The organism is Janthinobacterium sp. Bl 1, from assembly GCF_058215535.1.
On record NZ_CM177086.1, the window covers coordinates 1,881,294 to 1,996,636 of the forward strand.

Annotated in this window: 96 protein-coding genes, 2 tRNA genes, 3 rRNA genes and 1 pseudogene (2 of these 102 cut by a window edge); 59 read left to right on the forward strand and 43 right to left on the reverse strand. The window is 60.9% G+C overall.

The annotated features are described in order from the left end of the window. The 19 genes from xrtB to AC4BCN_RS08580 form a co-directional block, all read left to right on the forward strand. Positions 1 to 171 carry the 3' portion of an exosortase B gene (gene xrtB, locus AC4BCN_RS08490; RefSeq protein ID WP_034751676.1) on the forward strand. 726 nt of this gene lie to the left of the window's left edge, so only the last 171 of its 897 coding nucleotides appear in the window; the start codon falls outside the window, past its left edge; its stop codon occupies positions 169 to 171. Beyond that, positions 168 to 851 carry an exosortase-associated protein EpsI, B-type gene (epsI, locus tag AC4BCN_RS08495; protein WP_034751674.1) on the forward strand — a complete coding sequence of 228 codons (684 nt, stop codon included), beginning with the start codon at positions 168 to 170 and terminating at the stop codon, positions 849 to 851. Before xrtB ends, epsI begins: the two co-directional genes overlap by 4 nt. Positions 852 to 969: 118 nt before the next feature. Next, positions 970 to 2,565, forward strand: a complete 1,596-nt coding sequence (locus AC4BCN_RS08500) for a hypothetical protein (RefSeq protein WP_338681212.1) — start codon at positions 970 to 972, stop codon at positions 2,563 to 2,565. Then, the gene (locus AC4BCN_RS08505) at positions 2,562 to 3,830 is read left to right on the forward strand and encodes a lipopolysaccharide biosynthesis protein (protein WP_338681213.1); all 1,269 of its coding nucleotides are present in this window, start codon (positions 2,562 to 2,564) and stop codon (positions 3,828 to 3,830) included. Before AC4BCN_RS08500 ends, AC4BCN_RS08505 begins: the two co-directional genes overlap by 4 nt. Beyond that, on the forward strand, positions 3,827 to 4,573 hold the full coding sequence (locus AC4BCN_RS08510; protein ID WP_072454473.1) for a glycosyltransferase family 32 protein: 747 nt from the start codon (positions 3,827 to 3,829) through the stop codon (positions 4,571 to 4,573). The genes AC4BCN_RS08505 and AC4BCN_RS08510 overlap by 4 nt, the downstream gene beginning before the upstream one ends. A gap of 41 nt (positions 4,574 to 4,614) precedes the next feature. Then, entirely contained in the window at positions 4,615 to 5,808 is a 1,194-nt protein-coding gene (locus AC4BCN_RS08515; RefSeq protein ID WP_034751666.1) for an acyltransferase family protein, read from the forward strand. Between the two features lie 202 nt (positions 5,809 to 6,010). Continuing rightward, positions 6,011 to 7,153 (forward strand): acyltransferase family protein, encoded by a 1,143-nt coding sequence (locus tag AC4BCN_RS08520; RefSeq protein WP_081368173.1) that lies wholly within the window; start codon positions 6,011 to 6,013, stop codon positions 7,151 to 7,153. Positions 7,154 to 7,565: 412 nt separating this feature from the next. Further along, the gene (locus AC4BCN_RS08525; protein WP_072454476.1) at positions 7,566 to 9,824 is read left to right on the forward strand and encodes a DUF4962 domain-containing protein; all 2,259 of its coding nucleotides are present in this window, start codon (positions 7,566 to 7,568) and stop codon (positions 9,822 to 9,824) included. Between the two features lie 266 nt (positions 9,825 to 10,090). After that, positions 10,091 to 11,314 (forward strand): glycosyltransferase, encoded by a 1,224-nt coding sequence (locus AC4BCN_RS08530; protein WP_161781483.1) that lies wholly within the window; start codon positions 10,091 to 10,093, stop codon positions 11,312 to 11,314. A gap of 85 nt (positions 11,315 to 11,399) precedes the next feature. Continuing rightward, positions 11,400 to 12,389, forward strand: a complete 990-nt coding sequence (locus AC4BCN_RS08535) for a glycosyltransferase family protein (RefSeq protein WP_338681216.1) — start codon at positions 11,400 to 11,402, stop codon at positions 12,387 to 12,389. A 52-nt stretch (positions 12,390 to 12,441) separates the two neighbouring features. Continuing rightward, positions 12,442 to 13,785, forward strand: a complete 1,344-nt coding sequence (locus AC4BCN_RS08540; RefSeq protein WP_490493583.1) for a phenylacetate--CoA ligase family protein — start codon at positions 12,442 to 12,444, stop codon at positions 13,783 to 13,785. 44 nt (positions 13,786 to 13,829) lie between these two features. Next, positions 13,830 to 14,900 carry a glycosyltransferase family 4 protein gene (locus AC4BCN_RS08545; RefSeq protein WP_338681217.1) on the forward strand — a complete coding sequence of 357 codons (1,071 nt, stop codon included), beginning with the start codon at positions 13,830 to 13,832 and terminating at the stop codon, positions 14,898 to 14,900. Further along, a complete protein-coding gene (locus tag AC4BCN_RS08550) occupies positions 14,897 to 16,906 on the forward strand; it encodes a heparinase II/III family protein (RefSeq protein WP_338681218.1) in 2,010 nt (669 codons plus the stop codon). Before AC4BCN_RS08545 ends, AC4BCN_RS08550 begins: the two co-directional genes overlap by 4 nt. Before the next feature lie 11 nt (positions 16,907 to 16,917). Beyond that, positions 16,918 to 18,228: a nucleotide sugar dehydrogenase gene (locus tag AC4BCN_RS08555; RefSeq protein ID WP_034751648.1), complete on the forward strand. Its 1,311-nt coding sequence runs from the start codon at positions 16,918 to 16,920 to the stop codon at positions 18,226 to 18,228. Continuing rightward, positions 18,209 to 19,471, forward strand: a complete 1,263-nt coding sequence (locus AC4BCN_RS08560; RefSeq protein WP_051991202.1) for a glycosyltransferase family 4 protein — start codon at positions 18,209 to 18,211, stop codon at positions 19,469 to 19,471. The genes AC4BCN_RS08555 and AC4BCN_RS08560 overlap by 20 nt, the downstream gene beginning before the upstream one ends. A gap of 112 nt (positions 19,472 to 19,583) precedes the next feature. Next, positions 19,584 to 21,038, forward strand: a complete 1,455-nt coding sequence (locus tag AC4BCN_RS08565; protein WP_338681221.1) for a mannose-1-phosphate guanylyltransferase/mannose-6-phosphate isomerase — start codon at positions 19,584 to 19,586, stop codon at positions 21,036 to 21,038. A 180-nt stretch (positions 21,039 to 21,218) separates the two neighbouring features. After that, positions 21,219 to 21,776 carry an FxDxF family PEP-CTERM protein gene (locus AC4BCN_RS08570; protein WP_338681223.1) on the forward strand — a complete coding sequence of 186 codons (558 nt, stop codon included), beginning with the start codon at positions 21,219 to 21,221 and terminating at the stop codon, positions 21,774 to 21,776. Positions 21,777 to 21,863: 87 nt separating this feature from the next. Next, positions 21,864 to 22,442, forward strand: a complete 579-nt coding sequence (locus tag AC4BCN_RS08575; RefSeq protein ID WP_338681225.1) for an FxDxF family PEP-CTERM protein — start codon at positions 21,864 to 21,866, stop codon at positions 22,440 to 22,442. A 132-nt stretch (positions 22,443 to 22,574) separates the two neighbouring features. Then, complete coding sequence (locus AC4BCN_RS08580) at positions 22,575 to 23,603, forward strand: TIGR03790 family protein (RefSeq protein WP_425324031.1); 1,029 nt, start codon at positions 22,575 to 22,577, stop codon at positions 23,601 to 23,603. A gap of 60 nt (positions 23,604 to 23,663) precedes the next feature. Here the strand turns inward: AC4BCN_RS08580 and AC4BCN_RS08585 are convergent, their stop codons facing one another. Further along, the gene (locus tag AC4BCN_RS08585) at positions 23,664 to 24,392 is read right to left on the reverse strand and encodes a PEP-CTERM sorting domain-containing protein (RefSeq protein ID WP_034751634.1); all 729 of its coding nucleotides are present in this window, start codon (positions 24,390 to 24,392) and stop codon (positions 23,664 to 23,666) included. A gap of 453 nt (positions 24,393 to 24,845) precedes the next feature. Between AC4BCN_RS08585 and AC4BCN_RS08590 the strand changes: the two genes are divergently transcribed. The 4 genes from AC4BCN_RS08590 (at position 24,846) to AC4BCN_RS08605 (ending at position 30,067) form a co-directional block, all read left to right on the forward strand. Next, positions 24,846 to 27,839, forward strand: coding sequence for an ExeM/NucH family extracellular endonuclease (locus AC4BCN_RS08590; RefSeq protein WP_490493043.1), 2,994 nt, complete (start codon positions 24,846 to 24,848; stop codon positions 27,837 to 27,839). Positions 27,840 to 27,849: 10 nt separating this feature from the next. Next, positions 27,850 to 28,488 carry an NF038129 family PEP-CTERM protein gene (locus tag AC4BCN_RS08595; RefSeq protein WP_128140171.1) on the forward strand — a complete coding sequence of 213 codons (639 nt, stop codon included), beginning with the start codon at positions 27,850 to 27,852 and terminating at the stop codon, positions 28,486 to 28,488. 188 nt (positions 28,489 to 28,676) lie between these two features. Continuing rightward, on the forward strand, positions 28,677 to 29,399 hold the full coding sequence (locus AC4BCN_RS08600; protein WP_490493045.1) for a winged helix-turn-helix domain-containing protein: 723 nt from the start codon (positions 28,677 to 28,679) through the stop codon (positions 29,397 to 29,399). Beyond that, entirely contained in the window at positions 29,396 to 30,067 is a 672-nt protein-coding gene (locus AC4BCN_RS08605; protein ID WP_490493046.1) for a LuxR C-terminal-related transcriptional regulator, read from the forward strand. Before AC4BCN_RS08600 ends, AC4BCN_RS08605 begins: the two co-directional genes overlap by 4 nt. On the opposite strand, the gene AC4BCN_RS08610 is transcribed toward AC4BCN_RS08605, so the two are convergent. The 3 genes from AC4BCN_RS08610 to AC4BCN_RS08620 form a co-directional block, all read right to left on the reverse strand. Beyond that, positions 30,064 to 30,480, reverse strand: coding sequence for a protease inhibitor I9 family protein (locus tag AC4BCN_RS08610; RefSeq protein WP_490493048.1), 417 nt, complete (start codon positions 30,478 to 30,480; stop codon positions 30,064 to 30,066). The genes AC4BCN_RS08605 and AC4BCN_RS08610 overlap by 4 nt on opposite strands. Before the next feature lie 76 nt (positions 30,481 to 30,556). Further along, positions 30,557 to 33,709, reverse strand: coding sequence for a S8 family peptidase (locus tag AC4BCN_RS08615; protein ID WP_490493049.1), 3,153 nt, complete (start codon positions 33,707 to 33,709; stop codon positions 30,557 to 30,559). Between the two features lie 42 nt (positions 33,710 to 33,751). After that, positions 33,752 to 34,510, reverse strand: a complete 759-nt coding sequence (locus AC4BCN_RS08620) for an NF038120 family PEP-CTERM protein (protein ID WP_490493051.1) — start codon at positions 34,508 to 34,510, stop codon at positions 33,752 to 33,754. Positions 34,511 to 34,975: 465 nt separating this feature from the next. Here AC4BCN_RS08620 and gspG point away from each other — a divergent pair, with 465 nt between their 5' ends. The 12 genes from gspG (at position 34,976) to AC4BCN_RS08680 (ending at position 45,100) form a co-directional block, all read left to right on the forward strand. After that, the gene (gene gspG, locus AC4BCN_RS08625) at positions 34,976 to 35,419 is read left to right on the forward strand and encodes a type II secretion system major pseudopilin GspG (RefSeq protein WP_034751618.1); all 444 of its coding nucleotides are present in this window, start codon (positions 34,976 to 34,978) and stop codon (positions 35,417 to 35,419) included. 36 nt (positions 35,420 to 35,455) lie between these two features. Beyond that, positions 35,456 to 36,661 (forward strand): type II secretion system F family protein, encoded by a 1,206-nt coding sequence (locus tag AC4BCN_RS08630; protein ID WP_490493052.1) that lies wholly within the window; start codon positions 35,456 to 35,458, stop codon positions 36,659 to 36,661. Then, entirely contained in the window at positions 36,658 to 38,352 is a 1,695-nt protein-coding gene (locus AC4BCN_RS08635) for a GspE/PulE family protein (protein WP_490493054.1), read from the forward strand. The genes AC4BCN_RS08630 and AC4BCN_RS08635 overlap by 4 nt, the downstream gene beginning before the upstream one ends. After that, positions 38,345 to 39,163, forward strand: a complete 819-nt coding sequence (locus AC4BCN_RS08640) for a hypothetical protein (RefSeq protein ID WP_490493055.1) — start codon at positions 38,345 to 38,347, stop codon at positions 39,161 to 39,163. Before AC4BCN_RS08635 ends, AC4BCN_RS08640 begins: the two co-directional genes overlap by 8 nt. Continuing rightward, positions 39,160 to 39,708 carry a hypothetical protein gene (locus AC4BCN_RS08645; RefSeq protein WP_490493057.1) on the forward strand — a complete coding sequence of 183 codons (549 nt, stop codon included), beginning with the start codon at positions 39,160 to 39,162 and terminating at the stop codon, positions 39,706 to 39,708. Before AC4BCN_RS08640 ends, AC4BCN_RS08645 begins: the two co-directional genes overlap by 4 nt. Next, positions 39,705 to 40,277 carry a hypothetical protein gene (locus AC4BCN_RS08650; RefSeq protein ID WP_490493058.1) on the forward strand — a complete coding sequence of 191 codons (573 nt, stop codon included), beginning with the start codon at positions 39,705 to 39,707 and terminating at the stop codon, positions 40,275 to 40,277. Before AC4BCN_RS08645 ends, AC4BCN_RS08650 begins: the two co-directional genes overlap by 4 nt. Next, positions 40,274 to 40,795, forward strand: coding sequence for a hypothetical protein (locus AC4BCN_RS08655; protein WP_436482926.1), 522 nt, complete (start codon positions 40,274 to 40,276; stop codon positions 40,793 to 40,795). Before AC4BCN_RS08650 ends, AC4BCN_RS08655 begins: the two co-directional genes overlap by 4 nt. Beyond that, a complete protein-coding gene (locus tag AC4BCN_RS08660; RefSeq protein WP_490493584.1) occupies positions 40,795 to 42,822 on the forward strand; it encodes a secretin GspD/PilQ domain-containing protein in 2,028 nt (675 codons plus the stop codon). The genes AC4BCN_RS08655 and AC4BCN_RS08660 overlap by 1 nt, the downstream gene beginning before the upstream one ends. Beyond that, positions 42,819 to 43,310 carry a type II secretion system protein gene (locus AC4BCN_RS08665; RefSeq protein ID WP_490493060.1) on the forward strand — a complete coding sequence of 164 codons (492 nt, stop codon included), beginning with the start codon at positions 42,819 to 42,821 and terminating at the stop codon, positions 43,308 to 43,310. The genes AC4BCN_RS08660 and AC4BCN_RS08665 overlap by 4 nt, the downstream gene beginning before the upstream one ends. Positions 43,311 to 43,313: 3 nt before the next feature. Next, positions 43,314 to 43,706 carry a type II secretion system protein gene (locus AC4BCN_RS08670; RefSeq protein ID WP_230515355.1) on the forward strand — a complete coding sequence of 131 codons (393 nt, stop codon included), beginning with the start codon at positions 43,314 to 43,316 and terminating at the stop codon, positions 43,704 to 43,706. Positions 43,707 to 43,711: 5 nt separating this feature from the next. Next, positions 43,712 to 44,362 (forward strand): type II secretion system protein, encoded by a 651-nt coding sequence (locus AC4BCN_RS08675; protein ID WP_490493062.1) that lies wholly within the window; start codon positions 43,712 to 43,714, stop codon positions 44,360 to 44,362. A gap of 240 nt (positions 44,363 to 44,602) precedes the next feature. Next, positions 44,603 to 45,100, forward strand: coding sequence for an FxDxF family PEP-CTERM protein (locus AC4BCN_RS08680; protein ID WP_058048378.1), 498 nt, complete (start codon positions 44,603 to 44,605; stop codon positions 45,098 to 45,100). Between the two features lie 95 nt (positions 45,101 to 45,195). Here AC4BCN_RS08680 and murJ read toward each other — a convergent pair whose 3' ends face one another. Next, positions 45,196 to 46,743 (reverse strand): murein biosynthesis integral membrane protein MurJ, encoded by a 1,548-nt coding sequence (murJ, locus tag AC4BCN_RS08685; protein ID WP_490493065.1) that lies wholly within the window; start codon positions 46,741 to 46,743, stop codon positions 45,196 to 45,198. Between the two features lie 297 nt (positions 46,744 to 47,040). Between murJ and rpsT the strand changes: the two genes are divergently transcribed. Continuing rightward, a complete protein-coding gene (rpsT, locus tag AC4BCN_RS08690; RefSeq protein WP_010395935.1) occupies positions 47,041 to 47,307 on the forward strand; it encodes a 30S ribosomal protein S20 in 267 nt (88 codons plus the stop codon). A gap of 156 nt (positions 47,308 to 47,463) precedes the next feature. Here the strand turns inward: rpsT and AC4BCN_RS08695 are convergent, their stop codons facing one another. The 3 genes from AC4BCN_RS08695 to AC4BCN_RS08705 form a co-directional block, all read right to left on the reverse strand. After that, positions 47,464 to 47,907 (reverse strand): DUF192 domain-containing protein, encoded by a 444-nt coding sequence (locus AC4BCN_RS08695; protein WP_139092724.1) that lies wholly within the window; start codon positions 47,905 to 47,907, stop codon positions 47,464 to 47,466. Between the two features lie 130 nt (positions 47,908 to 48,037). Beyond that, entirely contained in the window at positions 48,038 to 48,316 is a 279-nt protein-coding gene (locus AC4BCN_RS08700) for a hypothetical protein (RefSeq protein ID WP_034751586.1), read from the reverse strand. A gap of 109 nt (positions 48,317 to 48,425) precedes the next feature. Then, positions 48,426 to 48,989, reverse strand: coding sequence for a pseudouridine synthase (locus AC4BCN_RS08705; protein WP_092715225.1), 564 nt, complete (start codon positions 48,987 to 48,989; stop codon positions 48,426 to 48,428). A 280-nt stretch (positions 48,990 to 49,269) separates the two neighbouring features. Here AC4BCN_RS08705 and icd point away from each other — a divergent pair, with 280 nt between their 5' ends. Further along, complete coding sequence (gene icd, locus AC4BCN_RS08710; protein WP_070303844.1) at positions 49,270 to 50,523, forward strand: NADP-dependent isocitrate dehydrogenase; 1,254 nt, start codon at positions 49,270 to 49,272, stop codon at positions 50,521 to 50,523. 86 nt (positions 50,524 to 50,609) lie between these two features. Here icd and cspE read toward each other — a convergent pair whose 3' ends face one another. After that, positions 50,610 to 50,813, reverse strand: a complete 204-nt coding sequence (gene cspE, locus AC4BCN_RS08715) for a transcription antiterminator/RNA stability regulator CspE (protein ID WP_010395943.1) — start codon at positions 50,811 to 50,813, stop codon at positions 50,610 to 50,612. Between the two features lie 321 nt (positions 50,814 to 51,134). Here cspE and clpS point away from each other — a divergent pair, with 321 nt between their 5' ends. The 3 genes from clpS to AC4BCN_RS08730 all read left to right on the forward strand — a co-directional run bounded on the left by clpS (position 51,135) and on the right by AC4BCN_RS08730 (position 57,254). After that, entirely contained in the window at positions 51,135 to 51,437 is a 303-nt protein-coding gene (gene clpS, locus AC4BCN_RS08720) for an ATP-dependent Clp protease adapter ClpS (protein WP_034751577.1), read from the forward strand. Continuing rightward, positions 51,434 to 53,734: an ATP-dependent Clp protease ATP-binding subunit ClpA gene (gene clpA, locus AC4BCN_RS08725; RefSeq protein WP_490493074.1), complete on the forward strand. Its 2,301-nt coding sequence runs from the start codon at positions 51,434 to 51,436 to the stop codon at positions 53,732 to 53,734. Before clpS ends, clpA begins: the two co-directional genes overlap by 4 nt. Before the next feature lie 178 nt (positions 53,735 to 53,912). Continuing rightward, on the forward strand, positions 53,913 to 57,254 hold the full coding sequence (locus tag AC4BCN_RS08730; RefSeq protein WP_490493075.1) for a S41 family peptidase: 3,342 nt from the start codon (positions 53,913 to 53,915) through the stop codon (positions 57,252 to 57,254). A 5-nt stretch (positions 57,255 to 57,259) separates the two neighbouring features. Here AC4BCN_RS08730 and AC4BCN_RS08735 read toward each other — a convergent pair whose 3' ends face one another. From AC4BCN_RS08735 to prpR, 6 genes are all read right to left on the reverse strand, one after another. Further along, a complete protein-coding gene (locus AC4BCN_RS08735; RefSeq protein ID WP_490493076.1) occupies positions 57,260 to 57,979 on the reverse strand; it encodes a LytR/AlgR family response regulator transcription factor in 720 nt (239 codons plus the stop codon). Then, positions 57,976 to 58,749 carry a sensor histidine kinase gene (locus AC4BCN_RS08740; protein ID WP_490493078.1) on the reverse strand — a complete coding sequence of 258 codons (774 nt, stop codon included), beginning with the start codon at positions 58,747 to 58,749 and terminating at the stop codon, positions 57,976 to 57,978. The genes AC4BCN_RS08735 and AC4BCN_RS08740 overlap by 4 nt, the downstream gene beginning before the upstream one ends. Before the next feature lie 30 nt (positions 58,750 to 58,779). Further along, entirely contained in the window at positions 58,780 to 59,034 is a 255-nt protein-coding gene (locus tag AC4BCN_RS08745) for a hypothetical protein (RefSeq protein WP_490493080.1), read from the reverse strand. A 3-nt stretch (positions 59,035 to 59,037) separates the two neighbouring features. Continuing rightward, positions 59,038 to 59,910, reverse strand: a complete 873-nt coding sequence (locus AC4BCN_RS08750; RefSeq protein WP_490493082.1) for an alpha/beta fold hydrolase — start codon at positions 59,908 to 59,910, stop codon at positions 59,038 to 59,040. 90 nt (positions 59,911 to 60,000) lie between these two features. Then, positions 60,001 to 60,927 carry a phytanoyl-CoA dioxygenase family protein gene (locus tag AC4BCN_RS08755; protein WP_490493083.1) on the reverse strand — a complete coding sequence of 309 codons (927 nt, stop codon included), beginning with the start codon at positions 60,925 to 60,927 and terminating at the stop codon, positions 60,001 to 60,003. 24 nt (positions 60,928 to 60,951) lie between these two features. Next, positions 60,952 to 62,574 (reverse strand): propionate catabolism operon regulatory protein PrpR, encoded by a 1,623-nt coding sequence (gene prpR, locus AC4BCN_RS08760; protein ID WP_490493084.1) that lies wholly within the window; start codon positions 62,572 to 62,574, stop codon positions 60,952 to 60,954. Between the two features lie 211 nt (positions 62,575 to 62,785). Between prpR and AC4BCN_RS08765 the strand changes: the two genes are divergently transcribed. Beyond that, positions 62,786 to 66,445 (forward strand): sensor domain-containing protein, encoded by a 3,660-nt coding sequence (locus AC4BCN_RS08765; RefSeq protein WP_490493085.1) that lies wholly within the window; start codon positions 62,786 to 62,788, stop codon positions 66,443 to 66,445. Positions 66,446 to 66,526: 81 nt separating this feature from the next. On the opposite strand, the gene xth is transcribed toward AC4BCN_RS08765, so the two are convergent. Next, complete coding sequence (xth, locus tag AC4BCN_RS08770) at positions 66,527 to 67,291, reverse strand: exodeoxyribonuclease III (protein ID WP_490493086.1); 765 nt, start codon at positions 67,289 to 67,291, stop codon at positions 66,527 to 66,529. Between the two features lie 570 nt (positions 67,292 to 67,861). Between xth and AC4BCN_RS08775 the strand changes: the two genes are divergently transcribed. From AC4BCN_RS08775 to AC4BCN_RS08790, 4 genes are read left to right on the forward strand one after another with little or no spacing between them, the layout of a single operon-like run. After that, positions 67,862 to 68,233 carry a phiTE_015 family protein gene (locus tag AC4BCN_RS08775; protein WP_034751548.1) on the forward strand — a complete coding sequence of 124 codons (372 nt, stop codon included), beginning with the start codon at positions 67,862 to 67,864 and terminating at the stop codon, positions 68,231 to 68,233. A 10-nt stretch (positions 68,234 to 68,243) separates the two neighbouring features. Then, positions 68,244 to 68,432: a DUF1653 domain-containing protein gene (locus AC4BCN_RS08780; protein WP_034751545.1), complete on the forward strand. Its 189-nt coding sequence runs from the start codon at positions 68,244 to 68,246 to the stop codon at positions 68,430 to 68,432. Between the two features lie 33 nt (positions 68,433 to 68,465). Beyond that, positions 68,466 to 68,936: a CreA family protein gene (locus tag AC4BCN_RS08785; protein ID WP_034751542.1), complete on the forward strand. Its 471-nt coding sequence runs from the start codon at positions 68,466 to 68,468 to the stop codon at positions 68,934 to 68,936. Between the two features lie 11 nt (positions 68,937 to 68,947). Beyond that, a complete protein-coding gene (locus tag AC4BCN_RS08790) occupies positions 68,948 to 69,472 on the forward strand; it encodes a hypothetical protein (RefSeq protein WP_490493087.1) in 525 nt (174 codons plus the stop codon). A 93-nt stretch (positions 69,473 to 69,565) separates the two neighbouring features. On the opposite strand, the gene AC4BCN_RS08795 is transcribed toward AC4BCN_RS08790, so the two are convergent. Further along, the gene (locus tag AC4BCN_RS08795) at positions 69,566 to 71,059 is read right to left on the reverse strand and encodes a leucyl aminopeptidase (protein WP_072454512.1); all 1,494 of its coding nucleotides are present in this window, start codon (positions 71,057 to 71,059) and stop codon (positions 69,566 to 69,568) included. 67 nt (positions 71,060 to 71,126) lie between these two features. On the opposite strand from AC4BCN_RS08795, the gene lptF reads away from it, so the two are divergent. From lptF to AC4BCN_RS08815, 4 genes are read left to right on the forward strand one after another with little or no spacing between them, the layout of a single operon-like run. Continuing rightward, entirely contained in the window at positions 71,127 to 72,272 is a 1,146-nt protein-coding gene (lptF, locus tag AC4BCN_RS08800; protein WP_128140144.1) for an LPS export ABC transporter permease LptF, read from the forward strand. Continuing rightward, positions 72,269 to 73,438: an LPS export ABC transporter permease LptG gene (gene lptG, locus AC4BCN_RS08805; protein ID WP_128140143.1), complete on the forward strand. Its 1,170-nt coding sequence runs from the start codon at positions 72,269 to 72,271 to the stop codon at positions 73,436 to 73,438. Before lptF ends, lptG begins: the two co-directional genes overlap by 4 nt. Continuing rightward, positions 73,438 to 73,845: a sirohydrochlorin chelatase gene (locus AC4BCN_RS08810; protein ID WP_490493088.1), complete on the forward strand. Its 408-nt coding sequence runs from the start codon at positions 73,438 to 73,440 to the stop codon at positions 73,843 to 73,845. Before lptG ends, AC4BCN_RS08810 begins: the two co-directional genes overlap by 1 nt. Continuing rightward, positions 73,842 to 74,810 (forward strand): Stealth CR1 domain-containing protein, encoded by a 969-nt coding sequence (locus tag AC4BCN_RS08815; protein WP_139092715.1) that lies wholly within the window; start codon positions 73,842 to 73,844, stop codon positions 74,808 to 74,810. Before AC4BCN_RS08810 ends, AC4BCN_RS08815 begins: the two co-directional genes overlap by 4 nt. On the opposite strand, the gene AC4BCN_RS08820 is transcribed toward AC4BCN_RS08815, so the two are convergent. The 8 genes and pseudogenes from AC4BCN_RS08820 to AC4BCN_RS08855 all read right to left on the reverse strand — a co-directional run bounded on the left by AC4BCN_RS08820 (position 74,807) and on the right by AC4BCN_RS08855 (position 82,587). After that, complete coding sequence (locus tag AC4BCN_RS08820) at positions 74,807 to 75,457, reverse strand: hypothetical protein (protein ID WP_490493089.1); 651 nt, start codon at positions 75,455 to 75,457, stop codon at positions 74,807 to 74,809. The genes AC4BCN_RS08815 and AC4BCN_RS08820 overlap by 4 nt on opposite strands. Before the next feature lie 245 nt (positions 75,458 to 75,702). Beyond that, positions 75,703 to 76,467 (reverse strand): uroporphyrinogen-III C-methyltransferase, encoded by a 765-nt coding sequence (gene cobA, locus AC4BCN_RS08825; RefSeq protein ID WP_490493090.1) that lies wholly within the window; start codon positions 76,465 to 76,467, stop codon positions 75,703 to 75,705. Positions 76,468 to 76,495: 28 nt separating this feature from the next. After that, entirely contained in the window at positions 76,496 to 77,812 is a 1,317-nt protein-coding gene (locus AC4BCN_RS08830) for a sulfate adenylyltransferase subunit 1 (RefSeq protein WP_485881912.1), read from the reverse strand. Then, positions 77,812 to 78,729, reverse strand: a pseudogene (cysD, locus tag AC4BCN_RS08835) (sulfate adenylyltransferase subunit CysD); the annotation flags it as partial. The pseudogene cysD and the gene AC4BCN_RS08830, both read right to left, overlap by 1 nt. Positions 78,730 to 78,762: 33 nt before the next feature. Beyond that, the gene (locus AC4BCN_RS08840; protein ID WP_128140136.1) at positions 78,763 to 79,479 is read right to left on the reverse strand and encodes a phosphoadenylyl-sulfate reductase; all 717 of its coding nucleotides are present in this window, start codon (positions 79,477 to 79,479) and stop codon (positions 78,763 to 78,765) included. 11 nt (positions 79,480 to 79,490) lie between these two features. Further along, positions 79,491 to 80,051, reverse strand: a complete 561-nt coding sequence (locus tag AC4BCN_RS08845; RefSeq protein ID WP_034782220.1) for a DUF934 domain-containing protein — start codon at positions 80,049 to 80,051, stop codon at positions 79,491 to 79,493. Next, the gene (locus tag AC4BCN_RS08850; protein ID WP_128140135.1) at positions 80,044 to 81,732 is read right to left on the reverse strand and encodes a nitrite/sulfite reductase; all 1,689 of its coding nucleotides are present in this window, start codon (positions 81,730 to 81,732) and stop codon (positions 80,044 to 80,046) included. Before AC4BCN_RS08850 ends, AC4BCN_RS08845 begins: the two co-directional genes overlap by 8 nt. Before the next feature lie 81 nt (positions 81,733 to 81,813). Further along, complete coding sequence (locus AC4BCN_RS08855) at positions 81,814 to 82,587, reverse strand: sulfite exporter TauE/SafE family protein (protein ID WP_034751508.1); 774 nt, start codon at positions 82,585 to 82,587, stop codon at positions 81,814 to 81,816. A 160-nt stretch (positions 82,588 to 82,747) separates the two neighbouring features. On the opposite strand from AC4BCN_RS08855, the gene AC4BCN_RS08860 reads away from it, so the two are divergent. From AC4BCN_RS08860 to AC4BCN_RS08870, 3 genes are all read left to right on the forward strand, one after another. After that, a complete protein-coding gene (locus AC4BCN_RS08860) occupies positions 82,748 to 83,689 on the forward strand; it encodes a CysB family HTH-type transcriptional regulator (RefSeq protein ID WP_034751505.1) in 942 nt (313 codons plus the stop codon). A 62-nt stretch (positions 83,690 to 83,751) separates the two neighbouring features. Beyond that, a complete protein-coding gene (locus AC4BCN_RS08865; protein WP_139092712.1) occupies positions 83,752 to 84,402 on the forward strand; it encodes a class I SAM-dependent methyltransferase in 651 nt (216 codons plus the stop codon). A 181-nt stretch (positions 84,403 to 84,583) separates the two neighbouring features. Continuing rightward, on the forward strand, positions 84,584 to 85,531 hold the full coding sequence (locus AC4BCN_RS08870) for a porin (RefSeq protein ID WP_456148907.1): 948 nt from the start codon (positions 84,584 to 84,586) through the stop codon (positions 85,529 to 85,531). Between the two features lie 48 nt (positions 85,532 to 85,579). Here AC4BCN_RS08870 and AC4BCN_RS08875 read toward each other — a convergent pair whose 3' ends face one another. The 3 genes from AC4BCN_RS08875 to AC4BCN_RS08885 all read right to left on the reverse strand — a co-directional run bounded on the left by AC4BCN_RS08875 (position 85,580) and on the right by AC4BCN_RS08885 (position 89,047). Beyond that, positions 85,580 to 86,767 (reverse strand): PAS domain-containing sensor histidine kinase, encoded by a 1,188-nt coding sequence (locus AC4BCN_RS08875; RefSeq protein ID WP_490493091.1) that lies wholly within the window; start codon positions 86,765 to 86,767, stop codon positions 85,580 to 85,582. Between the two features lie 160 nt (positions 86,768 to 86,927). Then, positions 86,928 to 87,686 (reverse strand): LytR/AlgR family response regulator transcription factor, encoded by a 759-nt coding sequence (locus AC4BCN_RS08880; RefSeq protein WP_490493092.1) that lies wholly within the window; start codon positions 87,684 to 87,686, stop codon positions 86,928 to 86,930. Between the two features lie 68 nt (positions 87,687 to 87,754). Continuing rightward, entirely contained in the window at positions 87,755 to 89,047 is a 1,293-nt protein-coding gene (locus tag AC4BCN_RS08885) for a sensor histidine kinase (RefSeq protein ID WP_128140132.1), read from the reverse strand. Positions 89,048 to 89,619: 572 nt separating this feature from the next. On the opposite strand from AC4BCN_RS08885, the gene AC4BCN_RS08890 reads away from it, so the two are divergent. The 6 genes from AC4BCN_RS08890 (at position 89,620) to AC4BCN_RS08915 (ending at position 96,324) form a co-directional block, all read left to right on the forward strand. Then, positions 89,620 to 91,150: ribosomal RNA gene (locus AC4BCN_RS08890) — 16S ribosomal RNA — on the forward strand. An 81-nt stretch (positions 91,151 to 91,231) separates the two neighbouring features. Further along, positions 91,232 to 91,308, forward strand: a tRNA-Ile gene (locus AC4BCN_RS08895). A 19-nt stretch (positions 91,309 to 91,327) separates the two neighbouring features. After that, positions 91,328 to 91,403: transfer RNA gene (locus AC4BCN_RS08900), tRNA-Ala, on the forward strand. Positions 91,404 to 91,643: 240 nt separating this feature from the next. Beyond that, positions 91,644 to 94,519, forward strand: a 23S ribosomal RNA gene (locus tag AC4BCN_RS08905). A 138-nt stretch (positions 94,520 to 94,657) separates the two neighbouring features. After that, positions 94,658 to 94,770: ribosomal RNA gene (rrf, locus tag AC4BCN_RS08910) — 5S ribosomal RNA — on the forward strand. Together the 16S, 23S and 5S rRNA genes with 2 tRNA genes alongside form the textbook arrangement of a ribosomal RNA operon. Positions 94,771 to 95,025: 255 nt before the next feature. Beyond that, complete coding sequence (locus AC4BCN_RS08915) at positions 95,026 to 96,324, forward strand: leucine-rich repeat-containing protein kinase family protein (RefSeq protein WP_490493585.1); 1,299 nt, start codon at positions 95,026 to 95,028, stop codon at positions 96,322 to 96,324. A 54-nt stretch (positions 96,325 to 96,378) separates the two neighbouring features. Here the strand turns inward: AC4BCN_RS08915 and AC4BCN_RS08920 are convergent, their stop codons facing one another. Next, positions 96,379 to 97,644 (reverse strand): nitronate monooxygenase, encoded by a 1,266-nt coding sequence (locus AC4BCN_RS08920; RefSeq protein WP_490493093.1) that lies wholly within the window; start codon positions 97,642 to 97,644, stop codon positions 96,379 to 96,381. Between the two features lie 183 nt (positions 97,645 to 97,827). Beyond that, a complete protein-coding gene (locus AC4BCN_RS08925) occupies positions 97,828 to 98,313 on the reverse strand; it encodes a YajQ family cyclic di-GMP-binding protein (protein ID WP_034759416.1) in 486 nt (161 codons plus the stop codon). A gap of 186 nt (positions 98,314 to 98,499) precedes the next feature. Between AC4BCN_RS08925 and murB the strand changes: the two genes are divergently transcribed. Continuing rightward, positions 98,500 to 99,528 (forward strand): UDP-N-acetylmuramate dehydrogenase, encoded by a 1,029-nt coding sequence (gene murB / locus AC4BCN_RS08930; protein ID WP_490493094.1) that lies wholly within the window; start codon positions 98,500 to 98,502, stop codon positions 99,526 to 99,528. On the opposite strand, the gene ppnP is transcribed toward murB, so the two are convergent. The 13 genes from ppnP to rsgA form a co-directional block, all read right to left on the reverse strand. Continuing rightward, a complete protein-coding gene (gene ppnP, locus AC4BCN_RS08935; RefSeq protein WP_034759406.1) occupies positions 99,529 to 99,843 on the reverse strand; it encodes a pyrimidine/purine nucleoside phosphorylase in 315 nt (104 codons plus the stop codon). It lies immediately after the preceding gene. Positions 99,844 to 99,868: 25 nt separating this feature from the next. Beyond that, complete coding sequence (locus AC4BCN_RS08940; RefSeq protein WP_139090827.1) at positions 99,869 to 100,894, reverse strand: diguanylate cyclase; 1,026 nt, start codon at positions 100,892 to 100,894, stop codon at positions 99,869 to 99,871. A gap of 10 nt (positions 100,895 to 100,904) precedes the next feature. Continuing rightward, complete coding sequence (gene cheB, locus AC4BCN_RS08945; protein WP_490493095.1) at positions 100,905 to 101,957, reverse strand: chemotaxis-specific protein-glutamate methyltransferase CheB; 1,053 nt, start codon at positions 101,955 to 101,957, stop codon at positions 100,905 to 100,907. 10 nt (positions 101,958 to 101,967) lie between these two features. Further along, positions 101,968 to 104,274, reverse strand: a complete 2,307-nt coding sequence (locus AC4BCN_RS08950) for a hybrid sensor histidine kinase/response regulator (protein WP_490493096.1) — start codon at positions 104,272 to 104,274, stop codon at positions 101,968 to 101,970. Then, complete coding sequence (locus AC4BCN_RS08955) at positions 104,271 to 104,957, reverse strand: chemotaxis protein CheW (protein ID WP_490493097.1); 687 nt, start codon at positions 104,955 to 104,957, stop codon at positions 104,271 to 104,273. The genes AC4BCN_RS08950 and AC4BCN_RS08955 overlap by 4 nt, the downstream gene beginning before the upstream one ends. Positions 104,958 to 104,966: 9 nt before the next feature. After that, positions 104,967 to 106,223: a CheR family methyltransferase gene (locus AC4BCN_RS08960; RefSeq protein WP_490493098.1), complete on the reverse strand. Its 1,257-nt coding sequence runs from the start codon at positions 106,221 to 106,223 to the stop codon at positions 104,967 to 104,969. Further along, positions 106,220 to 106,678: a chemotaxis protein CheW gene (locus AC4BCN_RS08965; protein WP_139090831.1), complete on the reverse strand. Its 459-nt coding sequence runs from the start codon at positions 106,676 to 106,678 to the stop codon at positions 106,220 to 106,222. The genes AC4BCN_RS08960 and AC4BCN_RS08965 overlap by 4 nt, the downstream gene beginning before the upstream one ends. A gap of 4 nt (positions 106,679 to 106,682) precedes the next feature. Next, the gene (locus tag AC4BCN_RS08970; RefSeq protein ID WP_490493099.1) at positions 106,683 to 108,494 is read right to left on the reverse strand and encodes a methyl-accepting chemotaxis protein; all 1,812 of its coding nucleotides are present in this window, start codon (positions 108,492 to 108,494) and stop codon (positions 106,683 to 106,685) included. Positions 108,495 to 108,680: 186 nt separating this feature from the next. Beyond that, positions 108,681 to 109,916: an argininosuccinate synthase gene (locus tag AC4BCN_RS08975; RefSeq protein ID WP_034759383.1), complete on the reverse strand. Its 1,236-nt coding sequence runs from the start codon at positions 109,914 to 109,916 to the stop codon at positions 108,681 to 108,683. A 69-nt stretch (positions 109,917 to 109,985) separates the two neighbouring features. Beyond that, positions 109,986 to 110,906 (reverse strand): ornithine carbamoyltransferase, encoded by a 921-nt coding sequence (gene argF, locus AC4BCN_RS08980; protein ID WP_139090833.1) that lies wholly within the window; start codon positions 110,904 to 110,906, stop codon positions 109,986 to 109,988. 284 nt (positions 110,907 to 111,190) lie between these two features. Beyond that, entirely contained in the window at positions 111,191 to 114,040 is a 2,850-nt protein-coding gene (locus AC4BCN_RS08985; RefSeq protein WP_490493100.1) for an ATP-binding protein, read from the reverse strand. Between the two features lie 180 nt (positions 114,041 to 114,220). Further along, a complete protein-coding gene (locus AC4BCN_RS08990; protein WP_070300827.1) occupies positions 114,221 to 114,673 on the reverse strand; it encodes a hypothetical protein in 453 nt (150 codons plus the stop codon). A gap of 269 nt (positions 114,674 to 114,942) precedes the next feature. Beyond that, positions 114,943 to 115,343 carry the end of a ribosome small subunit-dependent GTPase A gene (rsgA, locus tag AC4BCN_RS08995; RefSeq protein ID WP_034785059.1) on the reverse strand. Its footprint extends 505 nt past the window's final position, so only the last 401 of its 906 coding nucleotides appear in the window; its start codon lies off the right edge, out of view; its stop codon occupies positions 114,943 to 114,945.

Sequence of the window (115,343 nt, forward strand, 5' to 3'; positions counted from 1 at the left end):
ATAGCATTGACGTTGATCACTTATTATTTTGGCGATGCGGCAGGGCAGGGTTTCCTGCATGGTTTCGCGGGCATGGTGCTGTTTGTGAGCGCCTTGGTGCTGATATTGAGCCTTGATTCTTTACTGCAATGGATAGCGCGGCAGTGGAACGCCCGAAAGGTGGCATTATGAAGAAGCGTTCGATAATTGGTCTTACCATGGGTGGCCTGATGCTGATCGCTGCCTTGTGCACCAAGGCGGTCACGCCAACATTGCGTCTGTCCGATACCCGTCCAAAAATCATTCTCGGCACGGCGATTCCAACGAAGTTTGGCGATTGGCAGGAAGATGCAAGTCAGGTCGCGGCAGTGGTCAATCCCACCACCGTGGCTGAACTTAATAAAATCTACGCTGAAACGTTGTCGCGCACTTATGTTAATCGGCAAGGTAATCGCATCATGTTGTCGATTGCTTATGGCACCGACCAGCGCGATAATTTGTCCGTACATTTTCCAGAAGGTTGTTATGGCGGCCAGGGCTTTGCAGTCGGCCAAACCAGTCAAGTCGTCTTGCCGACGGTCGCAGGAGGTATTGCGACGTCGCGTACAGTGGCAACGCTTAATTCCCGCGTCGAACCTATTACATATTGGGTTGTCGTTGGCGACAAGGCCGTGCCCAATTCGTGGGAAGTCAAAAAAGTCAAACTCGCTTACGCATTGCAGGGCATGATTCCTGATGCGACATTGATGCGCGTGTCGAGTATCGGCGAGGATATCGAACAAGGCTATCAACTGCAGCAATCATTTATAGATCAATTGTTGCAATCCATGCCCCCCGACTTGCGCGGCCATTTTTCTGGTACCTCGCACTAAGGTAATCCTGGCATAGACGCTGTACGCGATTGGCTGGCATAGCTAGTCGCTACAGCAGACAGTACTTCTAACGGTTCACATTATTGAGTCCAGCGTACGCGCTGTGTATGGAACACATATGAGTTTTTCTATCCATAAACTGGGGTTGAGGACAGGTAATGCGCGGAATGCGCAGTCCCAGCGTCGCAAGGCCAGGCAGGGCATGCCTGTCTTTACTGCTGTCCTGTTGGCCCTGGCTGGATTAGCGACGGCGCTTTTGCTTGGAATGGTCATCGCCTTGGGAGCGATTCAGCTAACTATCATGTTGGCTGGCTTGCTAATTTTTATACCGATCCTGCTGTTTGTCGATACTAAAAAACTATTGCCGCTATTGTTTATAGTTGTGTTCTTTGTCTCTGGCACGGCACAATATTTTTTCAATCTGCGTCTGGCGACCTGGATGGCCAGTGGCTTGGCTGCGCTCTTCTTCGCCCGGACGATTCTGGAAAAAACACTGGCCAATCATTTGGTCAAGGATCAGTTCGGTGACAGTTTTGCCGGCGCCACGCGTATTGTTGCCGCAGCCTGGATTTATCTGGCGTTCTATGCGTTTAGTATTTTTATGGGCCATGCGTCCACCGTTCAGTTAATTTCCGTCCTACGCTTTTGTTTGCCCATGTTTGGCGTTCTTTTTGCCATGTACTGGTTTCAATGGTCTGATCGGCGTTTGCTTGTACTGTGGGGAGGGATCGTGGTGATTGCGGTGGCACAGTTGCCATTGGCTCTGTACCAGCATTTTTTTAATATAGCGTCCATGGGCTGGGATAGCGTAGTGGGTTCTTTCGGTGGCAACATGAGCCCAGTACTGGTGCTGTTTACAGTTGTGGCGATGCTCTACGTGCTAGCGCGGTGGGTACAAGGCATCACTCCGGTTTCGCATGTGGTTGGCATGTTCATCATTGGCCTGGCTATTATTCTGCTGGGCGAAGTGAAGGCGGTCTTTATTTGGTTGCCCCTTGGCGTGTTCTGGGTGGTGCGGCGTAAGGTTTTGAAAAATATCCTGGTTTTCGTTATGTTCGTGGCGTTGATGTGCAGTATTAGCTCTGGCATCTTCATGGCTTATCACGCCTTGTACTGGGGGAGCCATACGAAAACCGACACCATGGAAGAAAAGGTCAACAGTGTCGGTGGCTATGTGGTGGATCCCAATGGCATCAATTATGTTACAGGGGAAATTAGTCGCGGCGCGTCATTGGCGCTGTGGTATCAGGATCCGGTTCCGACTATTCAGGAACGCTTGATTGGTTATGGCCCCAGCGCAAGCTCAACGAGTCAGAACGTTGGGCGTGGCTATGTCGCGGCACGTTATCGTAATTTGCAAATTGGCGCAACTGGACTGGCGAGCTTGCTTTGGGATGTGGGCATACTGGGAACTTTGGTCTATCTTTCCATTTTCATATTGGGGATACGGCAAGGCGCACGGTATGTGGCGCACAGCCAAGCCGGTCCCGAGCGCCTGGCGATGGCTGATGCCAGTACTGTGACCCTGATATTGCTTGTCAGTACGCTGATCTACAATCGGACCATGATTGATGAACCCTCCATACAGTTGCTGTGCTATTTTTCGCTAGGCTGTATCGTTCAATTTTCTCGGTATGGCAAGCCTGCAGCTGATTCGGCGAAGCTGCCTCCCCAGCGCACCCCGGGCCACACCCCGCATGGCGTTCTGGCATGACTGTATCGAGCAAGGTATTTAATAACCTGGTCAAAAATAGCTCCATGATGTTCTTGCTGAATGTAGCTGGAGCCGGAGTGAGCGTTATTACCATTCCTGTCATGCTTGCCATTGTGGGCGTGGAGTCATATGGTCATTTGGTACTTGTGCAATCGATCGCTCTGGCGGTATTTACCGTCTGCGGATTTCAGTACTGGCAAGGCATGCTGGTAGCCATGCCGGGGCATAAAATTGATGCCGCCACCTTGCGTGTTGCCGTTGTAAGAAGCCTACGCTATGAAATGCTCGCGATGGCTGCTGTAATACTGGTGGTGGCGGGGCTGACTCTGTTTTCCTTGCCCCAATTGAAAGAGTTTTCCACTGTAAATTTATTGTTACTATCCCTGGCTGCGGTTTTTCCCGTCATTGGTACCCATACCGCATACTTCCGGTTGGTCAATCAATACAAGGTGTTGATGTATGCGGGTTTCCTGGCCAATTTACTCAAGCTACTTGTATTGGTCGTAGTGTCCCGGTATCAGCCCACGCTGTCGAGTATGGTGCTGGCCTATACACTACCGGAGGTCATTCGGTGTGTGGTGTTGTTTGTGCTGATTTTTCGCAATCGTAGCGGCATTGACGGTGCCTTGCCCTGCACTGATTTGCGCCCGGCACGCCTGATCGAGGCGGGGAAATGGGGTACCTTGCAGGCGATCTGTGATTTACCTGTGGCGCAACTCGACCGTATCATCATTGGATTGACACTGCCGGGTTACAACCTGGGCGTTTTCAGTATCTTGAAGCGTATCTATTCGCTGGTCAATATGGCCACGGCGCCATTTTATTCGACATCGATTCCCGAGTTTGCTGCCAGTGCCAATGCAGGCGATCTGAAGGGGGCGTTCGAATTGTGGATCAAGACGATGAAGATGCTGTTTGTGGTAACTGCTTCTGCTGGTGCCATCTGTTATTTGAGTAAATTTATCTGGATGCCATTGGTCTTTCCTGTACTGCAAGATTATGTGCTGGAGTTCGCAGTGGTTCTCTTGACGGCTGTGATGGCTGGCACTTTCGTGACAACGCATTCGTTTTACTGGGCGTTGGGAAAGCTGCGCCAATCGACGATTATCTCAGTAGGCACAAATCTTCTATATTTGTTGGAGTTGTCAATATTGACGATGTATTTTGGCCTGTTTGGTGCGGTACTTTCCTTTCTGATTCACGTCACATTCGTCGCTGCAATCAAAATTATCTTGCTACGAAAAATTGCTCTGAGAAATCAATGATTCCTAAAGTTATACATTACTGTTGGTTTGGCCGTGGTGAGATGAGTGTACTGCACCGTCGCTGTGTTGAGTCATGGAAAAAATATTGTCCAGAATATGAGTTGAAATTATGGAATGAGGACAATGCCAATATCGACAATGATTATTGTCGAGAGGCCATCATTCAAAAAAAATGGGCTTTCGTTGCCGATTGGGTACGTTTTGACGTATTGTCCAAATATGGTGGTATCTACCTCGATACGGATCTGGAGTTGATTACTTCACTCGATCTTGTGCTGAACTTGCATGGATGCCTGATGGCCCGCGAAACCTGCAAGGACGTGGGGGCGGGTTATGGTACCGGGTTTCTCGCATGCGAAGCCGGCAATCCTGTGATGATGACTGCCCGTGAACTGATTTTGGGTGAATTGATAAAACAGCGGCTCTTTGCCACATCACCGGTGGTGCTGAAAAAAGCGGTGGAGCTTGATCTCGGCGGGAATAGCACGCAATTGGATCCAGTTACTTTTTATCCGTTTAATCCATATGATCGCAGTAATTCGCAGAACGCCATGCAGTTGATGTACAGCGATATTACCGCTCAGACTATTGGCATCCATCACTATGGTTTGAAAGCATCGTGGGTGGACAGCCGCGTTAAACGGCTGATCTTCAAGATAGTCAAACGCATGGCGCTGCAGCGTCGTTGGGATATTTCCTTTAAGCCATTTGACCACGTAAACAGTATTACTCATACAGCTTAACGACACTAGGCCATATTTCTATATTTGTTCTGAAAGTAATAATGGACGTTGTAAGTTTTTTGCCTGCCGTGGCGAGTCTGCTGCTGGCATTATTTTGTTGTGCTCTCATTGTTAAAAAATGGGGGGCACCACCACTTGCCGGACGCTATGGAGCGATCGATGGCTTGCGTGGTTACCTGGCATTTTTTGTCTTCCTGCACCATGCTTGCATATGGTACTTTTATGTGCGCTACGGTGCATGGAACGTACCGCCATCACCGCTCTATACAAATTTTGGACATGCCAGCGTTGCCATGTTTTTCATGATTACTGGTTTCTTGTTTTATGCAAAACTACTCGCTGCACGTGGTCGGGGAGTAGACTGGGGGAAACTGTATATTTCCCGGATTTTGCGCCTGACACCGCTGTATCTGTTTGCCATGGTGCTCTTGTTTATAACGGTCGCTTGTCTTTCTGGTTTTCGCATGCAGGAAACATTGCCCACGTTATTGAAGCATGCCGCACAATGGTTGATGTTTACCGCGCTGGAGGCGCCAGACCTGAACGGTATTAAAAATACCACTCATATTATGGCCGGCGTCACATGGTCGCTGCCATACGAATGGCTGTTTTATCTTCTGTTACCATTATTGGCCTTACCCCTGCGCATCATGCCGCCGTGGCCGTATTTGCTAGCAAGTATCTTGGTATTTTTGACTGTGCTGGCAGCTGCGATAATAAGGCAGGCCCCTGTACATCACTTTTTGGCATTCTTGGCGGGAATGATTGCTGCCGTGTTAGTTCTTTTACCTACCTTTTGCCGATTTTGTGCAAGCCGGCTTGCAAGCATTCTCACCGTTGTATGTATCGGAACCGCTTGCCTGGCCTTTGCTTCCGCGCATGAAATTGGATCATTATTGCTTCTATCCATCGCCTTTGCCATGATTGCGGGCGGGACCAGCATATTTGGCACGCTGCATACTGCAGTATCACGCACTTTCGGTGAATTCGCATATAGCATTTACTTGCTGCATGGTTTGTTGCTGTTCGTGACGTTTCATTTTGTAATCGGTCGCGAACATGCCATGACATTTTCTCCCTTGTTGCATTGGTCGGTCATCTTGTTGTTGACTCCGTTACTGATATGTATTTGCTTCATGACATTTAAACTCATCGAGCAGCCGGGTATGCGACACGTCAATGCAGTAGCAGCATATTTTCGCCGGGTATCCCGTCATGCCAAATCAAGTGTCTGAGGCGCTTACCGCAAAAGTACGGCCGACGCCCGCTACCAATTGAATCGCGTTTGACCCGTCTTGGACAAAGCAGTTGGCCGATAGTGGGTGGCGTGCCGCCCTGATGGCCAACGTATCGTTGCCGATGTCCCTGCTTGCAAGGCTCGGAATGCCTGCAGCTTGAGAGGCGAATTTTTTTAACCTTCGTTAGTCGAGCTAGTCTATGCAGAGAATTCCTTCGAATACGTCAATTTGGCTCAACGTAATGCGTGCGTTGGCTGCCCAAGCTGTTGTTATCGGGCATGCCAATTACCTCTTCTTTGACCACGCGGAAGGCACAGGTGGTGCGCTTGCATGGCTGGTGGGCCTGTGCAGTTCCGGAGCCCACAAAGCGGTCATCATGTTTTTTGTCATGAGTGGTTTCCTGATTGGCGGGCCAGTCATCGAGGCAATGCGATCACAACGCTTCGATTCGTTCAAGTATTTCATCGATAGATTGACCCGATTGTGGATAGTGATCCTTCCCGCCTTATTAATGACAGCCTTGCTCGATGGACTGGCCTTCAGCTACGGTGGAGGAGAAGCTTTGCTGGCCAGCCGCACTCCATTTTTTCCTGAGTGGTGGAGCAGCTTGGAACCGGATTCTATCAAGACATTTGTACTAAATGCATTCTTCATGCAAATGATTATCGGTTTTCAGTATGGGACGAATCTTTCGCTATGGAGTATTTCCAATGAATTCTGGTATTACCTCTTATTGCCGGCGGTCTTCGGTATATTTGTTTTCAAGAGAAATATAAAAGTTTTATGCGTGCTTTTGACTCTTTTTATCGGTTTTCTTTTTATTTATTCGGCAAAACCAAATGATGAGGGGAGGCCGTTGACCTATTTTATGATGTTTGTAATTTGGATGATGGGGGCGGCTGCTTATTGTTTTTACGAAAATATACGGCGGCGTTACCTCGCGGCTTTTTTTCTTGTTGTCGCATTTTTTATGTTTATTGTTTTTAAACGTATTTACCCAGACGCCCTTGGTTATGATTTCGCGCTTGGTTTTTTTACGGTTTTCCTTGTTATGATATCAAAGGATATTCCTGCAAATTATCTGAAAAGAATATCCGATTTTTTTTCCGGCTACAGCTTTTCTTTGTATGCACTACACCTGCCATTGACTTTTTGCCTCATGAGTTTCGATCCTCAGCTGGCGTTGCCACAGCCTATTCGCTACGATACGGTGCTGCGTTTCACGCTGTATCTGTTAGCCATTAATGGTGCATCGATTCTCCTATGGGCCCTAACCGAGCGGCACACGGCTGCGGTGAGACGGTTTGTGTTTGCAAAACTGATAACCCCGCGCGTTGCCTAAGATTGGATATGTGCTCTTTTCATATTTTATGCTCTCAGAGTATGTGGTTAGTCGCTGTGGAATATGTGGTGAAATATGTAAACATTTTCATTAAGTTATCATTTTCCATTCGCCGCATTTAATTTATCTTGAAATATTTCATCAGAAATAAAATTTTCTTATAATGTTTTGTTTGTTGCAATTGTTGTGCTGAAGTTTTTTATTTTATCCCTTGTTATGACTATTGTTGGCTTCGGACAACGCCATAATCTTATATCCGGTGTATAGTTGGGCGATTAAGAAGCAGGTGAAATAGCGCTTAGATGCTAATGCATGAAGATTATGCGGTTTGTATTTTATGCGGCAGCCTGACAGGCCCGATGCGGCGATATCGCTTCCTGTAGCATCCGATTGTTTTTTGTAGGAGCCAATAATGGTTAATCATAAGTTATTTTTTTCGGTTGGCCTTGGGCTGGCGCTGAGTGTGATGGCTGGATCCAGCCAGGCTGATTGGGCCGAGTCGAAAGAGGTGTTCATTGTCCGGCCTGCGCCTGTCGATCGGCAGATACAGGCGCAAAACCCGCCTGCGTTTGCGTGGGCACAATATCCGGGTACAACTGCGCCCCCGTCCTATGTTGTTGAAGTTCAAAAGAGTGGTGTCGTGTTTGCCACTTACACGACCAAGCGTACCTTTTACCTGCCGACGACGGCATTTGGTGCCGGCCAGTACAGCTGGCGCGTGCGTCCCAGTACCAATACCGATTGGTCGACGCCACGCACCTTTTCGATTGATAGCACTTCACAAACGTTCGAAGTACCTGACAACGAGTTAATCAGGAGCAAAGTGCTGGCGCATCCTCGCCCTCGCCAGCAGCGCGCAGATTTCCTGCCGTTGAGTGCATGGACGCCGGCCATGCGCACAGCGCGCGGGGCTGCCCTGACTCGGCTTACGGCACAGGTCAACAGTCTCATGCCGGGTGGCACCCGTGCGCTGGCCGCGCCATCGGATTCACTTTGGCCAGTGACGACAAGCACGCCATCCGCGGCGCGCACGGCGTATGTCACTCAGGTTTCTCAAGCCATAGGTAGCGCAACCAACCAAATGTTGGGTGCGGCACTGTTGTATCAACTGACAGGTGAAAACAAGTATCTGCAGGAAGCACTGACACGTGGTGATCAGTTGGCAGTACTTGATCCTGCGGGCATGACCAGTTATGTCAATCATGATATGGCGACACGCAGCATCATGTTGACATTGGCTAAGTCCGCGGACTTGCTATCGGTCGAGCTGAACAAGGATCCGCAGCGTAAAGCACTCTGGATGGCGGCCATTACTGCGCGGGTCACTCCCATGTATGCTGATCTGATCAAAAATAATTACAGATTAGATCAAACCCCCTTCGATGCTCATGGCGTGATAGCGCTCGGCTATCTGGCAGTGATTTCCACGCTCACGATGGGTGATATCCCTGCTGCAACTACCTGGTTTGATTTCTCTTTCCGTTCCTATGTCAACGCGGTGTATGCCTGGAGTGGTCCCGAGGGCGGCTATGCCAATGGTACCTCCTACGCAATGTTTAATACTGAGTATGCCCTGCAGTTATGGCAGCCGATGGCTGAAGCGACTGGAGTGAATATTTTCACCAAGCCGTGGAGTAATGGTTTTGCGCGTTATCTGATGCATTTCCTGCCGCCAGGTGCGCCAGGACAGGTATTTGGCGATCAGCATGAGGGTGATATCTATAATTTTGTATTGAAGGGTTTTGCATCGCGCTTCAAGACACCTCAGGCTGCCTGGTATGTCAAGAATATCGTTGGCGAAGAGGCCGATCTGACTTTGTTTCAGGCGCCTTATCCTCTGCCTGTTGAAACAGTGACTGAGGCGCCTGTGCCGCCACCCAATGCTGCCCTGTATCCAACTATCGGTTGGGTAGCCATGCATAGTAATCTGGCGGACCGTGCTCGTACGTCCGTGTACTTCAAATCCAGTCCCTATGGTTCCTATAATCATGGCCATGGCGATCAGAACTCGCTGGTGATCGATAGTGGCGGGCGCCGTCTGCTGATTGAGTCCGGATATGAGGACTTTTATTATTCGCCGCTGGTCATGTCTTGGTATCGCCAGACCAAATCGCATAATGCCATTACGTTCAATAATGGCGTAGGCCAGCTAATCAACGATAACGTCAATAACCTGAGCCGAAATGGCAAGATCACGGCATTTTCGACGACCCCGACGTTGGATTATGCAGCCGGTGATGCGACACCAGCTTATGGTGGAGCGTTGACTTCGGCGGTGCGCAAGGTATGGTATTTGCGTGGACAAGACGCGGTGGTGGTGGTGGACAAGCTATCCGCGCCAACAGCGTTGTCCTTCGAATGGAATCTGCATGCGGGCGGACCGATCGCCAAGGAGAGTGCAACCGCCGTGAAGATTACCAAAGTTGATCGTACCCTGTGCATTACTTCATTGGGCGGCGAGGCCAATAGCTACCAGCCACGCTCGGGGCCACCGCCAGCCCCAGGTAAAATCGAAGATCATGGTGCCTTTGTGAAAACGGGTGTTGCGCAGACTGGCGAATTCATTGTTTTGCTCGATGTCGGCTGCAAGCGTCCGAAGACTACTTTAACCACCACGGCCACTGGCAAGCAGTTGGTGGTTGGAGGACAGACGATCATGATTACGAACTAAGAAGTCCCGGTTATAGGCCAAAGATCCTTTATTCGTTGTAAAAAAACCTGCTGCGGCAGGTTTTTTTTTATGTGCGAATGAGGAATGGTAATGCAAGCGAAAGTGGGGAAGAGGCGAGATTTTTTTGTCAATGAAACTAACTTTTTTGTTAATTATTTACCTTGGCGCGGGTATGATATGCCTGTTCTTTGAGATCGATGGCCGCGTAGCTGCCATCGATCTTTCTTCAGCGTCTTTCATTGACGGGCTTATATGGGATGTTTGCCTTGAAATCACACAAAGTATTTCGATTATTACAACTTGTACCTGAACCCTTGCCAACCTTCCGTGTCGATGTGGCCACCCTTTTCGGTAAATACCTGCCGCTTCATGGCGTGATATGTGACATTGTTGGGCGGGCTGGCAAGGGGGAGCTGGTGGAAGGTGCTTATATGACACAGGTGCGCCCCGCCGAATATTCCGGTCGCTTGCGCCGGGAGTGGGCATTTTTCAAGCTGTGCCTCGGCCGTGTATTGGCGACCAGTAAAAAGCAGTGTGACTTGATCCAGGTGCGAGATATGGTCTCCATCGGTCTGCTGACGATGCTTATGGCCCGTTGCAAGGGTATCCGGTTTGCATATTGGGTATCATTTCTGATGAGTGAAGGACGCATCGCGCGTGCCCGATCCTCAATTGCCGCTGGCAGGGGCAAGCGCTACTACATCGTGTTGCTGAAGGGGCTGGTTGAACGCTTTCTGCTGTACAAATTTGTGCTGAAATGGGCAGACCATGTTTTTGTGCAAAGTGAAGCGATGAAGCAATTGATGGTGGAACGAGGTATTGCTATAGATAAGATCACGGCCGTACCGATGGGTGTCGACATGGAAATGCTGCATGCGGATGCATTGGCGCCACGCCGCCTGGCCGGCTGGGAAGACGTTCCCGTGCTCGCTTATCTCGGCACGCTGGACAGTTCGCGCGAGCTGACTGTGCTGCTCGATGCGCTGCTGCTTCTGCGCCGCCGCCAGCCATCGGCACGCTTGCTATTCATCGGCGATTCGCCGACGGCATCCGATGTGCCCGCCTTGATGGCTTACGCGGCGCGCCTTGGTATTGCCGATGCCATTCATGTGACGGGCTGGCTGCCGTCGCTGCAGGCGCTGGCCCTGCTGCGTGGCGCCGACGTGGCGCTTTCCTATGTGCCGCGCGGCGCGCTGTTCGATTACAGTTCGCCAACCAAGCTGCTCGAGTACCTTGCGCTGGGCATGCCTTGCGTGGGCAATGACAGTCCGGATCAGGAAAATGTGTTGCGCGCCAGCGGTGCCGGCTACCTGGCGGCCAGCACCGCCGAGGCGATGGCGGAGCAGATCGGCGTCATTTTTGCCGACCTGCCTGCCGCCCGTCTGCTTGCGGCCGCTGGCCCGGCCTTTATTGACGAACAGCGCAGCTACCGGGTTCTGGCCAGCCGCCTCGCCGCCGTGTACAAAGAAGGCGTTGCTCAAAAGCCATAATATTGTAACAATTCTGTGCACTGCAGCAAAATGCTAGGCGATGTCGCTATGCTATGTGATAATGTTTTTTTGAAAATGTTTTCTGATGATTCAAATAATCCTTTCTCAAGCTGGCGGCTACCAGGACGTTGTCGCCTATCTGCAGCAGCAGGGGGCCCACGTCAGTAACATGGGGCCGGAACGTGGCCGTGGCTCGTCGTTTCGCGGAAAACTGTCGATCCTGGCAGCCATGGTGTCGCCCAAGCTGTGGGGCGTGCGCAAGCTGTGGGGCAGCGATGATATCGTGCTGCTGATCGGTTGGCAGGCGCTACCCATCCTGGCGATGATACGCTGCGGCCTGGTGAAGCGCCCGCGCAAACTGCTGGTGATGGCGTGTTTCGTCCATTCGGTGCGGGCGCGCCGTGGTCTCAACCTGCTCTGGCGCGCACTGCGCTTCCCCGGAATGGGCTTTATCGCCTTCTCGAAAGGGGAGGGGGATAATTTGATCCAGGCCGTCGGCATGGCGCCGCAAGACGTGTATTTTCACCTGTGGCGGCAGGAACTCTATGGTTTTGGCGGCGCTGCGGCAGCGGTCGAGGGCGACTATGTGTTCGCCGGCGGTTATTCCAACCGCGACTATGACTTGCTGTTGCAGGCCATGGCGGGCGTCAGCGCCCCGCTGGTGGTGGTGGCTGCGGAACGCAATCATGTCTCCGTGCCGGCGCAGTCGCGCATGACCCTGCACCTCGATTTGCCGGAGGCGCAGTTCGAGAGCCTGCTTGCCGCCAGCCGCGTGGTTGCCATGCCCTTGAAAAGCCAGGGCGAGGCCTGCGGGCAAAGCGTGCTGTTGCGGGTGTTACGCAACCGCAAACCGCTGGTGGCGACGCGCCATGAGGCGATCGAGGCTTATCTGGGCAGCGATTATCCGGGCTTCGTCCCGCATGACGATGTCGAGGCCATGCGCGCGACCCTCGAGCGTGCCGTCGAGGACGCCACATTCCGGAAAGCATTGAGCGATGCGATCATGCAAGCTGAATCCCGCCTGGCCAAGGTCGGCAGTCCAGGTGAAGAAATACATCGTTTCCTGCTGAGCTGATGCCTTCCATTCCACTCCTATCGGATACCCCGTTGCGGGAGCCATTGTGACTATGTCTTCAATCAAGAACGAACTGCGCTTCGGCATGCGAGCCATGTTGCGCGATAATTTTTTGTTGCGGCGTGCCATGGACCGCCTCGCTGTACATGAGCGCATGAGCGTCGACGAGCTGTCGCACTATTCCCAGCTGCGCCTGCATGCGAGCATGCGGCACGCCATACGAACGCTGCCGCATTACGCGGCCATGCCGACCGGTTTTACGCCAGCCCAGGCGGCACAGGTATTGCGCGAGCATTTTCCCGTGATCGAGAAGGCGACCCTGCTGGCGCACCGCGCCGCGCTGTACCCGCATCTGGGCCGCAAACGGCCGTGGCAGGCGGCTGGCCAGACCAGTGGCACGACCGGCACGCCGCTGACGATTTTTCGCAGCATGCAGTCGGTGCTGATGGAAAATGCCTTCATCCAGCGCCACTGGAGCTGGTCCGGCTACACGCCCCAGGTGACGCGCGCCACCCTGCGTGGCGACATGGTGGCCGGCATCAACCAGACCAGTCCGCCATTCTGGTTCTGGAACCGCTATAACCGCCAGTTGTTGCTGTCGTCGCGGCACCTGACCGAGGCGCATGCCGATGCGATCATCGATCGCCTGGAACAGGCGGCGCCTGCCATGTTGCAAGCCTATCCATCGACTGCCTACACGCTGGCCGGCTTCTTGCAGCGGCGAGGACGCCGGCTATCCATTCCGTATGTCTTTACGGCATCGGAACCGCTGTATCCGCATCAGCGTGCATTGATCGTCGAGCGCCTGGGCGCCACCATCATGGATATGTATGGCATGGCGGAGCGCGTGGCGTTCGCTACCGAATGCGAACATGGAAACATGCATTTGAACAGTGATTATTCGCATGTTGAAATCCTGGACGAGCATGGCGAGGCAACGGACGGAGAAGGCTTCGTGGTGGGAACGACTTATCATAATCTGGCCATGCCGCTGCTGCGTTACCGGCTCAGCGACCGGACCCGCTGGAAGCCCGGCCGCTGCGATTGCGGCAGGCCCTTTCCCATGATCGAGCCCGTTACCGGCAAATTTGAGGACAGCATCACCGGCAGCGGCGGTGCGGTGATCAGCCCATCGGTCCTGACGTTTGCCTTCAAGGGCGTCGACAACATCCTCAAGTCGCAAGTGGCGCAAGTGGGTGCTGCGCGCTGGGAAGTGCGCCTGCTGCCCGGCCCCGCCTTTTCCGACAGCGACAAGCGCAAGCTGCTCGACAATATCCATACCATGGTCGATTCCGGCGTCAGCGTGGATGTGGTACTGAAGGTGGACTTGCCCAATACGGCGGCGGGGAAATTCCGTTGGGTGGTCAATGAGACGAGTGCCCGGGCAAATGGCTAGCGCCCCGCCGGCTGGCGGAAAATGACAAAATTACCGGATTCGACATGAAAAAAATTCTGATGGTCGGCACCAGCCTGAGCACCATGGGCGGCATTGCCGCCGTGGCGCGCGTGTACGAGGGCGCCGGCCTGTTCGAGCGCTATCGTGTGCATTACCTGGCCACGCATTGCGATGGCGGACCCATGGCCAAACTGCGCATCATGCTCTGGGCCTATGCGCGCTTCCTGGGTATGCTGCTGAGCGGACAGGTGGGCCTGATCCACGTGCATGTCGCCTCGCACGCGAGCTTCTGGCGCAAGTCGGGATTTTTCCTGCTGGCCTTCCTGTGCCGCGTGCCCAGCATTGTGCACTTGCATGGCGGCGGCTTTGCCGCTTTTTACGAGCGGCAGTGCGGTCCCTTGCGGCGCGCCTATATCCGCTACATTTTCAATCATGCGTCGCGCGTGCTGGTATTGTCGAGCGGCTGGCAGGCCTGGGTGCGCGGCATGAGCCGCAATCCGCATGTCGAGATCATGTTCAATCCCGTGTCCTTGCCGCCCATTGCCGCGCCATGGTCTGCGCGGCAAGCGGGAAGCGTGTTGTTCCTGGGTAAACTAGGCCAGGCCAAGGGGGTAGATGACCTGCTGCAGGCATGCGCCGAATTGACTCAGCGTTGTCCATCGCTGCACCTGGCCTTAGGCGGCGATGGCGATCGTAGTGCCGTGCAGCAACAGGCCGATGCGCTGGGGGTGGCGCCGCACGTCGACTTGCTGGGCTGGGTACAGGGCGAGCAAAAGACGCGCCTGCTCAATAGTTGCCGCATCTACGTCTTGCCTTCGTATTTTGAAGGCTTGCCGATGAGCATTTTGGAGGCGATGGCCTGCGGCGTGCCCGTGATTGCCACGGCGATCGGCGGCATTCCCGAGGCAATACAAGATGGGGTGGAGGGATACCTGCTCGCGCCCGGCGACGTCAAGGGACTTGCCGAGCGGATCGCACGCTTGCTGGAAGACGATGCGCTGGCGCAAAGAATGGGCGCTGCGGGACGCAGCAAGGTGGAACGTCAGTTTTCCACGGCGGCGGTCTTGCCGCGCCTGGAACAAATGTATACCGACTTGGGGTTGAATGCCGTATGACATCGTTAGCATGGAAAATCAACCGTTTGAAATTGATGGGCGCCCCCGAAATTGCCTGGCGCGTGCAGCAATTGCTGCAAAAGAAGGCCAGCAAGTTTGGCATCGGCTTGCTGCGCAGCGTGCCGGCACCGCAATTGAAACGTATGGGCCTGCCATTCCTGGCTGGCGATGGCCGCGATATCGATAGCGCCGCCTTGCGCGCCGCGGCCGATGCCGTGCTGGCGGGCCGCTGGAATGTGTTTGCCCTGCGTGGCGCGGCACTGGGTTTCCCACCGCAATGGAACCGCGACCCGAAGACGGGTACGGTGGCGCCGCTGACCCTGGGCAAGCAGATCGATTACCGCAACGAAAAAGTGGTCGGCGATATCAAATACTTGTGGGAACCGAACCGGCACCTGGAACTGGTGGCGCTGGCGCAGGCATGGAAAGTGACGGGCGAGCCGCGCTATGCCGATGGCGCGCGTAGCTTGCTGCAGTCGTGGTTCGAGCAATGCCCGTATCCCATGGGCGTGCACTGGACCAGTTCGCTTGAGCTGGCGCTGCGCCTGCTGAACTGGGCCTGCGCCTGGGAATTGCTGGGCGGCCTGGCGTCGCCGCTGTTCCAGGGCGAGGCGGGCCAGCGTTTCCTGCAACAGTGGCTTGCGGCGATCTACCAGCATGCGCACTTCATCGCCGGTTATTTTTCGCGCCACTCGTCGGCGAACAACCATCTGTTCGGCGAATACATGGGTTTGTTTGTGGCCAGTAGCGTATGGCCTTGCTGGCCGGAAAGTGCGAAATGGCAGGCGCTGGCGCGCAAGGGGCTGGAAGAGGAAGCGCTCAAGCAAAATACGCCCGATGGCGTGAACCGCGAGCAAGCCGTCTATTATCAGCACGAAGTGATGGACATGATGCTGCTGTGCCAGAGGATCGGGCAGGCCAACGGCGCGGGCTTTTCCGCGGCGTACTTGCAGCGCCTGGAGCGCCTGGCCGATTTCATCGCCGCGTTGATGGACGTGGACGGCAACGTGCCGATGACGGGCGATGCCGACGATGCGCAGATGGTGCGCCTGGCGCACGACGATGGCTGGCATCGCTACCGTTCGCTGCTGGCCAGCTGTGCCGTGTTGTTTGGCCGCGCCGACTTCAAACGCAAGGCCGGCCATTTTGACGACAAGAACCGCTGGCTGTTCGGTGTGGCGGGTTTGCGACAATGGCAGGCGCTCGACGCCAGCGGGGCCGAAGCGCCCGTCATGGCGTTTCCCGAAGGCGGCTATTTCCTGCTTGGCAGCCATTTCGGCACGCCCGATGAGGTGCGCCTGGTGGCCGATTGCGCACCGCTCGGCTATCTGTCCATTGCCGCGCATGGGCATGCCGATGCGCTGGCATTTACCCTCTCCGTGAGCGGGGAAGAGTTGCTCACCGATCCAGGCACCTACGCCTATCACACGCAAAAAAAATGGCGCGATTACTTCCGCAGCACACCCGCGCATAACACGGTAGCCGTCGACGGCCTGGACCAGTCTGAAATCGGCGGCAATTTCATGTGGCTGAAAAAAGCCAATGCGCGCATGATTGCTCATGAAACGGATTCCGAAGTGCAAGTTTTCGAGGGCGAACACGATGGCTACGGCCGCCTGGCCGATCCCGTGCTGCACCGGCGTCGTATCGAGTTCAACTTTAATAATAAATGCATTGTTGTAAAAGACATATTACAATGTACAAATGTACATGATATTTCCGTGCATTGGCAGTTCGGCGACCACTGCGTGGTGACCGTTGACGAGGGGCAATTGCGGGTACAGGGATTGCGGTCCGGATTGCGCATGCGCTGTTCGCATGGAACGCTGGACGTATTGCGCGGTAGCGATACACCGCCTGGCGGCTGGATATCGCGCCGCTTCGACGAGAAATCACCGATTGCCAGTGCCGCCTGGCGCATGAGGGTGCAGGGAACAACTGAAATCGTGACGCACATCGAGCTGATGCCGCAGGCGTCGCCGGCTGATTCGCCGGCTAATTATTAAGGGAGCATATTTTGAAAATCAGTATTTTTGGCCTCGGCTACGTGGGTGCGGTCTCTGCCGGTTGCCTGGCAACGGATGGGCATGAAGTGATCGGCGTCGATCCGAACAGGACCAAGGTGGAGCTGATTAACCAGGGCACCACGCCCATCATCGAAAAAGACATCGGCGAGATGATCGCCGCCACCGTGAAAAGCGGCCACTTGCGCGCCACGTTCGACGTGCGCGACGCCGTCTTCAGCTCGGACATGTCGCTCATCTGCGTGGGTACGCCTTCGCAGCTCAATGGCAACCTGGACCTGAGCCACGTGCGCAAGGTGTGCCAGGAGATCGGCGCCGCTATCCGCGAAAAAGACAGTTTCCACGTCGTCGTGGCGCGCTCGACCATGCTGCCAGGCTCCATGCGTTCGCTCGTCATTCCTACCCTGGAAGCGGCCTCGGGCAAGGTGGCCGGCGTCGATTTCGGCGTGTGCAACAACCCGGAATTCTTGCGCGAAGGCACGGCTGTCTACGATTACTACAATCCGCCGAAGACGGTGATTGGCGAGTCCGATGAAAAGGCTGGCGCGCTGCTGGTGCAGCTGTATGAAAAGATGGATGCGCCGCTGGTGCGCACGGACGTGGAAACGGCCGAGATGGTCAAGTACACGGACAATACCTGGCATGCCGTCAAGGTGGCGTTCGCCAATGAAATCGGCAACATCTGCAAGGCCGTCGGCATCGATGGCCACAAGGTGATGGAAATCTTCTGCCAGGACACCAAGCTGAACCTGTCGCCGTACTACATGAAGCCGGGCTTCGCCTTCGGCGGCTCCTGCCTGCCGAAAGACGTGCGCGCGCTGACCTACAAGGCGCGCAGCCTGGACCTCGATTTGCCTCTGCTCAATTCCATCCTGCCGTCGAACCAGCGGCAAGTGGAAAAAGGCATCAAGATGATCGTCGACAAGGGCGCGCGCAAGGTGGGCATCCTGGGCTTTTCGTTCAAGGCCGGCACGGACGACTTGCGCGAGTCGCCGCTGGTCGACGTCATCGAATACTTGCTGGGCAAGGGCTACGAGCTGAAGCTGTACGACAAGAACGTCAACCTGGCCGCCTTGACGGGCGCCAACCAGGATTACATCCTCAACCACATCCCGCACATTTCCAAGCTGATGGTGACGAATATGCAGGACGTGCTCGATTTTGCCGACACCATCGTCATCGGCAATGGCGCGGCCGAGTTCAAGACCGTGCCTGGCAGCCTCAAGCCGCACCAGCACATCGTCGACCTGGTGCGCATCAGCAAGGATCAAAGTGGAGAACAATATGACGGCATCTGCTGGTAATCACGTGGCAGGGCAGCCGCGCCGTGTGCTGATCCTGGTGGAAAACCTGCCGTCGCCATTCGACCGGCGCGTGTGGCAGGAAGCGACCACCCTGCATGCGAATGGCTACGAAGTGTCGATCATCTGCCCGACGGGCAAGGGCTACGAGTCGCGCTACGAAGCCATCGACGGCATCCATATCTACCGCTACAACCTGCCGCTGGAAGCGGAAGGGGCGAAGGGGTACCTGGTCGAATATTCGCTGGCGCTGTTCCACACTTTCCGCCTGGCGTGGAAAGTGCACTTCGCGCGCGGCTTCGACGTCATCCACGCCTGCAATCCGCCCGACCTGCTGTTCCTCATCGGCGGCTTCTTCAAGTTGACGATGGGCAAGCGTTTCCTGTTCGACCACCACGACATCAATCCGGAGCTGTACGAAGCCAAGTTCGGCCGGCGCGATTTCTTTTATAAACTGATGGTGCTGTTCGAGCGCTGGTCGTTCCAGAGCGCCGACGTGTCGATCGCCACCAACGAGTCGTACAAGAAGATCGCCATCGAGCGGGGCGGCATGAAGCCCGAGGATGTCTACGTGGTGCGCAGCGGACCCAAGCTGGACCGCTTGCGCGTGCTGCCGCCCGTGCCGGAGCTCAAGAAGGGCCGCACCTATCTGGTCGGCTATGTCGGTGTGATGGGGGCGCAGGAAGGCATCGATCTGCTGCTGCAGGCGGCGCAATACATCGTGCAGACCTTGAAGCGCGAGGATGTGCACTTCGGCCTGGTCGGCGGCGGCACGTCGCTGGAACAGATGAAGCAGATGGCGCAGGACATGGGCATCGCCGACTACGTGACGTTCACGGGACGCGTGCCGGACCAGCAATTGCTGGAAATGCTCAATACGTCCGACGTATGCGTGAACCCGGACGTGGCCAACGACATGAACGACAAGTCGACCATGAACAAGATCATGGAATACATGGCATTGGGCAAGCCGATCGTGCAATTCGACCTGGTCGAAGGCAAGGTGTCGGCGCAGCAGGCGTCGCTGTATGCCTTGAAGAACGACCCTATCGACATGGCGCGCAAGATCGTCGAATTGCTCGACGACCCGACCCGCCGCGAGCAGATGGGCGCGTTTGGCCGCCATCGCGTGATCAACGAGCTGGAGTGGGAATATGAAGCGCCCAAGCTGCTGGCCGCGTATGCGCGCCTGTTTCCCGCCGCCGCGCCCGCCGTTCCCGTGACCTTGAGCAAGGATGGCGGCTGATAGCGCCGGACAAAAGCGCCGCGCGCGGCGTGCTGGGTGGCATGCTGATCGCCTGAACGATTATAGTGTCGAGCGTGCATGCTCCTCAATAAACTGCTTTTGAAATGAAACCATGAAAATTTACCCAGTCATCCTGTCCGGCGGTTCGGGCACCCGTTTGTGGCCGCTGTCGCGCGCCGTGCTGCCCAAGCAACTGTTGCCGCTGGTAACGGACAAGACCATGTTGCAGGAAACGGCGCTGCGTGTGAGCAGCCTGTCGAACCGCCGTGCCGGCGACAGCGCGCTGGCCGAGTTTGAAGTCATGCCTCCGCTGGTGGTGTGCGGCAATGAGCACCGCTTCATGGTGGCCGAGCAGCTGCGCGAGATCGGCTTGCCGCCGCTGGGTATCTTGCTCGAACCGGTAGGGCGCAACACGGCGCCGGCCGTGGCCGTGGCCGCGCAATACCTGCTGGCCATCGACCCGCAGGCGCTGATGCTGGTCTTGCCTGCCGACCATGTCATCACTGACGTGGCCGCGTTTCACCAGTCCATCGCCGAGGCGGCGCTGCTGGCGGCCGACGGCGCGCTGGCCACCTTCGGCATCGTGCCGACGGCGCCGGAGACGGGCTATGGCTATATCCGCAGCGGCACGCCCGTGAGCCCTGGCGCCATCGGTTGCAAGGTCGAGCGTTTCGTGGAAAAGCCGGACCTGGCCACGGCGCAGTCGTTCCTGGCTGTCGGCAATTATTTCTGGAACAGCGGCATGTTCATGTTCCGCGCCGAACGTTATCTGGGCGAACTGGGGCAATTTCAGCCCGCCATGCTGGCCGCCTGTGAGGCAGCTGTGCGCGACGGCTACCGCGACCTCGATTTCTGCCGCCTGGAAGAGAAGGCCTTCGCCGCCTGCCCGTCCGATTCGATCGACTATGCCGTCATGGAGTATACGGCGCATGCGGTGGTGCTGCCGGCCGCCATCGGCTGGAGCGATGTCGGTTCCTGGTCGGCCCTGTGGGAAGTGCAGCACGGTGATGCCAACGGCAACGTGGTGCGCGGCGACGTGTATCTCGACGGCGTGAGCAATTGCCTGGTGCGCGCCGAGCGCCGCATGGTGGCCGTGCTGGGCGTGCAGGACTTGATCGTGGTGGAAACGGACGACGCCATCCTGGTGGCACACAAGGACCAGGTGCAGCGCGTGAAACAGGTGGTCGATCACTTGAAGCAGGCGGGGCGCAGCGAACACGTGCAGCACCGCAAGGTGTACCGCCCATGGGGCAGCTATGAAGGCATCGATATCGGCGAGCGCTTCCAGGTCAAGCGCATCACGGTCAATCCGGGCGGCAAGCTGTCCTTGCAGATGCACCATCACCGCGCCGAGCACTGGGTGGTCGTCAGCGGCACGGCCAGCGTCACCTGCGGCGAGAAGGTGACTTTGCTGACGGAAAACGAATCGACGTACATTCCCATCGGTATGACGCACCGGCTGGAAAACCCGGGTAAATTACCGCTGCACCTGATCGAAGTGCAATCGGGCAGCTATCTGGGCGAAGACGACATCGTGCGGCTGGAGGATGTCTACCAGCGCGCCTGATGCGCGGTTTTTAAGATATCTGCACCGTGAAACTATTGTCTTTAAGAATGATGCTATAAAGTAACTTTTCATTAAACAATAGTTAACATAAAACATTGCTTTATGCTATGATTCTGCCTGGTTTGATTAGATAAATACATGCGGGTGCAACGCTACCCGCAGTTACGTTGGTGGAATCGCATGAAGAAAAATATTTGCTCGGTGCTCGCAACGCTGGCGTTTGCCGGTTCAGCTGTATTCTCGCAGGCAGCTTTTGCCGCGCCGGTGGACATCAGTTCGCTGCCAGGTGCCGTGAAGCTGTCCACGGGTGGTTCATTGACGTTCAGCGACAAGTTCAAGAATAATCAGAAAAACAATTTCTTCAATGATTTGTTTACGTTTGACTTGGCGCACGCCAGCGATCTGAGCCTGGTCTTGACGTCGCGCAGCAGCAGCGCCTTGAATGGCCTGAACCTGACGGGTTTTGGCTTGTACAGCAGCGTCAACAATGCGCAATTGCTGGGAGGCGATCAACTGCTGAGCGGCATCGACGACAAGTGGACCTTGTCGTACGCGAATCTGGCAGCCGGTTCCTACTACCTGAAAGTCAGCGGCAATGTCGTGTCGAACACGGGCGCCGCTTTCAGTGCCAACGGCAGCCTGGTGTCGGCCGTGCCTGAGCCTGGCACGTATGCCATGCTGCTCGCTGGCCTGGGTCTGCTGGGCTTCATGGCGCGCCGTCGCCAGAACGCCGGCTGAGCACGGCGAACGGCGTCCGTTTGCCCCTCCATTCGCATTTTATCCCGCGGCCAGCCTGAGCTGGCCGCAGCACTCTTGGTGAAAAGTATGAAAAAATTTCTTCAATCCCTGTTCGTGGCAGCCATGTTTGCCGGCAGCAGCCTGGCGGCCCACGCCGCTCCGGTCGATATCAGCCATGCACCGGTAGATCTGACGCAAGACTTGCTCGATTACTCGAGCGCTGAGTTGCTGGGTTCTTTCTCGCTGGCGGCAGGCCAGTTGGCTGGCGCGCAAAATAACTTTTTCAGCGACAAATATACCTTTAGCGTAACGGGTTTCAATGACCTGAGCGCACTGGCAACCTCGCTCAAGCCCAGCGCCAATTCCGGCCTGACCTTGACCGGCTTCAGCCTGCGCAATGCCGGCGGCGTACTGTTTCAGGGTACGCTCGATCTGATCAACTATACGGCGCAGGACCAGGCCTGGAGTTTGGTATCGGGCGGCACGCCGCTGGCGACCGGCAATTACTTCCTGCAGATCGACGGCTATGTGGCCTCGTCCGCTGGTGGCAGCTATAGCGGCAACCTGGCGGTAACGCCGGTGCCGGAACCGGAAACCTACGGCATGCTGCTGGCCGGCCTGGGCCTGGTCGGCTTCGCGGCGCGCCGCCGCAAGCTGCAAGCCTGAGCGCGTCTGTTGCATTGATGAAATGGAGGCTGCGGCCTCCATTTTTTTCGCCTGTCGATTGCTGGGCGCTATAATCATCGGGCATAGCTGGCGGCCGCCACATGGCGGCTTCGATCTTCTTCAACGGCGATATTGACCTTGCATAAATCTCTCTTCCTTTCGCTGGCGCTGGCTGCCGGCATCGCCCATGCCGATGCACCATCCATGCCGCCAGGATTGAATGCGCTGCAATTGGCAGTCGTGATCAATGATGCCGAACCAAACAGTATCGTGGTGGGTGAATATTACCGCCAGGCGCATGGCATCCCGCCTGCGAACGTTGTGCACGTGAATATCCCGAATCGCCCGCGCAAGCTCAGCATGGATCAGTTCGCGCAATTGAAGGAGCGCATTGACGCGCAATTGAAGCCCCATATCCAGGCCGTGCTGATGGTGTGGAGCGCGCCTTACGCGGTCGAATGCAATTCCATCACTTCCGCCTATACCCTGGGCTACGATGCGGGGCAATGCGCCAAGACGTGTGACGCCGGCAAGCCCAGCACGTATTTCAACAGCAATGTGCCGCAGCCATTTACGCAGATGGGCATGCGCCTGTCCATGTTGCTGCCCATCGATTTTGTGGAAGAGGCCAAGGCTGTGGTGGATCGCGGGACGGTCAGCGGTTTTTCCGTGCCCGCCGCCAGCGCGTATTATCTGACCACCAGCGAAAATGCGCGCAACAGTCGTGCCGCTTTTTTCCCGCCTGCCGGGATCGTTCGCCAGCGCAAGCTGACGGTCAAGAATCTGAAGGCTGATGTGCTCGACGGTGCACAGGACATCATGGTCTACCAGACCGGCATGGCCAAGGTCGCCAAGCTCGATACCTTGCGCTTTCTGCCAGGCGCCCTGGCGGATCACCTGACTTCGTTCGGTGGCGATCTGCAGGGGACGGCGCAAATGAGCAGCCAGCGCTGGCTGGAGGCGGGCGCGACAGCTAGCTACGGTACCGTCAGTGAACCGTGTAACTATTGGCAGAAATTCCCGAATTCGACAGTCTTGTTGCGGCGCTACCTGACGGGTATGACGGCGTTGGAAGCGTACTGGGGAAGTGTGGCGTGGCCGGCACAAGGATTGTTCATCGGCGATCCACTGGCGGCCCCCTACAGGGCATTCCGACGTTAACAGCGCTCGCTTGCGTTGCTGCCAGATAAATAAAAAAAAGGCTCTTGCGAGCCTTTTTGATTAGGTTTTAGCCGTGCGTTTTCGGCGTCCCATGAAGGCCACCAGCCCCAGGCCGGCCAGCAGCATGGCATACGTTTCCGGCTCAGGAACGGCCAGTACCGGCGGCAATATGGTGTTGGGAGTAACACCGCGGCCTTCGATGCCGCCGCCAGCACCACCGGAGCCAACGCCACCGCCACCGCCGCCGGCTGCCGCGGGAGTGGGTGTGTCGGAGGACGTCAGCAGAGACGCATACTGTTCCGGCATCGCCCGTCCCACACCACGGTAGCCTTCGCTGCCGCTAAACGGTTCCAGTCTTTCCTGCGCAACAAAATCGCGTGTACCCGAACTATAGTCAAAACCATCTTGCTTGATGCCTCTTCCCAAACCCTTGGCGCGCGTACTGGCGTCCGTATCGAACTGGCTCAGATCATGGCCGCGACTGTCGAAATGCGGCTTGCGCAATACTTGCGAAGATTCTTCGCCACCGAATTCGGGCGTGGATCCTTTGCCGTCGTTGGTGCGCCAACCCATGCCAATGGCACCATTTGCCAAACGGCACGCGCTATATGTGCTGTTCATGTCTGCCTCGCTGGCGTTGCCGTTGGTGCCGGCATTGTTTGCTTCGCAGCGTTTATTGTCCGCAGCGGCTGGTGCCGCTGTTTGCGCTGTCGCGTAACCTGCGCTCAATGCCAGGGTGGCGGCAATTGTCAGCAGGGATAGGTGGACGACGGGGGTGAATTTTTTCATGATTTGATCTCGCTAGGGTTTTCATGCCGACAGGGCGCTGCGCGCTCCATGATCTCGACGCAATAAAATTAGCAGTACATTCAAATAGCGCATCGATTGTGCGTGGCGCAGGGCGTGGACTGGGCCCTTTGCATATCTATTTACTGGCGTGTTGCTACTGACTGGGCAAGCTTTATAAACTTGCAAGGAATAAAACTTATTTAATAGAAATATATCATATTTTTGAGCAATTTGCTGTGCTTGCTGAAGTCTGACGGTCAAATGTTGTTGCCTAGCTACTTGGATGAAGGATGGGCGGCTGGACTTTTACTCCATTCGGCTTAATCAAATGTCATCAAGTTGTCATCCCGGGCCTTTAATATGCAAATAACAAGTCTGAAATATTTTTGTTAATTGTGGCGCGCCGGCCGATCATGTGGGGCCGGCGCCATCTATTTACCGACCGGGATCCTCATGCACACCTCGTTTTCACCCTTGCGCACGCCGCTGCGCCTGACCGTCATGGCCGCCGTGCTGGCCAGCCTGTCCGTGCCGGCCCTGGCCGCTTCCGACCTCGTCATCAGCCAGGTGTATGGCGGCGGCGGCAATTCCGGGGCGCTGTACACCCACGATTTCATCGAGATTTTCAACCGCGGCGCCAGCCCGGTAAATGTGAATAACTGGAGCGTGCAATACGCCTCCGCCGCCGGTACGACCTGGGCCGTGACGGCCTTGCCGGCTATCGATTTGCAACCTGGCCAGTATTTGCTGGTCCAGCAAGCCAAGGGCGCAGGCGGTACGCCGCGCTTGCCGACGCCGGATGCGACGGGCGGCGCGGCCATGTCTGGCACGGCGGGCAAGGTGCTGCTGAGTAATAGCAAGACGGCGCAAACGGGCGCCAGCCCGACGGGGGCCGCCATCGTCGACCTGGTCGGTTTCGGCACGGCCAATGGTTTTGAAGGCGCCGTGGCACCCGCACCATCAAATACCCTGTCGATTGCGCGCGCGAATGGCGGCTGCGGCGACACGGACGACAATAGCGTGGACTTCGCCACCGGCAGCGTGGCGCCACGCAATACGGCGTCGCCGCTGAATGTGTGCGGCGGCCCCGTCGTGCACCAGATTATTACCAGCTGCCCGGCCAACCTGGCCTTGGCCGTGGGCAATGGCGGCAGCGCCGTGCTGCGCGCGTCCGACGTTGATGGCGTCGTAAATGCGGCAAGTGTGACGTCGCCGGCCGTGGCCGGCATCAGCCTGGCCAATTTCAGCGCGGCCGGCGTGGCGGGCGAGAGCGCCAGCGTGAACCTGCTGGTGGCCGCTGGCGTGCCGGTGGGAAATTACCCGGTCATCGTGAATTTCAGCAACGACCAGCAGCAGACGGCGTCGTGCAAGGTCGATGTGGCCGTGCAAGGCCTGGCCGCCATCAGCCACACGATCCCGCAAATCCAGGGCAGCGGTGCCAGCAGCCCGTACGCCAATTCCGTGCAGACGACCGAGGGCGTGGTGACCCTGAAAGTGGGCACCGGCTTCTTCATCCAGGACGCGGCCGGCGATGGCGATCCGTCGACATCGGACGGTATCTTCGTGTACACGGGCGCGACGGCCACCACCGTCCAGCCGGGCGAACTGGTGCGCGTGACGGGCACGGTGGTCGAGTACACGCCATCGGGCGCGAAAAATTCCTATACGGAATTCAAGGACGTGACGGCCATCCTCACGCAAAGCGCGGGCCACAGCGTCGTGCCGGCGAATGTGAGCTTGCCGAACGACAACCTGGCGGCAGTGGAAGGCATGCTCGTGCGCTTCACGCAGCCGTTGACCGTGTCGCAAAACGCCTACCTGGGCGCGCGTGGCGAGCTGAGCTTGTCGGCGGGACGGCGCGAAGTGCCGACCAACCGCTATCCGGCCGGTTCCGCCGAGGCGCAAGCCTTGATCGCCGCCAATGCGAACAACCTGATCGTGCTCGATGACGGCATTTTCGTGGCGCCGCCAACGATACCGTATATCGGCCAGGACAACACCGTGCGCAGCGGCGACACGGTGGCCGACCTGACGGGCGTGGTGGACTTTGGCGCCATCGGCGGTGGCGGTGCCGCCTACAAATTGCAGCCGACGCAGACGCCGCAATTCTCGCGCGACAACCCGCGCACTAGCAGTCCGGAACTGCCATCTGGCAACGTCAAGGTGGCCAGCGCCAACGTGCTGAATTTCTTCACGACCTTTACCAATGGTAATAACGTGTTTGGCCAGACGGGGCAGGGCTGTACCGTGGGCACTTCGACCACCAGGAGCAATTGCCGCGGCGCCGACAACCTGGCCGAGTTCGTGCGCCAGCGCGACAAGATCGTCGCCGAGCTGAAAGCCATCGACGCGGACGTGGTGGGCCTGATGGAAATCCAGAACAATGGAGAAACGGCCGTCACCTACCTGGTCGAACAACTGAACGCGGCCATCGGCGGCGTCACGTACGCCGTGGTGCCGAAACCGGCCGCCACGGGCACGGACGCCATCCGCGTGGCCATGATCTACAAGCCAGCCAAGCTGGGCCTGGTGGGCGGCGCCTTGTCGGATGCCAATGCCATCAACAACCGTCCACCGATGGCGCAAACCTTCCGCGCCGGCAATGGCGAGAAATTCTCGCTGGTCGTCAACCACCTGAAATCGAAGGGCAGCTGCCCCTCGAGCGGACTGGACGCGGACCAGAACGATAGCCAGAGCTGCTGGAACGCCACCCGCGTGCAGCAAGCCCAGCGCCTGATCGGCAGCTTCGTGCCGCAGGTGGCGGCCGCTGCCGGCGACGCGGACGTGCTGGTCATCGGTGACTTGAATTCGTATGGCGCGGAAGACCCGATCCAGGTCATCACGGGCGCCGGCTTCGTCAATGAACTCGAGCGTTTCGTGCGGCCGTCCGGCATGCCGTATTCGTACGTATTCGGCGGCCAGAGCGGCTACCTCGACCATGCGCTGGCCAGCGCTTCGCTGAGCCCGCAAGTGGCCGGCGTGGCTGAATGGCATGTGAATGCGGACGAGCCGGAAGTGATCGACTACAACATCGACTCTGCCAAGCCGCAAGACCTGTACAACGCCTTGCCGTACCGCGCGTCGGACCACGATCCTGTCGTCATCAGCCTGGACTTGCAGCCCGCTTACCGCGACATCACGGCCGGCGTGGCGCAAGCGAGCTCGGGCCTCACGTACAACCGCGTGACGCAAAAATACACGGGCACGTTCTCGTTCACCAACACGGGCACGAGCGCTTTGAGCGGCCCGTTCCAGGTGGTGTTCGGCGGCTTGCCTGCCGGCATCAGCCTGGCCAATGCCACGGGCAGCCATGCGGGCGCCGCGTACGTCACGGTGAACGCCGCCAGCCTGGCGCCAGGCGCGACGGCCTCGTTTGCCGTCAGTTTCAGCAATCCGTCGAAAGTGACGATCACCTACTCGGCCAGCATTTTCGCCGGCAATTTCTAAGGACACCATCATGTTGACAACGACATTCAATCTCACCCTGCGCCGCGCCGTGCTGGCCGCCGTGCTGGCCGCCAGCTCCAGCCTGGCGCTGGCGGACCCGCTCGGCTACCGCGTGGAAATCGACACGAGCCAGTTCTCGGGCGCCGGTTTCCTCGACTTCGCCTTTATCGCAGGCAACAGCCCGGCACCGGGCGCCAGCGCCGTACTCAGCAATTTTTCGGGCGCGTTTGGCGCACTGGAATCGATGGAAGGCAACGTCAGCGGCAGCTTGCCCGGCACCTTGACCTTCGGCAATAGCGGCGCCTACAACGACTGGTTTCACAACGTGACCCTGGGCGGCAAGTTCGGTTTCAATATCGTCTTTGGCGGCGACTTCCTGAACACGGCCGGCAATGCGGGAACGACGTTTGGCGTGGGCTTGCTCGACTCTACGGCCACGTCCTACCTGGGCAATGCGAATGGCAACCTTGTGCAATTCGAACTGACGCCGCTCAACGGCGGTTTGCCCGCCAGCATCGCCGGCAGCACGTATGCGAGCATCGCGTCGATCTCGGCCGTGCCGGAAGCGTCGGAATGGATGATGCTGACAGGTGGCCTGGCGCTGATCGGTTTTGCCCTGCGCCGGCGCCAGCCTGCCACCCGCGCCTAGTATTTCCAGCCTGAACACAGCGCGCCTGCTGGCCGCTGTGTTTTTTTTCATCTATTTATTCGCAATAGCTATAAATCAGGAAACTAAATTGTATTAGTCAGCGTTTTACGCTTGATGCATAGTAAAAAACTTGTCGGGCAGTCTAGTTTTCTGATGACTGCCGCCAACTTTTTTCGGGAGATGCATCGATGCCTGGCCATATCCTGGTGCTGGACCCTGCGCCCGCCATGCAGGCGCTGCTGGCGCATAACCTTGCCGGCGCTGGCTACCGGGTCAGCTGCGCCCTGGACGCGCGCGGCGCGCTGGCGCTGCTGGCGGCCGATCCACCCGACGTGCTGCTGCTGGAGTGGGAACTGCCCGATGCGTCCGGCATCGCGCTGCTGCGCCAAGTGCGCCAGGATGGCGTGCTGTGCGACTTGCCCATCATCATGATCAGCGCGCGCGACAGCGAACAGGACAAGGTGCTGGCGCTGGAAAGCGGCGCCGACGATTACCTGTGCAAGCCTGTCGGCCCCCGTGAAATGCTGGCCCGCGTGCATGCGCTGCTGCGCCGGCGCGCGCCATCAGCCTTGCGCGCAGGCGCAGGCACGGCCGGGGCTGCTGCCTTGCGGCTCGATCCGCACACCCTGCGTGTGACGGCCGGCAAGGTGCCCATCCACCTGGGCCGCGTGGAATTCAAATTGCTGCATTTCCTGATGGATCATCCGGGCCGGGTGCATAGCCGCGCGCAGCTGCTGGACCAGGTGTGGGGCCATGCCGCCTACCTCGATGAACGCACGGTCGACGCCCACGTGGGACGCTTGCGCCACGCCTTGCAGCCGGGCGGCTGCGGCCACCGCATCGAAACCGTGCGCGGCAGCGGCTACCGCTATCTGGCCTCTGATACCGCCGATGCGGCCGTGTGCGCATGATGCTGCTGACGGTGAGGGAGCAGGAATACCTGCTGCACGCCATCCTCGGCGCGCATGGCATCGCCGTGCCCGGCGATTTCTTTTTGTGGAGCCAGGGGCCGCTGCAAACGCTGTTGCCGCACGACATATTGATGTGCGCGCAACTGCACGCCGACGGGGCCGTGCTGCGCAGCGAAGCCTGGCACAGCGCCGCGCCCGATCATGCGCAGCTGCGCGAGCGCCAGGGCCAGCTGGCCCGCCTTGCGCTGGCCTGGCGCGCCGGTGGCCAGAGGGCGGGCGTCATCGACGGCGTGCTGGTGCATGGCAGCGTGGGGGACGCCGGCGGCAGTTTTTTTGCCCTGTTCGCCGTGAAGCAGGCGGACGCGGCGCGCCAGGCGTATGCACTGGAATTGCTGCTGCCTTACCTGCACGTGCACTGGCTGGCGCTGCCAGTGAGCCAGCGTGCGCGCGCGACTGGCCCGGTTGCCGCACGCGCGGCCAGTGCGCGCGAGCTGGAAGTGCTGCATTGGGTGCGCGAGGGGAAAAGCAATGAGGAGGTGGGGCAAATCCTCGGCATCAGCGGTACTACGGTGAAAAGCCATTTGCAGCGCATCTACAAATTACTTGGCGTGAGCAACCGCATGCAAGCGGTGTCGCGCGGCATTGCGCTGCGCCTGCTCAGCCACTAGCGCTGATCCTGCGGCCGGGCCTGCAGCTTTTCATTACCGCTATCTTGCATGTGTTCGATGCTGCCGGGCGATACCCGTGCCACGTCCGGACTCGCTTGCAGGCGCGCCACTTCGGCCGGTGTCAGCATGGCGGCAAAGCCATTGAAGGCAGCCGTGTAGCGGTATTGCACGGGGGCGTCGGGTACCAGCGCCAGCACGGCGCGCTGCAGCGCTTCCAGCCGGGCCGTGTAGCGCCGCGCGGCGTCGCTGTTGGTATCGAGCCCATGCACGCCGTCCGCTTGCGAGGCCAGCGGCGGGGCGCGCAATTGCACCAGATAGGACTGCCGCGCGGCAGCGGCCTGCGCCGCGACAGGCAGTGCATGGATGCTGGCCATGCCGGCCAGGATGGCAATACCGAGGTGTAGTGTGGACATGCGTCGATTGTACGCGCGTCGCGCATAAAAAACGCGCCCCGCAGGGCGCGCCGTGTTACTGCCTGGAGCGATACCGTTACAGCTTGGCGTCCGCTCTCACGTTGCGCTGGCTGGGGACGGCCAGCGGCAACGGATTGTTGGTCTCTACCGACAGCACGGTGGTGGACGCTGCCGCGCTGTTGCCATCAAGGAAGACTACGCCGCCCAGGTAGCGTTTGCCCGTTTCCAGCCCCGACCAGCTGACGCCGGCCGTGGCGCTGCCGCCCACGTACACCTTGGTCGGCAGGGTGGCTTTCAGGTTGCCGCCCTTGTCGGCTGTCGTGACGATGGCCGACGACAGGCCGAAGCCGGTCGAGACGCCATTCGCCAGTTCATAGCCGATCACGCACACCTTGTAGCTGCCTGCCGCCGGGGTGGTCAAGGTAATGGCCTCGTTCGAGCCGGCCGTGGCCGAGGTGGCGACGGTCGCGCCGGCGCTGTTGAGCAGCAGCAGGTCGAGGTCGTTGCCGGCGCCTTCCGTGGTGTCGCGGTCGAAGGTTTCGAAGCGCGCCACGACGGTGCTGGCGGGAATGCTGACATTGACGACGCGCACGCCGCTGCCGCCCGCCTTGCACGCGTCGGCCATCTGCGCCAGCGTTTCCATGCTCCCCGGCGCGGCCTGGCTGATGGTTTGCTCGCTGCGCGCCACTTCCTTCAGGCCGCCCGTCGCCGCACCGACCTTGCCGGCAAAGCCGGTGGACAGGGTCAGCGAACGCAGGCCGCTGACCTTGTCGGCCTGCAGCAATGCCGGCGACTGCACCGCGCGGCCCGAGCGGGCCGTGACGGGGCTGCGTACCGTGTGCACGCCGTCGCTCCACACGAGGGCGCCATACTGCCAGGCATTGTCCGGCGCCGTCGTGCGCGCCAGGGTCACGGTGAAGGATTTGGTTTCGCCGGGCGCCAGCGCCAGGGTGGCGGGCACCACCGTCACGCTGTAGCCGCTGAGCGAGGCGCTGGCCGTGTAGGTGGCGCTGCTGCTGCCCACGTTGGTGACGCGGCGCGTCACCGTTTGCGTGCCCAGCACGTTGCCGATGGTGATGGACGGCATGTTCAGATTGTAGCCGGCCAGGGTGCCGCCCGCGCATTCGGCCGTCATGCCGACGCCGCACATGTATTTCTTGTAGTCGGCCAGGCTGGCGTCATATACGAGGCCGGGATCGGTCGCCTTGTTCGGCGTCACGTGGCCGGCGCCCTGGCCCCACGGCACGATGCCGCGCGCGTCGCCGGCCTGGATGTCGGGCAAGGTGGCGCTGCCGGTCGTCATCAGGGCCGACTTGATGGCGGCCGGACTCCAGTCCGGATGCTGCTGGCGCAGCAGGGCGGCCAGGCCGGCCACGTGCGGGCTGGCCATCGAGGTGCCTTGCAGGAAGATGTAGGCTTGCGCCGGCACCAGGCTGCCATCCTGTACGGCGTCGCGCTGGGCGCGCGACAGGGCAGGCGTGCCGCCGGCCAGGATGTCCACGCCAGGCGCGGTGACGTCCGGCTTGAGCAGGTTGGCGTCATACAGGTTCGGGCCGCGCGACGAGAAGTCGGCCACCACGGGGGCGGCAGGGCCGTTGCCGTTGGTGACGAAGCGCGAGATGGCGGCCGTGGCCGTGCCCGTTTGCGCCTGGGCGTTGATCAGCGCGCCATCGGCGGCGCTCACGTGCACGGCCGGCAGCACGTGCGGGTCGGACACCAGGCCCACGCCCGTGTCGACCAGCACCATGCCGGCGCCGCCCGCTTCGAGCACGGCGACGCCCTTGTCGGTACGCGCCGTGGTGCCGCGCAGGCAGCTGACGACCTTGCCGGCGACCTTGGCCGGGTCCAGCAGGGCCACGCCGCCGTTGTCGCCGGCGCGGTAGCACAGGGCCAATTTTTGCGCATCGGCGCCGGGCAAGCCTGCGTCTTGCGCGCGGATCAGGGTGGTGGCCGGCAGCGGGTTGTAGTTGAGCGAGGCGCCCGTGTAGCTGGCGCCGTTGCTCAAGGTCACCTTGGCCTGGTTGGCGCGGTTGTGCGTCGAGGCGGCCACCGTCGTGATCCATGGGCTGACGTGGGCCACGGTATTGGCCGGCCCCGCATTGCCGGCCGAAGCGGCAACGAAGACGCCCGCATTCGACGCGTGCAGGAAGGCTTGCTCGACCGGGTCGTTGACCGTGCCGCCGCCGCTGATCGAATAATTGATCACGTGTACGCCGTCCTGCACGGCTTTTTCAATCGCCGCCACGCTGTCGCCGCCGTAGCAGCCGTTCTTCGCGCCGGTCGGCTGGGTGGCCAGGTTGTACGACCAGCATACCTTGTAGACGGACAGGCGGGCGCGCGGCGCCACGCCGGAAATGGCGCCCAGCGGCGAGCCGTTCACGGTCACGGGCACACCCGCATTGCCGCCCGCGGTGGACGAGGTGTGCGTGCCGTGGCCGCCTTCGCCATTCGGGTCGCCGATGGAATCGCGCGGCGAGGTGAATTCGCTCCAGTGCTGGATCTTGTCCGTCTCGGTCAGGCGCACGGCGTTGAAATACTGCGCGCCCAGTAGCTTGTTGTTGCAGTGGTCTTGCGTAAAACCTTCGCCTGCCTGGCAGCTGCCTTTCCAGGCGGCCGGCGGCGCGCCATAGGCCAGCGTGGCGTTCGGGTCGAAGGTCGGGGCGCCGTTGGCGTCGACCTTGTCCGCATACGACAGGTTTTCCGGCCACACGCCGCCATCGACGATGCCGATGATGATGTCTTCGCCCGCATGCTGTTTGCCGCCCAGCTGGCTCCACAGGCCGCCCGGCTGGTCCAGGCCCAGGAAGGTCGGCGTGTAGTTCGTTTGCAGGGCGCGCGGTTCGTCGGGGGCGATGCTGGCCACTTCGCCGCTCGCTTGCAGCTGGCGCACTTCGGCGTCCGTCAGCAGGGCGGAAAAGCCGTTGAGGACGATCTTGTACTGGTATTGCACGGGCGCGGCGGCGACGAGTGCTTGTACCCGCGCCTGTTTCTGTTCAAGGTAGTCGCCGTACAGCTGCACTTGCGTGCTGGCCAGGTCGAGGCGGCCGCCGGCGGCAGGCTGGGTGGCGCCCAGACCTTCCACCGAGCCGGTGTAGGAAGCGATCGGTTTGTCGGTCAGCTGCACGATGTAGGGGCGGCGCAGGTCGTCGGCGTGGGCCTGGAAGCTGAGGCTGGCAAACAGGCTCAGCACGGCGAGCGAAATGGGACGCAAGGCGGGACGGAATGTCATGTAGGGTTTCCTGGTATCGGTATCGGGAGTCAAAAAGGGCGATCAGGTTTGCTTGCGGCGGCGCGCAGCGAATCCGACACCGGCCAGGCCCAGCAGCATCATCGCGTAGGTCGATGGCTCCGGTACCGAGGCGACGATATTGTCGAGCGCAAACTGGCCCTTGTTGCTCGTGAAGGCGTTGCAACTGCCGGCCGTGTTGCAAGTGAAGCCGAAGAAGGCCAGCGAGGCGAATTGCTGGCTGCCGAAGCTGGCGCTCGTGTTGTAGCGCTGGAACTGGAAGTTGCCGCCGATGGGGCCGCCCAGCTGATAGGTTTCATAGATGGAAGAGCCGTTGGCGTAGAAGCCTTGCACGCGCAGCAAGCCCGCTACGGCCGGATAGGTGACGCCCTGGGCATAGCCGATGAAGCTGGCGTCGAAGCCCTGCAGGCTGACGCTGCCGCCCGGGTTCAGCGGGTCCAGGTAGACGATGCCGTCGTTGAGGGATGCATAGTAATTGCTCGTATTGTTGGTCGGGCACGCCATGCCGCAGGCGGCCGGGTCCGTGCCGTCGAACACGGCGCCGACCAGGTCGCCATAACTGGCGCCGGCGGCATTCGAAGCGCCCGTCAGCAGGAATTTGCTCAATTCCAGGGAGTCGCCATGGCCGACGAACTGGCTGTCGACGTTGTCAAAGTTGATCACGTCCGCGATGGCGGCGGGGGCCCAGGCGGCGGACAGGGCCAGGATGGCGGCGCCGGTCCACTGCTTGGCCGAGAAAGGACTTGCTGCGGCAGTTGCCTTCGAATGCACAATACGAGTCATGAATTTTCCCTTGGTGATTATGTAGGATGCAATATGTTTTGCGTCTGGGATGCTCTTTTCTAGGTGGACGGGTAAGACCAATACGTAGAAAATTGATTTTTACTATAGCAAAAGAGGCAATTTCATTGTTTGATATTATTGCAAATTTAATTTGAAAGTTACAAATAATGAATGAATAAAATTCATCGCTCACCATGATTTCGTAACCAGGAGTAGATAGTTTCCGCATTGAAAATAGTTGAGTTATTAATCAGCCAGCCAAGCGCGCGCGGCGCCGTCGCGGTTTCGCGCACACTGGATGGTTTCCGCAGGAATTTGTTGTTCACAGAGCAAAGAAAAGATTGTATTAACCATAACCGGCATGGTAGGCTGATAAGCATCAGGCAAGCGCGTGTCGCCCGTGCGTGGCCATCCGCCGCGCGCAGCGACGCAATGGATTGAAGGTAGGCAATAAGGAGTTACCGGATGCATGCAGCACACAGGCAGAACCTTGCGGCAACGCGCCATGCGCGCGGCTTTACCTTGCTCGAATTGCTGGTCGTCATCGTGATCATCGGCTTGCTGGCGGCGTATGTCGGCCCCAAGTATTTCGCCCAATTGGGCAAATCCGAAGTGACGGTGGCCAAGGCGCAGATTGAGGCGTTTGAAAAATCGCTCGACACCTACCGCCTCGACGTGGGCCGCTACCCGACTACGGAAGAAGGCCTGGCCGCGCTGCTGGTGGCGCCGCCCGCCGCCGGCACGCGCTGGAATGGCCCTTACCTGAAAAAAGCCGTGCCGCTCGACCCATGGGGCCATGCGTATCAATACCGCGCGCCGGGCAGCAAGGGCGAATACGACATCGTCTCGATGGGCAAGGATGGCCAGCCGGGCGGCAGCGGCGAGAACGCCGACATCAGCTCGCAATAGCGCCAGCGCCATTCTTTTTCCTACGGATAAGCCATCATGCAGTTCGAAGTACGCGCGCTTTCCACGGACCAGGCCGTAGCTACCTTGCAGACCTGCGTGATCGACGGCCGCGACGAAGCCGACGCGCGCCGCCAGGCCGAGGCGCGCGGCCTGTTTGTCAGCGCCATCCGCCCCGTGCGGGCCACGCCGTTCAGCGCCGCCGGGCGCCAGCGCGCGCGGGCCTTGCCCTTGCTGCTGTTCAGCCAGGAATTGCTGGCGCTGCTGCAAGCGGGTCTGGGCATCGTCGAGGCGCTGGAAGCCTTGCTGGAAAAGGAAGCGTCGCCGGCCACGCGCAGCGTGCTCACGCGCCTGCTGGAAGGCTTGCGCGAAGGCAAACGCTTTTCCGCCGTGCTGGGCGAGCAGGCGGAACTGTTCCCCCCCTTGTACATCGGCATCGTCAAGGCGGCCGAGGGCACGAGCGACTTGCCGCGCGCGCTGTCGCGTTACATCGACTACCAGCAGCGCATCGATGCGGTGCGCTCCAAAATCGTCAGCGCCGCCATCTATCCCGCCATCCTGCTGGCCGTGGGCGGCGGCGTCAGCGCCTTCCTGATCAGCTATGTGGTGCCCCGTTTTGCCGAGGTCTACCAGGGCGCCGGCCGCAACCTGCCGTGGATGTCGCAAGTGATGCTCAGCTGGGGCCAGTTCGTCACGCAGCATGGCGTGCTGCTGTTGCTGGGGCTGGCGCTGGCCGGCAGCATTGTGTTCACGGCCGTGCGGCGCGTGCTGCGCAACGGCGGCGTGGCGCGCCTGCTGGCGAAGTTGCCCGGCATCGGCGAGCGCGTGCGCATCTATGAACTGTCGCGCCTGTACCTGACCCTGGGCATGCTGGCCGAAGGCGGCATCACCATTGTGCAGGCGATCGCCACCGTGCAGGCGATGGTCTCGCCGGGCATGCAGGCATCGTTGCAGGGCGCGCGCGGCGCCATCGAGGCTGGCCAGCCGCTGTCGTCCGCGTTCGAGCAGCATCAATTGACGACACCGATTTCCCTGCGCATGCTGCGCGTGGGCGAGCGCACGGGCGACATGGGCCCCATGCTGACGCAGTCGGCCGCCTTTTATGACGGCGAGATCAGCCGCTGGATCGACCGTTTTACGCGCACCTTCGAACCCTTGCTGATGGCCGCTATCGGCCTCGTCGTGGGCGCCATCGTGATCCTGCTGTACATGCCCATCTTTGACCTTGCCGGCGATATTTCATGAACCAGATTTCCTCCGTTCCCGCCGCCATCGACCCCGCGCTGCTGCAGCGCGCGCGCATCCTGAGCCGGCAATCGAAGCGCAGCCTGGTCGAGGAATTGCAGGAGCTGAGCGGCATCGAGGCGCGCGCCGTGGTGCGCGAACTGGCGCGCCCGTTCGGCCTGGACGTGCTGGAAACGGCCGACATGCTGGCCTTGTCTCCCGCCTTCGATGTGCTGCCCCTGTCGCAGGCGCTGGCGCGCCACAGCGTGCTGCTGCGCGCCGCCGGCGGCCAGCTGGTGGGCGTGATCGCCGACCCGTTCGATCTCGACCTGCAAACCTGGCTGAATGCGCGCGCGGGGCAGGGCGCCTTGGACGTACGCCTGGCGTTGCAGGCCGACATCGGCGCCTACCTGTCGAAGCAGGAAGAATCGGCGCGCGCCGTCGACAGCCTGCTGCCGGGCGCCGCCACCGACGCGCGGCGCGACGGCAAGACGGCCGCCGTGCTGTCGTTCGCCAGCGTCTCGGAAGCGGCCAGCCCCGCCGTCAAGCTGGTCAACTCGACCCTGTATGACGCGCTGAAGGCGGGCGCCTCGGACATCCACCTGGAAAGCACGGCCGGCGGCCTGGCCGTCAAGTACAGGGTCGACGGGGTGCTCGATCACGCCACGTCCGTCAACGGCATCGAAGTGGCAGAACACATCATCTCGCGCCTGAAAGTGCTGGCCGAACTCGATATCGCCGAGCGCCGCGTGCCGCAGGACGGCAGCTTCCGCGTCGAGTCGGGCGGGCGCGAAATCGATTTGCGCGTCTCCATCATGCCCAGCATCCATGGCGAGGATGCCGTCATCCGTATCCTCGACAAACGCGCCATGATCGAAGCGTATGGCGCCCTGACCCTTGAAGCCTTGGGCTTTGACTCGCCATCGCTGGTCGCCTTGCGCGCGCTGGCGCAGGAAGCCTACGGCATGCTGCTCGTCACCGGTCCCACGGGTTCGGGCAAGACGACGACCCTGTACGCGGCGCTGACGGAAATCCATAACGGGCGCGAAAAAATCATCACCATTGAAGACCCCGTCGAATACCAGCTGCCCGGCATTCTGCAAATTCCCGTCAATGAAAAGAAGGGGCTGACCTTTGCCAAGGGCTTGCGCTCCATCCTGCGCCACGACCCCGACAAGATCATGGTGGGCGAGATCCGCGACCGCGAGACGGCGGAAATCGCCGTGCAATCGGCCCTTACGGGCCACTTGGTGCTGACCACCGTGCATGCGAATAATGTGTTCGACGTGTTCGGCCGTTTTACGCACATGGGCATCGACCCGTATGCGTTTGTCTCGGCCCTGAACGGTATCTGGGCGCAGCGCCTGATCCGCACCAACTGCCCCCATTGCGCCACCGACTACACGCCCGACGATACCGAGCTGGCCAGCGTGGGCCTGGCGCGCGCCGACGTGGCCGACTATCAATTCAAGCAGGGCAAGGGTTGCGGCGACTGCCGCGGCACGGGCTACAAGGGGCGGCGTTCGATCGCCGAAATCCTCGTGCTGACCGATGAAATCCGCGAACTGATCGTCGATAAAAAGCCGATCCGCCAGATCAAGGCGGCTGCGTATGCGAACGGCACGCGCAGCCTGCGCCTAGCGGCGCTGGAACTGGTCAAGCGGGGCGCCACCACCATCACGGAAATCAAGAGGGTCACCTTGCATGCGTAGAGGTCTTGGACAAGGATTGCGCCTGGGCGTGGCGGCGGGCAAGGTAAGCCTGTGGCGCAGCAGCCGCTGGCGCGCGCCCGCGTGGACGCCGCTCGGTGAAGCCGCGTATGCGCCGGACGACGCGCCGCATGGCGACTTTGCCGCCCTGGGCCAGGTGCTGGAACAGATACTGCCGGCTGGCGAATACGCGGGCTGGCCCTTGTCCGTGGTGCTCGACGATGGACTGGCGCGCCTGTGGCAAGTGGACATGCCGCAGGGCGCCGCGCGCCTGGCCGACATCGAGGCGGCCGCCGCGCTGCGCTTCCAGTCGCTGTATGGCGATGCACCGGGCCTGTGGCACAGCAGCAGCGCCTGGGATGCGCGCGCGCCGTTTTTCTGCGCCGTGCCCCGTGCGTTGCTGGCGCAGCTGACGCGCGTGGCCGAAGCACGCAAGCTGGCCCTGATTTTCATTACGCCGCAATTCGCGCGCCACTGGAACCGCTGGCACGGCGCCTTGAAACCGGGCGCCTGGTTTGGCCAATTGCAGGAGAGCGCCCTGACCCTGGCCGTGCGGCACGAAGGCCGCTTGCGCTCCGTGCGCGCGCTGCCCGTGCCGCCTGGCGCTGGCAGGGACTGGCTGGCGCAGACCTTGGCGCGCGAGGCGCTGCTGCAAGGCGTGTCCGCACCAGCGCTGCTGCAGCTGTGCGGCGCGCCGCCAGCCCGCTGGCTGATGCCGGCGAAAGAGTTCCACTGCCAGGTTTTTTCCACGCCGGATGGCGAAAACGGCTTGTCGCCGGCCGCCCGGCTGGCGTATAGCGGAGGCGTGGCATGACGCGCCTCGATATCGATTTCGCGCCGCCAAACTGGCGCCGCAGCCTGCACCGCGTGCCCGCGTGGGCGTGGTGCGTCGGCGCGCTGGGTGTGGCGCTGGCCGTCACGGCGGCGTACAGCGGCAGCGCCGCGCTGCAGCGCCAGCAGCTGCGCGAAGGACAGCTGCAGCGCGCGCAGCAGCGCGTGCTGGCAGCCACGCAGGGGCCGGCTCCAGCGCCGCAAACGCCGATCGCGCCGGCGCAGGCGGCGGCCGTGAATGCGGCCATCCTGCAATTGAACCTGCCGTGGCGCGACTTGCAGGATGCGCTGGCCAGCGCCACGCCGCCCGCAGTCGCGCTGCTGGCGCTGGAACCGGACGCGCGCAAGCGCGTGCTGAAGATCACGGCGGAAACGACCAGCAGCGATGCCATGGTGGCGTATGTGGCGCAACTGAAGCAGCAGGAGTTGTTCGGCACGCGCGTGCAACTGCTGCGCCATGAAATCAACGCGCTCGATCCGAACAAACCGTTGCGCTTCCAGCTCGAAGCGCGCTGGGGCACGCCATGATGGCCATCGACATCAACAGCTTGCGCCTGCGCGCGCAACTGCTGCTGCGCCGGCTGGGCGCGCCCGCCTGCCTGGCCGTGGCCCTGTTTGCGCTGGGCGCGGCTGCATGGGTCTGGGCCTGGCAGCAGCGCGCCGTGGCGGCGCAGCTGGAAGCGCGGCCCTTGTCGCAGCCAGCGCTGGCCGTGGTGGCCGCAGTACCACCGGCGACAGCCAGCGAAAACCTGGCGCGCTTTTATGCCGCCCTGGGACAGCAGCGCCACGCGGAGCAGCAAGTCAAGCAGCTGTTCGACCTGGCCGCGAAAAACGGCTTGCTGCTGGCGCAGGGCGAATACAAGAGCGGCTACGACAAGGCCAGCCGTGTCGCCACCTACCAGGTGACCTTGCCGCTGAAGGGCAGTTATGCGGCCGTGTCGCAGTTCGCGCTGCAAGCGCTGCGCGCCGTCCCTTTCGCCTCGCTCGACGAACTGAGTTTTCGCCGCGAGCAGATCGCCGATACGGATCTCGAAGCGCGCTTGCGCCTGACGTTTTATCTGACCGATACACCGGGCGATGCGGGAGTGGCGCCATGACGCCGCGCCATTATCTGATGCTGGCCGGCGTGCTGGGCGCGGGCGCCTTGCTGCTGTTCGGCGAACGCCAGCCCGTGGCCGACGTGGCCGAGGCGGTGGAGCGGGCCGTCGCGCCCGCGCGCCATGCCACCGCCAAGGCGCCAGCCGCGCAGCCGGCCATCCTGGCCCTGCTGCCGCGCAGCGAAGTGGCGGGCGAGGATGGCGACACCTTTGGCGGTGCCGGCGCGGTCTTCCAGAGCCAGAACTGGAATCCGCCGCCGCCGAAAATGGCGGTGACGGCCGCGCCTCCGCCTCCGCCCCCAATGGCGCCGCCGCTGCCTTTCGTCTACCTGGGCAAGGCGGCCGCCGACGGCGCCTGGGAAGTGTTTCTGTCGCGCGCCGACAAGACGTATATCGTGCGCGCCAATACCGTCATCGATGGCGCCTACAAGGTCGTGACGATCGCGCCGCCCGTCATGACGCTCACTTATCTGCCGTTGAACCAGGTTCAGCAGCTCAACATTGGAGTTTCCGAGTGATGTCTCGTTCCTTTTCATCGGCGCTGTTGCTCTTGTTGCTGTCCGGCTGCGCAGGGCAGCAAGCCTACCGCGACGGGCGCGAGCTGATCGCGCAAGACCAGGTGCCGGCCGGCCTGCAAAAGCTGCAGGAAGCGTTGCAGCAAGACCCCGGCAACGCGCAATACCGCAGCGCCTATCTGCAGGCGCGCGAACGGGCGACCGGCAGCCGCTTGCAGCAGGCCGAGCGCCAGGCGCAGGCGGGGCAGGGCGATCTGGCGCGCGCTTCTTTCATGAGCGTGCTGGAAATCGATGCGCAGAACGAGCGGGCCAACAGCGGCTTGCGCGCGCTCGAGCGCGAGCAGCGCCAGGGCAAGCTGCTGGCCGAAGCGCAGAAAGATATCGACACCAAGCGCTACGACCCCGCGCGCCAGCGCCTGAACGCCATCCTGACCGAGCAGCCGAACCATGCGGGCGCACGCACGCTGCTGCGCGAGGTCGACGACAAAACGGCGCCGCCCGTGGTCGAGTCGGGTCTGGCCAGGTCGTACAAGCAGCCGATCACGATCGAGTTTCGCGACGCGCCGTTAAAACAGGTGTTCGAGCTGATCGCGCGCCGTTCCGGCCTCAATTTCGTCTTCGACAAGGACGTTAAGGCGGACGCGAAAACCTCGATCTTCCTGAAAAACAGCACGGTGGAATCGGCCGTTTACTTCCTGCTGGTGACGAACCAGCTGGAGCAGCAGGTGATGGATGCGAACACGATCCTGATCTACCCGAACGTGGCGGCGAAATTGAAGGAGTACCAGGAAGTGCTGGTCAAGACTTTCTTCCTGGCGAACGCGGACGCCAAGCAGGTGGCCAATACGCTCAAGACCATTTTGAAGACGCGCGACGTGGTGGCTGATGAAAAGCTCAACCTCGTCATCGTGCGCGACACGCCCGAGGCGATCCGCCTGGCCGAGCGCCTGATCGCGCTGCAGGACGTGCCCGAGGCGGAAGTGGTGCTGGAACTGGAAATCCTCGAAGTCAAGCGCAGCCGCCTGATGGAACTGGGCGTGGCCTGGCCATCGAGCCTGACCTTGACGCCGCTTTCCACCTCGGGCGGAATCGGTCTGACCATCAGCGACTTGAACAAGCTGAACCAGCGCACCATCGGTGTGAGCGACCTGTCCGTGACGGCCAACGCCAACAAGACGGACGGCGACGCGAACATCCTGGCCAACCCGCGCATCCGCGTGCGCAACCGGGAAAAGGCGAAGTTCGTCATCGGCGACAGGGTGCCCGTGGTCACCACCACGATTTCGCCGGGCACGGGCGGCTTCGCTTCCGAGTCGATCAGCTACCTGGACGTGGGGCTGACGGTGAATGCCGAGCCGACCATCTATTTGAACAACGAGGTGGGCATCCGCATCTCGCTCGAAGTGAGCAACTTGGGGGCTGCCACCACCACCCGCAGCGGCTCGACCCTGTACCAGATCGGCACGCGCCAGGCGTCGACCATGCTGCAACTGAAGGATGGCGAAAACCAGGTGCTGGCGGGCCTGCTCAACAATGAAGAGCGCAGCTCGGGCAACAAGGTGCCGGGCCTGGGCGACATCCCTGTGCTTGGGCGGCTATTCGGCAGCAGCAAGGATGACAGCCAGAAGACGGAAATCGTGCTGTCGATCACGCCGCACCTGGTGCGCACGGTGCAGCGTCCGGAAGCGAAAGAGTCGGAATTCTCGGCCGGTACGGAAGGCAGCTTCCGCCGCCGTCCCGACATGGCGGCCAAGGCGCCCACGCAGATGCCGGGCACGGTGATCGTGCGTTCCGGCCCGTCGGCCGTCGGCATGCAGCCGGCGCCGGCGCAGCCGATGATGACACCGGGCGCTTTGCCGGCGCCGCTGCCGCAGACGGTGCCCGCGCCGGAAGTGGCGCCGTCGCCCGAGCCGTCCCCGTCGCCTTTGCCGATTTCGTCGGGCCAGCCCGTACCGCTGCAGGCGGCGCCCTTGCCACTGTCGTCGAGCCAGCCGGTACCGGTGAGCCCGCCGCCGCCCCCTGCCAAATGAGACTGGCGCATGCGCAGAGGGGGCAGGGCGGTTTTACCCTGATCGAGCTGCTGGTGACCCTGGCCATCCTGGGCGTGCTGGCCACCCTGGTGATCCCCGTCACGCAAGTGACGGTGCAGCGGCGCCAGGAGCAGGAATTGCGGCGCGCGCTGCGCGAGATCCGCCAGGGGATCGATGCGTATAAACGGGCTGGCGACGAAGGCCGCATTGTGCGCGCGACAGACGCCAGCGGTTATCCGAAAAGCCTGGAGCTGCTGGTCGAGGGCGTGGCGGACCAGCGCAACCCGAAGCGCAGCAAGATGTTCTTTTTGCGCCGCGTGCCGCGCGACCCGTTCAATGCGGATGCTGGCCTCAGTGATGCGCAAACGTGGGGCAAGCGCAGCTACGCCAGCGAAGCGGCCGAACCGCGCGAGGGCGACGATGTCTACGATGTGTACTCCACGTCCGGCAAGATGGGCTTGAACAACGTGCCTTACCGTCTATGGTGAACCATGGCCGCTGAAAACACCCGAGTCCGCACACGCGGCTTTACCCTGATCGAATTGCTGGTGGTGCTAGGCATCGTGGCGCTGCTGCTGACCCTGGCCGTGCCCCGCTACTTTCCCAGCCTCGACAAGGCGAAGGAAACCGTGCTGGCGGACAACCTGCGCAATCTGCGCACGACCATCGACCAGTTCCACGGCGATACGGGCCGTTATCCGGATTCGCTGGAGCAACTGGTGGAAAAGAAATACCTGCGCGCCATGCCCATCGATCCCATCACGGATAGCGACAGCAGCTGGCTCATCGTGCCGCCGCCCGATGATACGCCGGGCCAAGTGTATGACGTGAAAAGCGGCGCGCCCGGCAAGGACCGTAGCGGCACGCCGTTCGCCGACTGGTAGCTGCCATGCCTTGTCCTGCCCGCCGCCAGCACGGTTTTACGTATCTGGGCCTGATTATCCTGGTGGCCATCCTGGGTCTCGTGGGGGCGGCCGGCCTGAAGATGGGTTCCTTGCTGCAGCGCCAGGCGGCCGAGCAGGAATTGCTCGACATTGGCGCGCAGTTTTCAGATGCCCTCTACAGCTATGCGGCCGCCACGCCGCCGGGCCAGCCGCAACAGCCGCCGAGCCTTGCCGCCTTGCTGCGCGATCCCCGTACGCCCCAGCTGCGCCGGCATTTGCGCAAGCTGTTTGTCGATCCCATCACGGGCCGCGCCGAGTGGGGCTTGCTGTACCAGCCGGGAAGCAATGGCATCATTGGCGTGCACAGCCTGTCGCAGGCGGCGCCATTAAAGGTCGGTAATTTCGAGGCCAGGTTCGCCGGCTTCGAAGGCAAGGCGCATTTCTCGGAATGGCGCTTCATGGTCGATGCCCAGGTGTCGTCCGTGCCATCCGCAGGACCGGCAGCTATGCCGGCAAGTGATGAGGCCGGCATCGCGCCTACCTTGCCGGTGTCACCGTTGTTTTCTCGCCCTGTTACTCCACCGCAAGACCAACCGCCTTCAGAGCCAATTGAGCAGCCTGAACCGCAAAATTCCGCTGAAAACACTGCCGAATAGGCGTTTTTACCTTAAAACGTGACAAAAATAAATGTATGCGTCGGTAACTATTTTTATGTGGAAATTCATCGATAACGGCAAATAGTTCATTTAGAAAATAGTTATCCCGGATGAAACTTCGATAAAATATTTATAAGTAATTCAATGCAATTATGCTACCATTCCGTTCGGTACTTCCGGTACTCAAATTATTGGTGGCCTGCGCATTGCAGCCATAAATTACTTTTTAAGGGATAAACTATGAAATTGAAATTTATCGCTGCAGGCATCATGGCAGCAGCATCGTTCAGCGCATCGGCAGCAACGTACGACCTGGGCATTCTGGATCCAACCGGTTCGGACACCCTGTCGGCTTTCACGACCAAGTTCGCCATCAATTCGGAGATCAATGATTCGTGGACCTTCCAGTTGCTGGCCCCATCGTCGACCTCGTTCGGTGCATTGCAAACGTTCTCCGTTGCTAACGGCGCGATCAAGGATTTCGCAGCGACCCTGGTCGGCTATGGCGATCTGACCAAGAGCACGGCCAGCGGCATTCAGAATCTGAGCTGGGCAGGTCAATTGGCCGCAGGCACCTACACGGTACAAGTCACGGGCCTGACCCTGGTGAAAAATGTTCAGTACGTAGGCACGGTTTCGGCCCTGCCAGTACCAGAGCCAGAAACCTACGGCATGCTGCTGGGCGGTCTGGCGCTGGTTGGCGCCGTGGCCCGCCGCCGCGCCAAGAAAGCTGACTAAGCTTACGCTGCAATGAAAAAAACCCGCTTCGGCGGGTTTTTTTTCGTCTGGATCAGCTGCTTGATGCGAGACGCGGGCAACAGCGTCCTGCGCAATCACGCATGGCGCTTGAAATCGCGGAAGCGGAAGCCAACGAGGAACAAGGTGGAAAAGTACGCCACGCCGCACAGGGCCACCACCAGGGCCAGCGCGCCTGCCCGCAGCAGCGGATGGGCTTGCATGGCGATCCAGTCGATGCGTACGGCGCCCACATACGCCACGCCACCCATCACGATGAGTGCGGGCAGCAGGCGCAGGAAGAACTTAGCCCAGCCCGGTTTCGGCTGGTAGATGCCGCGCCTGCGCAAGCCCCAGTACAGGAAACTGGCGTTCAGGCAGGCGCCCAGGCCGATCGACAGGGCCAGGCCGGCCACGGCGATGTAGGGCACGAACAGCAGATTCATCAGCTGCGTGGCGATCAGCACGCCGATGGCGATCTTCACGGGCGTACGGATGTCCTGGCGCGCATAGAAGGCGGGCGCCAGGGTCTTGACGAGGATGATGCCGATCAAGCCCAGGCTGTAGGCCACGAGCGGCTGCGTCGACATGGTCACGGATTCGGCCGTGAACTTGCCGTAGTGGAAGAGGGTGGCGATCAGCGGCGTGGCCAAGGTCGCCATGCCGACGGCGGCGGGCAGGGCCAGCAAAAAAGTCAGGCGCAAGCCCCAGTCCAGCAGGGCCGAGTATTCCGTCTTGTCGCCATCCACGTTCGCCTTCGACAGGCTGGGCAGCAAGATCGTGCCCAGGGCCACGCCCAGCATGGCGGTGGGGAACTCCATCAGGCGGTCCGCATACGACAGCCAGGAAATGCTGCCCTCGGCAAGGCGCGACGCGATGCTCGTGTTGATCATCAGGCTGATCTGCGCTGCCGAGACAGCGAACACGGCCGGTCCCATCTTCTTCAGCACGCGGCGCACGCCGCCGTCGGACAGGCCGATGGCGGGATTGATCGACAGGCGCGGCAGCATGCCGATCTTGATCAGCGCGGGAATCTGGATCGCCACCTGCAGCAGGCCGCCGGCGAACACGGCAATCGCCATGGCGTAGATCGGCTGCTTCAAATAGGGCGCGAGGAACAGCGAGGCGGCAATGAAAGACAGGTTCAGCAGCACGGGCGTGAACGCGGGAATCTTGAATTCGCGCCAGGTATTCAAGATGCCGCCAGCCAGGGCCACGAAGGACATGCAAGTAATATAAGGGAACATCAGGCGCGTCATCCACACGGCCGCATCGAAAGCGCCCGGGTCCTTGGACAGGCCCGTGGCGATCACGTAGACGAACCAGGGCGCGCCGATGATGCCGATGGCGGACACGAGCAGGGTGGCCCAGACGAGCGTGGTGGCCACATGGTCGGCCAGTTGCTTGCTCGCTTCCTGGCCATGCTGATTCTTGTATTCAGACAAGATCGGCACGAAGGCTTGCGAGAACGCCCCCTCGGCAAACAATCGGCGCAACAGGTTGGGGATACGGAAGGCAACAATGAAGGCGTCCGTGTAGGCGCCGGCGCCAAAAGCGCGCGCGAACAAGCTTTCGCGCAATAATCCGGTTACACGGGACAGCATGGTCATGCTGGAGATGGCGGCGAGGGTTTTAAGCAAGTTCATGGGGGCAGATTATAGCCGGGCGCGGTACCGTTAAACGGTTAAAATATGGTAACAATTGCCGCCGATTCGCCCTTGCCAGCCTCATTTTCACGTGTTTTTGGCGTGACACACGGTTTTTTGATTTGCCCCCGCTTGAAAATATCGCTATAATCGAAGGCTGTACAGAATTCTGTTACGCAGACACTAATGTTTGACAGGCACTGGTTTGGCACACATGGTTCGGCAGACGCACAGAACGCACCGGTTGGCAAACACTAATGTTTGCAAACGCACTTTGACCCTGTTTTAGGAAATTCCATGGCAAATACCGCACAAGCGCGCAAACGCGCTCGTCAAGCAGTTAAGCAAAACGCACACAATTCGTCCCAACGTTCGACCTTGCGCACGGCTATCAAAGCTGCTCGCAAAGCGATCCAGGGCGGCGACAAGGCAGCTGCTGCTGCAATCTTCCAAGCATCCGTGTCGACCATCGACCGTATCGCTGACAAGAAGATCATCCACAAAAACAAGGCAGCTCGCCATAAGAGCCGTCTGGCAGCTGCTTTGAAAGCACTGTCCGCTTAATATTCGCCAGCAGGCAAGCCATCACGGTGGCCTTGCCTGTGCCGGTACGCTGGCACTGGTTGAAAAGCAAAAACCCGCAGATTCGTTCTGGCGGGTTTTTTCGCGTTTTTATTCGGATTTTTAAGACCGCGTCCGCTAGCGGCCGGCCGCCACGGCCTAGCGCAACGCCGGCAAGTTGCCGATGCTCATGCCTGGCTTGATGTTCCTTTGCTTGAACCAGCCCAGATGCATTTCCAGCGCATAGCGCACGGGCACGGTCTTCGTGGAGCAATGGCTGTCGAGCGTGTGCGGCTGCATGTCTTCGATGTTGACGATCTTGCCGCTGGCATCGATAAAGGCCACCGACAGGGGCAGCGGCGTATTTTTCATCCACATGCATTGCGTCGATGGGTTGTCAAAGACAAACACCATGCCCGCATTCGCCGCCATCTTTTCACGGTACATCAAGCCCTGTTCGCGCTGCGCTTCCGTGGCGGCCACTTCCGCCTGGATCAAATGCATGCCGGCCGACAGTTGCAGGCTCCTGGTTTGCGCCTGGGCCATGCTGGCGCAAGACAACAGGGCGATGGACAGGCTGAGACGGCAAAGGGAATTTTTCATGGGGCGGGACGGTGGCTGCGAAGCGGCGATTAAGCCATGCTGGCGGCCGGCTGGTCAAGCATGCTGCCCGGCCGCATCGAAAGCGTGGGGTTACAGCAACATGCTCGCCGCCGTCAGCCCGGGACTGCGCTTATTTCACGGGCTTGCCCGCTTCAGCGGCCGGCTGCTTCGTCTTGCGCGCCTGGGGAATCAGGCGCGGCGCATCGGTTGCGGCCGATGCGTTGACGGAGGCGGACGCCGGCGGCACGGGCTTGCTGGCGTCGGTGGCGGCCGAGGCGTGGCTGGCTGCCGATGCGGGTGGCGGCTTGACGGCATCGGTCGCGGCGGATGCGTGCACCTGGGCGCCCGACTGGGCCAGTGCGGCGCCGGCAAGCAGGGAAGTGGCCACGGTCAGTATTACTTTTTTCATCATCTTTCCTTTTTCGTCATGTTGAGGTCGGATGATTTTAATGCATTATCTAAAAATAAATAGTGCTTATTGGGAAATTCGCTACCGTCGCCGCTCTTTCTTGTGCTGCTTAGGCCTTGCCAATGTTTTCGGCTGGCACTTCGCACCATTCGCCGGGCATCAATGGATGGCTGGCCAGCGAGAACGGGCCGATGGCGCTGCGCACCAGGCGCAAGGTGGGCAGGCCGACGGCCGCCGTCATGCGCCGCACTTGCCTGTTTTTTCCTTCTTTCAATGTGATCGCCAGCCACGAGGTCGGCTTGTCGGCACGCGCGCGGATCGGTGGATTGCGGGGCCACAGCCAGTCGGGCTCGGCGATGCGCACGGCCTTGCACGGCTTGGTGATGAAGTCGCCCAAGTCCAGCGGCGCCTGCAGGCGCGCCAGGCTGGCCGCATCGGGCACGCCGTCGACCTGCACCAGGTAGGTTTTCGCTTCCTTGCGGTCCGGGTGGCTGATCTCGTGCTGCAGGCGGCCGTCGTCCGTCAGCAGCAGCAAGCCTTCGCTGTCGGCGTCGAGCCGGCCGGCCGGGTAGATGCCGGGGATGGTGAGATGGTCGGCCAGGGTGGCGCGGCCCTCCTGCGGCGAAAACTGGCACAGGACCTGGAATGGTTTATTGAAGAGGATGAGTGGCATGCTGGATAAATTGATGTAAACGATGGTGGCTGCTGGTCGGCGCCGCAAAAGCGTGGCGCCCTGTAAGATACTGGTGCATAATGTGAAATGTTAGTCTTATGTCTTATAGAAGACTATAGCGATGTGCTTCTTTGGCGATGCGGATGGCCCGGGTGTTCTTTCCCTGCTAAAGTGCGTTGTTGCCGCCCTGTTCGGACTTGTTTTTGTAAACTCTGCAACCGCAGAGCGCGTCGCCGGCCTGTGTTGCCCGCCAGCGGTGTGCCCCACTTCGGAGATCACGATGTATCAACATATCACTGTACCTGCTGACGGCCAAAAAATCACCGTCAACGCCGATTTTTCGCTGAATGTACCAGATAATCCCATCGTTCCCTTCATTGAAGGCGATGGCACGGGCATCGATATCAGCCCGGTCATGATCAAGGTGATCGACGCTGCCGTGGCGAAGGCCTACGGCGGCGCGCGCAAGATCAGCTGGATGGAAATCTACGCAGGCGAAAAATCGACGAATGTGTACGGCCCCGATGTGTGGCTGCCGGAAGAAACACTGGAAGTACTCAAAGATTACGTGGTTTCCATCAAGGGCCCGTTGACGACGCCCGTCGGCGGCGGCATCCGCTCGCTGAACGTGGCCTTGCGCCAGCAGCTCGATCTGTACGTCTGCCTGCGCCCTGTGCGCTACTTCACGGGCGTGCCGTCGCCCGTGAAAGAGCCGGAAAAGACGGACATGGTGATTTTCCGCGAAAACTCGGAAGATATCTACGCCGGCATTGAATACCAGCAAGGCTCGCCCGAAGCCAAGAAATTGATGGATTTCCTCGTCAATGAAATGGGCGTGACCAAGATCCGCTTCCCGGCCACGTCGGGCCTGGGCATCAAGCCCGTCTCCATCGAAGGCACGGAGCGCCTCGTGCGCAAGGCCATCCAGTACGCGATCGACAATGACAAGCCATCCGTGACGATCGTGCACAAAGGTAACATCATGAAGTACACGGAAGGTGGCTTCCGCGACTGGGCGTATGCGCTGGCGCAAAAGGAATTCGGCGCCGAGCTGATCGATGGCGGTCCATGGTGCAAATTCAAGAATCCAAAGACGGGCCGCGACATCATCGTCAAGGATTCCATCGCTGACGCGTTCCTGCAACAGATTTTGCTGCGTCCGGCCGAATACAGCGTCATCGCCACCCTGAATCTGAACGGCGATTACATTTCCGACGCGCTGGCGGCACAAGTGGGCGGCATCGGCATCGCGCCGGGCGCCAACCTGTCCGACTCCGTCGCCATGTTCGAAGCGACGCACGGCACGGCGCCGAAGTACGCAGGTAAGGATTACGTGAATCCCGGTTCGCTGATCTTGTCGGCGGAAATGATGCTGCGCCATATGGGCTGGCTGGAGGCGGCCGACCTGATCATTTCCTCGATGCAAAAGTCGATCGCCTCGAAGCGCGTCACCTACGATTTCGCCCGCCTGATGGAAGGCGCGACGCAAGTGTCGTGCTCCGGATTCGGCGACGTGATGATCGAGCACATGTAATGGAGGGGCAGGGTGCCGCGCACCCTGCAGGCGAAAAAAAACCCCGTTCAAAAACGGGGTTTTTCACATCTGAGGGCCGGCGATGCTTAGGCTGCTTGGATGTTGGAAGCTTGCTTGCCTTTAGGGCCTTGCGTGACTTCGAATTGAACTTTTTGACCTTCTTTGAGGGTCTTGAAACCGTTCATGTTGATTGCGGAGAAATGAGCAAACAAATCTTCGCCGCCATCATCTGGAGTGATGAAGCCAAAACCTTTGGAATCATTGAACCACTTAACTGTACCTGTTGCCATAAAAAGAACTTTCAAAATTAAAACAAATCACACGAGCCATAAAAGCAAGAAGCTTCTTGCCCCCTCCTCGACGTCTCACTTCTTATCAAGCTGTACATTACTGCAACAGTCGATACAGCATTGTTGGCGGAATAAATAATGAAGTCAAGCGCTTTTCCATCGATATTGCCAAATTCTTCACGACAACCAAAAAAGCAACTCTTGATTTTGGCGGCAAGGTCGCCATCTGCGCACTATTAAGAAAACGCGTAAGATTGAAAACAATTGGAAAGGCGTAGATATTGCGCATGACAACCACTGTGAAAGCATTAGAATAAGCGTATGGCAACCAAGCACGACACAGAAACCCTGCTGGAGCGGCAAGTGCTGAAGCCGCCACCGCTCTACCAGGTGGCCTTGCTCAATGACGACTACACCCCGATGGAATTCGTGGTGGCCATCATTCAGGAGTATTTCAACAAGGACCGTGAAACGGCGACGCAAATCATGCTCAGTGTTCACCGCTACGGCAAAGGAGTGTGCGGCGTGTTCTCTAAAGATATAGCGTGTACCAAAGTGGAGTTCGTTTTAACGCATGCGCGCAAGGCGGGGCATCCCCTGCAGTGCGTGATGGAGGAAGTATGATTGCGCAGGAATTAGAAGTAAGTTTGCACATGGCGTTTGTCGAAGCTCGGCAGGCACGGCACGAATTCATCACGGTTGAGCATTTACTGCTGGCACTGCTGGACAATCCCTCCGCTGCCGAGGTGTTGCGTGCCTGCGCGGTCAATATTGAAGACCTGCGCAAGACCCTCACCAATTTCATCGGCGATAACACGCCGACCGTGCCTGGCACGGGCGAAGTCGACACCCAGCCGACGCTTGGTTTCCAGCGCGTGATTCAGCGCGCCATCATGCACGTCCAGTCCGCCTCGAACGGCAAGAAGGAAGTCACGGGCGCCAATGTGCTCGTAGCCATCTTCGGCGAAAAGGATTCGCATGCTGTTTACTACCTGCACCAGCAGGGCGTAACGCGCCTGGACGTGGTCAATTTCATCTCGCACGGCGTGCGCAAGGACCAGTCGACGGAAAGCGCGAAAGCCTCCGAAGGCGTGGAAGAAGCGCCCGTCGATGGCCAGCCGAAGGAAAGCCCGCTCGACCAGTTCACGCAAAACCTGAACAAGGCCGCTGCCGAAGGCAAGATCGATCCGCTGATCGGCCGCGAGGAAGAAGTCGACCGCGTGATCCAGATCCTGTGCCGCCGCCGCAAGAACAATCCGCTGCTCGTCGGCGAGGCGGGCGTGGGCAAGACGGCTATCGCCGAAGGCTTGGCTTACCGCATCACGCAAAGCGACGTGCCGGAAATCCTGCAGAATGCCGTCGTGTATTCGCTGGACATGGGCGCCTTGCTGGCCGGTACCAAATACCGCGGCGACTTCGAGCAGCGCCTGAAAGCCGTGCTGAAGCAGTTGAAGGACAATCCGAACGGCATCCTGTTCATCGACGAGATCCACACCATCATCGGTGCGGGCTCGGCGTCGGGCGGCACCCTGGACGCGTCCAACCTGCTGAAACCGGCACTGGCGAATGGCCAGCTGAAGTGCATCGGCGCGACCACGTACACGGAATTCCGCGGCGTGTTCGAGAAAGACCATGCGCTTGACCGCCGCTTCCAGAAAGTGGACGTCAACGAGCCGACCGTCGAGCAAACCGTGCAAATCTTGCGCGGCCTCAAATCGCGCTTCGAAGAGCATCATGGCGTGAAATACTCGGCCTCGGCCCTGTCGACGGCGGCCGAACTGGCGGCGCGCTTCATCAACGACCGCCATCTGCCCGACAAGGCGATCGACGTCATCGATGAAGCGGGCGCGGCGCAGCGCATCTTGCCGAAGTCGAAGCAAAAGAAAACCATCGGCAAGGCCGAGATCGAGGACATCATCGCCAAGATCGCGCGTATTCCGCCGCAAACGGTCAACCAGGACGACCGCAGCAAGCTGCAAACGATCGACCGCGACTTGCGCAATGTCGTGTTCGGGCAAGATCCCGCCATCGACGCGCTGGCTTCGGCCATCAAGATGGCCCGTGCCGGCCTGGGCAAGACGGACAAGCCGATCGGCTCCTTCCTGTTCTCCGGCCCGACCGGCGTCGGCAAGACCGAGGTGGCCAAGCAACTGGCCTTCATCCTCGGTATCGAGTTGATCCGTTTCGACATGTCGGAATACATGGAACGCCATGCCGTCAGCCGCCTGATCGGTGCGCCGCCGGGCTACGTCGGTTTCGACCAGGGCGGCTTGCTGACGGAAGCGATCACCAAGAAACCGCATGCGGTCTTGCTGCTCGATGAAATTGAAAAAGCCCATCCGGACATTTTCAATATCCTGCTGCAAGTCATGGATCACGGCACCTTGACGGACAACAATGGCCGCAAAGCCGATTTCCGCAACGTGATCATCATCATGACGACCAATGCGGGCGCGGAAAGCTTGCAAAAGACGTCGATCGGCTTCACGAATTCGAAGCAGGCTGGCGACGAGATGGCCGACATCAAGCGCATGTTTACGCCGGAGTTCCGCAACCGTATCGATGCGACCATCAGTTTCCGCGCGCTGGACCAGGAAATCATCCTGCGCGTGGTCGACAAGTTCCTCATGCAGCTGGAAGAGCAGTTGCACGAGAAAAAGGTCGAAGCCGTGTTTACCGAAAAGCTGCGTGCTTTCCTCGGCAAGAAAGGGTTCGATCCGTTGATGGGCGCGCGGCCGATGGCGCGCTTGATCCAGGACATGATCCGCAAGGCCCTGGCCGACGAGCTGCTGTTCGGTCGCCTGGTCACCGGTGGACGTGTCACGGTCGACCTCGACGACAAGGACCAGGTCTTGCTGGAATTCCCGGAACCGCCGGATGCGGCACCGACGGCTGCACCGGAGACGGTGGAAGTAGAATAATGAACACCGAAGCCAAACGCTATGCAGCGTCGCGATKTCGCAAGTGGCGCGGGTTTTTTTACGTCTTTGTGGGCAATAAAGAAGGTTTTCTTTGGCCTCAGTTATGCCAGAATTGCTGACCGGTATCGACATGATGTCCATGCCGTCTCATCGCCCTGACCGCTATCTGGATGCCCACATGAAAATTTCCCGCACTCTTGCCTTGCTCCTGTTGTCCGCCGGCCTGCTGGCTGACGCTGCTGCCGCGCCTGCCGGCAGCTATTTCCGTTTTCCCGCCGTGCGCGGCGATACCGTCGTCTTCACGGCCGAAGGTGATTTGTGGAAAAGCAATCTGCGCGGTGGCGCGGCGCAGCGCCTGACCACGCATCCCGGCTATGAAACGAACGCGGCGATTTCGCGCGACGGCCAGTGGCTGGCGTTTTCCGCCGCCTACGAAGGGGCGCAGGAAGCGTATGTGATGCCGTTGGCGGGTGGCTTGCCGCGCCGCATTTCGTATGACAATGGCGGCGTGCTGGTGCTGGGCTGGACGGCGCAGGGCGAAGTGCTGGTCAGCACGCAAAATACGGATGGTCCCGCATCGCGCCGCATCGTCGCCGCCATCGATCCCGTAAAACAGACGCGGCGCGTATTTCCCGTGGCCGACGCCAACGACGCCGTGCTCGACGACTCTGGCAAGACGCTGTTCTTCACGCGTTTCGGCCTGGCCATGACCAACGACAATGTGCGCAATTACCGGGGCGGCGCGCATGCCACCCTGTGGCGCTATGAGCTCGATGGCAAGGGCGAGGCCGTGCGCATGCATACGGAGCCTGCCGTGTCGGCGGGCAACAACAAGCGCCCCATGTGGTGGCAGGGCCGCGTCTATTACATCAGCGACGAGGGCGGCAGCGACAATCTGTGGAGCATGCTGCCCGACGGCTCCGACCGCCGCGCCTTGACGACCCACACGCAGTGGGATGTGCGCAATGCGCAGCTGGGCGATGGCAAGATCGTGTATCAATTGGGCGCGGACCTGCAGGTGCTGGACCTGGCGGCAGGCACGGACTCGCCGCCATTGCCGATCATCCTCGTGTCCGACTTCGACCAGCAGCGCGCACGCCAGATCCGTTCGCCGCTCGACACCCTCTCCAACGTGCAGCTGTCGGGCAAGGATGAGCGCATCATCCTCACGGCGCGCGGCAAGGTCAGCATCGCCGGCACGGGCAGCCTGCGCCGGGTCGACATCGCCATTCCGGACGGTGCAAGGGCGCGCGACGCAGTCTTTTCCAGTGACGAGAAATCCGTCTTCGCCATCGTCGACACGAGCGGAGAGAATGAAATCTGGAAGTATGCGGCCGATGGCTCGGGCAAGGGCGAGCAGCTGACGACGCAGGGCGACAACCACCGTTGGAAACTGTATCCGTCGCCGGACGGGCGCTGGCTGGCTCACACGGACAAGAAGGGCCGTTTCTGGCTGCTGGACCTGGCGACCAGGGGCAACCAGTTGATCGACGACGCGGGCAAGGCGGGCGTGGACAAGCACGACGAAGTGCAATGGTCGCCCGACAGCCGCAACCTGGCCATCGTGCGCGTGGCCAGCAACGAGCAGCGCGAGCAGATCGGCCTGTATAACCTTGCATCGAAACAGCTGCAGTTTGTCACCAGCGACCGCTATACCTCCGGTTCGCCCGTGTTTTCGCCTGATGGCAAGTGGCTGTACTTTCTGTCGGCGCGCAATTTCCAGCTGGCCAATGGCTCGCCGTGGGGCGACCGCAACATGGGTCCCGTGTTCGACAAGCGCGTCGGCGTGTATGCGCTGGCGCTGCAGCCGGGCAACCGTTTCCCATTCCAGCCCGACGATGAGCTGAGCCGTCCTGGCGTCAAGCCGCCCGAGACGGACGATGAAAAGGCGGCCGAACAGGCGGCGGAAAAGGCATTGGAAAAGGCCGGCGGCAAGTCGGCCGTGAAAAAGGCGCCTGCCACCTTGCCGGCCATCGTCAACCAGGGCCTGGCCGAGCGTTTATACGAAGTGCCGCTGGCGGCGGGCAACTACAGCGCGCTGGCCGCGGACGACAAACGCCTGTATTTCCTCGAGCGCGACAGCGGCGAGAACAAGTCCAGCCTGAAGACCTTAGCGATTGGCAATACCGGCTCCAAGCCGGAACTGCTGGTGGCCAATGTGCGCGAATTCGACCTGGCGCAGGATAAAAAACATTTGTACTACAGGACGGCGGCAGCCACCGGCCCGGGCGAGATGCTGGTGATCGAGGCGGGCGCCAAGCTGCCGGCCGACCTGTCGAAAGCCAAGGTCAAGGTTGACGACTGGACGTTCGTGTCGAATCCGCGCCTGGAATGGAAGCAGATGTTCAACGATGCCTGGCGTTTGCACCGCGACTTCCTGTACGACGCGAAGATGCGGGGCGTGAACTGGAAGGCGGCGCGCGACAAATATGCGCCGCTGGTCGAGCGGGTCACGGACCGCGCCGAGCTCAATGACGTACTGGGCATGATGGTGGCCGAAGTGGGCGCCCTGCATTCGCAGATCCGTCCCGGCGAATTGCGCCGCACGGAGCAGGAAGGCACGCCGGCGGGCCTGGGCGCCGTGCTGGCGCGGACAAACGAGGGCTACCGGGTCGAGCATGTCTACCGCAGCGAAGCGGAATTGCCGTCGGCGCGCGCACCGCTGTCGCGGCCCGAAGTCGATGTGAAGGCGGGCGACGTGATCACGGCCGTCAACGGCAAGGACGTGCTGGCCGCGCGCGACATCAGCGATTTGCTGTTGAACCAGGCCGACAAGCAGGTGCTGCTGCAAGTCAAACGGAGCAAAGGCGCGCCGCGCGCCGTCATCGTCACGCCCGTCAACATGGCGAAACAGACGGCGCTGCGCTATGGCGACTGGGAATTGAGCCGTGCCGAGCAGGTGGCCGCCGCCTCGCAGGGGCGCATCGGCTACCTGCACTTGCGCGCCATGGGCGCCAATGACATCGCCTCGTTCGCGCGCGACTTTTACGCCAACATCAACCGCGAAGGCTTGATCATCGACGTGCGGCGCAATAACGGCGGCAATATCGACAGCTGGATCATTGAAAAACTGCTGCGCAAGGCCTGGGCTTACTGGGCGCCGCCTGGCGTGCAGCCATCGTCGAACATGCAGAACACCTTCCGCGGCCACCTGGTGGTGCTGGTCGATGAACTCACGTATTCCGATGGCGAGACCTTCGCGGCCGGCATCAAGGCATTGAAACTGGCGCCGCTGGTGGGCAAGCGCACGGCCGGCGCCGGCGTCTGGCTCAGCGACAATACGCGCCTGGCCGACAACGGCATGGCGCGCGTGGCAGAAAATGGCCAGTTCGGTATCGACGGCCAGTGGCTGATCGAAGGCGTGGGCGTGGTGCCGGACGTGGAGGTGGAAAACCCGCCGCACGCCACCTTCAATGGCGCCGACCGCCAGCTGGAAGTGGCGCTCGACATGCTGGCGAAAAAGCTCAAGGAGCAGCCGCGCCCCGCCTTCCAGGCGCAGCCTATCCCCGCGCTGAAGTAAGGCGGCTACAGGCCGCAGGCGGCCTTGAACTGCTGCGCGCGGCGGCGCGACACCTCGACCACGCTGCCATCCTGCAGGTGCAGGGCTAGGCCATCGGCGGCGTTCGGCGCCAGCTGCGCCACCTGCGCCAGGTTGACGATCTGGCGCCGGTTGGCGCGCAGGAACAGGGCGGGATCGAGCTTTTCTTCCAGCTGGTTCAGGGTGCGCAGCATCAGCGGACGCTGTGCGCCGAAATGCACGCGCGTGTAGTTGCCTTCCGATTCCAGCAGGCGGATATCGTCAAACGCGACGAACCAGCAGCGTTCCCCATCCTTGATGAAGACCTTGCGCGGCGCGGGCGGCGGCACGGCTTGCGCCCGCGCGCCAGCGCGCGCCAGGGCCGTGGCCAGGCGTGCCGCCTGCACGGGTTTTTGCAGGTAGTCGAGGGCGCTCACTTCGAACGCCTGCAGCGCGTACTGGTCGAAGGCCGTGCAAAAGATGACGTCGGGCGCCTCGTCGAGCGCGGCCAGCAGGTCGAAGCCGGAGCCGCCCGGCATCTGCACGTCGAGCAGCAGCAGGTCGGGGCGCAGCTTGCCGATCTGCGCGACGGCATCGGCCGCGCTGGCCGCCTCGCCGACGATCTCCACGGCGCCGTGCTGCACATGCGGCGCCAGCAGCCGGCGCAGCTCGGCGCGCGCCAGGCGCTCGTCATCCACCAGCAGCACCTTGAGCGGCGATCCGTTCATGGCGGCTCCGGCAGGTCGATGGTGGCGTAGACCCAGCCCGCCTGCTGGCGCAAGGCCAGGCTGGCGCGCTCGCCGCAAGCCAGCTGCAAGCGCTGGCGCGCATTGCGCAAGCCGATGCCGGTAGAGCCGGACGCGCCGCGCAGTTCGCCCGTGTTGGCTACCTCGATCTGCAGCATGTCCACGCCGGCGCCGCGCTGCGCCGCGATGCGGATATCGCCGCCATCGGCGCTCGCTTCGACACCGTATTTGACGGCGTTTTCCACCAGCGTTTGCACGGCCATGGGCGGCACGCGCACGTGTTCCAGGGCGGGCGCGCTGATCTCGATCGCGAAGCTGACGCGCAGGCGCTCTTCGAAGCGTATCTGCTCGATGGCCAGGTAGGCGCGCACGGCGTCCAGTTCGGCCGCCAGCGGCACGGTGGCATGCTGGCCCGATTGCAGCGCGTGGCGCATCAGCCTGGCCAGCTGGTCGATCATGTGCGCGGCCGCGTCGCGGTCTTCGAAAATCAGCGCGCGCACGCTATTGAGGCTGTTGAAAAAGAAATGCGGATTGACTTGCGCCTGCAGGGCGCGCAGTTCCGCTTCCCTCCCATGCAGCTGCAGGCGCAGGGTTTCCGCTTCCAGGTGGGCGGCGCGACGCAGCGACAGCGCCGTGAAGTAAAACACCGTCCAGGTCAAAAATACCCCGAACCAGAACAGCAGCGCGCCGGGCAGCCAGGCCAGGCCGCGCAGGACATCGGGCGGATACATGACGTGAAAGGCGGCCGTCACGCTGGCCGTCTGGATGGCGGCCAGCAGCGATCAGGACGGCACGACGCGTGTCCAGCGCAGACCGTTCGCCGCCCAGCCGCGCCGCTGCAGGACGCCATGCCACAGGTGCGACAGCAGCAGCCCTCCCAGTGAGCCCCAGCAGGCAATCGCCACGACGATGCGCAGCTGCGAGGAGCCGCCATACACGCTGTTGAACAGGGCGAGCGCGCCCCAGCCGGCCAGCTGGAAGGTCCAGTACCAGTTGATCCTGGCCAGCAGCGGCGGCCGGTGCAAGGGTGCGTTCACCGCTTAGTCCAGGAACTGTTCGATGCGCGCAACCATCCAGTCCGGCTGGTCGTACATGATGAAGTGGCGCGCCGTGTCGGCCAGCGCGATCTGCACGCCGGGCAGCTGTGCATACTGCTGCTGGAAGGTCGCTTCGATGGCGGTGCGCGGCGCGTAATCCTTGTAGGCGATCCAGGTCCCCAGCACCAGGGTCGGCGACTTTATTTTCGCCACGTCCTGGCGCAGGTCGCTGGCCATCAAGGTGCCCATGGCGTTGATGACCGTTTCACGGTCCGAGCGCTGGCCCCAGCCGATGATGCGTTCCACGTCGGCCGGTGCGCTTGCCATGCTGCTTACCGTGCGGCGCTGGCTGGCGGCGTAGGTGGCGCCATCCTGCGCGCGCATGGCCGCTTGCATCTGGCTTGACATGGCTTGCAGCTGCGGCGGCGTGATGGAGGGCAGCTGCGTCGCGCCCAGCGCCGGCAGCGAGTCGACGATCAGCAGCTTGCCCGTCTGCTGCGGATGGTCGATGGCCATTTTCAGGGCCAGGAAGCCGCCCAGGCTATGCCCGATGATGGCCGGCTGGCCCAGTTTTTTCGCCACGATGTAATCGGCCAGCTGTTGTTCCGCCTGCGCCAGCAGGTCGCCGGCGATGGGCGCCACGCCGGCAAAGCCGGCCAGGGTCAGCACGTGGCATTGGCGTGCGGCTTGCGGGCCGCACAGGCGCGCCACCGTGCCTTGCCAGACTTCGCCCGACGACGCCAGGCCGGGAATCAGGATCAATGGGCGGCCCTGGCCCGTGACGTCGACCGTGAAGGCCGCAGGCGCGGCGGCCTGGCTGGCGCTCGCCAGCAGCACGCCGGTGAGCAGGATGCATGTTTGCAGTGTTCGTTTCATGGGGTACTCCTCCTTGACGACCATGCTAGCGGCGCAGGGGGCCGGCTGCCAGCGCCGCGGGATGAACGGCGGCAGGGCGGGATGAGTGGTTCATATCCACACATGCTGGTCCTGGCAATGGTCGGGGAGGTAGGTCAGGTATTGCACCATGCGCGGCGCCGGGCCGCGGTTGGGCGTGGCGCAATGGGGCAGGGCCTGGTGCCAGATGATGAAATCGCCGGCCATGCCGTCGACGGGCACGGGCCGCAAGTTGTCGACGGCCCATTCGCGCGGCTGGCGGCCAGGCGGCACTTGCCGCAGCCAGTCGGCCATGTGGTGCTGGAAGCCGGGCACGCAGTGAAAGGCGCCATGCTGCGCGGGACAGTCGCTCAGGTACAGCATGCCTTGCAGCTTGAACGGTACCGGCTGTTGCAGGCTGACGTCCCAGTGCAGGGCACTGCCAGGAAAGCTGTGCTGCGGCGTTTCCGGCGGATTGAAACTCACCTTGTCGATGCTGGCGTAGATGCCGGTGCTGGTGCCGTGCATTTGCTGGCAGGCGTGGCGGATGTGCGCGCTATGGCGGTTTTCCTCGAGGGCCCGATGGTCGGAAAATTGCAGCATCAGGCCCCGCTTGCCCGGGTGCGGCCGGTACCACGATGCCGGATCATCGGGGCTGGCGCCCAGGTAGTCCCAGATGGCCGCCCGGGCAGCTGCACACTGCGCGCGCGGCACGGCGCCGCGCAGCACCAGATAGCCGTGCTCCTCGAAATGGCGCAGGTCGGCGGCAGACAGCACGTCCTGGTGGGGGCTGGCGGCGTGCGCCGGACGGATGCGCGTGCGGCCAGCCAGCCACGCCTGGAAAGCTTCCAGGGTAGGGCGTTGCTGGAACAGGAACTGCATGGCGTCTTCCATGGAAATGCCGCGCGCATACAGCGCCTTGATGTCCCGGTGGTCGCGCGCGAGTCCCTGGTTGCCGCTCGCGCCACCATGTCCCGTGCAGCGTTGCCATAACTCGTGCAGGTGGGGCCAGTCGTCCATGGTGAGTAGGGAATGGTTGAAAAATCAGCCGGCGCGCAGGCGGCGCCACAGCGTGGTGCGGCTGATGCCGAGGTAGTGGGCGGTGGCGTCGCGGCGTCCGCCGAAGCGCGCCAGCACTGCGCTGGCGCTTTCGTCTTCCTGGCGAGGCGCGGTGGCGGCAGGCTGCGGAGGCAGCGCCGGCGTGCCTGCAGCGTTGGCCAGTTCCGGCGCCACGCCCAGCACGAAGGCGGGCGTGAGAGCCTGCAGCGGTTCGGCGGCCAGGAACAGGGCCAGGCGCTCGGCCAGGTTGCGCAGTTCGCGCACGTTGCCGGGCCAGTCGTAGCGGCGCAGCAGCGGCGCGCAAGCCTGGACTTCCGCGTGCAGATTGGGGTGCGGACGGGCGCCCAGCGCGGCCAGCGCGTTTTTCAGCGACCATTCCGCCAGGCCGGGAATGTCGCTGGCGCGTTCGCGCAGGGCGGGCAAATGCAGGCGCAGCACGGCCAGGCGGTAGAACAGGTCGGCGCGGAAGCGGCCTTCGCGGATGCGCTGCTCCAGGTCGCAGTGCGTGGCGCTGATGATGCGCACATTGATGGCGACGGGCCGCGTGCCGCCCACGCGCACCACTTCGCGCTCTTCCAGCACGCGCAGCAGGCGCGTTTGCAGGGCCAGCGGCATTTCGCCGATTTCGTCGAGGAACAGGGTGCCGTGGTTGGCCGCTTCGAACAGGCCCGCATGGCCGCCCCGGCGCGCGCCCGTGAAGGCCCCGTCCTCGTGGCCGAACAGTTCCGATTCCAGCAATGACTCGGCGATGGCGCCGCAGTTGATGGCGATGAAGGGCCGGTTGGCGCCCAGGCTGCGCGGGCTTTCGCGGTGGATGGCCTGCGCCACCAGTTCCTTGCCGCTGCCCGTCTCGCCCTGGATCAGCACCGTCGCCGGTGAGCGCGCAAACAGCACCACCGACTGGCGCAGCGCTTCCATCGCTTCCGATTCGCCGCGCAAATCGTGCAGGCCGTGGCGCGCGCGCAGGGTGTCGGCGACCACCGCGCGGCGTCCCCGCGTCGATTCGATCTGGGTCAGGCGCGCCAGTTCCAGCGCGTCGTCGAAGGCGCGCCGGATGGCCGTGGCCGAATACACAAAGACGGCGTCCAGCCCGGCTTCTTCGGCCAGGTCGGTGACGAGGCCCGCGCCGACGACGGCTTTCACGCCCGCCGCCTTCAGTTCATTGATCTGCGCGCGCGCGTCTTCCTCGGTGGCGTAGGTGCGCTGCGCGATCTGGAAGCCGAAGGTGGCGGCAAATTCGGCCAGTTCCGGCATCGGGTCCTGGTAGGTGACGACGCCAATGTGCGGCGAGATGCGCCGCGCGCGCGCCAGCGCCTGCATCACGTCGTAGCCGCTGGCCTTGGCGATGATGACGGGCACCGACAGCCGGCCTTTCAGATAGGCGCCGTTGGAGCCGGCCGCGATGACGGCGTCGCAGCGCTCCGTGGCCATGCGTTCGCGGATATGGCGCACGGCGTCGTCGAAGCCCAGGTTGATCGGTTCGATCGTCGCCAGGTCGTCGTACTCGAGCGTGATGTCGCGGAACAGGTCAAACAGCCGCGAGACGGAGACAGTCCAGATGACGGGTTTGTCGCGGTGATCGAGCGGAGGTTGGGGAGGGCGGCGCATGCTTTATTCTAAACGATTTGTTTCATTTTCTTGCCATGCAACGGGGTTGCAACGAACGTGTTGCAAGTGGTCTGTGGCGTTTCAGATATTGCCAATGAGGAATATGAAAAAACCCCGGGAAACTGGTTTATGATCTGACAGCACCATGATGCTTGTGAGAATTTTTGCCCAGGCACATGTTTATCTCGTCCTTAACCGTCCCATGGTGTCCATGAACCGCGTACCGACCAGTCCCGATTTCATCGCCGATGCCTTGCAGTTGATCGCCTTGCCGGCTTGCGCCTGCGATGCCTGCGGCATGGTGGTGGCGGCGAATGGCGCCTTGAACGCCTTGCTGGGCACGGATATAGCGGGCCGGCTGCTGGCCGACTGCTTTACGGACGCCTACCGCGCATCGAGCACCAGCATGCTGCGCGGCGCGCTTGGTGCGGCCGGGCGCGAGCGGCAGTGGGACAGCAGCCTGCAAGGGGTATCGGGCGCCATCGCCGTGCAGGTCTGGTCGAGGCCGCTGCTGGTGGACGACGGCTTGCCGGGCGCGACCCTCGTGTTTGCCGACATCCGCGTGCAGCAGCGCGACCAGCAAGCCTTGCGCAAGACCATGCTGGAGCAGCAGGCCATCCTGGAAAGCGCGGCCGTCGGCATCATCTTTTCCAAGGGCGGCTTCATCGAGGAGTGCAATATCCGTGCTGCCGAGATGCTCGGCTATGCGCGCCATCAGCTGACGGGCATGCCGGGCGCGGTGCTGTACCGCTCCGCCGAGCATTGCCGGGCCCTGGGGCTGGAAGCGGCGCCGCTGCTCTCGAAGGGCAAGCCATACCGCACGGAGCTGGAATTGCGGCGCCAGGATGGCAGCTTGTTCTGGAGCCGTTTGCACGGGCGCGCCGTCGATCCCCTCAATACGCATGACGGCACGGTCTGGATCATCGAAGATATCAGCGACCACCGGCGCGATGAAGACCAGCTGCGCCGCGCCATGCTGGAAATGCAGGCCGTGATGGACAACGCGCCGCTGGCCATCGGCTTCCAGCGCGACAAGGGCGTGCTGCGCTACAACCGGCGCTTCGCCGAATGCTTTGGCTTCGATGGCGACAGCGGCGTGGGCCTGGCCGTCGCCGACCTGTATCCGTCGCGCGCGGCGTACGAGAGCGTCGTGCGGCAGGCCGCTCCCCTGCTGCGGCGCGGCCTGCCGTTCCAGGGTGAGATGGAGATGCGCCGCCGCGATGGCTCCACGTTCTGGGCGCTGGCCTATGGCTATGTGCTGAACCCGGAAAACCAGTCCGACCGCGCGCTGCGCGACACGATCTGGCTGTTCGATGACCGCAGCGCGCAGAAGGCGGCCGAGGAGGCGACGCGCCAGCTGATGCTCGAGCAGCAGGCCATCCTCGACAACGCCTCCGTCGGCATCCTGTTTTCGCGTTCGCGCCTGATCCTGCGCTGCAATCCCCGCTTCGCCGAAATGTTCGGCTACACGCAGGACGAGATGATCGGCCTGCCCGCCGCCGAGCTGTTTCCCTCGCCCGCCGCCTACGAGGCATTTGGCGTGCAGGCCACGCCGTTGCTGGGACAGGGCTTGCCGTACGAGCAGGATGAATCGCTGTTCCGCCGCCGCGACGGTAGCCTGTTCTGGTGCCGCATCCGCGCCAAGGCCGTCGACCAGACGCACAGCGAGCAAGGCGCCATCTGGATCCTCGAAGACATCACGGCCAGCCGCCAGGCGCAGATGGAAGTGGCGGCCATCATGACGAATGCCTCGGTCAGCATCCTGTACACCAAGAACCGCCAGATCACGCGCTACAACCTGGGCTTTGCCGCGATGTTCGGCTACAGCGGCGACGAGGCGCTGGGCCTGCCCGGGCGCGCGCTGTACGTGTCGCAGCAATCGTACGATTTATTGGGTGCGGCCGCGTTTCCCTTCCTGTCCGTCGGCAAGCCGTTCCAGACGGAAGTGGAGATGATGCGCCGCGACGGCAGCACGCTGTGGGCGCAGCTGATCGCCTATGTCGTCAATCCGGACGACCCGGCCGCCGGTACCATCTGGATCATCGAGGACCGCACGGAAGCCAAGCGCGCGGAAGAATCCCTGCGCAACGCGCTGCTGGAAAACCAGGCCATCCTCGACAGCGCCGTGCTGGGCATCTCGGTGATAGAGGGCGGCTACAATTTGCGCGCCAACAGCAAGATGGAAGAGCTGTTCGGCTATGGGCCTGGCGAGATCAACGGCCTGTCCGTGCGGGCCCTGTATCCGGACGTGGCCGCGTGGAAGGTGGCGCGCGGCGAGACGGCGCGCGATTTTGAGGCGGGCAGGGTCCACATGTCGGAATACCAGCTGGTGCGCAAGGATGGCAGCCGTTTCTGGGCGCGCCTGTCGGGCCGGCCGTTCGACCTGGCGCATGCGCATGGCCGTTCCGTGTGGCTGGTCGACGACGTGACGGCGCGCCGCGAGGCGGCCGAGGCGGTGCGCCGCGCGCGCGACGAACTGGAACTGCGCGTGCAGGAACGCACGGCCGAACTGGCCGGCGCCAACCTGCTGCTGCAGGGCGAGATCGCCGAGCGGCGCCAGGCCGAGGCGCGCGTGCATCACATGGCCTACCACGATAACCTGACGGGCTTGCCGAACCGCGCGCTGCTGTCGGACCGGCTGGAACGGGCCATGCTGGCCTCGCAGCGCTCGGGGCGCAAGCTGGCCGTGATGTTCATCGACCTCGATCGCTTCAAGACGATCAACGATTCGCTCGGCCACATGACGGGCGATTTGCTGCTCAAGGAAGTGGCCGCCCGGCTGTGCGGCGCCGTGCGCGCCAGCGACACGGTGGCGCGCCTCGGCGGCGATGAGTTCGTCGTGCTGGTGCCGGGCATCCGCGGCGGCGACGAAGCGGCGCGCGTGGCCGAGAAAATCATCGAGGCGCTCACGCCCGCCTTTCCGCTCGACGGCCATGTGCTGCACGTGACGCCATCGATCGGCATCTGCGTGTATCCGGACGATGGCGGCGACGTCGACGCCCTGATGCGCCATGCCGATGCGGCCATGTATCACGCCAAGGGCAATGGCCGCAACAACTACCAGTTCTTCACGCAGACGATGAACCAGGCGGCGGCCCTGCATTTTGATCTGGAAAGCAGCTTGCGCACGGCGCTGGCGCTGCAGCAGTTCGAGCTGGTTTACCAGCCCGTCATCGATATCGCCACGCGCCGCCTGCACGGCATGGAAGTGCTGCTGCGCTGGCGCCGTCCCGGCCACGGCCTGGTGCTGCCGGACCGTTTCATTCCCATCATGGAGGAAAACGGCTTGATCGTGCCGGTGGGCGAGTGGGTGATGCGCCAGGCGTGCGAGCAAAGCATGGCCTGGCAGCGCATGGGCTTGCAGCCCGTGCCGCTGGCGGTGAATCTGTCGCCGCGCCAGTTCATGCACAAGGGCCTGGTGGCGGCGATTGGCGCCGTGGTGCGGGAAACGGGCATCGATCCGTCGCTGCTGGAATTCGAGATCACCGAGACGGCGCTGATGCAGCACGGCGAGCATACGCTGGAGATTCTGCGGCAGATCAATGGCATGGGCCTGCGCCTGTCGATCGACGATTTTGGCACTGGCTATTCCAGCCTCGCTTACCTGAAGCGCTTCCCCGTGAAGAAGGTCAAGATCGACCGCGCCTTCATCAAGGACCTCGAGCACAGCGCGGAAGACCGCGCCATCGTGGCGGCCATCATCGCGCTGGCCGACAGCCTGCAATTGTCGGCCGTGGCCGAAGGCGTGGAAACGGAAGAACAGTTCGCGCTGCTGCAGGCGAACGGCTGCCGCTATGCGCAGGGCTATCTGTTTTCCGCGCCGGTACCGGCAGCGAATGCGCAATCGCTGCTGGAGCGTCTTCCTGCTTAGTCGATCGTCGCGATGACGGGTGCATGATCGGACGGCTGTTCCCACTTGCAAGTGGCACGCGGTCGTGGATGCCCGTCTCCGTTAGTCGATCGTCGCGATGACGGGTGCATGATCGGACGGCTGTTCCCACTTGCGTGGCACGCGGTCGATCACGCAAGCCTTGCAGCGGCCGGCCAGGGCGGGCGAGAGCAGGATGTGGTCGATGCGCAGGCCCTTGTTCAGGCGGAAGCCCAGCTGGCGGTAATCCCACCAGCTGAACGATTTGTCCGCCTGCTCGAACAGGCGGAAGGCGTCCGTCAGGCCGATGTCGAACAGGCGCTGCAGGGCGGTGCGTTCCTTGTCCGAGACCAGTACCTGGCCGGCCCAGGCGACGGGATCGTGCACGTCGCGGTCGTCGGGCGCGATATTGTAGTCGCCGACGACGGCCAGCTGCGGGTGCTGCAGCGCTTCTTCGGCCAGCCAGTCGTGCAGGGCGGACAGCCAGCCCAGCTTGTATTCGTATTTGTCCGAGTCGACGCTCTGGCCGTTCGGCACGTAGGCGCAGACGACGCGCACGCCGCCAATGGTGGCGGCCAGGATGCGCTGCTGCGCATCTTCATAGCGGGGGTTGTTCTTGATCACGTCGGTGATCGGCAGCTTCGACAAGATGGCCACGCCGTTGTAGGTTTTCTGGCCGCTGAAGACCACCTGATAGCCGGCCGCCTCGATCTCTGCGACGGGGAACTTGTCATCCGTGAGCTTGGTCTCTTGCAGGCACAGTATGTCGACCGGGTTGTCGGCCAGCCATTGCAGCACTTGCGGCAGGCGCACTTTGAGCGAGTTGACGTTCCAGGTGGCGAGTTTCATGGGAAAAATCCTTGCTTGAATAGGTGGCGATAGGCGCGAATCTTACCGCATGCGTGTCGATGGCGTCCTGTCGCGCTTGCCGGGCATAAGCTTTATTTACTGGCAGGAAAAAAGGGGTGCCAATAAAGTATTTGTATTTAACCAATCGTGGCGCATGAATATTATGTTTTTGTGTATCATTGATCAACCCCTATGTTTGATTTGGCATAAGTGGCTGGCGCGGCAGGCTGCGTACCGCCATTTAGCGCGACAAAGGTGTAAAGTTTCTCGCTAAAACGCGATAAAAACTACTAAAATGGCACAATGTAACAACTGTGTCATACGGCTTTGTTACAGCCCAGTTAAGAACCGAACAGGAAGCAGTTGTAATTAGTTGTAATTGCTATTCCGATTACATGACCACTGTGCCGGGGATGGAGTGTCAATTCCATCCCGGGCGCCGCCAGACTTGTTATATAAATTGCAGTACTGTATCTATGAGACTGTTTTGCGACATCAATAGATGGTACTATTTTGAAATGTTGCAGTTTTAATAGTGAGACTTGCGCGTAGCATTTGCAAAGGAAGAAAATGCGAACTGCATTTGAAGCGTGGGCGCAGCGTGACGGCCACATTGTGCGGCGAAGAGAAGACAAACCGGATGAGTACCTGATTTTCGAGACCCAGCGCCGCTGGGTTATCTGGCAGGCAGCTCTGACGCATGGCAAGACGGCTGCCAAGCCGCGCGTGAGCGCGGCCGAAAAGGCGGCGAAAGCCCAGCGCGCGCTGGAAATGTCCTCCGATGAAGCGACCGTGCGCAACAAGGTGCTCAATGAAGTGCTCGATGCCTTCAGTGGCGCCGATGGCGCGGCCGGCATGGAAGGCATACTGAAAGTGATCCAGGGCCTGAAGCAGAAGCAGAAGGCGCTGGCCGACGACAAGAGCGAAGATTCAACGGCTTGAGGGGACGGCGATGCGTTATCGGCACTACAAGGGCGGCATTTACGAACTGGTGTGCGAAGCCACGCTGGAAGCGGATCTGACGCCGATGATCGTCTATCGCGCCGAGGACGGTTCCATCTGGACCCGGCCGAAAGACGTGTTTTTTCAACTGATCGAAGTCGAAGGCGTCATGGTCCAGCGTTTCGCTCCCATCAACTGATGGCCGCCTGCGTGCGTGCCCGGAGTTTTCTTCATGCGTAAATTGCTGCCTGCCGCTTTGGTGCTGGGCTTTGCCTGCGCCGCGGCGCATGCCGAAACCATCGGTTCGGTCGACACGGTGTTCAAGCTGATCGGCCCTGACCACAAGATCGTCGTCGAAGCGTATGACGATCCGCGCGTCGCCGGCGTCAGCTGCTATCTGTCGCGCGCCAAGACCGGGGGGCTGAAGGGTGCCGTCGGCCTGGCCGAAGACAAGGCCGATGCGTCCGTGGCTTGCCGCCAGGTGGGGCCGCTGCAATTCAAAGGCAAGCTGCCGCGCCAGGAAGAAGTGTTTACCGAGCGTGCCTCGATCTTCTTCAAGCACGTGCGCGTCGTGCGCATGGTCGACAGCAAGCGCAATGCGCTTGTCTACCTCGTGTATTCCGACCGCCTGATCGAGGGCAGTCCGAAAAACAGCGTCACCGCCGTCGCCGTGCCCGGCGACCAGCCGATTCCCGTCCGTTAAGCGAGCTACCCATGCGCGTCCCATCGTCTGCAGCCCTTGCCGCCAGGACGCTGCTGCTGTTTGGCCTGGGCGGCTGCGCCACCCTGACGGGCAACACCGAGCAGATGGTGCTGGTGCAAACCATCCAGGACAACCGCGAGCTGACCGGTGCCGGCTGCATCCTCAGCAATGACGTGGGCAAGTGGTTCGTCACCACACCCGGACGCATCACCATCCGCAAGAGCCAGGAACCGTTGAAGGTTGATTGTCGCAAGCATGGCTCTCCCGCCATCGCGACGGACGACCATATCGATCCCAAGCTCAATGGCAGCGTCTGGGGCAATGTCATCCTGACCCTGGGCGTCGGCTATTTCGTCGACCGCAACACGGGCGCCGGCTTCGACTACCCGTCGATTCTGACCATCGTCATGCAAGACCCCGCGCGTTTGGCGCCGCCGCCCGCGCCGATTGCCATGCAGCCGCCGGCCGCCGTGCCGGAAAAGGTGGTGCAGCCGAAGGTGGCGCCATCGCCGTTGCCCAATCCCGTCGTCTACTGATTAATACACACGAAAAAAAGCCGCCAGGGTCAGTGACCATGGCGGCTGCTTCGCGACGCCGGTAGCGCAGGGCGCTGCCGGCAAGGCGTCAACTTAGACCCGGTTGATCAGGAACGTCGTCAAGAGTGGTACTGGACGGCCGGTCGCGCCTTTTGCACCGCCCGATTTCCATGCCGTGCCGGCGATGTCCAGATGTGCCCAGGTGTACTTCTTGGTGAAGTTTTCCAGGAAGGCCGCTGCCGTCACCGAACCGCCGCCTGGCGTGCCGATGTTGGCCAGGTCGGCGAAGTTCGACTTCAGCTGCTCGTTGTACGCCTCTTCGATCGGCATGCGCCATGCCGTGTCGCTCGACTGCTTGCCCGCTGCCAGCAGTTCATTGGCCAGCTGGTCATGCGCCGCATCGCTGCGCGTAAACAGGCCGCTGTTGTGGTGGCCCAGGGCCACGACGCAAGCGCCCGTCAGGGTGGCGATATCGACGACGGCTGCCGGCTTGAAGCGTTCGGCGTAGGTCAGCGCGTCGCACAGCACCAGGCGGCCTTCGGCATCCGTGTTCAGCACTTCGATGGTCAGGCCGTTCATGGAGGTGACGATGTCGCCCGGCTTGGTGGCGCGGCCCGATGGCATGTTTTCGCACGCGGCGATGACGCCGATGACGTTCAGCTTCAGGTTCATTTCGCCGATGGCGCGGAAGGTGCCCAGCACCGAAGCGGCGCCGCACATGTCGTACTTCATTTCATCCATGCCGGGACCGGCCTTGATCGAAATGCCGCCCGTGTCGAAGGTGATGCCCTTGCCGACCAGGACGACCGGCGCATCCTTGGCCTTGCCGCCCATGTGCTTCAGGACGATGAATTTCGGCGGCTGCTCGCTGCCGTTGGTGACGGACAGGAAGCTGCCCATCTTCAGCGCTTCGAGCTGTTTGCGGTCCAGTACTTCGACTTCGAACTTGTAATCCTTGGCCAGCTGCTTGGCCGTGTTGGCCAGGTAGGTCGGGTTGGCGATGTTCGCAGGCAGGTCGCCCAGGTTGCGCGTCAGGTCGGAACCGTTGGCGATGGCGATGGCTTGCGCCAGCGCGCCGCGTGTGGCTGCTGTCGCTGGCGCTGCCAGGACGATCTTGCGCACGCCTGCCGGCGCCGGATCTTTTTTGCTTTTTTGCGAGTCGCAGCGGTATTCGCTGTCGTGGGCGGCTTGCACCACGCAACGGATTGCCCAATTTACGTCGCGCTCTTTCACTTCAGCCAGCGGTAGTGCGATAATGGCGTCCGCAGCGCCCAGCGAGCCGAAGGCCTTCAGTGCGGCTTGTACGCCGGTTGTGAAGCTTTTTTCGCTGACAGTGTCATCGCTGCCCATGCCTACCAACAGAACACGTTCGGCGGCGACGCCATCGACTGCGCGCAGCAGCAAGGTGCTGCCAGGCTTGCCGCTGATGTCGCCGGACTTCAGCGCAGCGGAAATCGCACCTTTGCTGTCCAGCGATTTTGCCGCTGGCGACAGTTTTTTGTTTTCGAATACCGCAACCGCGATGCATCCGCTTTTGGCCGTGCCGAGGGTGCTCTTGGTATCGAATGCTTTTATGCTAAAGTCCATTTGGTTCTCCGTTTTCATTTACTAGTAACGTGTTACTCAACTAACTGATCCGAATTATAAACTCCGAATGATCTTTCAACGCGCCCTTCGACGTGAATTGGCTAGTGCCGCCGGGGCCACCTTCACAGTTTTGTTCAGCATCCTGCTCACCTGGATGCTGATTGGTATTCTCGGCAAGGCGGCGGGCGGCAAGATCGCGTCGTCCGACGTCATGTCGCTGATGGTTTTTTCCGCCCTGATGCAGCTGCCCACCATCATCATCCTCACCGGATTCATTTCGGTGCTGATGGTCGTCACGCGCAGCTACAAGGAGTCGGAGATGGTCGTGTGGTTCGCCTCCGGCCTGAGCCTGTCTCGCTGGATCTGGCCCGTGCTCAGTTTCGGCTTGCCGCTGGTGCTGGCCACGGGCGTCCTGAGCCTGTACGCCACGCCGTGGGCGCAAAAGAAAAGCGATGAATATGTGGCGCGCTTTGAAAAGCGCGAAGACCTGCAGAAAGTCACGCCGGGCCAGTTCCGCGAATCGGCCGGCAGCAACCGCATCTTCTTCGTCGAGGGCGTCAGCGGCGAAAAGAACGTGGTGCAGAACGTCTTCGTCAATACCGTTGATGAAAAAGGCAGCGCCGTCGTCGTCGTCGCCAAGGAAGGCGTGATCAATACCGACGCCAAGGGCGAACGCTTCCTCGTGCTCAAGAGCGGCCGCCGCTACCAGGGCGTGCCGACGCAGGCGGACTTCCAGACCATGGAATTCGAACAGTACATCATGCGCATCGAGAGCAAGCAGCAGGAGATGGGCGCGGACCTGGGCGTGCGCGCGATGAGCACCATGGCGCTGGTCGAGGCGAACAACCAGTTCACCATGGCCGAATTGCTGTGGCGGGTCAGCGCGCCCCTGATCGGCCTGATGCTGATCCTGCTGGCCATTCCGCTGGGCTTTGTCAATCCGCGCGCCGGCAGTTCGGCCAATCTGATTATCGCGCTGCTGATTTTCTTTACGTACAGCAACCTGATCAAGGTCATCGAAGCGAGCGTGAAGCAGGGCCGCCTGACCTTCGGCCTGGCCTGGTGGCCGCTGCACCTGCTGGCGGCGCTGGCCGTGGTGCTGCTGTTTGCGTGGCGCCTGAATGTGAACCACCGCTATCATCCGCTGGTCCTGCTGGCGGCTTTCAAGCGCGCGCGCCGCGCCGGCAATACAAGTAAAGCGGTACCGAAATGAAGATTTTACAGCGCTATTTTGCGGTCTCGATATTCCAGGCGGTGCTGTTTGTGCTGCTGGCCTTTTTGGCACTGCAAGCCTTCATCGACCTGACGGGCGAGCTGCCCAAGGTGGGTCGCAACGGCTACACCATCCAGTATGCCTTCCTGTATGTGCTGGTGCTGGTGCCGGGGCACGTGTACGAGGTGATGCCGATTGCGGCGCTGATCGGCACCATCTACACGATGGCGCAGTTTGCCGCCAGTTCCGAATTCACCATCATGCGCGCATCGAGCATGTCGACGGCGATGGCGGCCGGTTTCCTGTTCCGCATCGGTATCGTCTTCGTCGTCATCACCTTTATCTTCGGCGAGTTGATCACGCCACGCACGGAACCGCTGGCCGAACGCCTCAAGCTGACCTCGCGCGGCGCGGCCGTGTCGAGCGAGTTTCGCTCGGGCCTGTGGACCAAGGACATGGTCAAGAGCGATGGCTTGACGGGCACCGTCACCGGCTCGCGCTTTTTCAATGTGGGCGAAGCGCGTCCGGACGGCCAGCTGAAAAACGTCAAGCTGTACGAATTCGACACCGATATGCGCTTGCGCACCCTGACCGTGGCCAAGGGGGCGACGTACCAGGGCAATAATATCTGGCGCCTGACCGATGTGACGGAAACCTCGTTCTCGAACAGCGCGGCCACGTCGCCCGGCTTCGAGCCGAAGCTGGAGAATTACTATGGGCAGGAAACGAGCTTGGTGCGCACGGTGCAAAGCGCCAGCAAGGACATGATGTCGGAAGTGACGCCGAAGATCCTGACGGTGTCGGCGTCTGATCCCGAGCGTATGTCGGCCAGCGAACTGGCCGTGTACACGCGCCACCTGGCCGAGAACAAGCAGGAAACCGAACGTTTCCGCATCGCCTTCTGGAAAAAGCTGATCGATCCGCTGGCCATTTTCGTGCTGATGGCGCTGGCGCTGCCGTTCGCTTACATGCATACGCGCAGCGGCGGCATCAGCCTGAAGATCTTCATCGGCATCATGATCGGCGTGAGCTTCATGCTGGTCAATACCCTGTTCTCGCATCTTGGGCTGCTCAGCACCTGGCCGGCCTTCCTGACGGCGGTGGCGCCGAGTGCCCTGTATCTGCTGCTGGCGCTGGGCGCCCTGTGGTGGGTGGAGCGGCACTGATGGAGACGAACGTGAAACAGGCACTGATCTTGTTTGCCCATGGCGCGCGCGCCGCATCGTGGGCCGCGCCCTTCGAGCGCCTGCGCGACCTGACCCAGGCGCGCATGCCAGGCAGCAGCGTGCACCTGGCCTTCCTGGAACTGATGACGCCACGCCTGCCCGAACTGGTGGCGACTCTGCTGGCCGAGCTGCCCGCCGGCGCCATCCTGGACGTCACCGTGGTGCCCGTGTTCCTGGGACAGGGCGGGCATGTGCTGCGCGACTTGCCGCTGCTGCTGGAAGAACTGCGCCAGCAGCATCCGGCACTGCGCCTGAAGGTGGTCGAGGCGGTGGGCGAGAACGCCAGCGTGCTGGCCGCCATCGCCGATTACTGCGTGGCGGCGCCAGGCTCCAGCCTTCTGCCTTGAGCGGTATCGACATCGTCTACCTGTGGGTAGACGGCGCCGATCCCGCCTGGCGTGCGCGCCGGCAGCGCGCCTATGCCGCCTGGGCGCAGGCGCATCCGGGCCAGCTGGCCCTGCACGGCAACGTGGCGGGGCGCTACCGCGACAACGGCGAACTGCGCTACAACCTGCGCGCGCTCGAGCGCTTCTTCCCCGGTCACGGCCATATCTACCTGCTGACGGACCGGCAAGTGCCGGCCTGGCTGTGCGTCTCACCGCGCCTGACGGTGATCGACCATGCGAGCCTGATGCCCGGTGCATCCTTGCCCGTGTTCGACTCCGGCCATATCGAATCGTATCTGCACCATATTCCGGGCCTGTCCGAACGCTTCCTGTACCTGAACGACGACGTATTTTTCGGCGCGCCGTTCGAGCCCGCGTTCTGGTTCGGGGAGGAAGGGGACCGGCGTTTGAGTGTTTTCACGGAGAGCGCGCCGCACGATGATCTGCAGGACTTGCGCGCCGACGTGGCGGCGCCAGTCAACTGCGCTACGCTGTCGCGGCAATGGCTGTCGGCGCAATATGCAGAATACCTGCATGAACCGCGCCTGTATGCGCATGCGCCGCGGCCCATGCTGAAAAGCGCGCTGCATGCACTGGAAGGGCTGGCGCCGGCCATGTTTGCCGGGGTGCGCGCGACGGTGTTCCGCTCGTGGCAGGTGCCGGCATTGCTGCCCGATCTGGTGCCGCGCTGGATGGTGCATCAGGGATTCGCGCGCTCGCGCATGCTCGACCCGCTGTATATCGCCAGCGGCGATGTGGCGGCGCCGCAGCAGCTTGAGGAGCTGACGGCGCGTTTCGGCAGCTTGCCGTTTTTCTGTATCAACGACACCTGCGACGAGGGTGACGACGACGACCCGCGCCTGCTGCGCGTGGCCGCTACCTTGCAGCGGCTGCTGCCGCTGCCATCTTCATTTGAAGGCGGTTAAGCCGATTTCTTCTTCGGCGCCAGGCTGATGCGGGCGGCGGCCGTGCTGTCGGACAGCGAAGCGAGGAACAGCAGCAGATAGGCGCCCAGTTCGAAGACTTCCTCGCCCAGCAGCGCGTAGGCATCGGGCATGCCATGGAAGACCTTCTTGTCGAAGGGCCAGCCGGCGGCCATCAGCAAGCCGCCGATGGCCGTCAGGATGGTGATGCGCATGCTGAAAATCAGGCCCGCATGGGCAAACACCTTGCGCGCGCGCGGCGCGAAGAAGATCAGCAAGCGTATCAGGATCAGCAATTCCACCACGCGCAGGGCTTTTTCCAGCTGCGCCCAGAAGGGCGCCGTGCCGAACTGGTCGATATCGAGTTCGCGCAGCAGGAAGCCGAACAGCAGCGCGCACAGGCCCGCATGCATGAGGAAGCGCAAGGACTGGCGGTCACTCTCTTGCCAGGCGCGCACGCCGTGCACGGTGCAAGCGAGAGCCAGGAACAGCGCCTGCAGCCATTCCAGCAAATGGTTTTCGTCGTCGATATTCGGGAACACCGTCCACAGGGCGATGGAGGCGAGCATGCTTAGCAGCACAGCGCTGGCGACGCCGACATTGCTGCGGCTGAGCGAAGTCATGGCTTCGCGCATGGAGGTGAAATTCATGTGTGGTCGTAAGGCTAAAGTTGCGCGGCGCGGTATTGCAGCCTGCGGGCGCAGCTTTTTTCGGGGAGATTGCCAGGGCTCCCGTCAGCCGGGAGGCCGCATGGCAAGCGCTATGGCGGGGCGAAGCGTGAATTTATTGCTATCACGCAACAACTTCTCGAGAAAAGATGCGTGAGCATCGTATCATGTTTCCTCTGAAGATGTCGGTTACTGACTTTAAAGTCGGTAAAATACGCTGTGTTTAATCAAGCATGGCGCGCCAGCATGGCGGCCGTTTCTTCGATGGCCTGGTGCGTGCGCGCGGCCATGGCGTCGCCCAGCATCACCAGCACGGGGCCGTGGTTGTCGCCCAGGCCATGCGCCAGCGCGCTCAGCGTCAGGCGCACGATACGCTGGTCCGGGCGGCTGCAGTTTTCAATCACCACCACCGGTGTGTCGGCACGGCGGCCCTGGGCCAGCAGGCGTTGGGCCGTGGCGATGGCTTCGCGGCCGCCCATGTATTGCACGAGGGTGTCGCAGTCGGGAATGCGCGTCTGGTCCGGTTCGCCCGGTGCCGTGCTGGACGTGAAAAAGGCCACGCTGCGCGACACGCCCCGTTTGGTCAGCGGCTGCTGTGTAGCGGCCGCGGCCGCCAGGGCCGTGGTAATGCCGGGCACGACTTCGACGGCGATGCCTGCTTCTTCCAGCGCGCGCAATTCCTCGTCGGCACGGCCGAACAGCATGGGGTCGCCCCCTTTCAGGCGCACGACGACGGCGTGCTTGCGCGCATTGTCGACCAGTTGCTTGTTGATGAACGCTTGCGCCGTCGACAACTGGCCGCAGCGCTTGCCGACCAGAATTTTTTGCGCTTGCGGGCACAGCTCCAGCATCTCCTCGGTCACCAGTGCGTCGTGCAGCACGACGTCCGCTTGCGCCAGCAGGCGCGCGCCGCGCAAGGTCATCAGGTCTTGCGCGCCGGGACCGGCGCCGATCAGATAGACCTTGCCGGGGAGAGATGGGGAGCTGTTCATGTGGCTGCCTTTCTGGGTCGAGACGGGCTTACAGCCGGACCATGCCCGCCGCGACGGTCTGGTGGGTGACTTCATCGATCAGGATGAAGGCGCCGGTGGCGCGGATATCGGCATACGCGTCGGCCGCCAGCGCCTGCTGCACGTTCAGGCTGATGCGGGCGATGTCGTTGAGCTTCAAGCCTTCGGCCGGATGGCGCTGCTGCGTATTGATGTCGAGGATCGATTCGATCGCCGTCACCTTGGCCGCCGTCTGCCTGGTGCCGTGCTTGATCCAGTACTTGCGGCGCAAGTCCAGCGCGTCTTCCGACAGCCAGCACACGTCGGCTACCACTTGTTTCAGCAGGGTGGCAGGGCGCTCGCTGCTCGCCAGCAAGTCGCCGCGCGAGATATCGAGGTATTCATTGAGCAGCAGGGTCACGGACTGGCCCACCACTGCGGTGCTCAGCGAACCGTCCAGGGTGACGATATCCTTGACGGTTGCCGTCTGGCCCGATGGCTGCACCACGAGGGTGTCGCCGATGCTGACCTTGCCCGCCTCGATGCGGCCCATGTAGCCTCGGAAGTCGTTTGCTTCGTGGCCGTTGTGGCGCGCCACCAGCTGCACCGGGAAGCGGAAGGGCGTGTCGTGCGATTCGTCGTAGACGGACAGCGATTCGAGCAGCTCGATCAAAGTCGGGCCCGTGTACCAGCCCAGCTTGTCGCCGCGCTCGACGACGTTGTCGCCGGTGAGTGCCGACAGCGGGATCGGCGTGATGTCCTTCAAGCCCAGCGACTGGGCGAATTCGCGGTAGGCGGCCACGATGCGGTTGTATACCGTTTCATCGTAGTCGACGAGATCCATCTTGTTGACGGCCACGACCACGTGCTCGATCTGCAGCAAGTGGGCAATCGTCGAGTGGCGCTTGGTCTGGATCAGCAATTCCACGCTGCCGTCGTCGCCCAGCTTCACTTTCGACACGTCGATCAGGATGATGACGGCGTCGGCGGTGGAAGCGCCCGTGACCATGTTGCGCGTGTATTGCTCGTGGCCAGGCGTGTCGGCGATGATGAACTTGCGTTTCGGCGTGGCAAAGTAGCGGTATGCCACGTCGATGGTGATGCCTTGCTCGCGTTCCGCTTCCAGGCCGTCCGTCAGCAAGGACAGGTCGACCGTGTCGCCCACCGTGCGCTTGTGCTTGGAGCGCGACATGGCGTCGAGCTGGTCGGCAAAGATGCCCTTGCTGTCGAACAGCAAACGGCCGATCAGCGTGCTCTTGCCGTCATCGACGGAACCGGCCGTGATGAAGCGCAGCATGCCGCGCTCCAGGCTGTCGGTGAGGTTGGTGTTCTGGATTGCTGCGTTCATTAGAAATACCCTGCTTTCTTGCGTTTTTCCATCGAGGCTTCGGAAGTCTGGTCATCCATGCGGGTGGCGCCCCGCTCCGTGATTTGCGTGATTGCCGTCTCGGCGATGATGGCATTGACCGTCGCCGCGTCGGACGATACGGGGCAGGTGCACGAGATATCGCCCACCGTGCGGAAGCGCACGACTTGCGTTTCGACCGTTTCGCCCTCGCGCGGCGGCGTCAGATCCGTCAGCGGCACCAGCAAGCCATTACGCGGGATCACCTGGCGCTCGTGCGCGAAGTAGATCGGCGGCAATTCGAGTTGCTCGCGGGCGATGTATTGCCACACGTCCAGTTCGGTCCAGTTGGAGATCGGGAAGACGCGCATGTTTTCACCGGGATGCACGCGGGTGTTATACAGGTCCCACAATTCCGGACGCTGGGCTTTCGGGTCCCAGGCGCCGAATTCGTCGCGGAACGAAAAGATGCGTTCCTTGGCGCGGGCCTTTTCTTCGTCGCGGCGGGCGCCGCCGATGCAAGCGTCAAAACCGTGTTCGGCGATGGTTTCCAGCAAGGTCACGGCCTGGGCCGCGTTACGTGAATCCGTGGCCGGGTTGCGCAGACGCACGGTGCCGCGCTTGATCGAGTCTTCCACGGAGCCGACGATCAGGCGTTCGCCCAGTTCCGCCACTTTCTTGTCACGGAATGTGATGACTTCCGGGAAGTTGTGGCCCGTGTCGATATGCACGAGGGGGAATGGAAACTTGCCTGGGCGGAAGGCTTTCTCGGCCAAACGCAGCAGGACGACGGAATCCTTGCCGCCGGAAAACAGCAGCGCAGGGTTGGCCGATTCGGCTGCCACTTCGCGCATGATGTGGATGGCTTCCGATTCAAGGCTGTCGAGGTGACGCTGGTTCAAAATATTGCTCATATGGGTGCTTTCTTGTTCTGCTGAGTCTGTTGTGTCTGTTCAGGCTGCCACGGATTTGATGCGTATCAGTTTGCCGTCCACCATGTGCAGGCCGCATTCCTTGGAGTCGGGGTTTTCCCACCACCAGCGTCCGGCGCGCACATCTTCGCCGGGCTGCACGGCGCGCGTGCACGGTTCGCAGCCGATCGACGGGTAACCCTGGTCGTGCAGCGCGTTGTACGGCACGTCGTTGGCGCGGATGTAGGCCCACACGTCTTCTTCCGACCAGTCCGCCAGCGGATTGAATTTCGTCATCGCGTGCGCCGCGTCGTCTTCCTGCACGAGCAATTCGGCGCGCGTGGTGGACTGCGCGCGGCGCTGTCCCGTGACCCAGGCCTTGTTGCCGGCCAGGGCGCGGCCCAGCGGCTCGACCTTGCGGATGCGGCAGCATTCGCGGCGCATCTCGACGCTGTTGTAGAACGCGTTCAGACCGTTCTGTTCCACGTAAGCGGCCACGGCTTCCGGCTGCGGGCGGTACAAGGTGATGTCGTGGTCGTAGCGGGTTTTCACCTTGTCGAGCACGGCCAGGGTTTCCTGGTGCAAGCGGCCTGTTTCCAGGGAAAAGATGCCGATGGGCAGTTTCGCCTTGAGTATCATGTCGGTCAGCACCATGTCTTCGGCTGCCAGGCTGGACGCGAACACGGCCGGCGAAAAACCCGCGGCGATACGTGTCAGCGTTTGCTCGGTGGCGTCAATCAAAGAAGTCAAATCGCTCATGATTGGCTCTCTCAGATGCCGGCCGCGTTGTCGAGGTCAGGATTCTGGCCTTCGCGCTGGTGGCGGCGGAACAGCGGCGATTTTTGATCCCACGACGCCTGGTAGGTTTCCGAGAAGACCGATAAACCTTTCAGGGCGTCATGGATGCTGCGGTCGGGGCGTGTCGCATACGCGTCGAAGCCGACCCGGTGCATGGAAAACAGCTGGTCGCGCAGCACGTCGCCAATTGCCCGCAATTCACCTTGGAAACCGAGGCGGGCGCGCAGGTTGAAGGCGATGGAATAGCCGCGGCCATCCGTGAATTTCGGGAAGTCCACGCCGATGACGGGCAGCTGCGCCACGTCGGCCGCCAGTTCTTCCGGGCGCTCGTCGCTGGCCAGCCATACGCCGATGTCGGGCAGGCGGGCGGCCAGGGTTTCGCGCTGGGCTTGCCATACGAGCAGCGGCACGATGACCTTGCCGGCTGGCACGACCACCGTTTCCGGCGTGTCGTTTTCATCGAGGCGCAGCAAGCCCCAGGTATTCGGCACCACGGCGGCGTTCTTGATGATTTCTTCGCGTACTTCAAACATATTCGTCTTCTCCCACCAGGTTGCCGACGGTGATCGGCGTTGCATATACGTGTTCCTTGAACGGCGCCAGGCCCAGGCGCTGGGCCGTGTCGACGAAGCGCTCGCCTTCGTGGCGGTCGCGCACGTAGACGTGCAGCAGGCGGCCGATGACTTCAGGCATTTGCAGGGAAGAGAACGATGGTCCGATGATCTTGCCGATGGCCGCGTTGTTGCCTTGCGCGCCGCCTATCGACACTTGATACCATTCGCTGCCATCCTTGTCGACGCCGAGGATGCCGATGCTGCCCACGTGATGGTGGCCGCAGGCATTGATGCAGCCGGAAATATTCAGTTCGATCTCGCCGATGTCGTGCTGGAAGTCGATGCTGTCGAAACGTTCCGCGATGGCGGCAGCGATCGGCAGCGACTTGGCGTTCGCCAGCGAGCAGAAATCGCCACCGGGGCAGCAGATCATGTCCGTCAGCAAACCGATGTTCGGCGTGGCCAGGCCGTGCGCCTTGGCTTCCTGCCACAGCGTGAACAGTTTCGATTGCTCGACGTCGGCCAGCACCAGGTTTTGCTCATGCGTCACGCGCAGTTCGCCAAAGCTGTAGCGGTCGGCCAGGTCGGCCACGAAGTCGATCTGCTCGGCCGTCGCGTCGCCGGGCGGCACGCCCGTTTTCTTCAGGGATAGCACGACGGCCACATAGCCGGGGCGCTGGTGCGGCTTGACGTTGCGCGCAAGCCAGTTCACATAGGCTTTGTTGTCCGCGTGCTCGGCTTTGTAGTCGAGTTCAGGCAAGGCCAGGTAAGCGGGCGGATTGAAGAAGTCCGCCACGCGCTGCATTTCTTCGGCCGTCAGGGTTTCGGGACCATCCTTCAAGTCGACCCACTCAGCTTCCACCTGGCGCGTGAATTCTTCCACGCCGATGGCTTTCAGCAAAATCTTGATGCGCGCCTTGTATTTGTTGTCGCGGCGGCCGTGCAAGTTGTACACGCGCATGATGGCCTGGATGTAGGTCAGCAAATGCTGCCATGGCAGGAAGTCGCGCACGACGCTGCCCAAAATCGGCGTGCGGCCCATGCCGCCGCCGGCCATCACCTTGAAGCCCACTTCGCCGGCTTCGTTGCGCACGGCCGTCAAGCCGATGTCGTGCACAGCGATGGCGGCGCGGTCTTCCTCGGCGCCATTGATGGCGACCTTGAATTTACGCGGCAAGGCGATGAACTCGGGGTGGAAGGTGCTCCACTGGCGCAATACTTCCGCGTACGGGCGCGGATCGATGATTTCATCGGCCGCGACGCCGGCGAACGGGTCCGATGTTGTATTACGGATACAGTTGCCGGACGTCTGGATCGCGTGCATTTCCACGGAAGCGAGGTCCGTCAGGATATCGGGAGTCTGCTCCAGTTCGATCCAGTTGAACTGGATGTTCTGGCGCGTCGTGAAGTGGCCGTAGCCGCGGTCGTACTTGCGCGCGATGTGCGCGAACATGCGCATCTGCTTGGCCGACAGCAAGCCGTACGGGACGGCGATGCGCAGCATGTAGGCGTGGCGTTGCATGTACAGGCCGTTTTGCAGGCGCAGCGGAATGAATTCCTCTTCCGTCAGTTCATTGGCGATACGGCGCGCAACCTGGTCTCGGTACTGGGCGATGCGTTCTTTGATGATGAGGTGGTCGTACTGATCGTAATGGTACATATCAATTCCTAAAAAAGCCGGGGTGCTGGAAGATTGCCTGGGATTATGTTCTTGATACTGCTCTTGTCACTTGTTCGGTCATTAATAGATTAGCTTCACTGCCACGCCGGTCAAGGTCATCGCCAGCAGCACTCGTAAAAACTTTTCCGGCACGGAGCGGGCGACCCAGGAACCGAGCGTAATGCCGGGCAGGGAGCCGACCAGCAAGGAGGCCAGCAATTCCCAGTGGATGGAACCGAGCCACCAGTGGCCCAGGGCGGCGATGGCCGTCAGGGGCACGGCATAGGCGATATCGGTGCCCGCCACTTCTGCCGAGCTCATGCGTGGATACAGCATCACCAGCAGGGTTGCGCCGATGGCGCCGGCGCCGATCGACGAGACCGTTACCAGCACGCCCAGCACGGCGCCGGCAATAATGGTCGCAGCGGCAAGCTTGTTGCCTTGTAATTGTTTCTCGGGGTGGGCATTGATCCAGGCCAGCATGCGGCCCTTGAAAATCAGTGCCACGACGGTCAGCAGCACGGAGCCGGCGATCGAGTAGCGGATGATCTGGCCGATTTCCGGCGACAGGGTGCCGAACGATTTGAGCGCCAGAGTCGCGATGACGGCGGCGGGCAGGGCGCCGATGCACAGGCGCTTGACGATATCCCAGCGGATGGTGCCGCGCAGGCGGTGCGTCAGCGTGCCGGCGCTCTTGGTGATCGAGGCGAACGCCAGGTCGGTACCGACGGCCACGGAAGGCGGTACGCCAAACAGCAGGGTTAACAGCGGCGTCATCAGCGAGCCGCCGCCCACGCCGGTCATTCCTACGAGTAATCCTACGGCAAATCCTGAGACTATATAAGACAAAGTCATGCTTGCACCCCCAAAGTACCCGCAATAGTAATAAACTTAGTGTTTATTCCAAACTACTAAGTACGCATTTGCTTATATGCGATATGCGTATATGCATGAACGCAAAATCATGGGTGGGGCGGAAACTCGGCAAATCACGGCAATCTAGGGCAAACCAGCAATGAATCTCCATCAACTGCGCTTCGTGCGCGAAGCGGTCCGGCAGAATTACAACCTGACGGACGCCGCCAAGGCCTTGTTTACGTCGCAACCGGGCGTATCGAAAGCCATCATCGAGCTGGAGGAAGAACTGGGCGTGGATATTTTCACGCGCCATGGCAAGCGCATCCGCGGCTTGACGGAGCCGGGCCGTTTGGTGCTCGAGTCGGTCGAGCTGATCATGCAGGAAATCGACAGCATGAAGCGCATCGGCAAGGAATTCGCGGCGCAGGACAGCGGCAGCTTTACCATCGCCACCACGCATACGCAGGCGCGCTACACCTTGCCCAAGGTCGTGCAAGCCTTCATGCTGAAGTTCCCGAAGGTCAGATTATCTTTGCTGCAAGGCAATCCGCGCCAGATCGCCGAGATGGTGCAGCGCGACCAGGCGGACCTGGCCATCGCCACGGAATCGATCGCGGCCATCGATGGCTTGATTACCTTGCCATGCTATCAATGGGAGCACGTGGTGGTGGTGCCCGTCGATCATCCGCTGCTCAAATCGAAGTCCGTGACCCTGGAAGAAATCGCCGCTTTCCCCCTGATTACCTATGACAGCGCGTTCGCCGGACGCAACAAGATCGACCACGCTTTCGTGCTGCGCGGCTTGAAGCCGGACATCTTGCTCGAAGCCATCGATGCGGACGTGATCAAGACTTATGTCGAGTTGGGCATGGGGATTGGTATCATAGCGGGTATGGCCTTCGATGCCGAGCGCGACAAAGGCTTGCGCGCCATCCCTGTCGGCCATCTGTTCGGTATGAATGTGTCGCGCGTGGCCGTCAAGCAGGGCGCGTATTTGCGCAGCTATATCTATACCTTTATCGAGTTGCTGACGCCGACCCTGAACCGCAAGCTCATAGAGCAGGCGATGAGCGGTGATAAAGAGCACTACGAACTATAAACAATGCATGAAGCCGGCCGGGCGAGTTGCCTGGCCAAGATTATTTAAGAAGAGAAGAAACAATGATTACCGATCAGCTTGCCAAATATTACGCCACCATCGCGCAACAGTACGAGCGCGTCTATGACAAGCCCGAACGCCAGGAAGACCTGGAAGTGTTGCGCGACAAGGTCGCCGACGTGCTGGAAGGCCACACCGTGCTGGAACTGGCTTGCGGCACCGGCTACTGGACGGAAGTGGTCGCCGAGTCGGCCGACTCCGTGCTGGCCACCGATATCAACGATGAAATGCTGGCGCTGGCCCAATCGCGCGGCTTGCCCGACAACGTCAGTTTCGCCAAGCTCGACGCCTTCAATTTGCCCGATGACTTGCTGGGCAAGTTTACGGCCGTGTTCGCCGGTTTCTGGTGGTCGCACGTCAAGCGCGAAGACCAGGACAAGTACCTGAAGCAATTGCGCACGAAACTGGGCAAGGACATCCTGCTGGTACTGATCGACAATTCCTATGTCGATGGCAGCAGCACCGTGATCGCGCGCACCGACCTGGAAGGCAATACCCACCAGTTCCGCACGACGGATGGGGGCGAGCGCTATGAAGTGTTGAAGAATTTCCCGTCGGATAGCCACCTGCGCAAGAAGTTTGCCCACTCGGCCCGCGAAATCCGCATGAAGCGCCTGGAATACTACTGGCTGCTGAGCTGCCGCCTGAAGTAAGCTGATGCTGCAAGAACCGCCTCCGGGCGGTTTTTTTTCGCCTGTTGTTTTTATCTGACACGACGTTGTGCCAAAAAGCAACATCTTGTCGATGTCATATTGTTGAAGTATTTGGTGGGCATGATTCGGTTCAGCAGCTAAGCAGCACCACTCTTGTCCAACCTAATGTAGAGAATCTCAAGTGAAAAAAATTACTCTGGCAGCATTGATCATCGGCACCTTCGCAGCAGCTACGGCACAAGCACAATCGAACGTCACCGTGTATGGCCTGGTTGACCTCGGTATTGCCAAGACCACTGGCCAGCCAACGGTACAACGCGAAAACAATGCGTCGCGCCTTGGTTTCAAGGGTACGGAAGATCTGGGTGGCGGCCTGTCCGCAATTTTCAACCTGGAAAGTGAATTCCTGGCTGACACCGGCGCGCAAAAAGGCGTGTTGTTCGACCGTCAAGCCTACGTGGGCTTGAAAGGCGCTTTCGGTACCGCCATCCTGGGCCGCACCAAGAATCTGGTCGACGGCACCATCGCCCGCGTCGATCCATTCAACACCTACGGCGTGGTTGGCAAGAACAATGAAACCCTGCTGCGTTCCGGCGTCGGCACGTCGCGCGTCAACAATGCCGTGACCTACAACAGCCCAAGCTTTGACGGTTTCGTGGGCAGCCTGCAATACGTGCTGAGCGAAGTCAACAGCGCTGACGCAGGCGTGATCGGCTTGGCAACCTACGACAATGGCCCGATCAGCTTGCACGCCGGCTACGAAAAAGCCGTACAAGCGACGGCAACGGCTGCCAAGCCTGACCTGTGGTCCATCGGTGGCGGCTATAAATTCGGCCCAGCCAAGATCACGGCCGCCTACTCGAAAGGCGACACCAAAGTTGCCACGACTGGCGAATTCAAGTCCTACCTGATTGGCCTGAACTACACGGTTGGCGGCGGCGATGCCAAAGTGTCGTACGGCAAGCAAGAGCAAAGCAACAACAAGTTCAAGGATCAGGACACCATCAAGGAATTCGGCATTGGCTATGACTACCACCTGTCGAAGCGCACCGACGTGTACGCTTACGCTGGCCGCGAGCGCGTCAAGTCGCTGACCTCGTACCAGATCGGTCTGGCACACAAATTCTAAGCATCATTCGATGTGATGAAGAAAAGGCGCCTGCGGGCGCCTTTTCTATTACATGGCTGCGGCGGCCGCCTCGGCATGCATGGGCAGCGAGATTTCGATGCGCGTGCCGCCCAGTTCGCTATCGGTACCGATATGGATGTTGCCGTTCAAGCCCCATACCCGTTCGCGCATGCCCAGCAAGCCAAGCGCCGTGGCTTTTTCCAGGTCGTGCTCGGCAATGCCGCGGCCGTCATCCTGGATGGTGATCGCCAGCGAGGAATCGATGCGGTGCAGGGCGATGGTGATGTGGCTGGCCTCGGCATGGCGCGCGATATTCGTCAGCGCTTCCTGCACGATGCGGTAGATGGCCGTGCTGCGCGCGTCGTCGAGCACGAGGTCGGCTTCGTCGGCCAGCAAGTCGAAATGGATGGCGCGGCGCAGCAGGAAGTCGTAGCGCAGTTTTTGTAGCGCAAAATACAATCCTCCTTCATCGAGCGCGCGCGGACGCAGGTTGCTGGCGATGCGCCGCAGCGAGGTGATGGACGTCACCAGCAAGCCGTCCATGCTGTGCAGCAGCGCCTGCAGGGACGCGGTGGTATCCGTGTGCTGGCGCACGAGGGTCAGGTCGACGCGCAAGGTAGCCAGCAACTGCCCCAGATCATCATGCAGTTCGCGCGCGATATGCTTGCGCTCTTCTTCGCGGATGGTTTGCAGCGCGCTCGACAATTCACGCAGTTGCGAAAAGGAACGGGCCAGCTGTTCATGCATCTGCTGGCGCGCGCTGATGTCGCGCACGATGATGGTAAACACGCTCTGGCCATCTTCCTGCATGGCCGAGAGCGAACCTTCGAGGGGAAACATGGCGCCATCGCTGCGCCGTCCCGTCAAGGTGTAGTCGGTGGCGCGCCGGCCCGTCAGGCGCAGTTCCAGGCTGATGTCGTCAAACGGCGGATCGCCATCGTGCGTGCCCAGGCTGCCGAGAGTACGCAAGTCGCGCAGGATGTAGTGGCCCAGGCGCATGCCGCGCATGCCGGCCGGCGTGTCGTCGAACAATCTGGCGGCCGCCGCGTTCGCATGGAGGATGATTTGCCGGCTGTCGATGCTGATGATGGCGTCGCTGGCGCTGTCGATGATGGCCTGGCCGCGCGCCTGCTGTTGCCGCCGGGCTTTCAGTGGAGGAAGCAGGTACAGCAAAAGCGCCGCCGCCATACCCAGCGGCAAGATGCGCAGCAGTGTGGGGCTGCCTCGGTCGGGCATTGGGGTCTCCTTGCGAACGTGAACGAAGGCAGGCAGTGCAGGAATGACGGGCGGGACTTGATATAGCCTATGCCTGCTGGCGCGGCGCGGCTTGATGTGGCGCAGAAAGGAGGCAGAAGAGCGGCATGCGCCGCGCCGGCCTGAGCCGGGCGGCGGAGACTTACATTTGCTTGAACAGGTGCAAGAAGCTGCGGCTCACTTCGAGCTTGTCGGACTTGCCTTTGATGAGGACCAGGTGGCGGCCGCGGATGTCGCGCGTCACGCCTTCGATGGCATTCACGTTAACGAGGGTGGCGCGGTGGATTTGCCAGAACAGCGAAGGATCGAGCTCTTCAGCAAGGTCGCGCACGGGCTTGCGGATCAGCGCCTCATACTTGGCTGTCTGTACGCACGTGTATTTCTCGTCAGAACGAAAGAACAGGATCTCTTCCACGGGAATCATGCGCAAGTCCTGTCCGATGCTGGCCTGTATCCATTGCAAATAGGTGGGCTTGGCCGTGATTTTTTCCGCCAGCTGCGACAGCATGGCCGTGACGCTGCTGTTGACGTCCAGGGCCGGCTTGTTCAAGTGCGTTTTCAGGCGCTCCACCGTCACCAGCAAGCGCTCATGCTCGGGCGGCTTGAGCACGTAATCGACGGCGCCCCGCTCGAAGGCCTCGACGGCATGGCTGTCATAGGCCGTGACGAAGACGATATGCGTCTTGCCGCCTATTGCTTGCGCCGCTTCCATGCCCGTCTTGCCCGGCATGCGGATATCGAGGAAGGCAAAGTCGGGCTTGAGTTGCTCCACCAGTTCGATCGCTTCGTCGCCATTCTTGGCTTCGCCGATGATTTCCAGTTCAGGCCAGGCCTGGCCCAGGCGTAGGCGCAGCTGGTCGCGCATCAGTCTTTCGTCGTCGGCAATAATAGCGGTAGGCATAAGTCTCAAGTGTGAACGGGCGAAGATTGATTATTCAATGATTTAGCGTTTTTATCAACTACTCTGTCTTATTTGGACAATTGATAGGGCACTTCGATCACGGCGCACACGCCGGACGGTTGATTTGGCGTAATGGTCAGGCTGCCCTCGTCGCCATGCAGCAGTTTCAAACGCTCGCGGATGGTGGGCAAACCGAGGCCCGTGCCATCGCTGGGCACTACGCCAAAGCCCAGGCCGTCATCGGTGACCGTCACGCGCAGCTTGCTGTGCGCCACTTCCGCCACGATGCGCAGGGTGCCGCCTTCCGGCTTGACTTCCAGGCCGTGCTTGATGGCGTTTTCCACCATCGATTGCAGCATCATGGGTGGGAAGGCGGCGCTGCGCAGGCCGTCGGGAATCTGGAAATCGATGGTCAGGCGTTCTTCCATGCGCATTTTCAGCAGGTTCAAGTACGCTTGCACCATGTCCGCTTCACGGCCCAGATTGGTAATCAGGGCGTTGTCGCGCATTTGCGGCAGCACGGCGCGCAGATACTGAATCAGGCTGCGCTGCATCTTGGCCGCGCGCGGCGGATCGACCTGAATCAGGTGTTCGACCGAGGCAAGCGTGTTGAACAGGAAGTGCGGCTCCACTTGCGCCTGCATCATCTGCATCTTCGCTTCGCTGAGCTGGCGCTGCATGGATTCGCGCTCGGCTGCCTCGTTTGCCGTGACGGTTTGCGCTTCCGCACGTTTCTTGCCGCCGACCAGGGCTTTCATGGCGAACAGGGCCAATACCAGCAAGGAGACAAAACTCTTGAACCAGGTCGACGCTTGCTGGTGATAGCGCGATACTTTTTGTTCTGCCGCATCATCGACGGCTTCTTCGATGGCATTCGACAGCTCTTCGCCGATTTGCGGCGGCAATTCAATATGGACTTCTTCGCCCGAGGCATTGGTCGTTACGGGATAGTTGGGTTTGGCGGGGGCGGCTGGTGGTTCAGGTGGCTCCGGCGGAACGGCACTGGCTTGGGCGTCCGCCTCGGCGGCATCGGCCGGCTCGCTGGCTGCATCGGCCGCGCTGCTGCGCCGGTTCTTGCTGTTGCGGGGATTGAAATGAATGCCCGTATCGTCGATCAGGATATTGGTTTCACCCGAACCCTTGCTGCTGCGTTTATGCGACTTGATGACAACTTCTTCGTCCGGGCTGGATGAGAACAGCTCATCTTGCAAAATGGAGCCGGCGATCAGGGCCAGGGCAGCGAACAGGAAGAATTTCCACCAAGACAGTTGGGTGACCCAGGTCGTCGTCGCGTCGAATGCCCGTTGCAACCAAGCGAGTATGGTTTTCAACAATTCGGGCAGGCTGGAAATCGGAAGCATGGGGGCACTTTCAAGTACAAGAGTTAATCGACGCAGCGGGCAAGTTTAACCGCTTGTTGCGTAGCGTCAGAGTCTGATGTTGCCACTGTGCCTAAAGACCACGAACTACGCCAGCCGATTGCGACAGGCTGCACAAAAAGGCGCTTGAAGTGAAGACCAGGCTTGCTGGACGGTGAGGGGTGGTAAATAGCGCTTGCGGGGAATGTGAGGCAGGGCTATAATTCGCCCCCTCGCTGAACGACGCATGCAAATGCTGAATGAGACGAGAAAAAAGAAGGTTGACGAAATACTGCAAACGCTTCATACTCTTCCTTCTTCGCAGCTGACAAACACAACGCTTTGTCGATAGCGCGAAAGCAGTACCGAATACAGTTCTTTAACAATTAACAGTCGATAAGTGTGGGCATTTGATGTAAGTGCTGCGTCAATCTTCGGATTGGCGTCTAACTTAAAATATCAAATGTTCACAAGAAATAATGAAGTAGGCGCTACGAAAGTAGTGGCCTGTCAGTTTTTTGAGTGAGCGACCCGTCGCAAGACGGTGCCAATAAAATGGCAAAGTAACAGAGATTAAACTGAAGAGTTTGATCCTGGCTCAGATTGAACGCTGGCGGCATGCCTTACACATGCAAGTCGAACGGCAGCACGGAGCTTGCTCTGGTGGCGAGTGGCGAACGGGTGAGTAATATATCGGAACGTACCCTAGAGTGGGGGATAACGTAGCGAAAGTTACGCTAATACCGCATACGATCTAAGGATGAAAGTGGGGGATCGCAAGACCTCATGCTCGTGGAGCGGCCGATATCTGATTAGCTAGTTGGTAGGGTAAAAGCCTACCAAGGCATCGATCAGTAGCTGGTCTGAGAGGACGACCAGCCACACTGGAACTGAGACACGGTCCAGACTCCTACGGGAGGCAGCAGTGGGGAATTTTGGACAATGGGCGAAAGCCTGATCCAGCAATGCCGCGTGAGTGAAGAAGGCCTTCGGGTTGTAAAGCTCTTTTGTCAGGGAAGAAACGGTGAGAGCTAATATCTCTTGCTAATGACGGTACCTGAAGAATAAGCACCGGCTAACTACGTGCCAGCAGCCGCGGTAATACGTAGGGTGCAAGCGTTAATCGGAATTACTGGGCGTAAAGCGTGCGCAGGCGGTTTTGTAAGTCTGATGTGAAATCCCCGGGCTCAACCTGGGAATTGCATTGGAGACTGCAAGGCTAGAATCTGGCAGAGGGGGGTAGAATTCCACGTGTAGCAGTGAAATGCGTAGATATGTGGAGGAACACCGATGGCGAAGGCAGCCCCCTGGGTCAAGATTGACGCTCATGCACGAAAGCGTGGGGAGCAAACAGGATTAGATACCCTGGTAGTCCACGCCCTAAACGATGTCTACTAGTTGTCGGGTCTTAATTGACTTGGTAACGCAGCTAACGCGTGAAGTAGACCGCCTGGGGAGTACGGTCGCAAGATTAAAACTCAAAGGAATTGACGGGGACCCGCACAAGCGGTGGATGATGTGGATTAATTCGATGCAACGCGAAAAACCTTACCTACCCTTGACATGGCTGGAATCCTCGAGAGATTGAGGAGTGCTCGAAAGAGAACCAGTACACAGGTGCTGCATGGCTGTCGTCAGCTCGTGTCGTGAGATGTTGGGTTAAGTCCCGCAACGAGCGCAACCCTTGTCATTAGTTGCTACGAAAGGGCACTCTAATGAGACTGCCGGTGACAAACCGGAGGAAGGTGGGGATGACGTCAAGTCCTCATGGCCCTTATGGGTAGGGCTTCACACGTCATACAATGGTACATACAGAGCGCCGCCAACCCGCGAGGGGGAGCTAATCGCAGAAAGTGTATCGTAGTCCGGATTGTAGTCTGCAACTCGACTGCATGAAGTTGGAATCGCTAGTAATCGCGGATCAGCATGTCGCGGTGAATACGTTCCCGGGTCTTGTACACACCGCCCGTCACACCATGGGAGCGGGTTTTACCAGAAGTAGGTAGCTTAACCGTAAGGAGGGCGCTTACCACGGTAGGATTCGTGACTGGGGTGAAGTCGTAACAAGGTAGCCGTATCGGAAGGTGCGGCTGGATCACCTCCTTTCTAGAGTTKGCACTTATCACCCAYYWGAMTCACGMATCAAATGTTCACACTTATCGGCTGTTAATATAAAGAACAGCATTTGGGGCTGTAGCTCAGCTGGTTAGAGCACCGTGTTGATAACGCGGGGGTCGTTGGTTCGAGTCCAACCAGCCCTACCAGTTTCTGTAGTAAATCTCAGGGGGATTAGCTCAGCTGGGAGAGCACCTGCTTTGCAAGCAGGGGGTCGTCGGTTCGATCCCGTCATCCTCCACCAAAAGTTCAAACGTAAGTTGATCACATCGGTGATTGAATTTAGGTTTGGTCTTTTCGAGACCAAGTGCTGTATGTTCTTTAACAATCTGGAAGAAGTAAAGATTATTTATTGATCGGTTTGCCGTAAAAAGCGAATCGATGGGTAATGATTGTATGTATCAACAAACAAGCAACAACGTTGTACTTTCTTATCCCTGTAGCGCTCTTTGATGCGTTCGGAATGAAGAGGCTAACGTTATAGGGACAAGCGAATAAGTGCACATGGTGGATGCCTTGGCGATTACAGGCGATGAAGGACGTAGTAGCTTGCGATAAGCTGCGGGGAGTGAGCAAACACACTTTGATCCGCAGATTTCCGAATGGGGCAACCCACCCTTTTAGGGTATTGCATACTGAATACATAGGTATGCAAGGCGAACGCGGCGAACTGAAACATCTAAGTAGCTGCAGGAAAAGAAATCAACCGAGATTCCCAAAGTAGCGGCGAGCGAAATGGGAAGAGCCTGTACGTGATAGTCGGACCGATAACAGAATCCTCTGGAAATAGGAGCCATAGTGGGTGATAGCCCCGTATGTGAAATCGGACCGGTGGTACTAAGCGTACGACAAGTAGGGCGGGACACGTGACATCCTGTCTGAATATGGGGGGACCATCCTCCAAGGCTAAATACTCGTAATCGACCGATAGTGAACCAGTACCGTGAGGGAAAGGCGAAAAGAACCCCGGAAGGGGAGTGAAATAGATCCTGAAACCGTGTGCATACAAACAGTAGGAGCGGACTTGTTCCGTGACTGCGTACCTTTTGTATAATGGGTCAGCGACTTACATTCAGTGGCAAGGTTAACCGAATAGGGAAGCCGTAGAGAAATCGAGTCCGAATAGGGCGATCAGTCGCTGGGTGTAGACCCGAAACCAAGTGATCTACTCATGGCCAGGATGAAGGTGCGGTAACACGCCCTGGAGGTCCGAACCCACTAATGTTGAAAAATTAGGGGATGAGCTGTGGGTAGGGGTGAAAGGCTAAACAAACTTGGAAATAGCTGGTTCTCTCCGAAAACTATTTAGGTAGTGCCTCAAGTATCACCATCGGGGGTAGAGCACTGTTATGGCTAGGGGGTCATTGCGACTTACCAAACCATTGCAAACTCCGAATACCGATGAGTGCGAGCTTGGGAGACAGACGTCGGGTGCTAACGTCCGGCGTCAAGAGGGAAACAACCCAGACCGCCAGCTAAGGTCCCAAAGATTGGCTAAGTGGAAAACGAAGTGGGAAGGCTAAAACAGTCAGGATGTTGGCTTAGAAGCAGCCATCATTTAAAGAAAGCGTAATAGCTCACTGATCGAGTCGTCCTGCGCGGAAGATGTAACGGGGCTAAGCCAGTCACCGAAGCTGCGGATATATCTTAGGATATATGGTAGGAGAGCGTTCTGTAAGCCTGCGAAGGTGTCTTGTAAAGGATGCTGGAGGTATCAGAAGTGCGAATGCTGACATGAGTAGCGATAATGGGGGTGAAAAGCCTCCACGCCGTAAGCCCAAGGTTTCCTGTTCAACGTTCATCGGAGCAGGGTGAGTCGGCCCCTAAGGCGAGGCAGAGATGCGTAGCTGATGGGAAGCAGGTTAATATTCCTGCACCGTCGTATGATGCGATGGGGGGACGGATCGCGGAAGGTTGTCTGACTGTTGGAATAGTCAGTTTCTGTCTCATAGAAGGCGCTTAGGCAAATCCGGGCGCAGGATTCAAGGGGATGGGACGAGTGAACTTGTTCACGAAGCAATCGGAAGTGGTTCCAAGAAAAGCCTCTAAGCTTCAGTCATACGAGACCGTACCGCAAACCGACACAGGTGGGCGAGATGAGTATTCTAAGGCGCTTGAGAGAACTCGGGAGAAGGAACTCGGCAAATTGGTACCGTAACTTCGGGAAAAGGTACGCCCCGGTAGCTTGATTGGTTTACTCCATGAGGGTGAAAGGGTTGCAATAAACTGGTGGCTGCGACTGTTTAATAAAAACACAGCACTCTGCAAACACGAAAGTGGACGTATAGGGTGTGACGCCTGCCCGGTGCTGGAAGATTAAATGATGGGGTGCAAGCTCTTGATTGAAGTCCCAGTAAACGGCGGCCGTAACTATAACGGTCCTAAGGTAGCGAAATTCCTTGTCGGGTAAGTTCCGACCTGCACGAATGGCGTAACGATGGCCACACTGTCTCCTCCCGAGACTCAGCGAAGTTGAAATGTTTGTGATGATGCAATCTACCCGCGGCTAGACGGAAAGACCCCATGAACCTTTACTGTAGCTTTGCATTGGACTTTGAACCAATCTGTGTAGGATAGGTGGGAGGCTTTGAAGCGGGGACGCTAGTTCTCGTGGAGCCAACCTTGAAATACCACCCTGGTTTGTTTGAGGTTCTAACCTTGGTCCGTTATCCGGATCGGGGACAGTGCATGGTAGGCAGTTTGACTGGGGCGGTCTCCTCCTAAAGTGTAACGGAGGAGTTCGAAGGTACGCTAGATACGGTCGGACATCGTGTTGATAGTGCAATGGCATAAGCGTGCTTAACTGCGAGACTGACAAGTCGAGCAGGTACGAAAGTAGGACATAGTGATCCGGTGGTTCTGTATGGAAGGGCCATCGCTCAACGGATAAAAGGTACTCTGGGGATAACAGGCTGATTCCTCCCAAGAGTTCATATCGACGGGGGAGTTTGGCACCTCGATGTCGGCTCATCACATCCTGGGGCTGTAGCCGGTCCCAAGGGTATGGCTGTTCGCCATTTAAAGTGGTACGTGAGCTGGGTTTAAAACGTCGTGAGACAGTTTGGTCCCTATCTGCCGTGGGCGTTGGAAATTTGAAGGGGGCTGCTCCTAGTACGAGAGGACCGGAGTGGACGAACCTCTGGTGTACCGGTTGTCACGCCAGTGGCATTGCCGGGTAGCTAAGTTCGGAAGAGATAACCGCTGAAAGCATCTAAGCGGGAAACTTGCCTTGAGATGAGATTTCCCAGAGCCTTGAGCTCTTTGAAGGGTCGTTCGAGACCAGGACGTTGATAGGCTGGGTGTGGAAGTGCAGTAATGCATTAAGCTAACCAGTACTAATTGCCCGTACGGCTTGTCCCTATAACCTTAGCAGGTACAGAGGATAAGACGGTACAACGTTGCGTGTGTGTTGATACTACCAGTCATTACCCCAATCTTTGCTTCTTCCAGATTCAGGCTTTGTCGCTCAACCGAGGACAAATGCCAGTACAAGTTATGCCTGATGACCATAGCAAGTTGGTCCCACCCCTTCCCATCCCGAACAGGACCGTGAAACAACTTTGCGCCGATGATAGTGCTGCAACCAGTGTGAAAGTAGGTTATCGTCAGGCTTGTTATTCGAAAAAAAACTTCCGATCAGCAGGTCGGGTTTTTTTTACGTCTGGTGGTTTGATAGGCGCCGCGGGTGGTTGTCGGCTTACGCGCTGCGCGCTAAGCCGACCTACGGTCAGACCCCCTCGCCCATTAGCTATGACTCTTGCGTTAGCGGCATTGAGGGTCTGACCCCGGTTGTTGTTATTTACGTCCAATGGTTTTTCTGCATGGCATCGATCGCGTGCTACCTTGAAGGGGATATCTTGTCTGCTGTGCATACACTGGAACAATTACGTGCTGGCCAACTGGCCGGCTTGCGCCGCCTGAAACTGTCCTGCGGCTTGACGACATTTCCCCGCGAAATCTTCGACTTGTCCGACAGCCTGGAAATCCTCGACCTGTCCGGCAACGCGCTGTCCACATTGCCCGACGATTTGCCGCGCCTGCACAAGCTGCGCATCATTTTTTGCTCGGATAACCTGTTCACCACCTTGCCGGCCGTGCTTGGTTCATGTCTAGCCCTGGAAATGATCGGTTTCAAGGCGAACCGGATACGCCACGTACCGGGCGCAGCCTTGCCGCCGAGGCTGCGCTGGCTGACCCTGACCGACAATGCCATCGAATCCATGCCGGATGAGCTGGGCAAGTGCAGTCAATTGCAGAAACTCATGCTGGCTGGGAACTGCCTGAGCCACTTGCCCGCTACCCTGGCGGCTTGCCATCGGCTCGAGCTGGTGCGCATTGCCGCCAACCGTTTCCCGGCGCTGCCCGACTGCCTGCTGTCTTTACCACGCCTGAGTTGGCTCGCGTATGCGGGCAATCCCTTTACGGAAGCGCGTGAGCTGGCCGCTCTGGCCGGTACGGGGGCTGCTGGCGTGGCATGGCAGCGCCTGGAACTGGCGCAGCAGCTGGGCGAGGGCGCATCGGGCGTGATTTACCGTGCCCGTCTCGATGGCGTCAATGACGTGGCCGTCAAAGTATTCAAGGGAGCGATGACCAGCGACGGCTTGCCGCGCAGCGAAATGGCCTCCTGCGTCAGCACGGGGGCGCATCCCAGCGTGATTCCCATCCTCGGCACCTTCGCCGGCCATCTGCAAGGGGCGATGGGGCTGGTCATGCCGCTGATCGATCCCGTTTTCCGCAACCTGGCCGGACCACCCAGCCTGGCGTCGTGCACGCGCGACGTGTATGCGGATGGCGATTGCCTTGAGCCGCAGCACGTGTTGGCCCTGGCCCGGGGCATCGCCTCGGCCTTGTGGCAACTGCATGCGCGCGGCATCACGCATGGCGACGTCTACGGCCATAATATCCTGCACGCGGACGCCGGCGCCTGCCTGCTGGGCGACTTTGGCGCGGCGTCCATGTTTGCGCCCGGTTCGCCGCAGGGGGAGGTGCTGCAAGGCATAGAGGCGCGCGCCTTTGGCGTGCTGCTGGGTGAGTTGGCCGTGCATTGCACGATGCCCTTGCCCGGCCTGCAGGCCATGCTGGATGCTTGTCTGCAGGACGAGGTATTGCGGCGGCCCAAGTTCGACGCGATCGAACGGGTATTGCGGCACATGCTACCCGCATAAAAAAATGGCGCAGCCTTCACAGGCTGCGCCATTTTTATATCAGGCTGACAAGATTCAGCTTGCTACCAGGATTTCTTTTTCCGGCAGGGCGATCTGGTTGTCGACGCTGAACTGGTAATCCTTGAAGACGTGTTCGGCCGTCAGGATCTGGTATTCGCCGTTGTCGAGCTTGTGCGTGGTGTCCTTCAGGCGATACGTGTAGTGGCCGCAGGTCCAGCAGTTGAAGTTGCGCATGTGCGTGCACAGGCAAGTCTTGTCCATCACGACGATGGTTTTTTGTTCCGGATGGGCTGCCACTTCGCGGTTGTACGAGTTGATGTACGCGCAGTTGCCCGTCGCATCGAGCAGGTAGCCATACGATTCGCAGCCTGGACGGATGCCGGCGCCGATGGCGGGCGTGTTCTTCAGCATGCGCATCGGGTAGCCCGTCGGCGAGACGCCATTGACGATGATGTCTTCTTCCGAGGCCTTGTAGTATTCCTGCTTGACCTTGTTTGGCAAGCCGCATTCCTTGGTGACGGTAAAGCGCGTCGCCACTTGCACGCCAGCCGCGCCCGCTTCCAGGAAGGAAACGGCGTCGCTGCCCGTGAAGATGCCGCCAGCGGCGATCAGCGGGATATCCAGCTGCTCGGCCTTCAGGTAGGCCAGCAGTTCCGCCGTGATCGTGTGCAGGTCGTAATTGGCCCAGTCCATGCCGAAACCCAGGTGGCCGCCGGCCAATGGTCCCTCGACGATGATGAAGTCGGGCAAGCGGTCCAGCTTGGCGTTCTTGCGCAGGAAAATCTGCAAGGCGCGTACGGACGAGACGATGATGCCCAGCTTGGCATCGCGGAAACGCGGATGGTCGGCCATCAGGGCAAACGAGCCGAAGTGCAAGCCGGCGGACAGGGTGATGCCGTCGATGCCGGCGTCGAGTGCCGCGTTCAGGCGCACGCGCAAGGTTTCGCGCGGACCGTTCATGGTCAGCTTTTCCATGCAATTGACGAAAATCAGGCCATCGCCTTTTTTCGCTTCCATGGTGCGGCCGATATGCAGGCGCTGCGCTTCCGCCAGGCGGCCCAGGTCGAACTGCACCACGGCCTTGTCGCTGTTATTGATGTTGAACTTGTACAGTTTCGTCTTGTCTTTGACGAAAGTGGTGTCGAAACGGCGATCCGACACGTCTTCCACCATGGCATCGGAGATATGCCCGATACCGTTCAGCCGGGCCGCTTCCAGGGCCAGCTCCGACGTGGAAATATCCACACCCATTCCGCCTATCATGATGGGCACATATTCTTTTTTGCCAAATCGCAGGCGGAAATCATCAACACGTTTCATTGCTATCCTTAGACTACCGTGGTTATCACTGAGCCAGATGTACGGTCAAGCCCGCTGCCGGTCAGGCGCGCGGGCGCATGTAGCTGTGCGCAGCTTCAATTCTACCCCAAGCGGGCAGGTGCTCCGAGGCAGCTTGCCGCCACGCCGGTGCAAGCGCAGGCCGGAGCGTGCGCATCATCGAAATTAATCGCGGAAATTATTAAATTCCAGCGGCATGTCGGGCACGTCCTTGCGCAGCATGGCCATGGCCGCTTGCAGGTCGTCGCGCTTGGCGCCCGTGACACGCACGGCTTCGCCCTGGATGCTCGCTTGCACTTTCATCTTGCTGTCCTTGATGACGCGCACGATTTTCTTGGCATCATCCGATTCGATGCCGTTCTTGATCTTGATGATCTGCTTGACCTTGTCGCCGCCGATCTTCTTGATGTCGCCTTCGTCGAGGAAGCGCACATCGACCTTGCGTTTGGTCAATTTGTTGGTCAGTACGTCGCGCACCTGGCTCAGCTGGAATTCCGAGTCCGCGAACGCGGTCAATTCGTTTTCCTTGTGTTCGACGCGGGCGTCGCTGCCCTTGAAGTCGAAGCGGGTCGTGATTTCCTTGTTGGATTGCTCGACGGCATTCTTGACTTCGATCATATCGGCTTCGGAGACTACATCAAATGACGGCATGGTCTGTTCCTTTTCTTGTTAAAGCGAGCGCACGCTCGGCGCGCTGGGCCTTGGCGGCTGATTCTGCGCCATGGGACGGCCCTGTTAAAGATGCGACATTTTAACGGACAACGGGCAGGTCGCCCTTGTCTTGCGCTGGTTTTTTGTCGGTTTCACTCTATAATCGAGCAAAATAATCGCTATCCCATGTCTGCAGAGCTCACCATCGAACACAATTACAACCTCCAGCGCCTGAATACCTTCGGCATCATGGCCAACGCGGCCGCCTACGTACGCATCACTTCGCAGGCCCAATTGCAGGCCGCGCTGCAAGATCCCGCCTTGTCCGCCACGCCGCGCCTGATACTGGGCGGCGGCAGCAACATTGTGCTGACTGGCGACTTTCCCGGCACCGTACTGCACATGGCCACGCGCGGCATGCGCCTGGCGCAGGCGGACTTCGAGACGATACTCGTCACGGCCGCGGCCGGCGAAAACTGGCACGATTTCGTGCAGTGGACCCTGGCGCAAGGCGTGGGCGGGCTGGAAAACCTGTCATTGATCCCCGGCACGGTAGGCGCGGCGCCTATCCAGAATATCGGCGCGTATGGTGTGGAAATCAAGGATTATCTGCATAGCGTGAGCGTCATGCACAGCGGCAGCGGCATCGTTTTCGACATGGACCGCGATGCTTGCCGCTTCGCCTACCGCGACAGCATCTTCAAGCAGGCGGACGGGCGCGAACTGATCGTGCTGGAAGTGACATTTGCCTTGCCGGCCGAATGGCAGCCGAACTTGCGCTATGCGGAACTGGCGCAAGCCGTGGCCGAGCGCAATCTTGCCGAGCCGACGCAGCAGCAGGTGGCCGACACGGTGATGGCGATCCGCCGGCGAAAATTGCCGGATCCTGCCGTGATCGGCAATGCGGGCAGTTTTTTCAAGAATCCAGTGGTGTCACGCGAACAGTGTGCGGCCTTGCTGGAACGTTTCCCTGCCTTGGTGCACCATGCGCAGCCCGATGGCACGGAAAAGCTGGCTGCCGGCTGGCTGATCGATCAATGTGGCTGGAAGGGGAAAAACCTGGGGCCCGCGGGAGTGTATCCCAAGCAGGCACTGGTTCTGGTGAACAATGGCGGCGCTCGTGGCGCGGACATTACCCGGCTGGCGGAAGCGATACAGGATGATGTAGAGGCGAAATATGGCGTGCGCCTGTCGCCCGAGCCTGTGTTTGTCTGATTAACCGAAGTGGCAGACGTAGTCGACGGTTTCGACGGTCTCGATGTCAAAATAGCTATTGCCCGGGATACTGAATTGCGTGCCCGCGCCATAGCTGTTCCACTCGCTTGCATCGGCCAGGCGTACCTTGCACAGGCCGCCGACGATTTCCATGATTTCCGGCGCGCCCGTGTTGAAGCGCAACGATGACGGGAAAATCACACCCACGCTTTTCTTCGTGCCATCGGCCAGGATGACGTTGTGCGAAACGCATTTGCCGTCAAAGTAGATATTCGACTTCTTGACGACGCTGACATTGTCCAGTTGTGTGCTCATGCTTCACTTTCCTTGCTGTTAAAAATCAGTCTTGGACGTCATTGGCGCTCAGCACGCTGTTGCGTCCGCCGCGCTTGGCCGCGTACAGGGCCTGGTCGGCGCGGTTGATCAGTTGCTCGATCGTCGAGTCCGGCGATGGCACGACGGTGGCCACGCCGATCGAGATGGTGACGATGCCCTTGCTTGCCGCCGGGTTTTCGATCTGCAAGCCTTCCAGATGGCGCCGGCATGCCTCGGCGATCAGCAGCGCGCCGGCCGCTTCCGTTTCCGGCAGGATCAGGGCGAATTCTTCGCCGCCATAGCGGGCGGCCAGGTCGGCCGGGCGTTTCAAATGTTCCGTCAGCACGGCGGCGACCTTTTTCAGGCCCAGATCGCCCGCCAGGTGGCCAAAGTGGTCGTTATAGCTTTTGAAATGGTCGATATCGCAGAACAGCAGGCTCAGCGGCGTCTTGTCGCGATGGCCCCGTTGCCATTCGAACTGCAGGGTTTCATCGAAGCGGCGCCGGTTGGCGATCCCCGTCAAGCCATCGAGGGCGGCCAGTTTCTGTAATTCAATATTCGCGTCGGCCAGATTCTTTTGGCTTTCGCGCAGGAAACGAAAAGCCTGGTCGCGCTGCAATCGGCTGATGTGTGCGTTGGAATGGTGGCGTATGCGCGCCAGCAATTCCAGGCGGTCCGGCAGTTTCACCACATAATCGTTGGCGCCGACGGCAAAGCTGTGGGCTTTCAGTTTCGGATCGTCCTTGGCCGACATGACGATGACGGGCACATGCGCGAGCGCCGCGTTGTCGCGGTACAGCTGGATCAGGGCGAAGCCGTCGATGCCCGGCATCACCAAGTCTTGCAGGATGACGCTCGGTTGCAAACGCAGTGCCGTGTCCAGCGCCTGCGTGGCGTCGGTCACGTAATGAAATTCGATATCCTGCTGGTCGCTGAGCATGCGCCGGACTGCTTCGGCGATGATCAACTGGTCGTCCACCAGCAGCACGCTGACCTTGAATTCGGTCAATGCGGGCTCATGCTGGGTGAAGCTGGAGGAGAATTCTGGCATTGCATTCTTTTCAGATGTTAGAGGAGGGCTCCCACCCATTGTTGAGCTTGGCGCCCAGGCGGCTGCGCAGGCTGGCGCCTATTCTATCCAATGGCAGGATTTGCTGCGCCGCATCGAGTTCGGCAGCCGCGCGCGGCATGCCATACACGGCGCTGCTGGCCTGGTCTTGCGCAATCGTCGTCTTGCCGGCGCGGCGCATGGCCAGCAAGCCATCGCCGCCGTCGCGCCCCATGCCTGTGAGCAATACACCGATGGCATCGCCGCGCCAATGCTGCGCCACGCAGTTGAAGAAGACATCGACGGACGGGCGGTAAACATAGTCGCGTGGTGCTGCATCGTAACCCAAACGATAATTTTGATCTAGCAGCAGGTGATCATTGGTCTTGGCGATCAGTACGGCGCCCGACACCAGTTCGTCGCCATCGGCGATCACGCGCACGGGCATGCTGAGCTGGTCATCGAGCCATTTGGCGAAGTGCGAGGCGAAGGTTTCATCGATGTGCTGCACCACGACGATGGCGCAGCCGGGCGGCGCCGTCCAGCCGGACAGCACCTTGGCCACGGCCGAGGGCCCGCCCGTCGAGGCGCCGATGGCCACCAGGGTGATGACCTGGCCGTCGCCCCGCTCGCCGCCATTGGCTGGCGCCTGGCGCGGCGGCGGTGCTTCGGCGCTGTGGCGTATCAGCTTGCCGATGGTCTTGATCTTGGCCAGCAGTTCGCTGTCGCCGCCCACTTCCCCCTGCAGCACGGGCGTGGCCGTGACGTCGAGCGCGCCCGCGCCCAGCGCGCGAAAGACCTGGTTGACATTGTCTTGCGGGCGGCCCGTGACGACGAGGATGGCGCACGGGCTTTGCTCCATGATCAGGCGCGTCGCTTCCACGCCATCCATCTCCGGCATGTTCAGATCCATCAGGATCAGGTCGGGACGATTGCCCTCGCACATGCGCACGGCTTCGAGCCCCGTGCGGGCGATCCACAGCACCTGGTGTTCCTGCGTACTGGCGACCACCCGGCGCAGGGCCTCGGCGGCCATGGCGACATCGTTGGCAATGGCAATTTTCATGAATGACAGCTCATAAGCGGGCATCTCCTATCAGGTCGGCCACCGCGTCGAGCAAGGTCTCGTCGTGGAAGCTGCCTTTGGTCAAATAATAGTCGGCGCCGGCGGACAGGCCGCGTGCGCGGTCTTCCGGACGGTCCTTGTACGACACGATCATCACCGGCAGCTTGTGCAGGTGCAGGTCCTTCTTGATCAGTGAGACGAGTTCGATGCCATCCATGCGCGGCATGTCCACGTCGGTGATCACCAGGTCATATTCTCCGCTGCGCACCACGTTCCAGCCGTCGATGCCGTCGATGGCCACGTCGACGTCGAAGCCGCGCGCCAGCAGCAGCTTGCGCTCCATCTCGCGCACCGTCAGCGAATCGTCGACGACGAGGATGCGCTTGGCCTTGCGGCGTTCGGCGTGGCCGGCCTGCGCCAGCTGGTGCAAGCCGCCCTCGTGCAGCAGCTTGTCGATCGACAGCAGCAAATCGGGCACGTCGAGGATCAGCACCGGCTCCCCGTCGTCGAGCAGGGCGGCGGCGGAAATGTCGCGCATCTTGCCGAAGATCGGGTCGATGGCTTGCACGGCCAGGCTTTGCTCGCCGCGGATGGCGTCGACCACCAGCGCATAGCTTTGCTTGCCGCGTCCGATCACCACTACGGGCAAGTCCTCGGCCTGGTTGGCCGCTTCGCCCAGTTCGAGCACCTGCGCCGCCGACACCAGGCCCAGATGCTCGCCCTTGAGTTCGAAGAACTGCTTGTTTTCCAAGGTATGGATGGCCGCTTGCGGCACGCGCACCACGCTTTCCACCTTGACGATGGGGATGGCGTAGGCTTCGCCGTGCACGTCGACCACCAGCGCGCGCACGATCGATTGCGTCAGCGGCAATGTGATCAGCGCGCGGAAACCGCGGCCCGGTTCCGATTCCAGGCGCACCGTGCCGTTTTGCTGGCGTATCGTCTCGTGCACGATGTCGAGGCCCACGCCGCGTCCGGACAATTGATTCGCCTTTTCCTTCAGGCTGAAGGCGGGCAGGAACAAAAACTCCAGCAGCTCGCCCGGCGACAGCGCGGCTGCCATGGCGGGACTGGCCATCTTGCGCTCGATGACGGACTGGCGGATTTTCTCCAGGTCGACGCCGCGCCCGTCGTCGCTGATCTCGATGCTCAGCATGCCGGCGCGGTGGCGCGCTTCCATGCGTATCGTGCCCAGCGCTTCCTTGCCCGCGTCGATGCGCTCGTACGGGCCTTCCATGCCATGGTCGATGGCATTTCTCAGCATGTGGTTCAGCGGGCTTTCGATCTTCGCCAGGATGTCGCGGTCGACCAGGGTATCTTCGCCGTCGATCTCCAGCTGCACTTCCTTGCCCAGGCTGCGCGCCAGGTCGCGCACCATGCGCGGGAACGCGTGGATGCCGTCGCGGAAAGGGCGCATGCGCAGGGCCAGCACCTCGTCGACCATGCCTTGCGAGACGGCCAGCAGGCGCCGTTCATAGGTCTCGATGTCGGCGATGTGCTCGAGCATGAATTGCTTCAGGGGCTGCGTCTTTTGCAGCGCCAGCAGGGACTTTTCCATCAGGCCCGGGTCGGCCGAACGGGCAATGGCTTCATGCAGGTGCTCGATGGCGGAAAACAGGCTGCTCTGGTTGCGCTTGAAGCGCTGCAGGGCGCCGACGAACGGGTGCATCTGGTGCGCATTGATGCGCGATTCGCTGGCCAGCGACAGCAGTTTGTCGAAGTTTTGCGCCGGCGCCTTGGCAGGTGCGCCTGCACCGGTCGCCGTACGCGGCGCCGGGACGGCCGCTTCCGCTTCCTCTCCCGCCAGGCCGCTGGCCACGGGCGCTTGCGGTTCTGCCGCTTCCGGCGGCAAGGGCGCTGGTGCGGGCGCAGGCGCCGGGGGCAGGGCCGGCAATTCGGGCAGGTCGGCGATGCCGGCGATGGCGTTCAGGGTCTGGTCGATCTGCGCCGCATTGGCGGCCAGCCAGGCTTCGGCGCCCGCGTCGTCCAGGCGCGACAGCTGCACGATCAGGTCGACGCCCGACAGCAGCACGTCGACCCGCTCCGGCGTGAGTTTCAAGCGCCCATGCTGGGCGGCGACAAAGCTGTCTTCCATGCCGTGCGCCAGCTGCACCACCACTTGCAGGCCGACGATGGCGGCCGCGCCCTTGATCGAGTGGGCCGCGCGCATCATCGCTTCGACGGCGGCCGCGTCGCCCGCATGGCGCTCCATGGCCAGCAAGCCGTCGGTGAGAATCTGGGTCTGGCTGTCCGCCTCCATGCGGAACAGGTCCAGCATGGAAAAGGCACTGAGGTCGCCGTGCTGGTCCTGGCTCATCGTAATAGTCTCGCAAGTTGAAAGCCGATCAGCGCCGTGTCGAGGCAGCCGATGCGCATGTCGCCTTCGGTGATCACGCCCGAGAGGAAGCGCGACAGGCCCTTGTTGATGGTGGCCGCCGGCGCCTGCACGGCGCATGACGCGTAGCGCACGATGCCGTGCAGGTCGGCCACGGGCAGCGCGTAGGCCTGCTCTTCCCAGCGCATCAGCAGCAGGCGCGCAAACGTGTGGCGGCCTCTGGCTGGCGGCGCGCCCTGTTCGTCGATGCCCAGCAAACTGGCCAGCGACATGCATGGATACAGCTTGCCGCCGATATTGACGATGCCCGCCAGGCCGCCCCCGCCGCGATGCGGCAGCGCGTGCGGCTTGGCCTGCGGAGCCACGGAGTCGAATACGCGCGTGGGCAGCGCCAGCCATTCGCGGCCGATGCGAAACACCAGCGCCGAACTGTCGCGTACTTCGCCGCCCGCATCGATCTGGCGGAAGTGGCTGGCCCAGTCGCGCCGGTAGTGTTCGTCCACGGGCCGCTGCAGGTTGCGCTGGGCGGCGCCCGCATATACGTCGCAGTTGCGGCAATGCACGTTGGCCGGCAGCTTGGGGCAGCTCTGGTCGCCGACCACGCCGATATGGTTCCAGCAGTCGTCGATGGTGGCGGGGGACTCGGTGGCGATGAGATTTGTCATGCTTGCCCCTTAGTTGGACGCCTGGCGGCGCTCGTAGATGCGTGCCGCGCGCGCCTTCAGGGTGGCGGCGGCCGTGTGGTTGCCATTGCGTTCGGCCAGCAGGGACAGGTGGCACAGCGCTTCGTAATGGTCGGGCTGCAGGTAGATGCAGCGGCGCCAGTAGTCGTCGGCCAGGTCCATCTTGCCGGCCAGTTCATTGATGATGCCCAGCATGAAATACGCTTCCGCCGCCTCGGGCACTTTCGCCAGGTGGGCGTGGCATTTTTCGCCGGCCTCGCGCAACTGGCCGCGGTCGGCCAGCAGGCGCGCCTCGGCCAGCAAATCGGCTTGCGCGGCCTGCGCAGCCGGCGACGGCGATGGCACGGACACGGGGCGCGTGCGCGGCGTCGCCGATGCGATGGAAGACGTGGCTGCCACGGCAGCGCGCCTTGGCGCGGGCGGCACGCTGCGCAAGGTGCGTAAGGCCGGCAGCGGCGCCACCTGCACGGGACTGGCCGGCGCCGCCGTTTCCTTCTTCAGGGCGAAAGCCTGGCGGAACTGCAGCGTCGTAAAACCATTCTGGCAGAACGACGGCACTTCCGCATAGCCGGCCAGCAGCATGCCGTCGTCGGCCAGCAGGGCCGACAGATTCTGGATGGCCGCGCGCGTGGTCGGCTTGTCAAAGTAGATCAGCAGGTTGCGGCAAAAAATGACGTCGTAGTGGCGGCTGTAGGTGGCCGTATCGAACTGCAGCAGGTTGCCCTGCCTGAAGGTCACCTGTTCGCGCAAGGAGTCGATGATGCGGTAGGCGTCGTCGGCCACGTGCGTGAAATAGCGCTCGCGGAAGGCCACGTCCTGCGCGCGGAAGGCATTGCGGCCGTAGATTCCCGCCTGCGCCCGCTCGATGCAGCCGGGGCTCAGGTCGTAGGCGTCGATGCTGAACGCCTGTTTCGGCACGCCGCCGTCGCGCAGCGCCATGGCCATCGAATACGGTTCCTCGCCGCCCGCGCACGGGATCGACAGGATGCGCGTGGCGCGTCCGCGCGCCCAGCGTTCCTGTACCAGTTCGACGGTGGCGTAGAACGCCTGCGGGTCGCGGAACAGCCACGATTCGGGCACCACCACCAGTTCGATCAATTGCGTCATTTCGGCCGGTGTGAGCGCCTGCAGGTAGGCTTCGCTATCGGCATAGCCCGTTTGCTCCATGCGCTGGCCGACGGCCCGCTCGGCCACGGATTTGGAGACGGACAGGCCGGTCGCGCGGCGCAGCAGGGTTTGCGCCGTCATGCCGCGCCCGCATCTTGGAACAGCAGCGCGCGCACGTCCGGCGGCAGCAGGTGTTCCAGTTCCACCAGCTGCACGATGCCGTCGGCGTCGCTGGCCACCTGGCCCAGGAAGGGCACTGTCGCCACGCCGCTGTCTTCAAGCTGGAGCGTGTCGATGTCGGCGATGCCGCGCACCTGCGAGGCCAGCAAGCCCAGCGCGTGCATGGTTTCGCCGCCAGGCGCGCGGTAGTCGACGACGACGATGCGCGTGTCGAACTGCGCGGCGGCAGCCTGCAGCCCTGCCAGGCGCGACAGGTCGATCACGGGCACGGGCGTGCCATGCAAGTCCATCAGGCCGGCCACGTAGTCTGGCGTGAGCGGCAACTGTTTCAGCTCCAGCAGCGGCAGGACGCGCACGATGCGGGCCAGGGGCAGGCCGTAGCGGTCGCGTCCGATGTGAAAGAGCAGCACTTTCATGGGATCAGATGGTGACGGCGAAAGTGGACACGCTCGACTGCAGGTCGCCCGCCGCATATTGCAGCTGGTGCACGGCCTCGCTGGTGGCCTTCAAGGACTCCACCGTTTGCTGCGTGGCGTCGTTGAGCTGCATCATGGTGTCGGAAATCTGCGAGGCGCCGATGGCCTGCGATTGCATGCCTTGCAGCACGGCGTCGAATTGCGGCGTGAGTTTTTGCACCTGGTCCATCACGGACGACAACTGCTCGGCCACTTGCCGTACTTCGCCCACGCTGCGGCGAATCTCTTCCGAGAATTTGTCCATGCCCATCACGCTGGCCGAGACGGCCGATTGCATTTCCTTGAGCATTTGCTCGATATCCCAGGTAGACACGGACGTCTGGTCGGCCAGGCGGCGAATTTCCGTCGCCACCACGGAGAAGCCGCGGCCCGCTTCGCCCGCTTTTTCCGCCTCGATGGCGGCGTTCAGCGACAGGATGTTGGTCTGGTCGGCCACCTTGGTGATGGTGATCAGCACGCTATTGATATTGCTGGCTTTTTCCGACAGGGCCGCCAGCTTGGCGTTGATGGAATCGGTGGCCGAGACCATGTGCTGCATGGTCGAATCCATGCGCTTGAGGTTGTTCTGCGCCTCGGCCGTCGCATTCGTCGTGTAGTCGGCCACGGCGGTGGCGTCTTCCATGGTTTTGAGTAACTGGCTCGTGTTGGCCGAGATTTCCTTGGTGGTGCTGAGAATTTCCACGCTCGTTTGCGCCTGCTCGATGCCGGTCGCTTCCTGCTGGCGCGCCGAGGCGGCGATTTCCGTGGCGGACGTCGTCACCTGGATGCCGGCCTTTTGCACATTGTTGAGCAGGCTGCGCAGGTTTTCAAACATCTTCGCCAGGCCATTGCCCAGCTGGCCGATGGCGTCGCTGCCCGTGATGCCGACCTTGCCCGTCAGGTCGCCCGAGGCGGCTTTCGAGACCACTTCCAGCAGCGAATCGACCTTGGCCCGCAAGGTATTGGTGGCGGCCTGTTCATTGGCCTGGTTGTCCTGAATCGTTTGCGCCATGCGGTTGAATTCTTCCGATACCTTGCCCAGCTCGTCGCGCGAGAGGATGGTGGCGCGCGCGCGCTGGTCGCCGCTGGCGATGCGCCCGACGGCGTCCGTCAGGCTGTTCAGCGGGCCGAGGATGGCGCGGCCCAGCAGGTAGGAAATGCCCAGCGCCAGCGCCACGCACAGCAGGCCGCCCAGCGCCAGGGTCAGCATCATGGTTTCCTGCAATTTTGTCGTGGTGGCCGTGCGTTCGGCCAGCAAGCGTGATTCTTCGGCCGCGACTTCGTCGAGCAGCTTGTTCGCCTGTCTGACGGCAGGGTAGCCGCCGGCCGGCATGGTGCGGGCCACCGCTTCCGTGGCGCCCGGCGCATTTCCCAGCGCGCGGCGCTTTTCGATCAGCGGGGTGATCCACTCCTTGACCCAGGTGGTGGTCAGCGCGTCGATCTTGCGGAAGCGTTCCGACTGCACCTTGTTGTCGGCGGTCATGGCGATGGCTTTTTGCGTGTGCTGGCTCAGCACGTCCATTTCATTTGATTCCGGCGACAGCGACGTTTCACTGCCGGTCAGGATGAAACCGCGTGCCTCCACCTGGATTTGCAGGATGGAATTGTGAATCCTGTCGATCTCGCCCAGCACTTCCATCGTGTGGCGGTCCCACGCATTGGCTTCCGACAGGCGCGAAAAGCTGTTGTAGGACACGCCCAGCAGGATCAGGATGATGGCCACGATGGAGCCGAAGCCCAGGTACAGTTTATTCTTGATACTCAGGTCTTTGAACATGGGAGGGCTCCGGAAGCGGGATTTTTTCGACAAGAGCCCTATAGCATTTTGCCACGCGCACAGCAAAATGGGGGTGATCCGGGCGCGCGCCGGGCGGTAAATCGTGGTCGAGTGCGTTTCAAATGTAAAAAAGCCGCCCGTGGGCGGCTTTGCTTGGCGCGGGAGGCAGTGCCTCCCGGCAACTAATTACTTCTGGCCACGTTTTTCACGGGCGATGGCGGCGATGCGCATGCGCAAGGCGTTCAGCTTGATGAAGCCGCCGGCGTCGGCCTGGTTGTAGGCGCCGCCGTCTTCGTCGAAGGTGGCGATGTTCATGTCGAACAGCGAATCCGTCTTCGAATCGCGCGACACGACGATGACATTGCCTTTGTACAGCTTGATGCGTACCCAGCCGTTCACGGTTTCCTGCGTGTGGTCGATCAGGGTTTGCAGGGCGACGCGCTCGGGCGCCCACCAGTAGCCGTTGTAGATCATCGACGCGTAGCGCGGCATCAGGTCATCTTTCAGGTGGGCCACTTCGCGGTCCAGGGTGATCGATTCGATGGCGCGGTGGGCTTTGAGCATGATGGTGCCGCCCGGGGTTTCATAGCAGCCGCGCGATTTCATGCCGACGTAGCGGTTTTCCACCAGGTCCAGGCGTCCCACGCCATGCTTGCCGCCAACCTTGTTCAGTTCGGCCAGCACGGTGGCGGGCGACATGCGCACGCCGTTGATGGCGACGATATCGCCTTTTTCGTATTCGATGTCCAGGTATTCCGCTTCGTCCGGGGCTTTTTCCGGGCTGACGGTCCAGCGCCACATGGTCTCTTCCGCTTCGGCACTCGGGTTTTCCAGGTGGCGACCTTCAAAGCTGATGTGCAGCAAGTTGGCATCCATCGAGTACGGCGCGCCGCCGTTCTTGTGCTTCATGTCGATTTCGATGCCGGCGTCTTCCGCGTACTTCAGCAGTTTTTCGCGCGACAGCAGATCCCACTCGCGCCATGGGGCGATGATTTTCACGCCAGGTTTGAGCGCGTAGGCGCCCAGTTCGAAACGCACCTGGTCGTTGCCCTTGCCGGTTGCGCCGTGCGAGATGGCGTCGGCGCCCGTGGCGTTGGCGATTTCGATCAGGCGCTTGGCGATCAGCGGACGGGCGATCGAGGTGCCCAGCAGGTATTCGCCTTCATACACGGTGTTGGCGCGGAACATCGGGAAGACGAAATCGCGCACGAATTCTTCGCGCACGTCTTCGATATGGATGTTTTCCGGCTTGATGCCGAACTTGATCGCCTTGGCGCGCGCCGGTTCCAGTTCTTCGCCCTGGCCCAGGTCGGCCGTGAAGGTGACGATTTCGCACTGGTAGTTATCTTGCAGCCATTTCAGGATGACGGAGGTGTCGAGTCCGCCGGAATAGGCCAGGACTACTTTTTTAATGTCGCTCATATTGCTTCCAGTTGTCGTTGTCGATGTATGTGTTGCGATGCTGCCAGGTTTTATGCAGTGCCGGGCGAATTATTGGATTTTACCGAGTAACAGGTATTCGATCAGCGCTTTTTGCACGTGCAAGCGGTTTTCCGCCTCGTCCCACACGACCGATTGCGGGCCGTCGATCACTTCGGCCGCCACTTCCTCGCCGCGGTGGGCGGGCAGGCAGTGCATGAACAGGGCGTCGGGCGCGGCGCGGGACATCTTCGCGCCATCGACGATCCAGCCGTCGAAGGCGGCAATACGTGCCGCGTTTTCCGCTTCGTAGCCCATGCTGGTCCACACGTCCGTGTTGACCAGGTGCGCGCCTTCGCACGCGTCCGACGGGTTGGCGAAGAAGGTGTAGCGCTCGGTCTTGACTTGCGCCAGGTCGATGTCGTAGCCCTTGGGCGTCGAGACGTTGACGTGGAAGCCGAACACTTCGGCCGCCTGCAGCCACGAGTACAGCATGTTGTTGGCGTCGCCGATCCAGGCGACGACCTTGCCGGCGATCGAGCCGCGGTGTTCGATGTAGGTGAAGATGTCGGCAAAGACCTGGCACGGGTGGTGTTCATTGGTCAGGCCATTGATCACCGGCACGCGCGAATTGGCGGCGAAACGCTCGATGATCTCCTGGCCGAAGGTACGCACCATGATGATGTCGCACATGCGCGACATGACCTGGCCCGCGTCTTCCACCGGCTCGCCGCGGCCCAATTGGGAATCGCGCGTGTTCAGGTAGATGGCGGCGCCGCCCAGCTGGTGCATGCCGGCTTCGAACGACAATCGCGTGCGGGTGGAGTTCTTTTCAAAGACCATCACCAGGGTGCGGTCGATCAGTGGATGGTAGATTTCGTAATTCTTGAACTTGCGCTTGATCAGATGGGCGCGTTCGATCACATATTCATACTCTTCCAACGTGAAATCGGAGAACTGGAGGTAGTGCTTGATCGGTTTTTTTGTCGACATAATGACCACTTGAAGATGCGCAGGCCGCCGGCGGCGTGCCTTTCCCGCCGGGTTGCATCAGCGTACAACATCTCGTCTGATGACTGCCTCGCCCGGCGCGCTGCTGTGTTGATCGGTGCCAGCGCGACGCTTGTCGCGCGGGTCGATGCGGTTTGCCATGTTGAAAATAATGCAATGGCAAGTACTTCAGCCGTTCAATTATAAGGGTTTTGCTTTTAGATTGGAAAGACCGTCCGGGCGCGTACTTGTATAGGCAAGCCTGCACCCGGGCAAAGGGCGGTGGATTAATAGATGCTGGCGGGCGCGGCCCCGTCCAGCTGCGGCGCCACCAGCGGCAAGTCCAGCGTGAAACGCGTGCCGGCGGGGCTGCTGGCCACCTGGATGGTGCCGCCCAGCAGGGCCGTGACGATGTTGTAGCTGATCGACAAACCGAGGCCGCTGCCGCCCTGGCCCAGCTTGGTGGTAAAGAAGGGGTCGAAGATGCGCGACAAATGCTGTTCGGCGATGCCGCCGCCATTGTCGGAGAAGACGATCCGCACGCGCGCGCCGTCCAGCGTGGCGGACAGGCGCATGCAGCCCTTGCCGGCGGCGCCATCGTTGGGCGCGGGAGCGAACGCGTGCAACAGGGCGTTGTTGATCAGATTGGTGATCACCTGGCCGAACGGACCCGGATAGCTGTCCATGGCGATGCCGAACGCGATGTCCGTCTCGATGCGGTGGCCCGAGCTGCGGATGCGGTTCATGACGGTGGCGATGATTTCATTGCTCACCTGTTGCAGGTCGAACTGGCGCCGCTGTTCGGTGGTGCGGTCGACGGCCACCTGCTTGAAGCTGTTGACCAGGTCGGCCGCGCTGTGCAGGCCGCGCATCACCAGTGCCGACGCCTTGCTTGCATCGTCGATGTAGGCGGCCAGGTCCGAGCGGCGCAGGCCGGGGCCGTTCATCAGGCGTTCCACGTCTTCCGTCTTTTGCAGCATGGTGCTGGCGATCAGCAGGCTGTTGCCGATCGGGGTATTGAGTTCATGCGCCACGCCGGCCATCAGCGAGCCGAGGGCAGCCAGCTTTTCCTGCGATGCCAATTGCGCCTGGGCGTCCTGCAGCTGCCGGTAGGCACTGGCATTGTCGAGCGCGATGGCGCCATACGCGCACAGGGTGCGGAAGATCAGGCGTTCGCGTTCTCCATAGGCATGGGCATGGCAAGCCTGCACCGTCATCACCCCCAGCACGCGCTCGCCCACCGTCAAGGGCACGTACAGCACGCTCTGGTTATGCAGGGTGCCGGGCACGGTGTAGGCGTGGCGCTTCGGCGGTACCTGGTCGATATACACTTCGCGCCGGCCCAGCAGGCAGCGTACGGAATAGGCGCGTGGGTTGCTCAGTGGAATGGCGTTGTCGGACAGGGGCCGGCCCGCTTCCATGCCGTGCGCGCGGTGCAGCGCCGTGCCCGCCGCATCGAGCATGTAGACGGCGAAGGTGTTGACCGGCAGCAAGGCATGCACGTGGCGGTCCAGCACCTGGAACACGGCGCTGGCGTCGAGGTGGGTGGTGATTTCCTGGCCGATGGCCGACAGCCGTTCCAGGGTGTCGCTGGTTTGCTGCAGCACTTCGGCACGCCGTGCTTCGGAGGCGGCCAGTTCGCGGTGGTGATAGCCTTCCGAGCGCGCATGTTCCGTCTGGTGGTAGACCTGCATGGCGGTGGCGCGGTTGCTTGCCTGCTGGGTGTGGCTTTTTTCGCGCGCCACGCCTGCCGCCAGGGCGATATCGTAGGCGCGCGCATAGTCGCCCGCATGCGCATATTCGCGCGCCAGCGCATCGAGCAGTTCGCCGGGCGGCACATAGCCGTCGATGGAGTCGGCCACCTGCAGCGCCTGGTGCAGGAAATGCAGGGCGGGATTGCGTTCCTGCATGCCTGCGGGCGGCGGCAGGTCGTGGCGCGCATGCAGCATGGACAGCACGCGCAGCGCCGCCACCTGGTGCATGGCGTCGCCCTGCGCGGTGGCCAGCTGGCAAGCCCGTTCGGCCGCCTGCAGCGCTTCGTCCGGGCGGTCCAGGTAAGACAGCGCGTGGGCGCTGCCGCGCTGCGCCATGCTGCGGAAGTCGGCCTGGCCCAGCGCTTCGGCGCGCTGCGCCAGCCGGCTGAAGGCGTCGAGCGCCGTGTCGTAGTCGCCCTTGTCCAGGCTCAGTTCGCCCAGGTGGAACAGGGCGTTGGCATAGGTGCGCGCGCCCGCCACGGGGGCCAGGATCAGCAGCGCTTCGCGCAGCAAGTCTTCGGCCGTGGCCAGGCGCCCCAGCTTGCGCATGGTCTCGGCCGTATGCGTCTGGCAGGCGCCGATGCTGCGTGGCCAGCCGGTGGGGCGCGCCAGGTCCAGCGCGCACTGCATCCATTCGAGGGCCGATTCGTTGTCGTTGAGGCTGGAGAAACAGTCGCCGATATTGATGGCGGCCGTGATCGCGCCGCGCAGTTGGCCGCTTTCCAGGGCCGCCTCATAGCTTTGCATGTAGTGGCCGGCGGCCGCGCCCAGGTCGCGCGAGGTGTGCGCCAGCAAGCCGCGGAAATCGTGCACCCAGGCGGCCAGTGGCGCGGGCAGCTTGCCGCTGGTGCCGTCGGCCTGGAAGTCGGCGCCCCAGCGGGCCTGGGCGGCTGGGGCGTCGCGCAAGACGGCCCAGCGCGCCGTGGCCGCGTCGGCCAGGCTGGCGCGCATCGCATCGCCGGCGCTGCGCGCTTGCTCCGCCGCGGCCAGCAGTTCGGCATCGCAGCGGGCATGGTCGCCGCGGTCGACGGCGATCGAGGACAGCAGCCAGTGGGCATCGGCGCAGCCGGCGCCGTCGCCGTGTGCGCCACAGGTGGCGTGCGCCGCCATGGCCAGGCTTTCGGCCGTATCGAGGGCGCCTTGCAGCCAGGCCACTTCTGCCTCGACCAGTTGCAGGCGCGCTTGCGCCTGATCCCATGCGGCTGGGCCGCAGTGGGCCTGGGGCAGCAGCCGATCCGCTTCGCCGCATGGTGCAAGCGCTCTGTCGCAGTTACGCTGGCGTAAATGCCATGCCAGCAGCATCAGCAAGGGCAGGCGCCCAAGGCCGCGCAATGGCCGCAGTGTGTCTTCCCACTGTGCAATGTCATGTTCGAGCGCGAACATTTCCATTCAAGCATTCTCCCCGCAAACAGTGGCGCCAGCCTGCGTCCGCACAGGCCATGTGTCATGGCATTGTAAGCTGCATTCAGGGGAATTGTTCAGTACGCCTGTCAGAATTATGTGGCCGGCATGACGCCGCAGGCGGGGCGCTTTGCCCCATGCCGCATGCGTTCTGCCGTGCGCCTAGCGTGAAACCAGACGAACGCTGTTGACGCTGACGCCGCTGATGCTGCGCGTGTCGTCAGGCAGGCGCAAGCCCGACAGCAGCTGGGCGTTGTCGATGGTCACCTGTTCGCCCGCATTGCTGAAGGCGAATGTTGCACCTTTCTGGGTGGCAAACTTGCCAGCCCCGATGGGAAGGATTCTCACACTGGGTTTTGGCTGCATTTCGCGGTCGTCGATCAGGCGGCCGTAGAAGTGACTGTCTTGCTGGCGCACTTCCAGCCGTTGCCCGTTCGACAGGCGGTATTGCCGTTCGATCTCGGACGCTTCCTGCGCCGTCACATGGTAGTACGCGTTGCTGCTGACTCTGACACTGCCAGTGGTTTGTGGAGTCGCAACGGTTTGCGCGTGGGCGGTGCCGGCGACAAGCGCGAACAGGGCGGCGGCAAGGGGGAGGAAACGTTTGGTATGCATGACATTCACCTTCGATCAGGATGGCTGGATGGATGGGAGTTAGATCGTGTGGTCGCTGGCAGGTTTCCGGCAGGGACTGGTGACAAGGTAGCAAACGACCTTTGCCATCGCCAGCGGCAGGCGATGGAAGGCAGGTTTTACGCGATGAAGTGCATAAAACGGCAGATGAACGGTTTTGGGATTAAAGTCGGAAGGCGTGCTCGGCGGCGAAATTAAATTTCGCCTGCCGGGTGTTTTGCGGCGCTATATTTGAATGAGGGAAATATTTCTTAATACAAGGTCTGCGCCGATTCGTGCAGCAGCTGACCGTACAGGGTGTGGCGCATCTTGGCGATCTTGCCTTCAGACAGGGCTTGCAGGATGGCGCATTGCGGTTCGATCAGGTGGCGGCAGTTATAGAATTTGCAGCCGCCAAGATACGGCTGGAATTCGCGGAAGGCCCGCTCCAGCATGCCCTCGGACAGGTGGTACAGGCCGAATTCCTGGAAGCCGGGCGAATCGATGATGGAACTGTTCGCGCCCAGTTCGTCGAGCTTGTACAGGCGCGTAAAGGTCGTCGTGTGCTTGCCCGTGTCGAGCGCGGCCGAGATTTCGCGCACGGCGATGTCGGCGTCCGGCACCAGCAGGTTGATCAGCGACGACTTGCCCATGCCCGACTGGCCGATCAGGA

Bases quoted from the DNA above. Each gene is read 5' to 3' on its own strand.
- AC4BCN_RS08620 (WP_490493051.1), bottom strand. From the start codon at position 34,510: ATGACTCGTATTGTGCATTCGAAGGCAACTGCCGCAGCAAGTCCTTTC.
- AC4BCN_RS08700 (WP_034751586.1), bottom strand. From the start codon at position 48,316: ATGAAAAAAGTAATACTGACCGTGGCCACTTCCCTGCTTGCCGGCGCC.
- AC4BCN_RS08735 (WP_490493076.1), bottom strand. From the start codon at position 57,979: ATGAACGGATCGCCGCTCAAGGTGCTGCTGGTGGATGACGAGCGCCTG.
- AC4BCN_RS08820 (WP_490493089.1), bottom strand. From the start codon at position 75,457: ATGAATTTCACCTCCATGCGCGAAGCCATGACTTCGCTCAGCCGCAGC.
- AC4BCN_RS08925 (WP_034759416.1), bottom strand. From the start codon at position 98,313: ATGCCGTCATTTGATGTAGTCTCCGAAGCCGATATGATCGAAGTCAAG.
- AC4BCN_RS08780 (WP_034751545.1), top strand. From the start codon at position 68,244: ATGCGTTATCGGCACTACAAGGGCGGCATTTACGAACTGGTGTGCGAA.
- AC4BCN_RS08920 (WP_490493093.1), bottom strand. From the start codon at position 97,644: ATGAAACGTGTTGATGATTTCCGCCTGCGATTTGGCAAAAAAGAATAT.
- AC4BCN_RS08595 (WP_128140171.1), top strand. From the start codon at position 27,850: ATGTTGACAACGACATTCAATCTCACCCTGCGCCGCGCCGTGCTGGCC.
- AC4BCN_RS08775 (WP_034751548.1), top strand. From the start codon at position 67,862: ATGCGAACTGCATTTGAAGCGTGGGCGCAGCGTGACGGCCACATTGTG.
- ppnP (WP_034759406.1), bottom strand. From the start codon at position 99,843: ATGAGCACACAACTGGACAATGTCAGCGTCGTCAAGAAGTCGAATATC.
- AC4BCN_RS08675 (WP_490493062.1), top strand. From the start codon at position 43,712: ATGCCTTGTCCTGCCCGCCGCCAGCACGGTTTTACGTATCTGGGCCTG.
- AC4BCN_RS08550 (WP_338681218.1), top strand. From the start codon at position 14,897: ATGACATCGTTAGCATGGAAAATCAACCGTTTGAAATTGATGGGCGCC.
- AC4BCN_RS08610 (WP_490493048.1), bottom strand. From the start codon at position 30,480: ATGTCCACACTACACCTCGGTATTGCCATCCTGGCCGGCATGGCCAGC.
- AC4BCN_RS08850 (WP_128140135.1), bottom strand. From the start codon at position 81,732: ATGTACCATTACGATCAGTACGACCACCTCATCATCAAAGAACGCATC.
- AC4BCN_RS08765 (WP_490493085.1), top strand. From the start codon at position 62,786: ATGAACCGCGTACCGACCAGTCCCGATTTCATCGCCGATGCCTTGCAG.
- clpA (WP_490493074.1), top strand. From the start codon at position 51,434: ATGATTGCGCAGGAATTAGAAGTAAGTTTGCACATGGCGTTTGTCGAA.
- AC4BCN_RS08990 (WP_070300827.1), bottom strand. From the start codon at position 114,673: ATGCATACCAAACGTTTCCTCCCCCTTGCCGCCGCCCTGTTCGCGCTT.
- epsI (WP_034751674.1), top strand. From the start codon at position 168: ATGAAGAAGCGTTCGATAATTGGTCTTACCATGGGTGGCCTGATGCTG.
- AC4BCN_RS08510 (WP_072454473.1), top strand. From the start codon at position 3,827: ATGATTCCTAAAGTTATACATTACTGTTGGTTTGGCCGTGGTGAGATG.
- AC4BCN_RS08540 (WP_490493583.1), top strand. From the start codon at position 12,442: ATGTCTTCAATCAAGAACGAACTGCGCTTCGGCATGCGAGCCATGTTG.
- AC4BCN_RS08570 (WP_338681223.1), top strand. From the start codon at position 21,219: ATGAAGAAAAATATTTGCTCGGTGCTCGCAACGCTGGCGTTTGCCGGT.
- AC4BCN_RS08880 (WP_490493092.1), bottom strand. From the start codon at position 87,686: ATGCCTACCGCTATTATTGCCGACGACGAAAGACTGATGCGCGACCAG.
- AC4BCN_RS08960 (WP_490493098.1), bottom strand. From the start codon at position 106,223: ATGACGGCGCAAACCCTGCTGCGCCGCGCGACCGGCCTGTCCGTCTCC.
- AC4BCN_RS08950 (WP_490493096.1), bottom strand. From the start codon at position 104,274: ATGAGCCAGGACCAGCACGGCGACCTCAGTGCCTTTTCCATGCTGGAC.
- AC4BCN_RS08975 (WP_034759383.1), bottom strand. From the start codon at position 109,916: ATGAGCGACATTAAAAAAGTAGTCCTGGCCTATTCCGGCGGACTCGAC.
- AC4BCN_RS08750 (WP_490493082.1), bottom strand. From the start codon at position 59,910: ATGAAACGAACACTGCAAACATGCATCCTGCTCACCGGCGTGCTGCTG.
- AC4BCN_RS08965 (WP_139090831.1), bottom strand. From the start codon at position 106,678: ATGAAAGTGCTGCTCTTTCACATCGGACGCGACCGCTACGGCCTGCCC.
- AC4BCN_RS08635 (WP_490493054.1), top strand. From the start codon at position 36,658: ATGAACCAGATTTCCTCCGTTCCCGCCGCCATCGACCCCGCGCTGCTG.
- AC4BCN_RS08535 (WP_338681216.1), top strand. From the start codon at position 11,400: ATGATTCAAATAATCCTTTCTCAAGCTGGCGGCTACCAGGACGTTGTC.
- AC4BCN_RS08640 (WP_490493055.1), top strand. From the start codon at position 38,345: ATGCGTAGAGGTCTTGGACAAGGATTGCGCCTGGGCGTGGCGGCGGGC.
- AC4BCN_RS08650 (WP_490493058.1), top strand. From the start codon at position 39,705: ATGATGGCCATCGACATCAACAGCTTGCGCCTGCGCGCGCAACTGCTG.
- AC4BCN_RS08565 (WP_338681221.1), top strand. From the start codon at position 19,584: ATGAAAATTTACCCAGTCATCCTGTCCGGCGGTTCGGGCACCCGTTTG.
- lptG (WP_128140143.1), top strand. From the start codon at position 72,269: ATGAAGATTTTACAGCGCTATTTTGCGGTCTCGATATTCCAGGCGGTG.
- AC4BCN_RS08940 (WP_139090827.1), bottom strand. From the start codon at position 100,894: ATGCCAGAATTCTCCTCCAGCTTCACCCAGCATGAGCCCGCATTGACC.
- AC4BCN_RS08785 (WP_034751542.1), top strand. From the start codon at position 68,466: ATGCGTAAATTGCTGCCTGCCGCTTTGGTGCTGGGCTTTGCCTGCGCC.
- cspE (WP_010395943.1), bottom strand. From the start codon at position 50,813: ATGGCAACAGGTACAGTTAAGTGGTTCAATGATTCCAAAGGTTTTGGC.
- AC4BCN_RS08705 (WP_092715225.1), bottom strand. From the start codon at position 48,989: ATGCCACTCATCCTCTTCAATAAACCATTCCAGGTCCTGTGCCAGTTT.
- AC4BCN_RS08755 (WP_490493083.1), bottom strand. From the start codon at position 60,927: ATGGACGACTGGCCCCACCTGCACGAGTTATGGCAACGCTGCACGGGA.
- AC4BCN_RS08985 (WP_490493100.1), bottom strand. From the start codon at position 114,040: ATGTTCGCGCTCGAACATGACATTGCACAGTGGGAAGACACACTGCGG.
- AC4BCN_RS08630 (WP_490493052.1), top strand. From the start codon at position 35,456: ATGCAGTTCGAAGTACGCGCGCTTTCCACGGACCAGGCCGTAGCTACC.
- clpS (WP_034751577.1), top strand. From the start codon at position 51,135: ATGGCAACCAAGCACGACACAGAAACCCTGCTGGAGCGGCAAGTGCTG.
- AC4BCN_RS08855 (WP_034751508.1), bottom strand. From the start codon at position 82,587: ATGACTTTGTCTTATATAGTCTCAGGATTTGCCGTAGGATTACTCGTA.
- cheB (WP_490493095.1), bottom strand. From the start codon at position 101,957: ATGAAAATTGCCATTGCCAACGATGTCGCCATGGCCGCCGAGGCCCTG.
- AC4BCN_RS08885 (WP_128140132.1), bottom strand. From the start codon at position 89,047: ATGCTTCCGATTTCCAGCCTGCCCGAATTGTTGAAAACCATACTCGCT.
- AC4BCN_RS08505 (WP_338681213.1), top strand. From the start codon at position 2,562: ATGACTGTATCGAGCAAGGTATTTAATAACCTGGTCAAAAATAGCTCC.
- AC4BCN_RS08970 (WP_490493099.1), bottom strand. From the start codon at position 108,494: ATGTTCAAAGACCTGAGTATCAAGAATAAACTGTACCTGGGCTTCGGC.
- AC4BCN_RS08545 (WP_338681217.1), top strand. From the start codon at position 13,830: ATGAAAAAAATTCTGATGGTCGGCACCAGCCTGAGCACCATGGGCGGC.
- AC4BCN_RS08500 (WP_338681212.1), top strand. From the start codon at position 970: ATGAGTTTTTCTATCCATAAACTGGGGTTGAGGACAGGTAATGCGCGG.
- AC4BCN_RS08660 (WP_490493584.1), top strand. From the start codon at position 40,795: ATGTCTCGTTCCTTTTCATCGGCGCTGTTGCTCTTGTTGCTGTCCGGC.
- gspG (WP_034751618.1), top strand. From the start codon at position 34,976: ATGCATGCAGCACACAGGCAGAACCTTGCGGCAACGCGCCATGCGCGC.
- AC4BCN_RS08875 (WP_490493091.1), bottom strand. From the start codon at position 86,767: ATGCCCGACCGAGGCAGCCCCACACTGCTGCGCATCTTGCCGCTGGGT.
- murJ (WP_490493065.1), bottom strand. From the start codon at position 46,743: ATGAACTTGCTTAAAACCCTCGCCGCCATCTCCAGCATGACCATGCTG.
- AC4BCN_RS08860 (WP_034751505.1), top strand. From the start codon at position 82,748: ATGAATCTCCATCAACTGCGCTTCGTGCGCGAAGCGGTCCGGCAGAAT.
- AC4BCN_RS08670 (WP_230515355.1), top strand. From the start codon at position 43,314: ATGGCCGCTGAAAACACCCGAGTCCGCACACGCGGCTTTACCCTGATC.
- AC4BCN_RS08955 (WP_490493097.1), bottom strand. From the start codon at position 104,957: ATGACAAATCTCATCGCCACCGAGTCCCCCGCCACCATCGACGACTGC.
- AC4BCN_RS08590 (WP_490493043.1), top strand. From the start codon at position 24,846: ATGCACACCTCGTTTTCACCCTTGCGCACGCCGCTGCGCCTGACCGTC.
- AC4BCN_RS08575 (WP_338681225.1), top strand. From the start codon at position 21,864: ATGAAAAAATTTCTTCAATCCCTGTTCGTGGCAGCCATGTTTGCCGGC.
- AC4BCN_RS08520 (WP_081368173.1), top strand. From the start codon at position 6,011: ATGCAGAGAATTCCTTCGAATACGTCAATTTGGCTCAACGTAATGCGT.
- rpsT (WP_010395935.1), top strand. From the start codon at position 47,041: ATGGCAAATACCGCACAAGCGCGCAAACGCGCTCGTCAAGCAGTTAAG.
- argF (WP_139090833.1), bottom strand. From the start codon at position 110,906: ATGTCGACAAAAAAACCGATCAAGCACTACCTCCAGTTCTCCGATTTC.
- AC4BCN_RS08840 (WP_128140136.1), bottom strand. From the start codon at position 79,479: ATGAGCGATTTGACTTCTTTGATTGACGCCACCGAGCAAACGCTGACA.
- cobA (WP_490493090.1), bottom strand. From the start codon at position 76,467: ATGAACAGCTCCCCATCTCTCCCCGGCAAGGTCTATCTGATCGGCGCC.
- xth (WP_490493086.1), bottom strand. From the start codon at position 67,291: ATGAAACTCGCCACCTGGAACGTCAACTCGCTCAAAGTGCGCCTGCCG.
- AC4BCN_RS08585 (WP_034751634.1), bottom strand. From the start codon at position 24,392: ATGAAAAAATTCACCCCCGTCGTCCACCTATCCCTGCTGACAATTGCC.
- AC4BCN_RS08665 (WP_490493060.1), top strand. From the start codon at position 42,819: ATGAGACTGGCGCATGCGCAGAGGGGGCAGGGCGGTTTTACCCTGATC.
- AC4BCN_RS08600 (WP_490493045.1), top strand. From the start codon at position 28,677: ATGCCTGGCCATATCCTGGTGCTGGACCCTGCGCCCGCCATGCAGGCG.
- AC4BCN_RS08680 (WP_058048378.1), top strand. From the start codon at position 44,603: ATGAAATTGAAATTTATCGCTGCAGGCATCATGGCAGCAGCATCGTTC.
- AC4BCN_RS08560 (WP_051991202.1), top strand. From the start codon at position 18,209: ATGACGGCATCTGCTGGTAATCACGTGGCAGGGCAGCCGCGCCGTGTG.
- AC4BCN_RS08830 (WP_485881912.1), bottom strand. From the start codon at position 77,812: ATGAACGCAGCAATCCAGAACACCAACCTCACCGACAGCCTGGAGCGC.
- AC4BCN_RS08515 (WP_034751666.1), top strand. From the start codon at position 4,615: ATGGACGTTGTAAGTTTTTTGCCTGCCGTGGCGAGTCTGCTGCTGGCA.
- prpR (WP_490493084.1), bottom strand. From the start codon at position 62,574: ATGCGCCGCCCTCCCCAACCTCCGCTCGATCACCGCGACAAACCCGTC.
- AC4BCN_RS08655 (WP_436482926.1), top strand. From the start codon at position 40,274: ATGACGCCGCGCCATTATCTGATGCTGGCCGGCGTGCTGGGCGCGGGC.
- AC4BCN_RS08605 (WP_490493046.1), top strand. From the start codon at position 29,396: ATGATGCTGCTGACGGTGAGGGAGCAGGAATACCTGCTGCACGCCATC.
- murB (WP_490493094.1), top strand. From the start codon at position 98,500: ATGTCTGCAGAGCTCACCATCGAACACAATTACAACCTCCAGCGCCTG.
- lptF (WP_128140144.1), top strand. From the start codon at position 71,127: ATGATCTTTCAACGCGCCCTTCGACGTGAATTGGCTAGTGCCGCCGGG.
- AC4BCN_RS08695 (WP_139092724.1), bottom strand. From the start codon at position 47,907: ATGAAAAATTCCCTTTGCCGTCTCAGCCTGTCCATCGCCCTGTTGTCT.
- AC4BCN_RS08645 (WP_490493057.1), top strand. From the start codon at position 39,160: ATGACGCGCCTCGATATCGATTTCGCGCCGCCAAACTGGCGCCGCAGC.
- AC4BCN_RS08810 (WP_490493088.1), top strand. From the start codon at position 73,438: ATGGAGACGAACGTGAAACAGGCACTGATCTTGTTTGCCCATGGCGCG.
- AC4BCN_RS08615 (WP_490493049.1), bottom strand. From the start codon at position 33,709: ATGACATTCCGTCCCGCCTTGCGTCCCATTTCGCTCGCCGTGCTGAGC.
- AC4BCN_RS08845 (WP_034782220.1), bottom strand. From the start codon at position 80,051: ATGTTTGAAGTACGCGAAGAAATCATCAAGAACGCCGCCGTGGTGCCG.
- icd (WP_070303844.1), top strand. From the start codon at position 49,270: ATGTATCAACATATCACTGTACCTGCTGACGGCCAAAAAATCACCGTC.
- AC4BCN_RS08865 (WP_139092712.1), top strand. From the start codon at position 83,752: ATGATTACCGATCAGCTTGCCAAATATTACGCCACCATCGCGCAACAG.
- AC4BCN_RS08525 (WP_072454476.1), top strand. From the start codon at position 7,566: ATGGTTAATCATAAGTTATTTTTTTCGGTTGGCCTTGGGCTGGCGCTG.
- AC4BCN_RS08795 (WP_072454512.1), bottom strand. From the start codon at position 71,059: ATGGACTTTAGCATAAAAGCATTCGATACCAAGAGCACCCTCGGCACG.
- AC4BCN_RS08790 (WP_490493087.1), top strand. From the start codon at position 68,948: ATGCGCGTCCCATCGTCTGCAGCCCTTGCCGCCAGGACGCTGCTGCTG.
- AC4BCN_RS08730 (WP_490493075.1), top strand. From the start codon at position 53,913: ATGAAAATTTCCCGCACTCTTGCCTTGCTCCTGTTGTCCGCCGGCCTG.